This window comes from Bradyrhizobium sp. SPXBL-02, assembly GCF_051853065.1.
In the GTDB taxonomy this organism is placed as follows: Bacteria; Pseudomonadota; Alphaproteobacteria; order Rhizobiales; family Xanthobacteraceae; genus Bradyrhizobium.
This window is the reverse complement of the sequence record NZ_CP182474.1, coordinates 7,617,216-7,702,500: the sequence shown is the minus strand read 5'-3', so window position 1 is coordinate 7,702,500 and position 85,285 is coordinate 7,617,216. Positions and strand designations below refer to the sequence as shown.

Below are 85,285 nucleotides of genomic sequence, written 5' to 3'. Positions count from 1 at the left end.
GACAACATCAGCCTCGTCATCGGCGGCTTCGATCCCGCCACCAAGAAATACGTCGGTCCCGAAGCGGTGATCAAAGCGCAGATCGCGCAGATCCAGACCGACAAGAAGATGACGGCCAAGGACAAGAAGGAAGCCCTCGACGAACTCAACCAGGCGCTCAAGACGCCGGTGCCGCCGGTCGAGAACAAGGCAAACATCGATCTCGTCGCCAAGTATTACGACAAGCTGGTTGCCGCGCTCGGCGACGATGAGAATTGAGGATGTTTGCGTGTGTTGCTTGCGCCGCGCATTCGCCCTCGTAGGGTGGGCAAAGGCGCGCGAGGCGCGCCGTGCCCACGTCTTCTTAGCTTGAACTGACGCGTGGGCACGCTTCGCTTTGCCCACCCTACGAGAGCCGTTCAACGGCAGAAAGCCCCGGAGATCTCTCCGGGGCTTTCGTCGTTTCGCCGCTTGCCCTGCGATGTGCTTACGTCCGCGTCCGCATCCGCATCATGAAGCTGTCGAAGCTGAGCTCCGCCACCTGTTGCCAAGCGAGCGTCTCGTTGCGGTAGGCGGTGAGGCTCGAATACATCTTGCTGAAGTGCGGATTGTTCTTGGCGAGATCGGCGTAGATCTCGCCCGCGGCATTGTAGCAGGCCTCGAGCACTTCCTGCGGGAACGGCTTCAGGATCGCCCCGGCCACCAGCAGGCGCTTCAGCGCGGGCGGATTGACGTAGTCGTACTTGCCCGTGACCCAGGTGAAGGTGTCGCGCGACGCCGTCTCGATCACGGCTTGATATTGCTTCGGCAGCGCGTTCCACTTGTCGAGGTTCATGATGTTGTGGCCCTGGCCGGTGCCTTCCCACCAGCCCGGATAGTAGTAATACTTGGCGACCTTCACGAAGCCGAGCTTCTCGTCGTCGTAAGGTCCGACCCATTCGGCCGCATCGATCGTGCCCTTTTCCAGCGCCGGATAGATGTCGCCGCCCGCGATCTGCTGCGGCACGCCGCCGACCTTGGCGATGATCGTGCCGGCGAAGCCGCCGACGCGGAATTTCAGTCCCCTGAAATCTTCCATCGACTTGATCTCCTTCCGGAACCAGCCGCCCATCTGGGCGCCGGTCGAACCGGTCGGAATGCCGACGGCGTTGTATTCCTTCAGGAGGTCGTTGAGCATGTCGGTGCCGCCGCCGAAGTGCAGCCAGGCAATATGCGAGCGTGTGTTCAATCCGAACGGCAGCGACGTGCCGAAGGTGAACGCCGGGTTCTTGCCCCAGTAATAATACAGCGCCGTGTTGCCCATCTCGACGGTGCCGTTGGAGACGGCGTCGAGCACCTGCAGGCCTGGCACGATCTCACCGGCGGCGAACGGCTGAATCTGGAATTTGTTGTCGGTGGCTTCGGCGACGCGCTTGCAGAAATATTCGCAGCCGCCATAGAGCGTATCGAGCGCCTTGGGCCAGCTCGCCGCAAGGCGCCATCTCACTTCCGGCGACGATTGTGCGATGGCCGGCGCGGCAACGGCCGTGCTTGCGGCCAGCCCAGCCCCGGTCACTTTGAGAAAATCACGACGTTTCATGCGTATCCCTCCGTTGCGCCGATTCTTCGACAAGGGAACGATCTTGGTGTCGTCTTTGCGTCGCCGATGATCGACGTGGGTGTTTTAAAAATTTTGGCGTTTCCGAAGGCCCTTCGGGCTCTTTTTGGATTCCGCGCATTGCGGAATGGCGTCAGGATGACCGGTCGCCTTGCGATAATCAAGCGCCGTCAGTGCGCTCGCAATTGCGAAGCCGAGGTTTGACCGCCGCTTCCGGCCCGAAACGACCGGCAAAACGACCAAAGCCCCGGAGATGGTGGCATCTCCGGGGCTTCTTCGTCTTTAGTCGTGGGGGGTCTCAGCGCCTCATGTCTTGGCGCGCATCCGCGCCATGAAGCTGTCGTAGCTCAGCTCCGCAACCTGCGTCCAGGGCAGCGAGTCGTTCTTGAACGCCATCATGCTCGCATGCATCTTGCCGAAATGCGGATTGGACTTGGAGAGGTCCGCGTAGATCTCGTTGGCGGCGTTGTAGCAGGCCTCGAGCACCTCCTGCGGGAAGCCTCTGACGATTGCACCGTTCACGATCAGCCGCTTCAGCGCCGGCGCATTCACTGCATCGTATTTGCCGGTGATCCAGGTGAAGGTATCGCGCGATGCCGCGTCGATCGCCGCCTTGTAATGCTTGGGCAGCGCATTCCACTTTTCGATGTTCATGATGTTGTGGCCCTGGCTCGTGCCTTCCCACCAGCCGGGGTAGTAGTAGTATTTGGCGACCTTCACGAAACCTAGCTTCTCGTCGTCATAGGGGCCGACCCATTCGGCGGCGTCGATGGTGCCCTTCTCCAGCGCCGGATAGATGTCGCCGCCAGCCAGTTGCTGTGGCACGCAGCCGAGCTTGGAGAGGATCGTGCCGGCGAAACCGCCGATGCGCATCTTCAGGCCCCTCAAATCGTCGAGGCTCTTGATCTCCTTCCTGAACCAGCCGCCCATCTGCGCGCCGGTCGATCCGGTCGGGATGCCATAAACGTTGTGCTCCCTAAGCAGGTCGTTGACGAGATCCTGCCCACCGCCCCACAACAGCCAGGAAATCTGCTGCCGCGTGTTCAAGCCGAACGGCAGTGCGGTTGCGAAGGTGAAGGCCGGATTCTTGCCCCAGTAGTAATAGAGCGCGGTGTTGCCGATCTCGACCGTGCCGTTGGAGACGGCGTCCAGTACCTGCAGGCCTGGAACGATCTCTCCGGCCGCAAACGGCTGAATCTGGAATTTGTTGTCGGTGAGGTCGGCGACCTGCTTGCAGAAATATTCGCAGCCGCCATAGAGCGTATCGAGCGCCTTCGGCCAGCTCGTGGCGTACCGCCACTTGATCTCGGGCGAGCTTTGCGCAATCGCGGGCGCCGCCACTGCGGTGCTCGCTGCCAGGCTCGCGCCCGTTACCTTCAGGAAATCACGACGTTTCATGCGGACCCTCCGCTATGCCGATGCCTTCGACACGGAACGAACTTGATCGTTCGTTCTTTTTGAGACTCGGCGTTGTTTTGTTTGAGGTTTGATAGCGTTTCCGAACGACCCTGATGGGCCTCTTCTTGTTGGAATCCCCACTATGATGGCATTCCGTCAGCAAGGATGACCGTTCGTCTCGCGACAATCAAGCCACCTGCCATCTCGCGCCTGCGAATGCGCGACAGACACCCGCAAGCGCGAGAGGCGAGGCGCCCGTGGCGCCGATCTCTTTCCTTACCGCTCCTTCGCGAAAGCCGTCTCCATCGCTTTTCGCACCCTGATCGTCTCGTTGTTTGCATCGAACTCGACATCGCTCCAGCGCACCACCGTGCCGTGGGCGACGTCGTGCTTCAGCTTCAAGCGATGTGCGAGCCCGATCGGCAGGGCGCCAGCCTTGAGGCTCGCGGCCGCCGGTAACAGCTTGCCCCACACCGTGTAGCCGCCTTCGCCGTCCAGCATCTCCCCGGCGTGCAGATTGCGTTTGGCCACAGCCGCGACGTCGCCGCGGAAGCCGTAAGGCTGCCCAGTGGCCTCGCCCCGCAGCGCCGCCGCCAGCACCGAGATGTTCAGCTCGAGCCCGATCAAATGATAGGGCTTGTACATGGCGGCGAAGCGTCCGCTGGAATCGGTCTTCAGGCCATATTGCCGGAAGCAGTCGGCAGCATAGTCGTTCGGTGCCTCCAGCACGACATAGACGCCCCAGCGCAGGTCGCGAAACACCGGCCGGCCGTCGCGTTCGAGCGAGGAGACGACTTCGACAAGGCCTGATCGCTCCAGCACGCCGCCGCGCGAGCGCGGCCGCATGATATGCGGCAAATCGTCGACGCCGCAGGGCGGAAACAGCAAGCCGTCCGCGGGCACGTCGAGGCCGCAGGCATTGGCGATCGCGGCCATCTCGATCGCCGATTTGGTGCCGTCGAGGAAGGAGTTGAACATCTGCGGATTCATGCCGGCCGACTGCGCTTCGCCCGCGGTCAGGCCGTAATGCTGCCAGACACCATCGGGTGTCACGTCGTGATAGGCCGGCAGGTACTTTGTGCCCTTGCCGGCAGCAACGACGCGGAAGCCGGTGGCCCGCGCCCAATCCACCATCTCCGCCGTTAGCGCCGGCTGGTCGCCATAGGCGAGCGAATAGACCACGCCGGCTTTGCGCGCTTCCTCGGCGAGCAGCGGGCCCGCCAGCACGTCCGCTTCGACATTGACCATCACGATATGCTTGCCCGCCGCGATCGCGGCGCGCGCGTGGCGGATGCCGACGGCGGGATTGCCGGTCGCCTCCACCACCACGTCCATGCCGCCGCCGGCGATGGCGCGCGCGCCGTCATCGGTGAACACCGTGGCGGCGATGCGCTCTGCGTCCCAGCCGACGGTGCGGCAGGCCTCGCGTGCCCGGTCGCGGTCGATGTCGACGATGATCGGCACCTCCAGCCCCGGCGTGTGCGGCACCTGGGCGAGGAACATCGAGCCGAACTTGCCGGCGCCGATCAGCGCGACGCGAACGGGCTTGCCGGCGGACGCGCGGGCCTGGAGGAGGCGGAAGAGGTTCATGGGGATGTCCTGCGAAACTATCGTGTCCCGGACGCGCTGCAACGCGTAGCGTTGCTGCGCAGAGCCGGGACCCAGAGAAAAGCTATCCGTGCAGCATGGGCCCCGGCTCAGCAGCGCATCACTGACGTGCTGCGCTGCGTCCGGGGCACGAGTGCAAATTACTCCGCCGCCTGCCGCGGCGCACGTGCCAGCCGCAGCAGCGCGTCGTCGTCCACCGTCTTGATCGGCGTGAAATCGCGATGCGCGATGTAGTCCGGCCGCGTCGGTGTGCGGATATGGTTCGAGACCGCGTTCAGCGTCAGGTACACGATCTTGCGCGGATAGGGCGTGATGTTGCCGCTCGATCCGTGCACGAGATTGCCGTGGAACATCAGCATGCCGCCCGGCTTGCCCGTGGGTGCGACGATGCCGCCCTGCTTGACGAGGCGCGTGACCGTGTCCTCGTCCAGCGTCCACAGCGGATACGAGGTGGTGGCGAGATCGTGCGACGCCTCGAGATCGCCGGCATTCTGGCTGCGCGGCACCAGCATCAAGGGGCCGTTGATCGGCATCACCTCGTCGAGGAAGATCGCGATGTTCATCGCCCGCGGCTCCGGCATGCCGTCGTCGCGCTTCCAGGTGCCGTAATCCTGGTGCCATTGCCAGACGTCGCCGGTGAAGGCCGATTTCGCGTTGATCTTGAACTGGTGCATGTAGACTGGCTCGCCGAACAATTGCTCGACCGGCTCGATCATGCGCGGATGCGCGCCGAGGATGCGGAAGGCCTCGTTGTAGAGATGCGCGGCAAAGGCCGTGCGCGGCGCGCCGCTCTTCTCGCGCCAGACTTCGGGCCGGTTGGCGTCGTAAATGCCGACCGCCTCGCGCGCGAGCAGGTCGACCTCCTCTTGGGCGAACAATTCGGGCAGGAACAGCCAGCCCTCGCGGTGGAAGAACTCCAATTGCTCCTGGGACAGTCTCATGGGTCGTCCTCCTGTTTGTTTGTTTTCGTCATTCCGGGGCGCGACGAAGTCGCGAGCCCGGAATCCATTTCCCCGCAGTCTCTGCCGCCCGATGGATTCCGGGCTCGATGCTGCGCATCGCCCCGGAATGACGGTGGCAATCGCTACGCCGCCGCCTCGTCCGCTGCCCGCAATCTCTCCTCGGTCATCCGTCCGGCCGTCTGCGCGTGCGCCAGCGCGGCGCGTTCGGCCGCTTTGGCGTTGCCGCTTAGAATGTTTCCGGCAATATCGGCATGCTCCGCCCAGGCCTTGGCCCGATAGTCGAGCTCGGAGAGCACCGTCGCCATCGAGCGCCGCATGTGCGGCCATTGCGGCGCCATGGTCTCCTCGATCACGGGATTGCCGGCGAGCTGATAGATCGCGCGGTGAAAATCGACATCGAGGGTGATGAGCTCGGATAGCATCGTGTTGTGGTCGCTGCGGCGCCCGGCGGCGAGCGCTGTCTCCAGTCGCGCGCGTCCCGCCGCGTCGCGGGCCGCGCGTGTCGCCGCAAGGCGGGCCGCCAGCGCGTCGATGGCGCCGCGCACCTCGTAGAGCTGGCGGATGCGCGCAGGGTCGAGCTGGGTCACTTCAAAGCCGCGACGGCCGCTCTCGGCGACCAGGCCCTGCCGGTGCAACAGATGCAGCGCATGCGACACCGGCTGGCGCGACACGCCGAGCCTGTCGGCGAGCTCGTTCTGCCGGATGCGCTGGCCGGGCTGGAGCGTGCGGTCGGAGATCGCCTCCAGGATCCGCGAATAGACCTGGTCGATCAGGTTCGGGAGCGGGTCGAGAGGAATCACGCCGTCAGCTCCAAAAAGGAATACGGAATTCCGTGTTCGAAGCTACTCCCGGGACGGGCGGGGGTCAAGCACGGCTGACCGCGTCAGGACGCCCAATGTTAGGCCCTGCTTAAGCTATTGATATTGCTTGGGCCGTCTACTGCGCATGGGGTTGTTTCGTCGAAACGGGAGGAGCTACTTCGCCAGGAACCCGTTCACCACCTCGCCGAACTCCAGCGGTGCTTGCTCGAACATCCAATGGCCGGCGTTCGCGATCACCGCCGTCTCGGCGCCCGCGATGTGCGCGGCCAGCACGCGCCACATCACCGACAGGCTGCCGGTGGTGGCGCCTCCGCCGATCAGCAGCGTCGGCGTCCTGATCGCCTGCGCATCGCTCAGCGTGTAGGGCCGGCGCTGCTCGTTGATCTGGCCGAGGAAGGTGAGCGCGTTGTCGCGGAGTTGTTGCTTGGCCGCAGCCGGCACGCGCCGCCAGGAGCCGTCGCCTTCGATGCCTTCGTAGAAGTTCCGCAGCGCGCCCTCGAGGTCGCCGGCGCGGATCATCTCGACCGATCGCGCGGTGCGGGCCGCCAGCGGCGGATGCGCGGGCGTGCCTTCGGGCACTGGCAGGGATGCGTCGAGATCGCCGCCGGGCTCGGCCAGCACCAGCTTGCGCAACAGATCAGGCCGCGCCTGCGCCACGCGAAAGGCGATGTGGCCGCCGCGCGAATGGCCCATCAGGTCGACGGGGCCAGGCTTGACCTGCTCGATGAAGGCGATCGTATCGGCGACGTGCTGCGCCATCTTGTAGTCGTCGCCGATCGCGTCCCAATGCTCGGGAAAGAAATGCCGCAGGCTGACCGAGATCACGCGATGGGATTTCGACAGCGGGCCGAGCACCGAATACCAGGTGCGAAAATCACCCAGCGTACCGTGCACGCAGACCAGCGGCGGGCCCTCACCGACTTCGAGATAGGCCATGTCGTAACCATTGACGCGGAAGCTCTGCATGGATCAGCTCGCCAGAAAATCGAGAACCACTTCGGAGAATTTCTGCGGCGCCTGCTCGAACATCGGATGCGTCGCGTTCGGGATGATCGCCGTCTTGGAATAGGGCACATGCGCCGCGAGCGCATGCAGCACTTTTGGCAACAGGCCCTTGGTTCGCGCGCCCAGGATGAATAGCGTCGGCATCTTGATCGCCTCCGCGTCCACCTTGGAGAACGGCGGGCGATTGTCGCGGACCTGGCCGATCAGCGTGTAGGCGTTGTCGCGCAAATTCTGCTTCACCATCGCCGGCAGCCGCGGCCAGGTGCCGGGGCCTTCCAGCGTGTCGACGAAGACGGCGAGCCCGCCGTCGACATCGCCGGCAGCGATCTTCTCGGCCGAGGCCGTGAAGCGCGCCAGCAGCGGCGAGGGGCCGCCGACGTAATCCGGATCAAGGCTCGCATCGAGCTCGCCCCCGGGCTCGGCCAGGATCAGCCGGCGCAGGAGATCGGGCCGCTGCTGCGCCACGCGGAAGCAGATATGCCCGCCGCGGGAATGGCCCATCAAATCGACCGGCCCGAGATCGAGCTTGTCGACGAAGGCGATGACGTCGCTGGCGTGCTGGGCGATCGAATAGGTGTCGCCGACCCCATCCCATTTTTCCGGGAAGAAGTGGCGCAGGCTGACGGCGATCACCCGATGCCGCTGCGTCAACGGGCCCAGCACGCAGCCCCAGACCCGGAAATCATTCAGCGATCCATGCACGCAGACCAGCGGCGGTCGGCCCCTGTCTTCGCCCACGTCGAGATAGGGCATGTCGTATCCGTTGACGTGAAGGCTCTGCATTATGGACTCGCGAGAGAGGATCGGAACTTCTGTGCAAGATTCCCGGAAACCGGGTGGATCGCAACTATTTCCAAGCCTAGATTTGGCGTGAGTTGAAAGTGGGGCCTGCAACGAAAGCAAGCCAGGATCCAAGCCATGAGCGACCAGCATTTTGCCCTGTTCGACACACGGATCGGCCTGTGCGCCATCGCCTGGGGCCCGCGCGGCATCAACGGCACGCAATTGCCGATGGGCGGCGAGCAGAAGATCCGCACCCGCATCAGCCAGCGCCATGCCGACGCCACCGAAGCCGAGCCGACCGCCGAGGTGCGAGAGGCGATCGACCGCATGACAAGACTGCTCGCCGGCGAGCCGGATGATCTCACCGACATCCCGCTCGACCTCGACGGCGTGCCCGAGTTCAATCGCGGCGTCTACGAGATCGCCCGCGCGATCCCGCCCGGCAAGACCATCACCTATGGCGACATCGCAAAACAGCTCGGCGGCGTCCAGCTGTCGCGCGACGTCGGCCAGGCGCTCGGCCGCAACCCGTGCCCGATCGTGGTGCCCTGCCATCGCGTGCTGGCGGCCGGCAACAAGCCCGGCGGGTTCTCGGCAAATGGCGGCGTGGTGACGAAGCTGAAGATGCTCGAGATCGAAGGCGCGCTGGTGAACCACACGCCGAGCTTGTTTGATTGAGGTGAGGGATGTGTAGGGTGGGTTAGCCGAAGGCGTAACCCACCTCTTCTGTTTCCGCGGATAGAGACAGTGGTGGGTTACGCTTCGCTAACCCACCCTACGTATCCCGTCCTAAATCTTCGCCGCCGCCTTCGGCCAGTACCGATCGCGCAGGTGTCGCTTCACCAGCTTGCCCGTGGGTGTGCGCGGCAGCTCGGCTTCGAAATCGATCGAGCGCGGGCACTTGATGGCGGAGAGGCGGCTCTTGCAATAGGCGATCAAATCGGCCTCGAGCGACTTGCCGGCGCGGCTCATGTGGTGGGGCTGCACCACCGCCTTGACCTCTTCGCCCATCTCCTCGTTCGGCACGCCGAACACGGCGACGTCGGCGACCTCGGGGTGCGTGATCAGCACGTCCTCGGTCTCCTGCGGGTAGATGTTCACCCCGCCGGAAATGATCATGTAGGACTTGCGGTCGGTGAGGTAGAGAAAGCCGTCCTTGTCGAGATAGCCGACATCGCCGAGCGTGGACCAGCCCTTGGCGTTGTAGGCCTTCTTCGTCTTCTCGGGATCGTTGTGATAGGTGAAGGCGGGTGCGTCGGCGAAATAGACGGTGCCGATCTCGCCGACAGGCTGCTCCTCGTCGTTCTCGTCGAGAATCTTGATCTTGCCGACCACGGCGCGGCCGACGCTGCCGCGGTGCTCCAGCCATTGCTGCGAGTTGCAGACGGTGACGCCATTGCCTTCCGAGCCGGCGTAATACTCGATCAGGATGGGTCCCCACCATTCGATCATCTTTGCCTTGACGTCGATGGGGCAGGGCGCGGCGGCGTGGATCGCGCCCTTCAACGTCGAGACGTCGTACTTGGCGCGCACCTCGTCCGGCAGCTTCAGCATGCGCACGAACATGGTCGGCACCAGCTGGGATTGCGTCACCTTGTATTTCTCGACCAGCTTCAAGAACTCTTCGGCGTCAAAATGCTCCATGATGATGGAGGTGCCGCCGAGCACGATCGCCATCATGTTGAAGCGCAGGGGCGCCGCGTGATAGAGGGGGGCCGGCGACAGATAGGTGCTCTCCGCGTTCATGCCGCACATGTCGGCGCAGAGCACGCGCAGGAAGGCGTTCGGCACGTCGATTCTGTTGCCTTCGAATGCCTTCTTGATTCCCTTCGGGCGGCCGGTGGTGCCCGACGAATAGAGCATGTCGTAGCCGGCGACCTCATCCGCAATCGGCGTGGTCGGCTGCGCCGCGGCCTCCTTGTCGTAGGAGCGGAAGCCGGGCAGGGGGTCGTCCATCATGTAGAAGATCGGCTCGCCGGGCGTGCCCTTGACCAGGTCCTTGATCTGCTCGGCGCATTTCGGTGTGGTGATCACGACCTTGGCGCCGCAATCGGCGATGATGTAGTCGATCTCGTCCTGCTTCAGGTAGCGGCTGATCGCGGTGTAATAGAGCCCGCTCCGCTGTGCGGCCCAGCAGAGCTCCATGAAGGCGAGGCGGTTCTCCATCAACAGCGCGATGTGGTCGCCGGCCTTGAGGCCAAGCGAGCGGAACAGCTGCGCGCCCTGGTTCGAGAGCTCGTCGAGCTCCCGATAGGTGATCGCCTTGCCGGTGCCGGCCATCTGGTAGGCGATCTTGTCGGGCGTCGTCCTGGCGTGGATGGAGGGGTGGGTCATGGTCGAGATCTCGCAACAAAAAAGGTGTCATCCCGGCGAAGGCCGGGATCCATAACCACAGGCCTCGGCTGTTGAAACGAGATGGAGCTCCGGCGCAGCATAACCACAGTCTCCTGTGGTTATGGGTCCCGGATCGGCGCGCGCTTGAGGCGCGCTTGTCCGGGACGACACCGTTTGTATGGCCGCGGCTTACAGCCGTTCCACGATCGTCACGTTGGCCATGCCGCCACCTTCGCACATGGTCTGCAGGCCATAGCGCTTGCCGCGCTGGTGCAGGGCGTGGACCAGCGTCGTCATCAGCTTGGTGCCGGAGCCGCCGAGCGGATGGCCGAGCGCGATGGCGCCGCCATTGACGTTGAGACGCTCGGGGTCGGCGCCCGTAGTCTTCAGCCATGCGGTCGGCACCGAGGCGAAGGCCTCGTTGACCTCGAACAGGTCGATGTCGCCGATCTTCATGCCGGCCTTCTCCAGCGCACGCTTGGTCGCGTGCAAGGGAGCGTCGAGCATGATCACGGGATCGCCGCCCGTCATGGTCATGTGATGGATGCGCGCGAGCGGCTTGACGCCGAGCTGCTTCAGGCCCTTCTCGTTCACCACCATGACGCCGGAGGCGCCGTCGCAGATCTGGCTGGCGCTGGCCGCGGTCAGCTTGCCGTTCTCGGCGATCAGCTTGACGCCCTTGATGCCGTCGAGCGTGACATCGAAGCGGATGCCTTCGTCGATGTGATGGGTGTCCTTGCTGCCGTCGGCGCGGGTGATGTCGAGCGGCACGATCTCCTTCTTGAAGTGGCCTCCTTGCGTCGCCGCGATCGCGCGCTGATGGCTGTTGTAGGAATACTGGTCGAGCTCATCCTTGGAGAGGCCGTACTTCTCGGCCATCATCTCCGCGCCGGTGAACTGGCTGAACACGATGTTCGGATACTTCTTCTCGATGCCCGGGCTCTTGTAATTGCCAAAGCCGTTCTTGGCGGGAAGCTGCGACGACAGGCCCATCGGCACGCGCGTCATCGACTCCACGCCGGCGGCGATCACGACATCCATCGCACCCGACATCACCGCCTGCGCGGCGAAGTGCAACGCCTGCTGCGAGGAGCCGCACTGGCGGTCGATCGAAGTGCCGGGCACGCTCTCCGGCAGCTTTGACGCCATGATCGCGTTGCGCGCGACGTTGTTGGACTGCTCGCCGACCTGCATGACGCAGCCCATGATCACGTCCTCGACCTGGGCGGGGTCGACCTTGGTGCGGTCGACCAGCTCGTCCAGCACCTTCGCGGCGAGATCGGCCGGATGCCAGCCGGCGAGGCGGCCCCCCTTGCGCCCGCCGGCGGTACGCGCGGCGGCGACGATGTAAGCCTCGGCCATGTCGGTCTCTCCCTGAATTCTTGATTGGGTTTGGTTGTCGGGGACGGATTTAAGGGACCGGAGATCGTTTAGTCAATCGATCAATTAACTCTTGTGATGAGGCGCTGCTTGCGCTTATCTGCGCCCCGCTTCCAGCGGCCAAACAGGGATCTCCGTGGCTACCAGCGTTCCGAACAGGCTCCCCGCCGGGAAAAATTCCACGGCAGAGAAATTGCTAGTGGCCGCGAGCGAGCTGATGATCGAACGCTCCTCGATCGAGATCTCGCTGTCCGACATCGCGCAGAAGTCGGGCGCCAACGCCGCGCTGGTCAAATATCACTTCGGCAACAAGGACGGCCTGTTGCTGGCGCTGCTGGCGCGGGATGCTGCGACCGAGATGTCCAATCTCGAATATTTGCTGGCGCAGCCGATCACGTCGACGGCGAAGCTGAAGCTGCATATCGGCGGCATCATCCGCGCCTATCACCGGTTCCCCTATATGAACCGGCTGATCCACTATCTCTTGCACGAGACCAGCGCGAGCTCTGCCGACGAAGTCTCGAAGTTCTTCGTTGCGCCGCTGTTGGACTTCCACCGCCGCCTGCTGGCTGAAGGCGTCAGCCGCGGCGAATTCCGCCCGACCGATCCGGTGCTGTTCTACACCAGCCTGATCGGTGCGTGCGATCATCTGTTCTTCGGCCGGCACGCGATGTCCCGCGCGACCGGCGTCGGCCCGGTCACCGACGATGTCTGCCGGCAATACATCAAGCACATGGAAACGCTGATCTGCGGCGGCATCCTCACGCAAGCCGAGGAAGCCGCCGCGGCCGGATAGTCCGGCCAACACGTCACAAGTCTAGAGAAGAAACGCCCAAGTAAAAGGTAGAGGAAAGGTACAAGCGATGCAGTTGAAAGACGTAGCCGTTCTCATCACCGGCGGTGGTTCGGGCCTTGGTGCCGCGGCCGCCCGCGCCATGGCGGCCAAGGGTGCCAAGATCGGCGTGATCGACCAGAGCAAGGAAAACGCCGAGAAGGTCGCCACTGAGGTGAAGGGCGTGGCGCTGCATGCCGACGTCACTAGCGAGGAGCAGATCAAGGCAGCGATCGTGAAAGCGGAAGCCGCGCACGGCGTCGCCCGCGTGCTGATGAACTGCGCCGGCATCGGCGGCTCGCAGCGCATCGTCGGCCGCGACGGCGTCTACCCGCTCGAAAAGTTCGCGCGTATCATCAACGTCAACCTGATCGGCACCTTCAACTGCCTGCGTCTGTTCGCCGAGCGCCTCGTCACGATCGAGCCCGTCGGCGAAGAGCGCGGCGTCATCATCAACACGGCCTCGGTTGCGGCCTACGAAGGCCAGATCGGCCAGATCGCCTATTCGGCGTCGAAGGGTGGCGTCGTGGGCCTGACGCTGCCGGCCGCGCGCGATCTCGCCAGCCAGAAGATCCGCGTCAACACCATCGCGCCCGGCCTGTTCTTCACGCCACTGCTGATGGGCTTGAACGAAGAGGCCCGCAAGAGCCTGGGCGCCCAGGTGCCGCATCCCTCGCGTCTCGGTGACGCCGCCGAATACGGCATGCTCGCGGTGCACATCGTCGAGAACCCGATGCTGAACGGCGAGACCATCCGCCTCGACGGCGCCATCCGGATGGCGCCGCGGTAGAAGAGGCTCTTTTCTTACCCTCCCCTGGAGGGGGAGGGTCGGCGCGAAGCGCCGGGGTGGGGTGATCTCTCCACTCGGGCAGTGTGGTGAGGAGAGACCGTCACCCCACCCCGCTCGCGCTGCGCGCGATCGACCCTCCCCCTCCAGGGGAGGGTGGTAGTCCGGCCCATGACTGATGTGCGAGGCCCCATGTCCCAACCGCTGCTGATCGAGCACAACGACGGCGTCGACCGGGTGACGCTGAATCGGCCCGAGCAGCTCAACGCGCTCGATCCTGCGCTGATCGATGCGCTCAACACCTATTTCCAGGGCCTGCAGCGCAATCGCGACACGCGCGTCGTCGTGCTCAAGGGCGCCGGCAAGAATTTTTGCGCCGGCCTCGATCTCAAAGCCGCGATGGCGCGCCGGGCCGGACAGCAGGAGCCTCCCGGCGTCACGGAGTCGCTGGATTCGCAGCGCCGCATCGCCGACATCGTGATGCTGATGCGGCGCTGCCCGCAGCCCATCCTGGCGCTGGTGCAGGGCGCGGCCGCCGGCGGCGGCTTCGCGTTGGCGCTGGCCTCCGACATCCGCATCGCAACGAGATCGGCGCGGATGAACTGCGCCTTCATCAAGCTCGGTCTCGGCGGCTGCGACATCGGCACCAGCTATTTTCTGCCGCGCCTCGTCGGTGTCTCCGTCGCATCCGAGCTGATCCTCACCGGGCGCTTCATCGGCGCCGAGCGCGCGCTCGCGGTCGGCCTCGTCTCGGAGGTCGTGGACGAGGACAAGCTCGATGACGCGGCCGAGCCTTATGTCGAGGCGATGATGACGGCCTCGCCCGTGGGCCTGCGGCTATCCAAGGAATGTCTCAACATGAGCGTCGATGCCGGCTCGCTCGAAGCGGCGATTGCGATGGAGGATCGCAACCAGGTCCTGTGCAGCCGCTCGGAAGAGTTTTCGGAAGGCATCAGGGCCTTCCTTGAGAAGCGAAAGCCTGTCTATATCAGGCGCTGAACGATCAAGATCCGCAAAGGACAATAATTCCGGGAGACGCAAAATGAGTGGAAGTGCGGCGGCAGTAATGACGAAGCCCGCCTTTCGCAAGGTTCAGTGGCTGGAGCGCGACATCGCGATCGAGCGCCGCGGCGACGGCACGGTGGTGCTGAAGTCGCGCATTCCGCTGCAGCCTTATGAGAAGCACATCCCGGCCTCGCTGGCGAAATGGGCGAAGGAAGCACCCGAGCGCATCTGGCTGGCGCAGCGCGGCGGTCCGAACCGCGAATGGCGCAAGGTGTCCTATGGCGAAGCCAAGCGCATCGTGGACGCGCTGACGCAAGGCCTGCTCAATCTCGAACTCGACGGCCGGCCCGTCGCGATCCTCTCCGGCAATTCGATCGAGCATGCGCTGATGACGCAGGCTGCGATGCAGGCGCGCGTCCCGGCAGCGCCGGTGTCGCCGGCCTACTCGTTGATGAGCCACGATCACGTCAAGCTGAAATACCTGTTCGACCTGATCAAGCCGGCCGTATTGATGGTGCAGGACGGCCCGACCTTCGAGAAGGCGCTGAAGGCGCTGGACCTCCGCGGTGTCACCGTGGTTCACGTCGCGCGGCCATGCGAGGGCATCAAGAGCGTCAGCTTTGCCGAGCTCGCGGCAACGCCTGTTACGGCCGATGTCGAGGCCTCGATCGCGAAGATCACGCCGCAGACCGTCGGCAAGCTGCTGTTCACGTCGGGCTCAACTGGGATGCCCAAGGCCGTCATCAACACGCAGGAGATGATGTGCGCCAATGCGGCGATGATGATGCAGGTGCGGCCGCGCGATCCGAACGGGCCGATCTCGACCATGCTGGACTGGATGCCCTGGAACCACACCATGGGCGGCAACGCCGCGTTCCACCCGATCCTGGTCGACGGCGGCACGCTCTATATCGACGACGGCCGGCCGATGCCGGGCCAGTTCGAGGAGACGCTGCGCAATTTGCGCGAGATCTCGCCGACCTATTACGCCAACGTGCCCGCCGGCTACGCCGCGCTCGCCGCCGCCATGGAGAAGGACGACGCGCTCTGCCGCTCATTCTTCAAGAATCTCTCGATCATGGCCTATGGCGGCGCGCGCCTGCCTGACGATCTCTATGAGCGCATGCAGGCACTGGCGGTGAAGACCACCGGCGAGCGCATCGTGTTCTATACCGGCTGGGGCTCGACCGAGACCGCGCCGACCTCGACCGGCACCTATTGGGACACCGAGCGCGTCGGCCTGATCGGCCTGCCGTTCCCCGGCGTCGATCTGAAGATGGTGCCGTGCGGCTCGAAATACGAACTGCGGCTGCGCGGCGTCAACGTCACGCCTGGCTATTTCGGTCAGCCGGAGCTGACGAAGAAGATGTTCGATGAGGAAGGTTTTTACTGCATCGGCGATGCCGGAATCTTCGTCGACGATTCCGATCCGGTGCAAGGCATCATCTTTGCCGGCCGCGTGGTGGAGGACTTCAAGCTCACCACCGGCACGTTCGTGCATGTCGGCTCGCTGCGGACCGATGCGATCGCAGCCGCAACGCCGGTCGTGCACGACGCGCTGGTCGCGGGGCAGGACCGCCCGTTCATCGGCCTGCTCGCCTGGCCGAACCTGCACGCCTGCCGCCAGCTCGTCGGCAATCCCGATCTGGGCTTTGCCGATGCGGTGAAGCACCCCGAAGTGATCGCCTGTTTCAGGCGCGGCCTGGAAGCCCACAACCGCGAATGCGAAGGCGCCAGCAGCCGTATCATCGCGCGCGCGATGCTGATGGTCGAGCCGCCCTCGATCGATGGCAACGAGCTCACCGACAAGGGCTACATCAACCAGCGCGCCGGCCTCGAACGCCGCGCCGCGCTGGTGGAGCGGCTGTATGCGGACACGCCGGGTGAAGATGTGATCGTGCTGCGATGAGGCACCGCTCTCTCAACTCGTCATTCCGGGGCGCGCGCAGCGCGAGCCCGGAATCCATCAGGCCGCATAGGCGCGGCGAAATGGATTCCGGGCTCGCCGCTACGCGGCGCCCCGGAATGACGGCATCAATACCAGCGACAAACAATAAGAGGTAAACCCGCCATGAACTTCGATTTCTCCGACGATCAAAAGCAGCTCCGCGACCAGGCGCGCAAGTTCCTCGCGGAAAAATGCTCGCCCAAGGCGGTGCGTGTCGTGCTCGACGGCAAGGCGCCTTACGACAAGGAGCTGTGGAAGGGCCTCGCCGAGATGGGTTTTCTCGGCGTCGCCATTCCGGAAGAGTTCGGCGGCGCGGGTGCGGGCCATCTCGAGCTGTGCGTGATCGCGGAGGAGATGGGGCGGGCCAATGCGCCTGTGCCGTTCTCTTCGACCGTGTACCTCGCCGCCGAAGCGCTGCTGATCGCGGGCAGCGACGCGCAGAAGAAGAAATGGCTGCCGGCGATTGCTGCCGGCGAGGCGATCGGCACGCTGGCGCTGTTCGAGGGCAAGGGCAATCCGTCGCCGAAGAACGTCAGGCTGACGGCTGCGAACGGGGTGCTCAATGGTGTCAAGAAGCCGGTCGCCGACGGCGGCATCGCCGACTTCGCGGTGGTCGCCGCGCGCACCGGATCGAGCGGTCGCGAGAACGACATCTCGCTGTTCCTGGTCGATCTCAAGGCCGGCGGCGTCGACGTGAAGAGCCTCACCAATCTCGATCCGACCCGCGGACAGGCCGAGATCACCTTCAAGGACGCCAAAGCCGAGCCGCTGGGAGCTGCCGGCGAAGGCTGGAGCATCCTCACCCAGGTGCTCGACCGCGCCGCCGTGCTGTGCGCGTTCGAGCAGGTCGGAGGTGCTGATCGCGCCTTGGAGATGGGCCGCGACTACGCGCTGGACCGCATCGCCTTCGGTCGCCAGATCGGCTCCTTCCAGGCCGTCAAGCACATGCTCGCCGACATGTACGTGTCGGCAACGCTGGCGCGCTCCAACAGCTATTACGGCGCCTGGGCGCTCTCGACCAATGCGGCCGAGCTGCCGGAAGCTGCCGCCGCCGCGCGCATCAGCGCGACGCAGGCGTTCCAGCACTGCGCCAAGAACAACATCCAGGTTCACGGCGGCATGGGTTTTACCTGGGAGTTCGACTGCCACATGTACTACCGCCGCGCCAACGCCATGGCGCTGGGCCTCGGCAGCCTGTCCTATTGGGAAGACCAGTTGATCGACCGGATGCGGAAGAAGAACGCGGCGTGATGACAGGTGCGTAGGGTGGGTTAGCCGAGCGGATTGCGCGAAGCGCAAGTCGCTTGGCGTAACCCACCTCTTCTTCCGATGTGGAAACCAAAGAGGTGGGTTACGCCTTCGGCTAACCCACCCCACGAAATGCGAGAGAGTTGCCATGAACTTCGACGACACCCCACAGGAAGCCGAGTTCCGCGCCACCGCCCGCGCCTGGATCAGCGCGAACGCGCCCAGGCAATACGAGGACGAGCTGCGCAAATCCTCGCTCGGCCGCACCGTGCTCAAGAACGCCAATATCCTGGAGGTCGCAAAAGCCTGGCAGAAGAAAAAGGCCGACGCCGGCTGGGCCTGCCTGCACTGGCCGAAGGAGTATGGCGGCCGCGGTTCATCGCCGATCGAGCGCGTGATCTGGTCGCAGGAGGAGGGGCCGTTCGGCCAGCTCTCCCGCATGTTCATCATCGGCCACGGCATGTGCGGGCCGACCATGATGGCGTTCGCGCGCGAGGAACATAAGCGCAGCTATCTGCCGCCGCTCGCCTCCGGCGAGAAGGTCTGGTGCCAGCTGTTCTCCGAGCCCGCCGGCGGCTCGGACGTCGCGGGCTTGCGCACGCGCGCGGAAAAGGACGGCGACGACTGGGTGATCAACGGCCAGAAGATCTGGACCTCCGGCGCACATTATTCCGACTACGGCATTCTGCTCACCCGTACCGATCCGACCGTGCCCAAGCACAAGGGCCTCACCATGTTCTTCCTGGACATGAAGAGCCCGGGTGTCGAGGTGCGGCCGATCAAGCAGGCGAGCGGCGCCTCCGATTTCAACGAGGTCTATTTCACCAATGTCCGCATCCCCGACCATCAGCGCCTCGGCGAGGTCGGTGACGGCTGGAACGTCTCGCTGACCACACTGATGAACGAGCGCAGCGCGATCGGCGCGGCCGTCTCGACCGGTTTCCCGGAATTGTTCGAGTATTGCTCCAGCCTGATGCTCGACGACGGCCCGGCGATCGAGGATCGCGCGGTACGCTCGAAGCTGGCGCACTGGGCGGTGAAGGCAAGCGGGCTGAAGTACACCAGCATGCGCGCGATCTCGGCGCTGTCGAAAGGCGAGCGGCCGGGGCCGGAAAACTCGATCGGCAAGCTGGTGGCGGGCTCCATGATCCAGGACGTTGCGACCTACGCGCTGGATCTGCAAGGAGCCGCGGGTGTCATCAGCGGCGAAGATGCCGAGCTCGCCGGCCGCTTCCAGGCGATGCTGCTGCGTGCGCCGGGCACCCGCGTCGAAGGCGGCACCGACGAGATCATGCGCAACATCATCGCCGAGCGGGTGTTGGGCCTGCCCGGCGATATCCGTGTCGACAAGGACGTGCCGTTCAACAAGATCCCGACGAAGGGAAGATGAGTCCGAATTCGTAGGGTGGGTTAGCGAAGCGTAACCCACCATGCTCGCAACGATACTCGACAGAAGTGGTGGGTTACGCCTTCGGCTAACCCACCCTACGCAGAAGTGAGGTCCGCCATGAATTTCGACGACACCCCGCAGGAAGCCGCGTTCCGCGAGACCGCGCGCAAATGGGTCGAGGCCAACGCGCCCAGGGAGTTGCATGCCGAGCTGTCGAAATCCTCGCTCGGCCGCATTCGCCTTGCCAATCACGACATCGTCGATGTCGGCAAGGCCTGGCAGAAGAAGAAGTTCGAGGGCAATTGGGCCTGCCTGCACTGGCCGAAGGAATATGGCGGACGCGGCGCGACGCCGATCGAGAAGGTGATCTGGCAGCAGGAGGAAGGCGTTTACGGCAAGCTGACGCAGCCGTTCCAGATCGGCGAGGGGATGTGCGGCCCGACCGTGATGGCGTTCGGCAGCGAGGACGCCAAGCGCCGTTACTTGCCGAAGCTCGCATCGGGCGAGGAGATCTGGTGCCAGCTGTTCTCCGAACCGTCCGCCGGCTCGGACGTCGCGGGCCTGCGTACGCGCGCGGAGAAGAAGGGCGACAATTGGGTCGTCAACGGCCAGAAGATCTGGACCTCGGGCGCGCATTATTCCGACTATGGTCTCCTGATCGCGCGCACCGACCCGAACGTGCCCAAGCACAAGGGCCTCACCATGTTCTTCCTGGACATGAAGAGCCCCGGCGTCGAGGTGCGGCCGATCAAGCAGGCCAACGGCATGCAGGAGTTCAACGAGGTCTATTTCACCGACGTCGTGATTCCCGACAGCCAGCGGCTGGGCGCCGTCGGCGACGGCTGGAACGTGTCGCTGACCACGCTGATGAACGAGCGCATGTCGATCGGCGCGCGGCTCGCGACCGGCGTGCCCGAGATGTTCGAGCTCTGCTCGAACCTGGTACTGGAGGATGGCCTCGCCATCGACGATCCCGCCGTGCGCTCGAAGCTCGCGAGCTGGGCGGCCAAGTCGAACGGGCTGAAATACACCAGCTACCGCACGATCTCGGCCTTGTCGAAGGGCGAGCGGCCGGGCCCGGAGAATTCGATCGGCAAGCTGGTCTCGGGCATGATGCTGCAGGACATCGCGACCTACGCCATGGACCTGCAGGGCGCGGCCGGTGTTCTCACCGGCAACGACGAGGAAACGGCGCAGGGTCAATTCCAGCAGATGCTGCTGTCCTCGCCCTCGATGCGCATCGCCGGCGGCACCGACGAGATCCTGCGCAACATCATCGCCGAGCGCGTGCTGGGCCTGCCGGGCGATATCCGCGTCGACAAGGACGTGCCGTACAACAAGATCCCGACCAAGGGGCGGTGATCGCGCGTCGCGCGGTGTTGCGGGTGGGCCAAGGCGCAAAGCGCCATGCCCACCCTTGCCTGTTGCTCATTCCACCCCGATCGTCGTCAGGTCCTGGAACCAGTGCTGCGCCTGCACGAACTGCTTGATCTTCGGTGACAGCGCGTGCGGGTTGGTGTCGTGGACGACCCAGACCAGCACGGCATCGTCCACGATCAGCGCGTGCGCCTGCGCCAGCAATTGGTCCTGCTTGGCGCTGTCGAAAGTCTGCTTGGCCTCGTCGATCAGCGCGTCGACCTTCGGGTTCTTGTAGCCGCCCCAATTGACGCCGACCGGCGCGATCTGGCCGGAATGGAAGAAGCGGACGATGGCGTAGAGCGGATCTGAGGTGACATAGGCGATGTTGTTGGAGGTGATGCCGGCGTTCATCTCGTCCGCCGCGCCCTTGCGCCAATGCGTATAGAGCGTCTCCAGCTCGACCACCTTGTAGTCGATCTCGATGCCGATCTCCTTGAAGCTTTGCTGCAGGAATTCGTTCATCGGCAGCGATAGCATCTGGCCGGTGCCGCCCTGCGCGATGATGAAGGTGGTCTTCAGCGGCTTTGCTTTGGAATAGCCCGCTTCCTCCACCAGCTTCTTGGCGGCAGCGAGATCATATTTCAGCTCGAAGCTGGGCTTGCCGAACCAGGGGCTCGACGGGTCGACCTGGCCCTTGGCGGGCTTGGCAAGGCCGTTCATCAGGCCGACGACTTCGTCGCGGTTGATCGCAAGGTTCAGCGCCTTGCGCAGGCGGATGTCGGTCCAGGGCGAGCCCGGCAGCACGCTGAGGTGATAATTCCAGACATGCGGCGTGACGTTGTCGACCAGCTTCATGCCGGCCGCCTTCAGCTGCGGCACGGCATCGGGCGCCGGCGTCTCGATCAGGTCGACCTGGCCGGCGAGCAGCGCGTTGGTGCGCGTCAGCGCTTCCGGCATCGGCACCAGCACGATCTTGTCGACCTTCGGAATCCGCTTCTTGTTCCAGTAGTCCGGATTCTTCGCTAGCTCGGCAAGCTCGCGCGGCACCAGCTTCGTCAGCTTGAACGGGCCGGTACCGGAGGGCTGGCTGGCGAACTTGTCCCAGTCCTTGCCGAGCTTTTCATATTGCGCCGGGCTCGAGACCAGGAACCACAGCATCTGATAGGGGAAGAAGGAATCCACCGTCTTGGTGGTGATCTCCACCGTGAAGTCGTCGATCTTGGCGTAGCTGGCGACGGAGGGGAGGCGGGTCTTCACCTGCGCGCTCTGCCGCTTGTCGAATTGCGGCGCCTTGTCGTTGAGCACCTTGTCGAGATTCCAGATCACCGCATCGGCGTTGAACTCGCTGCCGTCGTGAAACTTCACGCCCTTGCGTAGGGTGAACCGCCACTTCGTCTTGTCGGCATCGTCGACCTTCCATTCGGTGGCGAGGCCCGGCACCAGCTTGCCGGGGCGATCGGCAACGTCCATCTCCCAGGCCACCAGCGGATCGTAGATCGTGTAGGCCGTGAACTGATAGGCGCCGGCGCCGCGATCGGGCTGGCCGGTGGTGAGCGGAATGTCCGCCATCGAGATGCCATAGCGCACCACGGTTTCGGCGCGCGCCGAGATCGCGGAAACTGCCAGCGCAAGCACGGCGAGACAGGTCGATAGACGAATACGCATGGCCCAAAGCTCCCAGGAGATTTCGGGGCCAAACCTGCAATCTTGATGCCAGAATAGGCAGCCGGGCTGCTCTGTCTTCAATCGATCACAAGGACTTGTCGTCGCACGGGCAATTCGCAGAAAATGTTTCTCCTTGGCATAGCCATTGCATACGATTGCATCAAAATTAATCATCGAAAGCCGAAGAAGGATCGACGCGATGCTTATCAAGAACAAGAAAACTCGGGCGGCGCTGATCGCGCTCTTGGCGCTGGGCAGCGCGGCCGCATGGCCGCGCGTGGCGAGTGCGGAAACTGTGCTGCGCATCGGCATGACGGCTGCCGATATTCCGCGCACCCTCGGTCAGCCCGATCAGGGGTTTGAAGGCAACCGCTTCACCGGCCTCACCATGTATGACGCGCTGACCAGCTGGGATCTGTCCTCGGCGGACAAGCCGAGCGTGGTGATCCCCGGCCTTGCCACCGAGTGGCAGGTCGACGATGCCGACAAGACCAAATGGACCTTCAAGCTGCGCCCCGGCGTCACCTTCCATGACGGCTCGCCGTTCAACGCCGACGCCGTGGTGTGGAACGTAGAGAAGGTGCTGAAGCAGGATGCGCCGCAGTTCGACGCCAGCCAGGTCGGCGTCACGGCCTCGCGCATGCCGACGCTGGCGTCTGCGAAGAAGATCGACGACATGACCGTCGAGCTCACCACCAAGGAGCCCGACAGCTTCCTGCCGATCAACCTCACCAATTTGTTCATGGCGAGCCCGGCGAAATGGCAGGCCTTCTACGACAAGGCCGAAGGCGCCGACGCCAAGGCGAAGTCGCAAGCCGCATGGACTGCGTTCGCCAAGGACGCCTCGGGCACCGGCCCGTGGAAGATGGCGAGCTTCACGCCGCGCGAGCGGCTCGAGCTGGTCAAGAACGCGAGCTACTGGGACAAGGCCCGCGTGCCCAAGATCGACAAGATGGTGCTCCTGCCGATGCCGGAAGCTAACGCGCGCACCGCGGCGCTGCTGTCCGGCCAGGTCGATTGGGTCGAGGCACCGGCGCCGGACGCGCTGCCCGAGCTCAAGCAGCGCGGCTTCAAGCTCTCCGCCAATGAGCAGCCGCACGTTTGGCCGTGGCAGTTCTCCCGCGTCGAGGGTTCGCCCTGGAACGACATCCGGGTGCGCAAGGCGGCGAACCTCTGCGTCGACCGCGAAGGCCTCAAGGACGGCCTGCTCGCCGGCCTGATGGTGCCGGCGTCCGGCACCTTCGAACCCGGCCATCCCTGGCGCGGCAAGCCGAGCTTCGAGATCAAGTACGACAAGGCGGCTGCGCAAAAGTTGATGCAGGAGGCAGGCTACGGTCCCAACAAGAAGCTGACCGTGAAGACGCAGACGTCTGCGTCCGGCTCGGGCCAGATGCAGCCCTTGCCGATGAACGAATACCTCCAGCAGGCGCTGGCCGAATGCTATTTCGACGTAAAGCTCGACGTCATCGAGTGGAACACGCTGTTCACCAACTGGCGCCGCGGCGCCAAGGATCCCAGTGCCAACGGCTCGCACGCGACCAACGTCACCTATGCGGCGATGGACCCGTTCTTCGCGCTGGTGCGCTTCCTGCAATCGGGCATGGCACCGCCGGTCTCGAACAATTGGGGCTTCATCAACAACCCCAAGTTCGACGAGCTGGTGAAGAAGGCGCGCCAGACCTTCGATCCCGCCGCGCGCGATGCCGCGCTTGCCGAGCTGCACGCGGCCTCCGTCGACGACGCCGCCTTCCTCTACGTCGCCCACGACGTCGGCCCCCGCGCCATGAGCCCGAAGGTGACAGGCGTCGTGCAGCCGAAGAGCTGGTTCATCGACTTCTCGCCGGTGTCGATCGCGCAGTAATTCGCGCCGCGCACTCGCTGCACCCTCTCCCCTTGCGGGAGAGGGTGGCTTCGCTTTAGCGAAGCCGGGTGAGGGGTCTCTCTCCGCGGATGTCCCTTTCGCGTCGTAACGACTGTATCCGGGGATAGAACCCCTCATCCGGCGCTTCGCGCCACCTTCTCCCACAAGGGGAGAAGGGAAGAAAAGAACCAAACGTGCTCGCCTATACCGCCAGACGCATTGTCTACGTCGTCCCCATCGTCATCAGCGTCGCGCTGGTGTGCTTCCTGCTCGTGCACATCACGCCGGGCGATCCGCTGGTTGCCGTGCTGCCGGCCGATGCGTCGCAGGAGCTCGCCGCGCAGCTGCGCGCCGCCTATGGTTTCGACCGGCCGCTGCCGGTGCAGTTCGGCCTGTGGCTGCTGCGTGCCCTTCATGGCGATCTCGGCAATTCCATCGCGACGGGGCGTCCGGTGCTGGCCGAGGTCATGCGTGCGGTCGGCAACACCGTCACGCTCGCGATTGCCGCCGCCATCATCGGCTTCACCATGGGCATCCTGCTCGGCCTGATCGCCGGCTATTTCCGCGAGACCTGGATCGACAAGGTCGCGACCTCCTTTGCCATCGCCGGCGTCTCAGTGCCGCATTACTGGCTCGGCATGCTGCTGGTCATCATCTTCTCGGTCCAGCTGAACTGGCTGCCCGCGGTCGGCGCCGGCCCCGGCGGCTCCAACTCCTGGGCCTGGGATTGGGCGCACCTCAAATATCTCGTGTTGCCGGCGATCACGACCTCGGTGATCCCGATGGGCATCGTCACCCGCACGGTGCGCGCGCTCACCGGCGATATCCTCAGCCAGGACTTCGTCGAGGCCTTGCGCGCAAAAGGCCTGCACGAGCGCGGCGTGTTCCGTCACGTCATCAAGAACGCCGCGCCCACCGCGCTCGCGGTGATGGGGCTCCAGCTCGGCTACATGCTCGGCGGCTCGATCCTGATCGAGACCGTGTTCTCCTGGCCGGGCTCGGGCTTCCTGCTCAACTCCGCGATCTTCCAGCGCGACCTGCCGCTGCTGCAAGGCACGATCCTGATCCTGGCGCTGTTCTTCGTGTTCCTCAATCTCCTGGTCGACATTGCCCAAGCCGCGATCGACCCGCGCATCAAGCGGGGCTGATGGCATGAGCCCAGCTGTCGCCACGCAAACGGTGCGCTCCCTCCCCCGCCTGCGGGGGAGGGTCGGGGAGAGGGTGTCTCCGCAATCGAGAACCCCCAAGAGGCGAAAGCCCTCACCCGCGCCTGCGGCGCGACCTCTCCCGCAAGCGGGAGAGGTGCACCGCCTTCCGGGCTTGCATCGATTGAAACAATGCGCACCGGGAGCCAGCCGATGAGCGAGCTTCCGTTGTCCGCCACCGCCGATGCCGCGCTGCAGGCCGCGCCTGCCACCAAGGCGCGCGGCTATTGGGCGACCGTCGGCCGCCGCATCATGCGGGACAAGGTCAGCATGGCCTGCGCGCTGGTGCTGCTGCTGATCTTCCTCTCCGCGATCCTCGCGCCGTGGCTCGGTCTCGAAGATCCCTACAAGGGCTCGATGATCCGCCGCCTCCGCCACATCGGCACCACAGGCTATCCGCTCGGCACCGACGAGCTCGGCCGCGACATGCTGGCGCGGCTGATCTATGGCGGCCGGCTGTCGCTGGTGATCGGCATTTTGCCGGTGATCCTGGCCTTCTGCATCGGCACCTCGCTCGGCATCATTGCCGGCTATGTCGGCGGCAAGCTCAACACCGCGATCATGCGCACGGTGGACGTGTTCTACGCCTTCCCCTCGGTGCTGCTGGCGATCGCGATCTCCGGCGCGCTCGGCGCCGGCATCCTCAATTCCATCGTGGCGCTCACCATCGTGTTCGTGCCGCAGATCACCCGCGTCGCCGAGAGCGTCACCACGGGCGTGCGCAACATGGACTTCGTCGAGGCGGCGCGTGCCTCCGGCGCGGGCGCCTTCACCATCATGCGCGTGCACATCCTCGGCAACGTGCTGGGCGCGATCTTCGTCTATGCCACCAGTCTCATTTCGGTCTCGATGATCCTGGCGGCCGGCCTGTCCTTCCTCGGCCTCGGCACCAAACCGCCAGAGCCGGAATGGGGCCTGATGCTCAACACCCTGCGCACCGCGATCTACGTCAATCCTTGGGTCGCAGCCTTGCCGGGCGCGATGATCTTCGCAGTCTCGATCTGCTTCAATCTCCTTTCGGACGGCCTGCGCAGCGCCATGGACATCAGGAACTAGAGATCATGATGCGCAAGCACACTGTCGCGGCGTCCTCCGTACACCCCTCCCCGATGGGGAGAGGTGAAGGACAACGGCCATGAGCGAGAGCAACACGTCCGTCGCCATGCTGGAGCCGGTCGAGGACCGCGGCGGCGTCGCGCAGCCGCTGCTTCAGGTCAACGGCCTGACCAAGCACTTTCCGGTGCGCGGCGGCCTGTTCGCCGCCAAGCGCACCGTGCGTGCCGTCGACAATGTCTCCTTCTCCGTCGCCAAGGGCGAGACGGTCGGCATCGTCGGTGAGTCCGGCTGCGGCAAGTCCACCACCGCGCGCCTCCTGATGCACCTGATGCCGCGCGATGATGGCGACATCATCTATGACGGCATGAGCGTCGGCCAGTCGCTGAGCTTGCGCGAGCTGCGCCGCGGCATGCAGATGGTGTTCCAGGACTCCTACGCCTCGCTCAATCCGCGCCTGACGATCGAGGAATCCATCGCCTTCGGCCCCAAGGTTCACGGCATGGCCGACGGCGCGGCGCGCAACCTGGCGCGCGAGCTGCTCGGCAAGGTCGGCCTGCGCCCGGAAAACTTCGCGAGCCGCTACCCGCACGAGATCTCCGGCGGCCAGCGCCAGCGCGTCAACATCGCGCGAGCGCTGGCGCTGTCGCCGCGGCTGGTGATCCTGGACGAGGCCGTCTCCGCGCTCGACAAATCCGTCGAGGCGCAGGTGCTCAACCTGCTCGCCGATCTCAAGCGCGAATTCGGCCTCACCTATCTCTTCATCAGCCACGACCTCAACGTCGTGCGCTACATCTCGGACCGCGTGCTGGTGATGTATCTCGGCGAGGTCGTCGAGCTCGGCCCGGTCGACCGGGTCTGGGACAGCCCGGCGCATCCCTACACCCGGGCGCTGCTCGCCGCGATGCCGTCCTCCGATCCTGATAGCCGCACCGAGACGCCGCCGATCACGGGCGATCCGCCCAATCCGATCGATCCGCCCTCCGGCTGCCGCTTCCACACCCGTTGCCCGTTTGCGGAGCCGCTCTGCGCAAATGCGACACCAAAGCTCACCGCGCTGGATAATATGGGGCACGAGGCCGCGTGCTACATGGCGATACCGGGTTCGGGCCATAGCCGCGCCCCCAGGGGAGAAACCGCATGACGAGACCGACACCGAAAGAGATCAAGCCGATCGCGCAGGTCGCCGGCGTGCCTGTGGACGACGAGATCGCGACCCGCATCTCCAACGCCATCGGCCCCGCCTTCGAAGGCTTCGCCGCCATCGCCGGCACGCTGCCGTTCGATCTGGAGCCGGCCACCTATGTGCTCGTGCAGACACAGAAGGTGTCGAAATGAGCCGTGAGCCCGCTCTGATGACGCTCACCGAGGTCGCGCGCGCGATCGCGATGAAGCAGGTGTCCTCGCACGAAGCGACGCGCGCGCTGCTGCAGCGCATCGCGCAGTGGCAGCCGCATCTCAACGCCTTCATGTCGATCGAGGCCGAGACTGCATTGAAAGCGGCGGATGCCGCCGATGCGGAGCTCGCCAAGGGCAATGTCCGCGGTCCCCTGCATGGCGTGCCGCTCGCGCACAAGGACATGTATTACGATGCCGGCCACGTCGCGACCTGTGGCTCGCTGATCCGCCGCGATTTCGTGCCGAACGTCACGTCCACCGCCTTGCAGCGGCTGAAGGACGCCGGCCAGATCCGGCTCGGCACGCTGCATCTCGCCGAGTTCGCCTATGGTGCGACCGGGCATAACAGCCATTACGGCCCGGTGCGCAATCCCTGGAACGTGGCGCATATCACAGGTGGCTCGTCCTCGGGCTCCGGCTCGGCGGTTGCAGCGCGCCTGACCTATGCCGCGCTCGGCTCCGACACCGGCGGCTCGATCCGCATGCCCTCGCATTTCTGTGGTGTCACGGGGCTCAAGACCACCTGGAGCCGCGTCAGCCGCGCCGGCGCCATGCCGCTGTCGCAATCGCTCGACACGGTCGGCCCGCTCGCCCGCACCGCGGAGGATTGCGCGCTGCTGCTGGCGTTGACGGCCGGCCCGGATCCGGAGGATCCGACCGCGAGCCTCGAGCCTCTCTCGGACTACGTCGCCGCGACCAAGGGATCCCTGAACGGCCTCAAGATCGGCGTGCCCGCGACCTACTATGTCGACGATCTCGACAGCGAGGTCGCGCGCGTGCTCGACGAGACCATTGCGGTGCTCAAGCGCGAGGGCGCCGACATCGTCAAGGTCGAGCTGCCGGACCAGCGGCAATTGCAGGCGGCGAGCCAGCTCGTGCTGGCCGCTGAAGCCGCCGCCTTCCACAAGCGCTGGCTGATCGAGCGTTCGCAGGATTACGGCGCGCAGACATTGATGCGCCTCCAGAACGGCCTCGCCGTTCCCGCCATCACTTATATCGAGGCGATGCGTTGGCGCGGGCCGGCGCTCGCGGCCCACAATGCCGCGACGGCAGGCGTCGATGCGGTGATCGCGCCGGCGTCCCCGGTGCCGGCGCCGACGATCGAGGAGAGCGACGTCGGCGGCGGCCCGAACGCGCCGGCGCTGTTGCAGCGGCTCACGCTGTTCACCCGCCCGGTGAACTTTCTGGGCCTGCCGTCGCTGACCATTCCTTCGGGCTTCACCAAGGCCGGCCTGCCGGTCGGCATGCAGCTGATCGGCCGCTCTTTCGATGAAGCCACCCTCCTCACCATCGGCGCCGCGTTCCAGCGCGCGACCGACTATCACGACCGATTGCCGAAACTGCCGTCATGACAAACCTCGTCGAGATCTCAGGCCTCAACATCCGCTTCACCGGCGAGCGCACGGTCTATGCCGTGAACGACCTCAGCCTCTCGCTCGGCAACAGCGAGGTGCTGGGCCTGCTCGGCGAGTCCGGTTCGGGCAAGAGCGTGACCTTGCGTGCGCTGATGCGGCTGCTGCCGAAGAAGCGCACGCAGATCTCCGGCACGGTCAATGTCATGGGCCGCGATGTGCTCGCGATGAACGACGAGGAGCTGTCGTCGTTCCGCGGCCAGACTGTCTCGATGATCTTTCAGGAGCCCGCGCTCGCGCTCGATCCGGTCTACACGATCGGCGCGCAGATCGCCGAAAGCGTGGTGCGCCATGAAGGCAAGAGTTTTGCGGAAGGACGCGCACGCGCGCTCGAAATGCTCGAGGTAGTGCGCATTCCCTCGGCCAGGCGCCGGCTCGATGCCTATCCGCACGAAATGTCGGGCGGCATGCGCCAACGCGCCATGATTGCGCTGGCGCTGGCCTGCCGGCCAAAAATCCTTCTGGCGGACGAGCCGACCACCGCGCTGGATGCCACCGTGCAGATCCAGATCCTGTTGCTGCTGCGCGAGCTTCAGCGCGAGTTCGGCATGTCCGTCATCTTCGTCACCCACGACATCGGCGTCGCCATCGAGATCTGCGACCGCGTCGCGGTGATGTATGCCGGCCAGATCGTGGAGCAGGGGACCCTGCGCGACATCGTCCGCTCGCCCGTGCATCCCTATGCCAAGGGCCTGCTCGCCTCCACCATCCACGGCGCCAAGCGGGGCCAGCGGCTGGAGACCATCCCCGGAACGCCGCCGTCGCTGGCCGAGAAGCCGCACAATTGCTCGTTCGCTCCCCGCTGCAAGCTGGCCGAGCCGCGCTGCCTGGAGCAATTGCCGGGGAATGTGGAGGTCGGCCCGGGCCGGGCGGCCAGATGCGTCCTGGCGGAGCCGGTCACCATGGGGTCGTAGTTCGGATGAGTTGACGCGGGCGGCGCCAGCGTTCCCAGCATTCACACCCCATTCATCCCGATTCCCGTTCCATGGCCCCCGCTCACGGAGAGGGACCTCACAGATGCACATTTCCAACGAAGGCCTGCTCGTCATCCTGTTCGTCGGCCTCGTCGCCGGCTGGCTCGCCGGCAAGATCGTGCGGGGCGCCGGGTTCGGCATTATCGGCGACATCGTGATCGGCATCTGCGGTGCGCTGGTGGCGAGCCTGCTGTTTCCAAAGCTTGGAATCCGCCTCGGCACCGGCCTGATCTCCGAGATCGTCTATTCCGCGATCGGCGCGGTCATCCTGCTGCTGGTGGTCCGGCTGGTGCGCGGCGGGGGCCGGCTCTAGCCCCGCCTTCGGCTGAGTGGAACTCGAGCCGCACCTTTCCCGGAAGCGGCTGAAAGCCTGCAAGAAAAAGCCGCAAGCCTGTGAAATTCCGGACTTGCGCGGACGGCTGTCGGGGGTAGATGTGGCCCATCAGGCCGCGGATTAAATTCGGCCGTGTCGGACGGCTGGAAAACAGATGTTAATCCGAGGCGAGTACTCCTTGAATCGCCTTTGAAATCAGGGCTTTGCCCTTTAGCCGAAAGAGATCAGACTGATGGCAGCCATCCCTGGCGTCCGCCGTTCGGAGCTCGGTGATGCCTTGCGCGCTTGTCGCACGGCCTTCATCGGCGTCGGCCTGATGAGCTGCATGATCAACCTGCTCTATCTGACCGGGTCGATCTTCATGCTGGAGGTCTACGACAGGGTGCTGCCGAGCCGCAGCATCCCGACCCTGGTCGGCCTGATCATCCTCGCCAGCTTCCTCTACATGGCGCAGGGCGTGCTCGACATGATCCGCAACCGCATCCTGGGGCGGATCGGCACCTCGCTCGACGAGGCTCTCAACAAGCGCGTGTTCGACACCATCGTGCGTCTGCCGCTGCTGGTCGGCAGCCGCAACGAGGGCCTGCAGCCGCTACGCGATCTCGACAATGTCCGCTCCTTCCTCGGCGGCATGGGCCCGAGCGCGTTCTTCGACCTGCCCTGGCTGCCGCTCTATCTCGCCATCTGCTTCGCCTTCCACGTCATGATCGGCGTCACCGCGCTGGTCGGCGCCGTCATCCTGGTCGGGCTGACGCTGGTGACCGAGTTCATGTCCCGCCAGCCGGCGAAGGAGGCGATGGGCCTCGCCGCCCAGCGCAACGACCTCGCCCAGGCCAGCCGCCGCAACGCCGAAGTGATGGTGTCGATGGGGATGGCCGGCCGGATGAACCAGCGCTGGAGCGAGGCCAACGAAAAATACCTCGCCGGAAATCAGCGGGCGAGCGACGTCGCCGGCGGTCTCGGCGCGGTCGCAAAGGTGCTGCGCATGATGCTGCAATCGGCCGTGCTCGCGGTCGGCGCCTATCTCGTCATCCACCAGGAGGCGACCGCCGGCATCATCATCGCCGGCTCGATCCTGTCCGCCCGCGCGCTCGCGCCGGTCGATCTCGCCATCGCGCACTGGAAATCCTTCGTCGCGGCGCGGCAGAGCTGGCATCGCCTGACGCGCCTGCTGGAGCAGATGCCGGCGCAGGCGACGCCGACCCAGTTGCAGGCGCCGACCAGCCGGCTCTCGGTCGAAGGCGTCGCCATGGTGCCGCCCGGCGATCAGCGTCTCGTGGTGCAGGATGTCACCTTCGCGCTCACCGCCGGCAACGGCCTCGGCGTGATCGGCCCGAGCGGCTCCGGCAAGTCGTCGCTGATCCGCGCGCTGGTCGGGGTCTGGCAGCCGGTGCGCGGCAAGGTGCGGCTCGACGGCGCGGCGCTCGATCAATGGTCGAGCGACGCGCTCGGCCGCCACATCGGCTATCTGCCGCAGGACGTCGAATTGTTCGGCGGCACCATCGCGCAGAACATCAGCCGGTTCGATCCCGAGGCCACCTCCGAGGCGATCATCGCCGCGGCCAAGGAGGCCGGCGTGCACGAGATGATCATCAAGATGCGCGAGGGCTACAACACGCAGGTCGGCGAGCAGGGCGCCGCGCTCTCCGCGGGCCAGGCCCAGCGCGTGGCGCTGGCGCGCGCGCTCTACGGCAACCCCTTCCTGATCGTGCTCGACGAGCCCAATTCCAATCTCGACACCGAAGGCGACGAGGCGCTGACCCGCGCCGTCCGCGCGGCGCGCGAGCGCGGTGCCATCGTCGTCGTGGTGGCGCACCGGCCGATCGGCGTCGAGGCGGTCGACCAGATCCTGGTGCTGCGCGACGGCCGCATGCAGACTTTTGGTCCCAAGGAGCAGGTGCTCGCCCAGGTGCTGCAGCCGCGGGTGACGCCGCCGGCCCCGATCAAGATCGTCAGCGAAGGCGGAGTGGCCAAACCATGAGCACAAAGCCATGAGCACGATGGCCATCGGCGGCACGAAGGCGGCCGCGAAGAAGACCGTACGCGACTCCATCAAGTTTCACCTGATGCTCGGCCTCGCGATCGTGGTGGTCCTGGTCGTCGGCCTCGGCGGCTGGGCCTCGACCGTCCTGATCTCGGGCGCGCTGATCGCGCCGGGCCAGATCGTTGTCGAATCCAACGTCAAGAAGGTGCAGCATCCGACCGGCGGCGTGGTCGGCGAGGTGCGCGCCCGCGACGGCGACCTGGTCAAGTCCGGCGACATCGTCGTGCGGCTCGACGACACCGTCACCAAGGCCAACCTTGCCATCGTCACCAAGAATCTCGACGCCGCGCAGGTGCGTGCGGCGCGACTGCAAGCCGAGCAGCGCGGGCTCGACCGGATCGAATTCCCGCAAACCCTCATCGAGCGTGCGAGCGATCCCGACGTCAAGGCGTTGCTCGCCGCAGAAACCAAGCTGTTCGAGGTCCGCGTCAACGGCCGCACCGGGCAGAAGGCGCAGCTTCGCGAGCGCATCACGCAGCTCAACGAGGAAATCGCCGGTCTCAGCGCCCAGGAGAAGGCCAAGGACCAGGAGATCGCGCTGGTGCAGAACGAGCTCACCGGCGTGCGCGAGCTCTACGACAAGCGTCTGGTGCAGATCTCGCGCCTGACGCAGCTCGAGCGCGACTCGGCCCGTCTCAACGGCGAGCGCGCGCAGTACATCGCCTCGCGCGCCCAGGCCAAGGGCAAGATCACCGAGACCGAGCTGCAGATCATCCAGATCGACAAGGACGTGGTCAGCGAGGTCTCCAAGGACCTGCGCGAGACCAACGACAAGATCGGCGAGCTGATCGAGCGCAAGGTCGCGGCCGAAGACCAGCTCCGCCGCGTCGACATCCGCGCGCCGCAGGACGGCATGGTGCTGCAGTCGACGGTGCACACGATCGGCGGCGTCATCACCGCCGGCGATACCTTGATGCTGATCGTGCCGCAGGCCGACGATCTCCAGGTCGAGGCCAAGGTCAATCCGGTCGACATCGACAAGCTTCAGATCGGCCAGAAGACGCTGCTGCGCCTGTCCGCGTTCAACCAGCGCACCACGCCAGAGCTCAACGGCCTCGTCAGCCGCGTCTCGCCCGACGTCACCACCGACCAGCGCACCGGCCAAGGCTATTACACCATCCGCGTATCGATGCCGGCCGAGGAGCTCGCCCGTCTCGGCGACGTCAAATTGATTCCCGGCATGCCCGTGGAAGCCTTCGTCCAAACCGGCGATCGCACCATGCTGTCTTATCTGATGAAGCCGTTTCACGACCAGCTGATGCGGGCGTTCCGCGAGAAGTGACGCGCGAAAAGCGCGTCATCTTCCCCGTCATTGCGAGCGCAGCGAAGCAATCCAGACTGTCTCCGCGGTGAGATTTCTGGATTGCTTCGCTGCGCTCGCAATGACGACTTGGCCGTCAGTTTGCTATACTGCGAGGGCAAGCAGTCTGGTAGTCTCGTAGGGTGGGCAAAGGCGCAACGCGCCGTGCCCACCATCTTTCTTACGACGCGCATATTGGTGGGCACGCTTCGCTTTGCCCACCCTACGGCACCGCCTTCTTTGCTATAGTTCGACTCAAACCCAGCAACACGGCGGTCGAACCATGCAGTCCCCTCCTTCCATCGCCACCCAATCCTTCACCGAGGCGGACCTCGCCGTTGCCCGCCTCGAGGAAATCTACGAGCGCAACACGAAATTCCTGCGCGAACGTTTCGAGGCCTATGTCGGTGGCGAAGCGATCACGACGCGGGTGCGCGCCTACTATCCCTTCGTCCGTCTCACCACCGCGACGCATGCGCGGCTGGATTCGCGTCTTGCTTATGGCTTCGTCGCCGGTCCCGGCGTGCATGAAACCAGCGTGACGCGGCCGGATCTGTTCCGCAGCTATCTCACCGAGCAGATCGGCCTCTTGATCCAGAACCACGGCGTGCCCGTCGAGATCGGCGAGTCCGCCGAACCGATCCCGATCCACTTCGCCTATCGCCGCGACATCAATATCGAAGCCGCCATCACCACCAGCGAGAAGTCGCTCGTCACACGCTCGCTCCGCGATGCGTTCGACGTGCCCGATCTCGCGACCATGGACGATTCGATCGCCGACGGCACCTTCGAACTCCAGCCGGGCGCGCCGGAGCCGCTGTCCCTGTTCCGCGCCGCCCGCGTCGATTACTCGCTGCGCCGGCTTTATCACTACACCGGCACCGATCCCGAATATTTCCAGAACTTCGTCATCTTCACCAACTATCAGTTCTATGTCGACGCATTCGCGCAAGCGTGCCAGCAGCGGCTGCAGTCCGGCGAAGCCGGGCTCGATGCTTTCGTCGCGCCCGGCAACGTGATCACGACCAGCGGCGGCGCCATCAGCGGCACCGCGCCGGCTCGCGCACCGCAGATGCCGGCCTTCCACCTGGCCGCACCCGGCTATCGCGGCATCACGCTGATCAACATCGGCACTGGTCCCTCCAATGCGCGCAACGTCACCGATCACGTCGCGGTGCTGCGGCCGCATGCCTGGTTGATGCTCGGCCATTGCGCGGGCCTGCGCAACACGCAGCGCCTCGGCGACTACGTGCTCGCGCACGGCTATGTGCGCGAGGACCATGTGCTCGACCGCGAGCTGCCGCTGTGGGTGCCGATCCCGGCGCTGGCCGAGATGCAGGTCGCGCTCGAGGAGGCGGTCGAGGACGTCACCGGTCTCGAAGGCTTCGAGCTCAAGCGCCTGATGCGCACGGGCACGGTCGCGAGCGTCGACAACCGCAACTGGGAGATCTCCGGGCGGGAGGTGATCCGCCGCCTGTCGCAGTCTCGCGCGGTCGCGCTCGACATGGAATCGGCTGCGATTGCCGCCAACGGCTACCGCTTCCGCGTGCCCTACGGCACGCTGCTGTGCGTCTCCGACAAGCCACTGCACGGCGAGATCAAGCTCGCCGGAATGGCCAGTGAATTCTACCGCCGCCGCGTCGGCCAGCATCTCGAGATCGGCCTCAAGGCGCTGGAGCGGCTCAAGCAGCAGGAATCGGAACGGCTGCATTCGCGCAAGCTCCGCAGCTTTGCGGAAGTTGCATTTCAGTAAAGGGCAACAGAGCTGTCGTACGAACGCTGACGTCTCCGTGAACGCGGCGCCCCGGAATATTGCCGCCAAGGCAGGGTTATCACCTCGTCCGGGGTCGCTCGAAGCAGTACAGGAGACAGACATGATCACAGCAATGATCAGACTCGTCGCGCTGGGTACGTTTGCGGCAGCATCGTTGAGCCCGCCGGCCCTTGCCGCAGGAGGCGGCGGCGGCGGTGGTGGTGGCGGAGGCGGCGGCCCCGGCACGGATCCGTTTGGCAGCACCTATTCGGATCAGAGGCCGCAGCCGACCTATCCGAAGCGCCCGGGGGCCAAGTCCACACACAAAGGCAAGAAGCCGAACAACCAGTCCAGCATCGGCGATCCTGCATTCGCGGCCGGCTACCGTATGGCCTATGACACCATCTACGAGCGCAACGACTATGCTGCCGCGATCGCGCAATTGAAGTCGCTTGGCCATGACGACCATCCGAACGTCGCCAACCTGATCGGTTACTCCTATCGCAAGCTCGGCGACTACGAGCAGTCCCAAGCCTGGTACGAGCGCGCATTGAAGGCCGATCCGAACCACGTGCTGACGTGGCAATATTATGGATTGTGGCAGCTCGAGCGCGGCAATCGCGAGCAAGCGCTCTATCACCTCGGTCGAATTGCGTCGATCTGCGGAACCGATTGCCAGGAGTATAGATCGCTGGCTGCGGCACTGGATCAGCCGACAGGCTCGGCGCTCGTCTACTGAGGCTGGAGCGCAGCCGGCTCAGCGAGCCGTGCTGCTGACGGGCTTCAGATGATAGCCATGTCCTTTGGTTCCGATAGTGACAGGGCGCCAGATTTTCAGCATTGTCCCGTTCGGGGGCGCGAACGGGACAATTGGATGCCGCTGACGCGCGACAAGATCATTGGCCATGATCTGGAACGGCTGGCCTTTCGCTTCACCATGCTGAACGACGGTGAGGTCGTGCAGTGCCAGATCAGCGACGCTGCAATGGATGAGCTCGCGGGCATGCAGGGCACCGAAAGCAGCGCACGTCAGGCGCAATTCCTGTCGCTGCGCGAGACCATCGAGCGGATCGCGTCGGATCTGTACGACGAGGCGCCGCGATTTCCGGGCTATGTGGTGCGGATTTTCATGCGGCATCTGCGAAGGTAGCTGTCGCGTCATATTCGGTCGTCATCGCCCGGCTTGACCGGGCGATCCAGTACTCCGAGACGGTTGTTGTTCAATCCATGGGCCGCAACGTACTGGATGCCCCGCCTTCGCGGGGCATGACAGCAGTGTTGTGGTGAGCTTGTCCTGGCTAACTTCGTCCGAACAGCCAGCGTCACCCCTCCAGCTTTCTCAACAACAACTTCAGCGCCGTCGCTGCAAACACCTGCATGTTCGCGAGCCGTTCGTTGCTATCAGTCTCTAGCGTCATCACCTCTGACGCCGGTCCCGCAACTGCCATGCAGCTGTGGCCGGCGGCATCGCCATAGCGGTTGCCGCTGGGGCCGGCGGCGCCGGTTTCGGACAGGCCCCAGTCGCAGCCAAAGCGGCTGCGCATCTGCTCGGCCAGCAATTGCGCATAGGGCTCCGACGAGGACCGAAGGCCCTTCATTCCTTCGTCCGAAATATCCATCAGCACGCGCCTGGCATCGCGGGTATAGACCACCGCGCCACCAAGGAAATAGGCGGATGCGCCGGGCACCGCGAGCAGGCTGGCCGCGATCAGGCCGCCGGCGGAGGATTCGGCAACCGCAATGGTCTGTTTGCGCGCGATCAATTTGGCCGCGACCTGTTCCGCAATGCCGACGAGCTCTTTCATTTCGCAACCCCTCATTCCTTCGCAACCGAGCTCAGCCTTCCTAGCATATGGCAGGACGCTTGGCCGAGTTGCGGGCGACGGGCAGGCCTGCTTGAATGGCGGGAGAAGAAGAGACATGCGAGGAAACGTGAGAAGGGAGACGTGATGGCATCCCTGATCGCCGGCGGCATCGATTGCGACGTGCATCCGGCCGTGCCGCATCTGACCAGCCTGCTGCCGTACCTGAACGATTACTGGCGCGATCAGGTGACGACGCGCGGCATGGTCGACCTTATCTCGCAATCCTATCCGCAGAACTCGCCGATCACCGCGCGGCCGGACTGGCGCCCCGAGACCGGCAAGCCCGGCGAGAGTCTGCAGGCCATGCAGCGCCACGTACTCGATCCCTTCCAGCTCAAGCATGCCATCTGCAATCCGCTGTACGGCGTGCAGATGGTGTTCTCCGAGGACATGCAGGCGGCCTTCTGCCGCGCGCTGAACGATTGGCTGGCGAAGGAATGGCTCGATCGCGACGCGCGGTTGCGTGGCTCCATCGTGATCCCCACGCAGAGCGTCGAGAAAGCCATTGCCGAGATCGAGCGCTGCGCACAGGACAAGCGCTTCGTGCAGGTGCTGATGCTGGTGATGGGCGATACGCCGCTCGGCAAGCGCGCGCTGTGGCCGATCTACGAGGCCGCGGAACGTCTGGAACTCCCGGTCGGCATCCACGCCGGTTCCGCCTATCACAATCCACCGACCGCCGTGGGCTGGGGGTCCTATCACATCGAGGATTATGCCGGGCAGGCCCAGGCGTTCCAGACCCAGCTCACCAGCCTGCTCGTCGAGGGCGTGTTCGTCAAATATCCGCGGCTGAAAATGGTGATGCTGGAGTCCGGCGTGTCCTGGATCGCGCCCTATCTCTGGCGCCTGCACAAGTTCTGGCGCGGGGTGCGGATGGAGACGCCGTGGGTCGATCGCGCACCGCTGGAGATTGTGCGCAGCAACATCCGCTTCTCGTTACAGCCATTTGATGCGCCGCCGGAACCCGAGACATTAATTCGCCTGTTTGATCATATGCAGTCGGACGAATTGGTCTTATTCTCCACGGACTATCCGCACTGGCAGTTCGACGACCAGGACGCGCTGCCCGAAGGTCTGTCCCCCGATCTCGTGCGCAAGATCATGATCGACAATCCGCATGCAACCTATCCCCGCCTGAAATGAGCCCGCTGCCAAAGGAGGCAAGGCGATGAATATCCAGTTCCGCGAGAACCAAGAAGCCGCTTCCCCACTGACCGTCAAAACCGCGATCGCGGACTGCGACATCCATCCGGCACGCGCCACCCGTACCGAGCTCTATCCCTATCTCGCCAAACGCTGGCAGCATCACCTCGAAGTCTACGGCGTCCATGCCTATCAGGGCATGATGGAAGGTCCGCCCTATCCGAAGGCCCAGCCCAACGCCTCGCGCCGCGATGCCTATCCGCCGGAAGGCGGCCCGCAGGGCTCCTCGCTCGCCTTCATGCAGAAGCAATTGCTCGATCCCAACAACGTCCAACTCGGCGTGCTCAATCCGCTCAACACCGGGCAGGGTATCCGCAATCACGAGCTCTCGGCCGCGCTGTGCTCGGCGATCAACGACTGGCAGATCGACAAATGGACCAGCAAGGACAAGCGGCTGAAAGCCTCCATTGTCGTCGGCAATGAGGACGGGCTTTCGGCCGCCGCCGAAATCCGCGAGCGCGCCGGCGACAAGAACTTCGTGCAGGTGCTGCTGCTCAGCCGCAATGTCGAGCCGCTCGGCCAGCGCCGCTATTGGCCGATCTATCAGGCTGCGGAAGAGGCCGGCCTTCCCGTCGGCGTGCACGCCTTCGGCTTCGGTGGCAACCCGATCACGCCGTCGGGCTGGCCGTCCTATTACATCGAGGAGATGGTCGGGCATTCGCAGTGCCAGCAATCGGCTTTGGCGAGCCTGGTGCTAGAAGGCGTATTCGAGCGCTTCCCGAAATTGAAGATGGTGATGATCGAGGCCGGCTTCGGCTGGGCGCCGTCATTGGCATGGCGGCTCGACAAGGCCTGGCAGCGGCTGCGCAGCGAGGTGCCGCATGTGAAGCGGCCGCCGTCGGAATATATCCGCGAGCAGGTGTGGTGGACGACGCAGCCGATGGAGGATCCTGAAAGCCGCGAGGATCTGTTCGACGTCATCAAGTGGATCGGCTGGGACCGCCTGCTGTTCGCGACCGACTATCCGCATTGGGACTATGACGAGCCCTCGCGTGTGCTGCCGGCGGGCGTCAGCGAAGCCAACCGCGAGGCGTTCTATCTCGGCAATGCAAAGAAGCTATATGGCATAAATTGATGGCGCGGCATGTGATTGCCGCGGTCGACGAGCTTCCGCCCGGCACGCGAAAATTCCTGGAGATCGACGGGCGACCGATCGCAGTCTTCAACATCAAGGGCGAATATTTTGGCCTGATGAACCGCTGCCCGCATCAGGGCGCGGCGCTGTGCGAGGGGCCACTGATCGGGCTCGCACAGTCGAGCAATCCCGGCGAGATCGAATACACCAAATTGGGTGAGATCATCCGCTGCCCCTGGCACGGCTGGGAGTTCGACATCCGCACCGGCCAGTCCTATTGCGATCCCCGCCGCTTTCGCGTCAAGGCCTATCCGGCCCATGTCGAGCCAGGCGCCAGCGTGGTGAAGGGACCGTATGTCGCCGAGACCATCCCAGTGAAAGTCGAGAGCGATTACGTGGTGGTGGAGTTGTAGGCCCCGCTCTTACCCTCCCCTGGAGGGGGAGGGTCGATCGCGCGAAGCGCGAGCGGGGTGGGGTGATCTCTCCTCACGGGCGTTCGATGCGGAGGGACCGTCACCCCACCCCGGTCCGCATTCCGCTTCGCTTCATGCGCACCGACCCTCCCCCTCCAGGGGAGGGTGAAGGGAGCGCCCGGAACGACGATCAACGCCCCGCAACCGGCTCCGGCACCGCATCATAGGCCGGCACCGCCTTGCCGCCGCCGCGGTATACCGTCGAGGCCGCGATGATGCCGAGCAGCGCGGCGAACATCAGCCAGAAACCGGGCGAGGCCTTGTCGCCGGTGCGTTCGATCAGCCAGGTCGAGGCGAACGGGGTGAAGGTGCCGAACAGGGCGGCGGCGAGCGCGAAGGCGAGCGAGAAGCAGGTGGTGCGCACATGCGCCGGCACGATCTCGACCAGCGCGCCCAGCATGGAGCCGCTGTAGACGCCGAAATAGAACGAGAACATCATCTCGACCGCGAGCAGCTTGCCGAAGGTCGGCGCCGCCACCAGCCAGTGCAGCGCCGGATAGGCGGTGACGAGCGAAAGGCCCGCGATGGCGAGCAGCACCGGCTTGCGGCCGATGCGATCGGACAGCGCGCCGCCGACCGGATTCCAGATGAAATTGGTGACGGCCACCAACAGGGTCACGAGCAGTGCATCCTGCGTCGACAGCTTCAGCACGGTCTTGCCGAAGGTCGGCGTGTACACCGTGACGAAGTAGAACGTCGTCGTGGTCAGGATCGCGATCATCATGCCGAGGACGACGATGCGCCAGTTGGCGAGCGCGGAGGCGAACACCTCGCGCGTCGTCGGATGCTTCCTCATGGCGAGGAAGGCCGGCGTCTCCTCCAGCGTCCGCCGCAGCACGAAGATCAGGGGAATGATCAGGCAGCCCACGAAGAAGGGAATGCGCCAGCCCCAGGCGGCGACGGTGTCGGCCGGCATCACCTCGGAAAGAATGAAGCCGAGGATCGACGCCACGAAGATCGCGACCTGCTGGCTCGCCGATTGGAACGAGGTGTAGAAGCCGCGATTGCCGGGCGTTGCGATTTCCGCGAGATACACCGACACGCCGCCGAGTTCGACTCCGGCGGAGAAGCCTTGCAGCAGCCGGCCGATCAGCACGATGATCGGCGCCGCGATGCCGATGGTCGCATAGCTCGGGCAGAACGCGATCACCACGGTGCCGAAGGCCATGATGCCGAGCGTGACGATCAGGCCCTGGCGGCGGCCGATGCGGTCGATATAGGCCCCGAGCACGATGGCGCCGACCGGACGCATCAGGGCGCCGAGCCAGAACACGCCGAACGTGTTGAGCAGCGACGCCGTCTCGTTGGTGGACGGGAAGAACGCCTTGCCGATCGCGGCGGCATAGAAGCCGAACAGGAAGAAGTCGAACTGCTCGAGGAAATTGCCGCTCGTGGCGCGCAGGATCGCGCCGATGCGCGACTTGATGGCGGGCGAATTGGTTGAGGTGGCTGGTCCAGCCATGGCATTGCTCCCCTTCAAGACGTGGCCGGACCGGGAATCATTCACGGCAAGGCGACAGATTGATGCTGCGACAATCTGTCATACCCCTTCCCGCGCGAGAAGCGGCGAGTCAATCCGTTTTGCAGAGGAAGCTGCTGATTTTTCAGGCCTTATTTTGCGTTGCAGCAATCACCCATTGTCGGAACGCAGCCAGCTTTGGCGCCTCCCGATGGCCTTCCGGCGCGACCAGGTAGAAGCCGGCGTCCGCGGGCAGTGCGATCTTGAAGGGGACAACAAGCCGGCCCTTGGCGATATCGTCCTGCACGTAGGAGGTCCGGCCCATCGCGACGCCGATGCCGTCGATCGCGGCCTGGATGGTCATGAAGATCATGTCGAAGGTGATGCCGGGGTGCCGTGCGATGTCGGCCGGCTGGCCCGCCGCGGTCAGCCATAGCCGCCAGTCGTCGCTGTTGGTGCTCGACGTGTGCAGAAGCGGATGGTTGCGCAAATCCTCGGGCCGGCGCAGCGGCTTGTCGCCGCGCAGCAGCGAGGGGCTGCACACCGGAAACAATTCGTCGGCCATCAGCCAGTCGGCACGCAGGCCCGGCCACTGGCCGCGGCCATAGCGGATCGCGGCATCGACATTGTCGCGCTGGAAGTCGACGAGGCTGGTCGAGGTGGTGATGCGCACGTCGATGCCGGGATGCTGCTCCTGGAAGTCGGTCAGCCGCGGCAGCAGCCATTTGGCGGCGAGCGAGGCCAGCGTCGACACCGTCAGCACCTTGTCGTCGTCCTTGCGCAAGAGACGGTCGGTGGCGAGGCGCAAATCGTTGAAGGCGGCGCGGACGCCCGGGAGATAGTCGCGCGCCTCCGGCGTCAACGCCAGCGCCCGGTTCTGCCGGATGAACAGCCGGATGCCGAGCTCCTCCTCCAGCCTGCGGATCTGATGGCTGATCGCGGTCTGGGTCACGTTCAGCTCGCTGGCTGCGAGCGTGAAGCTGAGATGGCGTGCGGCGGCCTCGAACGCCCGCAATCCGTTCAGGGAGGGCAATCTGGCAGTCATTTGGCAGCAGGATACATGACGTTATTTCATGCGAAAAGGTACAAATTGTCGTTTGTCGCGGCGCAACAGGAGGCAGATATTAGCGGTCAACGTAGCTCCAGGAGCTGAAAATGTCTATATTGACCGACAACTCGATGACAAATCATCATGCGCACGGCGTCTTCTACCAGATCGGCGAGATCCTTCACGTCTGGCACGAACGCTACCGGACCCGGCGCGAGCTGACCAACTGGACTGCCCGCGACCTCCACGACGTCGGGCTGTCCTGGTCCGACATCGCCTACGAGGCCGATAAACCCTTCTGGCGGGCCTGATAGGCCGCCAGGCCGGCGCCGCCTGAGCACAGGGGCGCCGGCGGTCCCTTTCCGCAGGGCATGCGTCATGAGCACCCTTCGCCTCGAAGACCTCAAGCAATATTCGGACGTGCTGCGCACAAGGCACGGTGAGCGGCTCAATGTCCGCTTCGTCGAGCCGCGCGACACCGACGAGCTCCAGCACTATTTCCGCTCGCTCTCGACCCGCTCCCGCTACAACCGCTTCTTCGGCGCGATCAGCGAATTGCCGAAGGGCCTGCTGCACGATTTCCTCGAGATCGGCGAGCGCGATCGCTTCACGGTCGTGGCGACGATGACGGTCGACGGCTTCGAGACCATCGTGGCGGAAGCGCGCTACGCCTTCCATGCCGAGACCGCGGCGCTCGAGTTCGGCCTCTCGGTCGACGACCGCTGGCAGGGCCACGGCATCGCCACCGCGCTGATGAAGAACCTCGAATGCCGCGCGGCTGCGCTCGGCGCCGAGCACATCTTCGGTGACACGCTGCGCTCCAACGAGGCCATGGTCTCGCTCGCACGCAAAGCCGGCTTCACGTTCGTCAACCACCCCGATGACTGGAAGCTGGTGCGCTTCGACAAGGAGATCAACCTCGCGCCGCAGGACATTCCCTGTGCGAGCTGGCGCCTCGCCGCCCTTTCCCGTCAGGCCGACAGCCCTTCAGCCTCGGCCTGACATGACTGCAGCCCGGCCTGGCCAAGCCAGAGCCGGGTATTTTTTTGTGCCGCTTACTTCCCCGTAAAAACCGCCTTGCGCTTCTCGATGAAGGCCTGCACCGCCTCCTTGTGATCCGCGGTCGTGGTGAGGCGGACCAGCCGTTCGGCTTCGTGGTCGCGCGCGGTTTCGAAGTCGAACAGCAGGGCCTCGTCGAGATTGTCCTTCATGTAGCGCAGCGCGAGGCGCGGGCCTTCGGCCAGCGATCTGGCCAGCGCGAATGCCTCGGTCTGCAACTTGTCGTCGGGCACGACGCGGTTGACGAGCCCGATCGCTTCGGCGCGCGCGGCATCGACGCGGTCGCCGGTGAACATCAATTCGCGCGCCCGCGCGGTGCCGACCAGCCGAGTAAGCAGCCAGGCGATGCCGTAATCGCCGCTGAGCGCGATGCGGGCATAGCCGGTGGCGACGAAGGCCGATTGCGCGGCGATGCGGATGTCGCAGGCCATGGCGATGGCAAGCCCCGCGCCGACCGCGGGACCGGGGAGCGCAGCGATGGTCGGCTTGCGCACCGACACCAGCGCGCCGGTGAGCAGCCGCTGCCGCTCCTGCAGATCGGCGATGCGATCGTCCAGCGACATCTCGAGCTTCTTGGGATCGCGATGCGCGCCCATGCCCTTGACGTTGCCGCCGGCGCAGAAGGCTTCGCCCGCGCCGGTGAGCAGCAGCGCGCCAACGTTCGGATCCTCTGCGCAGGTCCGGATCATGGTGCGCAGCGCCGGCGTCAGCGCATCCGACAGCGAATTGCGCGCCTCCGGCCGGTTCAGCGTAATGATCGCGACGCGGTCGCGGATCGCGCAAAGGAGCTCACTGGTACCGGTGTCGATGGTGGTTTCCGTGGTCATGTCGCCTCCCGCTCTATCGTCATTGCGAGCGAAGCCAAGCAATCCAGAATCCTTCTGTGGAGGCAGTCTGGATTGCTTCGTCGCTTCGCTCCTCGCAATGACGGGTGTTGTTGCTAGCTTGCGTCAAAACCTCTCCACCCAGGGCCGCAGCTCCAGCTCCCAGCTCCAGGCGCTGCGCGGCTGCTGCAGCACGTTCCAATAGCTCTGTGCGATCGCGTCGGGATCGAGCATCGAATCCGGCTTGTCCGCCGGCTCGCTCCGCGCCGCGCTCCTGATGCCGCCATCGATGACGAAATGCGCGACATGGATGCCCTGCGGCGACAATTCGCGCGCCATGCTCTGCGCAAGGCCCCGCAGCGCGAACTTGCCCATCGCGAAGGGAGCGGACTGCGCATAGCCCTTGACGCTGGCGGAGGCGCCGGTGAACAGGATCGCGCCGTGCTGGTTTGGCAGCATGCGCTTGGCCGCCTGCTGCGCCACCAGGAAGCCGCCATAGGCGCTGACCGCGATCGCCTGCGCGACGTCGGCTGGAACGAGGTCGACGAACGGCCCGCGCGTCCGGCCGCTGGCATTGTAGACGACGAGGTCGGGCGTGCCGATCTCGCGCTCGACCAGGCCGAACAGCCGCTCCACCTCGTCGGGCTCGGTGGCGTTGCAGGCATAGGCTTTGGCCCCGGTCTCGGTGCAGAGCGCGCCAAGCTTCTCGATCTTGCGCGCGGCGAGGGCGAGGCGGATGCCCTGCGCCGCAAGCAGGCGCGCCAGCGATGCGCTGAGGCCTTCGCCGGCACCGACGATGAGGGCGATCTTGTATTTCGGATGTTCCATGGCGTGATCTCTCGCAGACGGGGAGCCGCTGATCTAGGCATGGTCCGCGCGGACAACCAGCCGGCACGGCCACAATTCCGCAGGGCGAATTGCTCCCTCGCGGCGATCATGCCGCCCTGACATTTTGCGGCTTTATCGCTGTCCGCGACGGGAGCATGATCGACATCATCCAAAGCGGCAAGCGCAAAGAATTGCCGTGGGACGGAAACGGAGAGGACGATCATGCCCGGACCGGTCACAGCGCAGCCAAAAGATATCGCGGCCGCACCCTCCGGCCTGCTGGCGCCCGATACGTCCGGCATGAATTTCTACCGCGCCGATCCCGCGCTCACGGACCTGCTCCGCATTCATCTGCCGGAGAATCTGTTCCGCCACATCGGGCCGCATCTCGATCGCCTCGGCGGGCTCGCCGGCGGCCATCTCGACGAATGCGCGCGGCTTGCCGACCGCCACACGCCCATCCTGCACCAGCGCGACAAGTTCGGCCGCGACGTGCAATGGATCGAATATCACCCGGCCTATCGCGAATTGGAGAACGCCGCGTTCGGCGATTTCGGTATCCATGCGCTTTCGATCGCTAAGGGCATCATGGGCTGGCCGGACAAATACCCTGTTGTCGCCAAGCATGCCTTCACCTTCCTGTTCAACCAGACCGAATTCGGCATGGGCTGTCCGATCAACGTCACCGACGGCTGCGCCAAGCTCTTGGCGAATTTCGGCAGCGAGGCGCTGAAGGCGAAATATCTCGACGGCCTGACCTCGACCGACATGAGCAAGCTGACCCAGGGCGGCCAGTTCATGACCGAGAAGGAGGGCGGCTCCGATGTCGGCACGCTGACCACGCGCGCGGTGCAGGAGGGCGACCATTGGCGCCTCTATGGCGAGAAATGGTTCTGCTCGAATGCCGACGCCAAGGTGGTGATGCTGCTGGCGCGGCCCGAAGGCGCCGGGCCCGGCACGCGCGGTGTCGGCCTGTTCCTGATGCCGCGCTTCCTCGACGACGGCACGCAGAACCATTACCGGATCGTGCGCCTCAAGGACAAGCTCGGCACCCGCTCGATGGCCTCGGGCGAGATCAAGCTCGAAGGCGCGATCGCCTACGCGGTCGGCAAGCTCGACCGCGGCTTCGTGCAGATGGCCGAGATGGTGAATTCCTCGCGGCTCTCCAACGGCGTCAAGTCCACCGCGCTGATGCGCCGCGCCTATCATGACGCGATGACGGTGGCGAAGAGCCGCGTCGTGTTCGGCCAGCGCATCATTGATCTGCCGCTGGGGCGGCGGCAGATGCTGAAGATCATGCTGCCGGTGGAGCAGGGCCTGTCGATGAGCTTCCTCACGGCGGATGGGCTCGACCGTGCCGAGGCCGGCAGCCAGGACGCCGCGGCGCTGCTGCGCATTCTCACGCCGACGCTCAAATTCCGCGCCACGCGCGATGCACGAAAGGTCTGCGGCGATGCGCTCGAGATGCGCGGCGGCATCGGCTATATCGAGGAATTCGCCACCGCCCGCCTGCTGCGCGATGCGCATCTCGGCTCGGTCTGGGAAGGCACCGGCAACATCGTCGCGATCGATGCGCTGCGGCGGGCGGTCGGTCGTCACGGCGCTGAGGCCGCACTCGCGGCCGATCTGCACGCCCGGCTCGACGACAGCGCCTCGGTGCCGCAGGCCTGGCGCGATCATTTGCGTGGCCTCACCGACCGCGCCGTCGGCTTCGCACGTGAAGTCGCAGGTAAGTCCGAGAACGAAGCCGATGCGCGCCGCGCCACCAGCGTGCTCTATCACGTCGCCAGCGCGGTGGCCCTCGCCTGGGAAGCACACCGCATCCATGAGATGCGCGGCGATGCGCGCCGGCTGCTGCTGTCGCGCCTCGTGATCGACCATCGCGTGACGCCGAACGATCCGTTCCGGCTGACGGAAAATGCCGCGCAAGCGAAGATCGCTTCGCTGCTGCTCGGCGATCGCGCCGCCAGCATGAGCGAGGTTGGCGAACTGGTCCTGGCAGCGTAGGCTGCGCGCTACGATCAAACAAAAAACGCGATAGGGAGTGTTCGATGAAGGCCGCCGTCCTCTATGAAGTCAACCAGCCGCTCGTCATCGAGGACATCAGCCTGCCGAAGCCTGGCCCGCGCGAGGTGCTGATCCGCACCGCGGTCGCTGGCCTCTGCCATTCCGATCTACACTTCATGGAAGGGCTCTATCCGCATCCGCTGCCTGCGGTGCTCGGGCACGAATCTGCCGGCGTGGTCGAGCAGGTCGGCTCCGACGTCACCTATGTCAAGCCGGGCGACCACGTCGTCACGTGTCTCTCCGTCTTCTGTGGCACCTGCGACAATTGCACCACCGGCCGCACCGTGCTCTGCACCGACGCGACGGTGAAGATGCTGCCGGGCGTCTCCAACCGCATGCAATGGTCGAAGCCGGAGAAGCTGCACCAATTTCTCAATCTCTCCTCCTTCGCCGAGCAGATGCTGGTGCACGAGAACGCCATCGTGAAGATCCGCAGGGACATGCCGCTCGATCTCGCCGCGCTGATCGGCTGCGGCGTCATCACCGGCTATGGTGCGGTGGTGAACACCGCGAAGGTGACGGCCGGCGAGACCGTCGCCGTGATCGGCTGCGGCGGCGTCGGCATGGCCGCGATCAACGGCGCGCACATCGCCGGCGCCGGCCGTATCATCGCCATCGACACCAATCCCGCAAAACTCCAGCTCGCGACCAAGCTGGGCGCGACCGACATCATCAACCCGGCCGACGGCGATGTCGTGAAGCAGGTCCGCGACCTCACCAATGGCGGCGTGCATCATTCCTTCGAGGTGCTCGGCCGCAAGGAGACTGCCGAGCAGGCGTTCGGCATGCTCGCTTCCGGCGGCACCGCTACCATCGTCGGCATGATCCCGTTCGGCCAGAAGATCGAGCTGCACGGCTTCGACTTCCTGCGCGAGCGCAAGATCCAGGGCTCCTCGATGGGCTCGAACCATTTCCGCGTGGACATGCCGCGCCTGGTCGATTTCTACCTGCGTGGCCGGCTGCATCTGGAGGACTGGATCTCGGCCAAGCTGAGGCTGAGTGAGATCAACGAAGGCTTTGCCAACATGAAAGCCGGCAAGACGCTGCGCAGCGTGATCGTGTTCGATAGTTGATCCAAAATGACGGTGTCATCGCCCGCGAAGGCGGGCGATCCAGTACGCCGCGGCGGTCGCGTCCGCCCAACTGCCGCCGCGGCGTACTGGATGCCCCGGTCAAGCCGGGGCATGACAGCGGAGAGTGTGTGGTCAGTGTGCCTTCTTCACCGCGACACGTGCGCCGACACTGCCAGCCACGTTCCGTTCGTCTTTGCCCAGCAATCGGTGTACCGCCCGCTCGCCTGCTGACCGTCCGCCGTCGTGTAGCTCGTCGCGGCGTGGATGATCGCGAAGTCACCCATGATGCGGATCTTGACGTCGTGTGCATGCAAATTGCGGATCGCGATCGGCCGCGCCGTCTGCTCCAGGAAGGCGGCGCGGTCGACCAGCGTCTTGTCGGGATTGGAGCAATAGAACTCCGGCGCCAGGATCTCGTCGAAGCGCCTGACGTCGCAGTTCTGCACGGCGGCGACGTAGTCGCGATTGAGTGCGGTGAGCTGCTCGAGGTCGTTGCTCATGGTGCGGCCTGCCTGTCATTCCGGGGCGCGCGGAGCGCGAACCTGGAATCTCGATGTTATCTTACTCCGTCATTGCGAGCGAAGCGAAGCAATCCAGAAATGTCTCCGCGGACGCAGTCTGGATTGCTTCGTCGCAAGAGCTCCTCGCAATGACGGGAAGGACTAATCACCAAATAGTGGCGGCGGCACGAAGCCGCCGAACTCCCGCTCGATCAGCTCGGCGAGCTTGAGCGGCGTCCGGTCTTCTAACCACGGACCGACGATCTGCACGCCGACGGGCAGGCCGCCTTTCGACAGGCCGAGCGGAACCGCCGTCGCAGGCAAGCCCGGAAGCGTTGCGATGCCCGGCCAGGCGAGTTGGTCGGAATACGGGTAATCCTTGCCGTCTATGCTGATCGTTCGCAGGCGCTGCTCCGGCGAGTGATCGTGCGGAAAGGCCGGCGTCGGCATGATCGGGCAGATCACGGCGTCGAAGCTCTTGAATAGTGCCCGCCATTGCGCGCGGAGGACAGCGCGGCTACCCGCATCGAGCACCCAGGCGCGATGGCTCGCGGTGATGCCGCGCAGTCGCTCGGCGCCGAGGCTTGTGTCCTCCGGCGAGAGTTGGCTTGCCCCTGCCTGCGCATCCGCCAGTTCGTCGGGAGGTAAGAACGCGCCGAGAAAGCCGAGCAGCATGCGCATGTAGAGCCGCGACGTCTCCGCGAAGTCCGGAAGCCGCGCGCTCTCGCGTGCGACGGTGACGCCGGCCTTCGCAAGATCGGTTGCAAGCTTGTCGATCGCGCCGCGGACATCCTGGTCGCTCGGCAGCAGCGGATGGCTGTCGATCAACAGGACACGAAAATCCCGCAGCGATTGATGCCGTGCGGCAGGCAAGTCGAGCTTGTAGGCGATCCCCCCGTCGAGCGGATCGGGTCCCGCCATGACGTCGAGCAGCAAGGACAGGTCCGCCGCCGTGCGCGCCATCGGTCCGATGACGGCGAGGTCGCCCTCGCGCGGAATCGCTGGAAACGGCGGCGGGGTCTCGCCGCGCGCCGCGCAGAGATTGATGGTCGGCTTGTGGGCGAAGACGCCGCAATGAAATGCCGGCGCACGCAGGGAGCCGCCGATGTCGGATCCGGTGGCGAGCGCGCAATAGCCTGCGGCGAGGGCTGCCGCCGATCCACCGGACGAACCGCCCGGCGTGCGGCCGAGATCGTAGGGGTTGTTGGTGGTGCCGTAGATGTCGTTGTAGCTCTGCCAGTCGCCGAGCCCGACCGGCACGTTGGTCTTGCCGAGGATCACGCCGCCGGCCTGCTTGATGCGGGCCACCGCCAGCGCGTCTTCCACGGGCTTGAAGTCCTTCTGCGGCACGAATCCCCAGGTCGTCGGCAGGCCGGCGATGTTGAAGGATTCCTTGATTGTCGTGGGCAGGCCGAGCAGCGGCTTGCGCTCGCCGCGCGCCAGCGCCGCATCCGCTTCGCGCGCCGCGACGAGCGCGCGATCGAAATCGCGCACGCACACCGCGTTGATGCTGCCGTCGTGCCGGTCGATACGCGCGATCGCATCCTGCGTGATCTCGACCGCCGAGACCTTCTTCGCATTCAATGCGGCCGACAATTCGACCGCGCTCTTGAAACTCCATTCCGATCCGGCCACGCGCTTCTCCCGCTCTGGTTGTTGAGGGATGATGCGCAGTTTGGCCCAACCTCGCAACGGCTGTTTGATCGAGATTGATATGCTGCTAGCCCTTAGCGGCACGGCCAACACCAAGTCGGTGTCATCGCCCGGCTTGACCGGGCGATCCAGTACTCCGCGGCGCCAGTTGTGTGAGTGAACTGCCGCCGCGGAATACTGGATGCCCCGGTCAAGCCGGGGCATGACAGCGAATGTGATGCGAACTACGCCGCCCCGATCACGATCCCCACCGCCAGCACGATGGCGCCGCCGAGCACGATCTGGAACACGGCCTGGAGGAACGGCGTGTCCATGTAGCGCGAGCGGATGAAGGCGATCGCCCACAATTCGAAGAACACGACGACGCAGGCGATCGCTGTTGCAATCCAGAACGCATTGGCCCAGCTGTCGGGTACCAGATAAGGCGCGGTGTGGCCGAGCCCGCCGAGCGTCGTCATCGCGCCGCAGGTGATGCCGCGCAGCCAGGGCGAGCCGCGCCCCGTCAGCGAGCCGTCGTCGGACAGCGCTTCCGCAAACCCCATGCTGATTCCGGCCCCGATCGAGGCGGCAAGGCCGACCAGGAATGTCTGCCAGTTCTGGTGCGTGGCGAACGCCGCCGCAAACAGCGGTGCCAGCGTCGAGACCGATCCGTCCATCAAGCCGGCGAGGCCCGGCTGCACATATTGCAGCACGAACATGCGCCGGCGCGTGCGGTCCTCCTCGGCGCGCACGTCGGGCTTCAGGATCTCGTCGGTCAGCCTCGCCGCGGTGTGCTCGTGGCTCTTCTCGGCCTCGGCGAGATCGCCGAGCAGCCGGCGTACGTTGACGTCCTCGGCCTGCTCGGCGGCCTTGGCATAGAAGCGCTCGGCCTCGAGCTCCATGGTCTCGACTTCCCGGCGGATCGTGTCGAGCGGCAGGTTCTTGGTCAGCCAGATCGGGCGGCGGCGCAGGAAACCCTTGACGTCCTCGCGGCGGATCGGCGGCAGGTGCTGGCCGAAGCGCTGCTCGTACATTTCCAGGAGCATGTGGCGATGGCCGCGCTCCTCCTCGGCCATCTGCTCGAACAGTTTTGCCGAGTCCGGATAGCGCTCCTTCAGATCCTCGGCGAAGGTCATGTAGATGCGGCTGTCCTCCTCCTCGGAGGAGATCGCGACCGCCAGCACCTCGCGCTCAGTCAGATCGGCAAAAGTCTTCACGGCGGCCCTGTCACTATAGTTTAGAATAGTTCTAAACTATAGAGCGCTGCCGGTTCCGGGTCAAATCAGGCCGCGTGGGCCTTTGCAAGGAAGTCGAGCAGCAGCCGGCTCACCGCGGCCGGCTGCTCCTGTTGCACCCAATGGCCGGCGCCGTCGACGAGATGGCAGCCGAGCATCTTGGTGCAGCCGCGGCCCTGCATCGCCTCGAATACGCCCGGCCGCTGATAAGTGCCCCAATCCTGCTTGCCCGAGATGAAGCAGGAGGGCACGTCGATGCTGCGGCCGGCAAACAATTGCATCTCGTTGTTGAGCATGCCCGACGTGCCGTAGCGGTACCATTGCAGCCCGCCCTGGAATCCTGTGCGGCTGTATTCGGCGCTGTAATAGGTGAGGTCGCTGTCCGGCAGCCATAGGTTCGCGGCGATTGCGGCGGGCGAGGGCATCTCCTTCGCGACCGTCTCCGCCATGGTCTCGTGCAAGTCCATCACGTAATAGGTCGGCAGCTTCGCCAGCTCCTGCGCCGACCATGCTTGCAGCGGAAAGGGCTTGTTGTCGGTCCAGTCCGCGCTCTTGTGATGATAATAGGCGCGCAGGAAATCATGCACGCCTTGCGGCGCGAGCTGCATGTCGGCGTTGGCCGGACGGGTCGCGTAGTACCATTGATAGTGCTTTCGCGGCCGCGGCAGCGCGGCGAGCTCGCGATGCACGGGGTCTTCCACCGCGGGCTTTGCCGGATTGTCGACTGTGCCGAACGGCAACGGCGGCGGTCCGCCGAACGGCGCGCTCATCAGCGTCACCGAGCGAAACACGTCGGGCCGGATCAAGGCGCACCAGGCCGCAACCGGGCTGCCGAAATCGTGCCCGGCGAGATCGACCTGCCTGTAACCGAACGCCGACACCAGGCCGAGCGCATCGCGCACGAGATTGAAGAGCGAGAACGGCGCGAGATCGTCGCCATGCTCCGCGCTCCATCCCGTCGTGCGCCCATAGCCGCGCTGGTCCGGTGCGATCACGTGGTAGCCGGCCGCGGCGAGCGCCGGCATCACCTTGCGCCAGGAGAAGGCGAGCTCGGGAAAGCCGTGCAGCAGCAGGATGCAGGGCCGGCCCTTGGTCTCGAAGCCGGCCTCCAGCACATGCATCCGCAAGCCGTTGATGCCGTCGACGTAGCGCGAGCGGATCCCGGCGGGGAGGGGGATGTCGGGGAGTGCGGTCATCGTTACCTCCACTTGAGCGTCTCTTACCCTCCCCTGGAGGGGGAGGGTCGATCGCGCGAAGCGCGAGCGGGGTGGGGTGATCTCTCCACTCGGGCAGTATTCAACGAGGATAGACCGTCACCCCACCTCGGTTCGCATTCCGCTTCGCTGCATGCGAACCGATCCTCCCCCTCCAGGGGAGGATGGGAGTTCGCCGTGCGAGCTCGGCTAAATCACACCGCCGCGCACACGAACGCGTTGCCCTTGCGCCGGATCTTCCCCACCGACGGCGAGGGAAAATGCGCCGTGCAGCACAGCGTGTCGGTGTCGCAATAGCGCTCCAGGAAGCTGCGGCGCGTTTTCGCGGCTGCAGCCGGATCGACGTCGAATTTGATCGACAGCTCCGGATAGAGCGTCTGCAGCGGCGAGTGCATGAGGTCGCCGGAGAACACCGCATCGTCCTTGCCGCGGCCCATCGTGATGGCGATATGGCCGGGCGTGTGGCCGGGTGTCGGCAGGATGCGGACGTGGTCGCCGATCTCGTGGTCGTTGCCGACGAGCTCGTGCCTGTTAGCCTCGACCACCGGCAACACGCTGTCAGCGAAAGGCGGGATCTCCGTCTTCGCATTCTGCTCGGACCAGTGATCGAATTCCTGCTTGGCGAAGATGTAACGCGCCTTGGGGAAGGTCGGTACCCAGCGGCCGTTCTGAAGCCGCGTGTTCCAGCCGACGTGGTCGACATGCAGATGTGTGCACATCACGAAGTCGATGTCGTCGACCCCGAACCCGGCGGCGCTGAGGCCGCGCAGATACGTGTCGTCAGTCTTCATGTTCCATTTCGGCCGATTGGGGCGCAGCTTGTCGTTGCCGATGCAGCTGTCGACCAGGATGGTGTGGTGCGGTGTCTTCACCACGTAGGACTGGAAGCACAGCAGCAGCACGTCCTGCTCGTCCAGCGCCTTCGCCTCGCGCATCCAGGCCCGGTTCTCGGCCAGCACGTCCGCCGTCAGTCCCGGCAGCATTTCCAGCGCCGGGACGAACGAGGTCTCCTGCTCGATGACGCGATGGATGGTGAGATCGCCGACCGAGAATTTGAGGCTCATGAGAACTCCCGAAATTTTATGCGGGCGGCGGCACCGAGATTTTCACCGAGGGCCGCTCCAGCATCTTCTGGTGGAAGGCGTCGAGCTTCGGATAGGCCTTGCGCCAGCCGCAATCGGCGAAGCGGAAGTCGGCATAGCCGAGCACGCAAACGAGGCCGATCTGCGAGATGTCGAACGGGCCGTTCAGCACGTCAGGCATGTTCTCGAAGCGCGCCATGCCGGTCCAGGCCCTGTTCCAGTGATCGTCCGACCAGGCCTGCCATTGCAGGCCCTGCGGCCGCACCATCTTCTCGTAGCGGCACAGCAGCATGGAATCGAGCATGCCGTTGATCAGCGAGTGATTGGTCTTGGCCTTCCAGCGCCGCGGGCCGTAATCCGGGATCAGGCTGCCGCCGGCCATCTCGTTGAGATATTCGACGATGACGTAGGAATCCAGGATCACGTCGCCGTCGTTGGTGATCAGCACCGGCAGCTTCTTCAGCGGCGTGATCTTCGAATAGTCCTCGTTGGCCGTGCCCGGCGCGACGCTCGCGGGCACGAGCTCGATCTTGTCGATCAGCCCGAGCTCGATCGCAGCGATGCGCACCTTGCGGGCAAAGGGCGAGGCGGGGGAGAAGGTGAGCTTCATGGGAATGTCCTGCGCGGTGACCGGCAATTGGTTTTCGTTATTGCGAGGAGCCCGCGACAAATTGCAAAGCAATTTTGCGCTGGCGACGAAGCAATCCAGAGTGTCGCCGCGGTGGGATTCTGGATTGCTTCGCTTCGCTCGCAATGACGGGGAGAGGGCGGAGGCTTACGCCGCGATGATCTCCTGGCGCTGCTCGCCGAGACCTTCGATGCCGAGCGTCACGACGTCGCCGACATTGAGGAAGGTCGGCGGCTTCATGCCGAGGCCGACGCCGGGAGGGGTGCCGGTGGTGATGACGTCGCCGGGGAGGAGCGTCATGAACTGCGAGACATAGGAGATGCACTTGGCCATCGAGAAGATCATGGTCTTGGTCGAGCCGGTCTGGCGGCGCTGGCCGTTGACGTCGAGCCACATCGACAGGTTCTGCACGTCCTTGATCTCGTCCTTGGTCGCGAGCCACGGCCCGAGCGGGCCGAACGTGTCGTGCGACTTGCCCTTGGTCCACTGGCCCAGGCGCTCGATCTGGAAGGCGCGCTCGGAGACGTCGTTGCAGACGCAATAGCCGGCGACGTGGTTCAGCGCGTCGGCTTCCGAGACGTATTTGGCGCGGGTGCCGATGATGGCGGCGATCTCGACCTCCCAGTCGAGCTTGGTCGAGCCGCGCGGCTTCTCGACCGGATCGTTCGGGCCCGACAGCGAGGTGTTGGCCTTCATGAAGATGATCGGCTCGCTCGGGATCTCCGCGCCGGTCTCCTTGGCATGATCGGAATAGTTGAGGCCGATCGCGATGAATTTCGAGATGCCGGTGACGGGCGCGCCGAACCGCGGCTTGCCGGAGACGGCGGGCAGCGAGGCGGGATCGAGCGCCGCCAGCTTCTTCAAAGATTCCGGCGAATAGGCCTCACCCGTGAAGTCCTTCACATGCGCCGACAGGTCGCGCAACTGGCCGGATCTGTCGATCAGGCCGGGCTTTTCCGCCCCCTTCTCGCCATAACGAACAAGCTTCATTCTCGTTTCTCCCTGGAGATTGGACCGATCGGTTGAATAGCTTCTTGGAACAGGGCGGCAGGAAATTCAACCGCTCAAAAGCGGCGCATTGCAGCCCCCCGATTCCGGCGCTCGTAGGGTGGGCAAAGGCGCAAGGCGCCGTGCCCACCATCTCTTCCAGTTAGCCCGGACCGGTGGGCACGCTTCGCTTTGCCCACCCTGCGAAGCCTATGATTGCAGCGCCACAAACCTGAACGCGTCCCCATCCCGCTTGATATGCCCGGCCGAATAGTGCCCGCCGATCACCAGCGTCGGCGTGTCGGCGAAGCGCGAGAACACCGCGCGCCGGCTTGCCGCCGATTGCGCGGGGTTGGTATCCACCGTCGAGCACCACTCCAGATGCGCCATCTGGCACGGATGATGGGCGACGTCGCCGGTCAGCAGCGCCTGCTCGCCGTCGGATTCGATCAGGACGCTCATATGCCCCGGGCTGTGACCGGGGGTCGGAATCAGCTTGATCTCCTCGCAGAGCCGGTGGTCGCTCGGGATCAGCTCGGCCTGGCCGGCATCGACCACCGGCTTCACGGAATCGTTGAACACCGCGACCTTGTCCGGCTCGGCCGTGTATTCACGCCAATGCTCATATTCGGTCTTGCCGAAGACATAGCGCGCCTTCGGGAAGGTCGGCACCCATCGGCCATCGACCAGTCGTGTATTCCAGCCGACATGGTCGACGTGAAGATGCGTGCACAGCACGGTGTCGATGCTGTCGGGCGGAAAGCCGGCCGCAATCATCGTCTCCAGGAACGGCGAGCTGCGGTTGTTCCAGGTGGGCACGCTGCGGCCCTGCTTGTCGTTGCCGAGGCCGGTATCGACCACGATGCGGCGCGAGGGTGTCTGCACCACGAGCGAATGGATCGACATCTTCAGTCGGCCTTCTTCTGTGGCGTAATGCGGGATCAGCCAGGGCAGCTTCTGGATCTCGTCATTGGTGGCTGCCGGCAGGATGAAGCGGGTCGAGCCGACCGTCTCCATTTCGACGAATTTCGTGATCCTGACCTTGCCGACCTTCCACTGCATCCGGCGCCTCCCCGTATTCTTGCTCTTGCGCTGGAACATGCACATTTTCTGCCATCGAGCGCAATGGATCATCTGACGCGGTGCGGCGTTATCGCCGGAACCCGAGACAGACGCCGAAGGGGAAGCCATGCCAGAGCTTGCGATTTCCGCGGAGAAGGTCGCCTTCATCATCGAGAAGGCGCGCGAATTCGACGTCAAGGAGGGGGCTTCTGATCCCGACTCCGGCTCGAACGCGGCCGATGACGATATGATGGACGTCCTCGACGATGACGGCTCCGACCCTGTCGTCCAGGAGCTCGGAAGCTTCATGATCGCCTTGAACGAGGACGAGCAACTCGATCTCGTCGCGCTGACCTGGCTCGGCCGCGGCGACGGCTCGATCGATGAATGGGACGATCTGCGCGCCCGCGCGGTGGAGGCGCGGCGCGAGTATAGCAGCCCGCGCCGCGAAACCGTGCACTATCTGCTCGGCGAGCCGATGCTGGGCGACCTGCTTGCGAACGGCCTCGACGAATTCGGCGTCGATTGGACCGATGAGCGCACCACCGCCGATTCCTCCGCTCCGAGCCAGCAGGATGAGGACGAGCCGACCAAGCAGCGGTGATGATCTTACCTCGCCCCGCTTGCGGGGAGAGGTCGGCGCGAAGCGCCGCGTGAGGGGGACTCTCCGCGAGTCCGACTGTCACCGTGTTTGCGGAGAGAGCCCCTCACCCCAACCCTCTCAGCGCGAGCGAAGCTCGTCGCGGCCCCGTAAGAATGGGGCGAGGGAGTACACCTGCGATGATGCGTTACAGCGTCCCCGGGAAAGCACCACCATCCAGCAGGATGTTCTGTCCGGTGATGAAGCCGGCCTTGGCGCCGCACAGGAAGGCGCAGGCATAGCCGAACTCGTCGGGCTGGCCGAAGCGGCCGGCGGGGTTGAGCTTGGCGCGCTCGGCCAGGATCTGCTCAGGGCTGACGCCGCGCTTGTCGGCCTCGGCCTTCGCGGTGCCGGTGAGGCGATCGGTCTCGAACGGGCCCGGCAACAAGCCATTGATGGTGACGTTATTGATGACTGTCTTGCGCGACAGGCCGGCGATGAAGCCGGTGAGGCCGGCGCGTGCGCCGTTGGAGAGGCCGAGGATGTCGATCGGCGCCTTCACCGCCGCCGAGGTGATGTTGACGATGCGGCCGAACTTGCGCGCCATCATGCCGTCCACGGTCGCCTTGATCAGCTCGATCGGGGTGAGCATGTTGGCGTCGATCGCCTTGATCCAGTCGTCGCGGGTCCAGTTGCGGAAATCGCCGGGCGGCGGGCCGCCGGCATTGTTGATCAGGATGTCGGGCTCGGGGCAGGCCTTCAGCACCGCCTCGCGGCCCGCCGGCGTCGTGATGTCGCCGACGATCTCGGTGACCGTCACGTCGGGATAGGCCTTGCGGATCTCATCGGCCGTCTTCTTCAGCGCTTCGGCGCCGCGCGCGGTCAGCGTGACGTGAACGCCGGCCTCCGCCAGCGAGATGGCGCAGGCGCGCCCGAGGCCCTTGCTGGATGCGCAGACGATGGCGCGGCGACCTTTGATCCCAAGATCCACTGTTTCACTCCCGTAACTATCAGGCAGGTTTTGGACGGGCCGCACTCTAGCCAAGTGCGACGCCGCTGATAAGGGAGGGGCTCGCACCAAAATGCATGGCGCGCGATCGGGTGATGCAAAAGCGGACTAGATCCGCCGCTCCTGCTTGAGGCGATCGATTGCGGCGGCGGCTTCTGGCGGCAGCGACTTGAAGCCCATCTGGCCCACGGTCGAGAACAGCGGCCGCAGATGCGAGCCGGCGAGGAAGGGCGGCTGGCGGTTCGTCGGCACGATCTGGTCGAACACCAGCACCAAGGTGGTGGCGACGAGGCCGACCCTGGCGGCGCCGAGCGCGGCGCCGCCGAGCCGGTCGCCGATGCCGGCCTCGCCGATCGTGTCGTTCAGCGCAATGCGGCCGATCTGGCCGAACAGCATGCCGACGACCACGAAGATGGCGAAGAACCAGATCCAGTTTTGCAGCAGCGGCGAGTTCGGATTGCCGGCGATCTGCGGTGCGATCAGCGGCATCAGCGCCACCGCGATCGGCGCCGCGAGCAGATAGGCGAGGATGGTCATGGCGCTGCGCAGCAGCCCGGTCCGAAAGCCCAAGCCGACCGCGACGGCGAGCGCGGCGTAGACGGCGAGATCGAAACTGTTCATGCGCGAAAGCCCTGCCTCGACGGAACGAATGAACGCCGAGCCGATCATTCCGGTTTCAGATCGCTAAAATCGTCTGTATTGGTGGCTCCAAAGCTCAAGGGAACCGCGCAAGGAACGCGTCATGTCAGACCTATTCGACGTCAGTAAAGAAACCATCCTCGTCACCGGTGCGAGCCAGGGGCTGGGCCGGCAATTTGCCCGGATGCTGGCGGCGCATGGCGCGGCCGTCGCGCTCGCCGCACGGCAGACCGACAAATTGAAGAGCCTGGAAGAGGAAATCCGCGGCAAGGGCGGCCGCGCCGCGGCGGTCGCGCTCGACGTCACCGACACCGCCTCGATCGCCAAGGCGGTCGATGCCGCCGAAGCCGCGCTCGGTCCCGTCACCGTGCTGATCAACAATGCCGGCATCGCCATCGAGAAGCTCGCGACCGAGCAGACCGAGGCGGATTGGGATGCGGTGATCGGCGCCAATCTCAAGGGCGCCTATTTTCTCGCGACCGAAGTGGCGCGCCGCATGATCGCGCGCAAGCAGCCGGGCAACATCGTCAACATCGCTTCCGTGCTCGGCACCGGCGTCTTGAAGGCGCTCTCGCCTTACGCGATCTCGAAGGCCGGCATCATCCAGGCGACAAGAGCGATGGCGCTGGAGCTCGCGGGCCAGAACATCCGCATCAACGCGCTCGCGCCCGGCTACATCGATACCGAGATGAACCACGCCTTCTGGTCGACGCCATCAGGCGAGCGCCTCGCCAAACGCATCCCGCAACGCCGCGTCGGCGCCGAGTCCGATCTCGACGGCGCGATTCTGCTGCTGGCGTCGAATGCGTCGCGCTACATGACGGGGAGCGTGGTGACGGTGGACGGCGGGTTTTTGCTGAGTTGAACGTGTATTCGCCGCCCTATCCACATCGTCATTGCGAGCGCAGCGAAGCAATCCAGAGTCTTTCCGCGGAGGGATTCTGGATTGCTTCGCTGCGCTCGCAATGACGCAAGGCGATGCTACCGCATCTCACCCTTGATCATATCCGCCGCCTTCTCCCCGATCATGATGGTCGGCGCATTGGTGTTGCCGCCGATCAGCGTCGGCATGATCGAGGCGTCGACGACGCGCAATCCTCCGACCCCATGGACCTTCAATGCCGGATCGACCACCGCCATCGTGTCCGTACCCATCTTGCAGGTGCCGACGGGGTGATAGACGGTGTCGACCCGCGCGCGCAGAATGGCGCGGATGTCGTCGTCCGTTCTCACGCCGGACGTGAACATGTCCTTCTTCTGTAGCGCTCGCAGCGCAGGCGTCTCCATCAGACGCCGCGTCGTCTTGAAGCCGGCGACCATCCTCTCGACATCCTCTTCCTCGCCGAGGAAATTCGGATCGATCATCGGTGCTGCCAGTGGATCGGCGCTTTTCAGCCAGATGCTGCCGCGGCTCTTCGGCCTGAGCAGGCAGACATGGCATGAGAAGCCCGCCTCCTTGTGCTTCTTGCGGCCGTGGTCGTCGAGCATCGCGATGACGAAGTGGAGCTGGATGTCCGGCACGTCGAGATCAGGCCGGGTTTTCAGGAAGCCTCCGCATTCGGCGAAATTGGTCGTCATCACGCCGCGCCGCTCGCGGCGATAGCGTTGGATGCCGCGCAGCAGGGAGGGCAGCCGACTGATCGAGGCGTGAACGAAGTGCGGATAGTCGGAGGCGTAGACGAACACGAAGTCCGGATGGTCCTGCAGATTGCGCCCGACGCCCGGCAGGTGATGCACGACGCCGATGCCGTGCGCGGCAAGCGCATCGCCGTCGCCTATTCCCGACAGCATCAATAGCTGCGGCGACTGGAAGGCACCGGCGGCGAGGATCACCTCGCGGCGGGCGCGCATCTGCTTCTTTTGTCTGCCCTGCACATATTCGATGCCGACCGCGCGCCCGCCTTCGAACAGGATCTTCGTTGCCTGCGCTCCGGTCTCGACCCGCAGATTCGGCCGCTTGTCCATGTGGGGAGCCAGATAAGCGCGCGCCGCGCTCCAGCGCTCGCCGTGGCGCTGGGTTACCTGGTAGCTGCCGAGCCCTTCATGGTCCTCTTCATTGAAGTCCTCGCGGATGCGGAACTGCGCCTCGCGCGCGGCCTGATGGAAGACGTCATGGATCGGATTGTCCGAGCGCAGCCTGTTGACGTGCAGCGGGCCACCCTTGCCGTGATATTCGCCGTCGAAATCGGCGTTGTTCTCCGACCGCTTGAAATAGGGCAGCACGTCCGCATACGACCAGCCGGCATTGCCGAGCGCGGCCCAATGGTCGTAATCCCATTTGTGGCCGCGGATGTAGACCATCGCGTTGATGGCCGAGGATCCGCCGAGGCCCTTGCCGCGCGGTTGATAGCCGATGCGGCCGTTCAAGCCCTTCTGCGGCACGGTATCGAAGGCCCAGTTGGCCGCGGCGTAGGGCAACGCCAGCCCGAATGGCGTGGTGATCCGCCAGGTGTCGTTTCGTCCGCCCGCATCGAGCAGCGCGACGGATGTCGGCGCATCCTCCGACAGCCGACCTGCGACGGTGCAGCCGCCCGAGCCCGCGCCCACGACGACGAAATCGAATGTGTCGGTCAACGTTGTTCCCCCCGGAATGACTCCCCGGCGTTTCAGCCTTAATCTTGTTGCCGCAAGCTGGTCCTTTGTGGAACTTCTGGCAAGAGCGCGCGGAACGGCGCGGAAATTCGCTCATCCCCCTGTCACAAAGTCGAAAAAAACGTTCCCGCAGCCCTTTCCAAAGGCAGCCCGCCTTGATACATACCCCCCGCACCCGACGGGCATTGCCCGGGGGTCGCCTTCCAAGGAAGCCTTTGGGACGGAAGCGGCAAGCCAGCGCGACCAGCGCCGGCCTCAACCGACCGTCCCCAGGATTTAACCGAAGGCGCGCAAAGGTTTAACGCGGGGTGGAGCAGCCCGGTAGCTCGTCAGGCTCATAACCTGAAGGTCATAGGTTCAAATCCTATCCCCGCAACCAAATTCGGATTGACCGGATCCGAGACGACAACGGCCCGCTTGATGCGGGCCGTTTTTGTTGGGCGATGGGATCGCCGCGCTATCTCGCCGCGGTCTGCCAGGCGAGTAGCCGCTGCTCGACCAGTGACATCGCAATCGACGTCACATATCCGGTCGCACCGAGCAGGATGACGCCGGCGAAGAGGTCGGCGGATCGGAACGCGCGTGCCGAGAGCAGGACCCAGTGACCAAGGCCATCGAGGCCGGCCAGGATCTCGCAGACGACCGAGAGGATCAGCGCGACCGTCAGGCTGAGCCGCATGCCCGCGAGGATATCCGGCAATGCCGAGGGCAGGGCGATCTTGGCGATGATTGCGGTGCGCGACATCTGCAGCGAGCGGGCGACTTCATACAGCCGCGGCTCGACTGCGGCAAAGCCGTGAATGGTTGCGAGCATGATCGGCCAGATCGCGCCAAAGGCGATCACGAACAGCGCCATGCCTTGCGTCAGCCCGAGCATCGCGATCGCCACCGGGATGATCGCCGAGACCGGCAGCGGCCGCAGGAATTCCAGCGACGGCGCGACATAGGCCCGCATCATCTTGGACGAACCGATCAGCGCGCCGAGCGCAATGCCCGCGATCGAGGCGGCGAACCAGCCATAGGCCATGTGCTCCAGCGTGCCGATCAGCTTGCCCGCGAGATCACCGCTCGAAAAGCCGCGCACCAAAGCGGCCCAGGCGCGGTCCGGACCGGGCAGGAACACCGGCGAGACCAGCTTCAGATTGGCAATGAGCTGCCACGCCGCGATGAAGCCGGCTGCGACGAGGACGCTGGCGACACGCCAGAGGATCGCCGTGCGGTTCATGGATTATCTCCGGCAAGCGCGGCGCGGCCGAACAGGCGGCGCTGCGCCGTGATCAACAGGATGTTCAGCGCGTAGCCGATCACGCCGATCCAAACGAGATAGGCGAGCATCAGGTCGGCGCGCAGCGCCTGCTGCGCCAGCATGATGCCGGCACCGAGGCCAATCGGATTGATCGCGATCTCGACGGTGACGGCGACGATCAGGGCGATGCCGGCCGACAGGCGGAAGGCGACGAAGATTCGCGGCAGTGCGGCCGGGATCACGATCTTCGCGATCCGTTGCGGCGCGCTCAGCCGCAAGGCCCGCGACACTTCCATCAATCGCGGCTCGATGCTGCGCACCGCGCTGCGGGTCAGGATCAGCATCGGCCAGACGCAGGCGAACGCCACGATCACGATCTCCATGCGGTAGCCGAAGCCGAGCGCGATCAACGCAATAGGCAGCAGCGCGATCGAGGGAATCGGGCGGATCGCCTCGACCGTCACCTCCATCAGCCGGTCGAGGGGACGCGAAATGCCGAAGGCGATGCCGAGCGCAAGCCCGATGGCGCTGCCGATCGCAAGGCCTGCAAAGGCGGCGAACAACGTGTCGCGGGTCGCGATCGGAATCGAGAGATCGGCAAGCGCATTGGCCAGCGCCGCGAGGATTGCGCTCGGCGGCGCCAGGCTGTCGCTTTGCAGATGGGCGAGGCGTGCCCACAGCTCGAACGCCAGCATCAGCGCCAGCGGCAGCAACAAAGGCTTCGTGCGGTCGAGGCTCAATGTTCGGTCGCCTTGATGAAGTCGAACAATTGCCGGCGCAGCCGCAGGAATTCCGGCTGCTCGCGGGTGGCGAGCTGGTCGCGCGGACGCGGCAGGTCGACGTCGAGCTCGATCCCGATCCGGCCCGGATGCGGCAACAGGCCGATGACGCGGTCGCCGAGATAGATCGCCTCGTCGAGATCGTGGGTCACGAAGATCACGGTGGTCTGGCTCGCCTGCGTCAGCGACAGCACCTCGTCCTGCAAGCCCTGCCGCGTCATCGCATCCAGCGCGCCGAACGGCTCGTCCATCAGCAGCGTGGTCGGCTCCTGCGCAAGGCAGCGCGCGATCTGCAGGCGTTGCTGCATGCCCCCCGACATCTCGGTCGGATATTTGTCGGCATGGCCGGGCAGGCCGACCTTGCGCAGCAGCGCATCGATGCGCGCGCCGCGTTCGCGCGCCGGCACGTGCGAGGCTTCCAGCGCCAGCGAGATGTTTCCGGAAGCGGTCCGCCACGGCAACAGCGCCTTGCCGTAATCCTGGAACACGATCGCGACCTCGCGCCGCGGCGCGGTGATCTCTTCGCCGTCGAACGTCACCGCGCCGCTCGTGGGGCGATAGAGGCCTGCGGCGAGCCGCAGCGCCGTGGTCTTGCCGCAGCCGGAGGCGCCGACGATGCAGAGGAATTCGCCCGGCCGGACCTGAAGATCGAGATTCTCGATGATGGTTTTGCCGCCGAGCCGCAGCGTCGCGGCATTGAACGCGATCAGCGCTTTTTGCCGCCGCGCGGCGCGCGCCTCAATGAGCTTGGCAACGACGCTCATGATTGCTCCCCGCGCATCTCCGGATAGACGAACTTGATGGTCGAGTGCAGATGCGCCGCCAGCATCTTCTGCGCGGCGGCCACGTCGCGGGCGAGCACATGGTCGGCGAGCATCTGGTGACTGCGGATGAAGCCCTCGCCGCTATCGATGGCGCTCATCATCACGCGGCGGTAGCGGTAGGCCTGGTCGTAGAGGTCGGAATGGGCGGCCAGCATGCGCCGCGAGCCGCAGGCGGCGAGCAGCGCGGTGTGAAAGCCCTTGTGCAGCCGGTCGAAATCGGCCGCGCCCTCGCGGAATTCGTTGCCGGTGCGCTCGATGTGCCGGCGCATCTGATGCAGCGCGCTGACGATGCCGGCCTCCCAGGCGACATCACCGTGGAGGATGGCGAGCCTGACCGCCTCGATCTCGATCGCCGTTCGCATGCAGGTGATGTCGGCGAGATCCTCGCGGCTGACCTCGGCGACGCGAAAGCCGCGCTGGCCGATGCCGACGATCAGGCCGCGCGACATCAGCCGCGACAGGCCTTCGCGCAAGGGGGTGGCGCCGATCTCGTAGCGCTGCACGAGGTCGATGATGCCGAGCCGCGATCCCGGTGCGAGATCTCCGGCCAGGATGTCCTGTTCGATCAGGCTTGCGGCGCGCTCGCTCAGGGTTCCGGTCTCAGCCGGCGGGCGTTCGAGAGTGCGCTCGGGAGCAGGCATCGTCGATATCCCTAGTTCAGCACCAGTTTCGCGGTGTCGAGCTTTGATTGCAGCATCTTCTGCGACGACATCACCTCGATCCACCAGCTGAGGTTTTGCGGCTTGAGGTTCGGCTCGGACTGGTTCGGCGGCGTCGCCTTGACGAGATCGAGCGGCTGCTTGGTGAATTTGGCGATCGAGGCCGAGGCCTTCTCGGGGTCGCTGTTGACGATGACGGCGGCCTCCGCGATGGCTTCGCGGAATTTCTTCACATTCGCCGCATTCTTCTCCGCCCAGTCGCGCGATGCGGCATAGAAGATGATCGGATCGGTACGGCCGAGCTCGGCGCCGTAGCGCGCGCCGACCGAGCCGAGCCCCGCATTGCTCATGCGCGTGACGAACGGCTCGGCCGTGAGCACGGCATCGACGCCGCCTGATTTGATGATGTCGGCCATGGTCGGGAAGGTGACTTCGACGAAATTGACGCTTCGGGGATCGACGCCTTTCTCGACCAGCCATTTCACGAACAGCACGTGCAGGAAGGCGTTCAGGCCGGGTGCGCCGACCTTTTTGCCGGTGAAGTCCTTGGGATCCTTGATCGTGATGCCGTTGCGGACGAACGCCGCGATCGCGGTGTTCGAGGTCGGGTTCATGACCGAGGCGCCGGCGATCGCGACCAGGTCGAGGCCGCCGTCGACGGCCTGCAGGAAGACGGTGGAGGTGGGGCCGCCGACCTGAATCGAGTTCGACAGGATCGCCGCCGGGATGTTGGAGTTGATCGCGATCGGCGTCATCTCGACGTCCAGCCCGTGCTTTCTGAAGATGCCTTCGTCGACCGCGACCATGGCCGAAGCGCAGTCCGAGGTCGCGGTGCAGCCGATCTGGATCTTGGCCTGCGCCAGCGCTGTCGCCGTCAAGGCAATCGACACCCCGACGCCGAGCGTGAGACCTGCCAGCATGCTGCTTATCTGCGTTCGCCTCACCGCGCTCTCCCCAGTTTGTATTTTTCAGGCTTGTTTATCGATATTTTATCTGATCATATATTATGAACGATAGCAAGGGGTGCCCAAGGTGAAGCTCGCAACGTTCAGATCATCCGGTCAGGAGAAGATCGGCGCCGTCCACGCCAATGACAGCCAGGTGTTCGACCTCGCCGCCGCGGCCGCACGGGACGGCGGGGCCGATCCGGCCTTCGCCTCGATGCTGGCACTGATCGACGCAGGTCCTCGCGCGCTCGATTCTGCCCGGGCCCTGCTGGACAAGCACGGCCAGGACGCGACGCTGTCGGCGGCAGTCAGCGCCGTCGACATCCTCGCGCCGGTGCCGGAGCCCCGGCAGATGCGCGACGGCATGTCGTTTCCTCTGCACATCCTGCAAGCGCCGCGCGGGCAGCGGAAGCTCGCCGCACGCGCCAGGGGCGACATGGCGGAGTTGGCGCGCATCGACGCCGAGCCGCTCGGCGAGCTGCCCGAGGTCTATCGCAAGCAGCCGATCTACTACATCACCAACCGCTTCAGCGTCCGCGGCACCAACACCACGGTGAAATGGCCGCGCTACAGCAAGGTCATGGACTACGAGCTCGAGTTCGGGATCATCACCAGGAACAAGGGAGCGAACATCACGCCTGCGAAGGCTGGGGATCACATCTTCGGCTACACCATCTTCAACGATTTCTCCGCGCGCGACGCCCAGCGCATCGAGATGGAGGGGCGGCTCGGCCCGGCCAAGGGCAAGAGTTTTGACGGCGGCAACGTGATGGGTCCCTGGATCGTGACGCCGGACGAGATCGGCGATCCCTATCGTTTGAAGATGGAAGCGCGCGTCAACGGCGAGACCCGCTCCAAAGGCGTCTCCGAGGGCATGCTGTTTTCCTTCGAGGAGATCATTGCCCACGTCACCCAGGACGAGACGCTGATGCCCGGTGAATTCATCGGCTCCGGCACGGTCGGCAATGGCTGCGGCCTCGAGCTCGGCTGGTTTCTCGAGCATGGCGATACGATCGAGCTCGAGGTCGAGAAGATCGGCATTTTGAAGAACCGCGTCGAGCGGCAAGAAACCTGAAGAAGACGTCTGAAGGCGCGTCTGAAGCACGCCTGACGGCCGCCAACGAGAACAATCAACGAGGAAGCGCCATGACGAGCAAGCTGATCGACATCTCCGTCCCCCTGCAGAACGACGTGCCGGCCGATCCGCCCGGCAATCATCCGACGATCCAGTATATCAATCACCAGCAGGGCCTGCCGCGCATGCTGCAGTTCTTCGACGGATTGAAGGCCGAGGATCTGCCTGATGGCCAGGGCTGGGCGGTGGAGCAGGTCAGCCTCTCCACCCACAACGGCACGCATCTCGATGCGCCCTGGCATTTTCACCCGACCATGAATCGCGGCGAGCGGTCCTGGACCATCGACGAGGTGCCGCTGGAATGGTGCTTCCAGCCCGGGGTGAAGCTCGACTTCCGGCACTTGCCGGACGGCTACGTCGCAACGGCCAAGGATGTCGAGGCCGAGCTCAAGCGCATCGGCCATGAGCTGAAGCCGCTCGAGATCGTCGTGGTCAACACCAGCGCCGGCGCCAAATATGGCCGGCAGGACTACGTCACGTCGGGCTGCGGCATGGGCTATGAAGCCACCATGTACCTGCTCGAGCGCGGCGTGCGCCTGACCGGCACCGACGGCTGGAGCTGGGACGCGCCGTTCGTTCACACCGCGAAGAAATACGCCGAGACGAAAGACGCCAGCCTGATCTGGGAAGGGCACAAGGCCGGCCGTCATATCGGCTATTGCCATCTCGAGAAGCTGCACAATCTCGAATCGCTGCCGCCAACCGGCTTCAAGGTGTCATGCTTCCCCGTGAAGATCGAACGAGCCTCGGCAGGATGGACAAGAGCGGTCGCGATTTTGGAGGGGTAAGTTCTCGGGCGCCTGTACGCGTCCGCAACGCTTCAAATGGCCGTCATCAGCAACGGCTATGTCCTGCCCGGCGATATCGAGAGGCGTTGGAACCAAGCCGGACAGCGATGGACCATTTGCCCGCGATGCAACATTCGCGCGTCTGGCACGCGGTCGCGGCGTCACAGGTAGGACTGGAAGATGAAGCCAGAACGGCCGCGGCTGCGCCAATGTGCCTTGTCCCGAATTGACGATCGCCCGCTTCCTGAGCACGATCCAGCTCGCATCAGCCGGAGGCTCGGAGCGCTTGCGCGAGGGGGTTGAGCAAGGCGGGTTTGCCTGAATAGGCGGTTGTCACCGCGGTGGTTGCGCCTTCCTCAATGCCAACTCTCTCGAGGCGCGCCGTGCCCCGCTGGCAGAGCGTGCGAGCCGCGCGACTTGGCGACAAGCGTGCCAATATAGTCTTCGAGAGTGGTCCTCCCGCGTTCGAAGGGCTCTGACATGGCAAAGCCGCTATCGACGCTGACTGCGGTCATTCGCGCATAAGATTCGGCCGCTGCGGCAGAGAAGCCCAGCTTTCGATAAGCCGCAATCCATTGATCGCGCGGTAGGACCTCGACCTTCACCGGGCTGCCGAGCGCCGCCGCGAAGACGTCCGCTACGTCCTGCGGCGAATATCGCTCGGGCCCTTCGACATAATGTACATCATGATCGCAAGGTGGCTCCAGTAGACGGCGCGCGGCCGCTTTGCCGAGATCGGCGGGCGCGACCATCGGGATCTTCATGTCTCCCGGAATCATTGTCGGCAACACGCCTCCCGTCGCGGCACTGAGCATTTCGTCCCAGTTGCTCATGTAGTAGGCGCCTCGCTGTATGGTCGCCGGTATCGATCGCGCGGCAAGCGCCTGCTCGAAATCGTAGAGGATATTGAGATCGCCGCAGCGCTCGCCCGGCTGGGCGCCATAGGTGGATGCCGCGACGACTTTCTCGAGACCGGATCCGTCGACGGCCGCGACGATGCTCCGAACAGTAGCATGTTCCTCACGATCGGTGTCGGCCGAGACATCGGCGTTCGGGTTTAGCAGGAAAGCGCGGGTGCCCGTTCTGAACACCGCACGCAGGGCGTCGGCGTTGCGCACATCGACGACCACGGTCTGGGCGCCGCGTTTGCGCCAATCGGCTTCGTTGTTGCTGCTATGAAGCACGGCCGTGACTGGCCGACCTGCATTCAGCAACGTCGACGCCACTGCCGAGCCGACACGGCCGTTTGCTCCGATCACGATGAACATTTCTGCTCTCCATCAGGCTGAACCGGGTAAGTATTCCAGTCGCCCATGGTTCCGTAATCGAGCAAGCGGATCATAGGAAGGGCGTAAATCACAATTGCCGGAGGCACCTCGTTCCGACACCTCCTCTCAATGATTCGGCGACCGTTCGCGGCAGTGGTGCGGCCCCTCGGTGGTTGCGCATCCCCGCAACCAAGTTTGAATTTATCCGGACACGAGACGAAATGGCTCGCATGAGCTGGGGCCATTCTTGTTTCGGGTTTTGTGACCTTATAGAGATCATCGTCCGCCAAACGACCTTTGTAGATCGGATTGCGCGGCGCGCGCGGCCAATGACAGCAGAAGGCGCTCAGTACGCGAGCTTTGGATACCAGTCGGTGCCGCGCCCCTCTGGCGTGGTGTCGAGGATGGTCCAGAGCGGATCGATGTCGGGCGCGCCGCGTGGGTCCTGTTGTGGGTCGGCCATCGTGGCCCCCATCTCGCCGGACCAGAAATGCCGGATTGTGCCGTCGCGCTGCGTGAACACGCTGTAACCGGGCACGTCGGCGTCTTCGGCGCTGACGTAATCGCGGGTGTAATCGCCGGAGATGTCGGAGAAGATCTTGTGTCGTGACCAGCCACGCGCCTTCTTTGCCTCGATCAAACGCGCGATCGGCGACCGCGCGATGAAGACGAAGGCAATACGCTGCTCGACGTCGGGCAATTTGTGCTCCCACGTGCTCATGAATGAGGTGCACATCGGGCATGGCGTCTGCCGCTGCGGCCCGAACATGTAGCTGTAGATCGCGAGCGTCTGCTTGCCGTCGAACAAGTCGGAGAAATTCGCTTTGCCGTTCTCGCCCTCGAACACGTAGTTTTTCGTCACCTCGCCGCCGGGCGGCAGCGCCCGGCGCAGTTTAGCCACACGCTCGATTTGGCGACGCAGCTCGATCTCCTCGGCCAGCAGGCTTTGCCGGGCGCGGCGGTAGTCGGCGCTTTCGTTGGGAAAATGGGCCTTGTTCGTGCGAGCGAGTTCGGAAGCAGGCCTCAGGATGGAACTATCCATGGCTTAACCTCTGGTTAGGGCCGATATCTCTGAAGACGTTCGGCGACGCCTCGTTCCGACACCTCCACTCACCTATTCGGAATGTTTTCGCGATCGCAACATCGTTCGAACGACACGATATCGCGGCGGAACCCAACCTGCATCCGCGGCGTCGATGTCAGATGGCGGGATAGGATTGCTTCTTGGTTCGCCGTCGTTCGGAAAGGGCTCGTCCCATGAAGTTTGAGGATTTTGAAGCCGCCGATGTTCAGGCCGAGGACGCGCGGATTTTCATACGCCGGGGCGGTTCTGGACCGGCCATTCTCCTACTGCACGGATTTCCCCAGACGCATCTGATGTGGCGAGACGTTGCGCCGTTGCTCGCGCAAGACTTCACCGTCGTTTGTGCCGATCTTCGCGGATATGGTCGCAGCGCTTGTCCGCCCTCCAGCCCGGACCACGCGCCATATTCGAAACGGGCGATGGCAAAGGACATGGTGTCCGTCATGACAAAGCTTGGCTTCACCCGTTTCTCGGTAGCGGGCCATGATCGCGGCGGCCGCGTCGCTTATCGGCTTGCGCTCGACCATGGCGAACGCGTGGAACGGCTCGCCGTCCTCGACGTCGTTCCGATCGCCGATGCCTGGGAACGCGCGGACAAGAAACTGGCAGTCGGCTATTGGCCTTGGTCATTGCTCGCGCAGCCTGAGCCGCTCCCCGAGCGGCTCTTGTCCGCAGCACCCGATGCCGTCGTCGACAATGCGCTCCATGGTTGGGGGTCGAGCGCAGACAGTTTCAGTTCAGCCGTACGGGCGGCCTACGTCGAGGCGTTGCGCGATGAGGCGCATGTTCATGCGATCTGCGAGGAATATCGCGCGGCGGCGACAATTGATCACGAACACGACCTAGCCGATCGCAATTCCGGCCGTCGGATCGATTGCCCTGTTCTCGTCCTCTGGAGCGGCCGCGGACCGTTGAATTCATGGTATGCGGGCGCGGGTGGCCCCTTGGGGTTATGGCGAAACTGGGCCGGCGACGTGCAAGGAAAGCCGCTCGATGGAGGACATTTCTTCCCGGAGGAGCTTCCGCAGCAGACCGCGGGCGAGTTGAGCCGGTTCTGCGGTAGGCGCTAGCAGCGTGGCCGACATGCCGCCACCGTCATTCCTTATGGCCAAACGCAATGCTCCTGCCACGGTCGGTTCGCTTACGGTCGAGCATCACGCCAGAGCTGAATCAGCTGTTTCACGCCAGGAAAACCGCAGAAGGCTCCACCTCGATGAGGAACTCAGCTCTGGCAAGGCTTGGCACGCCAATCCAGGTTGTACACGGCGGATGATCGCCGAACGCCGCTTTGAGGGCGCAGCTGATGGCTTTGCCTTCGTGGAGGTGACTCTGCTTGATGTAGAGCCGCAACGCACCCACCTGATCGAGTTTCGCACCGACCGATGCCAGCGCAACGCCAAGGTTTTCCAAGCTCTTGCTGAGTTGACGGCCGATGTCGCCAGCGCCAACGATGTTCTGTTCTGCGTCCCAGGCAACCTGACCGGACACATACACGACGTCGCCAAACGGCGTGGGGACCGTCGCAACCTGCGCAAACCCGTAGCGCAGGCTATCGAAAATTCCGACAGGAGCATGCACCGATCGGCTCATGAACGCTTCCCTTGGCCAGAGCGCCAGTCGGCGGCGCCTCCATCAGTAGTGCAGAAAGCCAGCAAGCGGTGAAACGCAGCAGCCAGACCCGGCCTGTCCGACCTCCTGCGATGATGCCACTATGCTCCTGTTTTGCCCGACGAAGCAAATCGCGGAAGACGTCATTCGGAATGGGCGGCAACGATCGCGGCCAATTCTCCTCGGCTCGCTTGGGCAAACAGGACAGGGCGAGTCAAACCACGATCCCTTGGCTTTTTCGCTCCTGAATTCCTGTCCGACCCGCACCCAATCCCGCTCCCCACCTAACCCATTGATCTTGCAACCATCGTCTACTGTGCATGGGGTTGTTTTCGCAGTTTTGAGGTCGGGCTCGCCTGTTGCAGCGCAAGAGCGCGGCTGGCTGCCCCACAAAGTCCCTTGCGTGGCTCCCGGGGTCGGCTACCGTTGCCGGGCTAGCCAATGCGGCAGTCGACCTTTTGATTCACGTTTTTTAGCATCCGATTGTTCGGCGCCGCTCTTGGCGCGACGCCCAGCGAACGAGGCGGGGCCATGATCACACGGGACCAGTCGGCATTGTTGGCGCCGGTCGAGCGCGATTTGCGGCTCGATCTCTTCCGCGGCATCGGCTTGTGGATGATCTTCCTCGACCACATCCCGCACGATGTCGTGGCCTGGCTGACGCTGCGCAATTTCGGCTTCAGCGATGCCGCCGAGTTCTTCGTCTTCATCTCCGGCTATCTCGTCGGCTGGATCTACGGGCCGATCGTCGCCGGCGGCTGGTTCCTCGCCGCGCTCAAGCGGCTGTGGCGCCGCGCGGCGGAGATGTACGTCGCCCACATCATGCTGTTCCTGCTGTTCACCGCGCAGATCGCCCGCACCGCGCGCCGCTTCGACAATCCGATGTACGAGCACGAGTTCAACGTGTTCAATTTCCTGGCGCATCCGGACGAGCTGATCGGGCAGGCGATCCTGTTGAAATACAAGCCGGTCAATCTCGACGTGCTGCCGCTCTACATCACGCTGGTGTTCGCCGCGCCCTTCATCGTGTGGGGCCTGGTGCGGCGGCCGAACCTGACGCTCGCCGGCTCCGTGGTGCTCTACGTGCTGTCGCGCTGGTTCGACTGGAACGTGGCGTCCTATCCGCCCGGCAGCCACTGGTACTTCAATCCGTTCTGCTGGCAGCTGATGTTCGTGTTCGCGGCCTGGTGCGGCATCGGCCAGATCGACCAGATCGCCCGATGGGTGTGGTCGAAGCCGGCGATGGCGCTGGCCGCGGCCTGGCTGGTCTTTGCGCTGCTGATCGTGATGACCTGGCACGTCCACGCGCTGGAAGCCCTGATCCCGAAATGGATGATCAAGGCGATCTACCCGATCGACAAGACCGACCTCGACATGCTGCGCTTCACCCATTTCCTGGCGCTGGCGATCTGGGTGACCCATTTCATTTCGCGCAAATGGCGGCCGCTGTACCGCGGCTGGCTGCGCCCCGTGATCCTCTGCGGCCAGCATTCGCTGCCGATCTTCTGCCTAGGCGTGTTCTTGTCGTTCTCGGCGCACTGGATCCTCACTCAGTACAACAAGGGCATCTGGGAGCAGCTTGCCGTCTCTATCGCCGGCATCGTCATCATGATTGGCGCGGCCTGGCTGCTCGACCGGGCCAAGCGGGTGCCGAACCTGTTCGTGAAGGTGACGGAGGTCGAGGAGACGGCATTGCAAAGCACGCCGGCGGCGACGGCCGCGGCAGTGCCTGCGGCTCGTTGAAACATCGCGCATCCGGCTTCCACGTGGCGAAGGAGAGATTCATGTCGAGACGTGTGTTGACCATCGCCGGCGTCCTGCTGCTCCTCACCTGCGCTGCATCGGCACAGACGCCCTCGCCGGAGGCGATGGACGCGGCGCGCAAGCTCGTGGTCACCTTGAAGATCGCGGACCCCTATCGCGCGCTATTGCCGCAGCTGCTGCTCAAGCTCCGCCCGGTGGTCGCGCAGGACCGGCCGGAGATCGAGCGCGACTATGACGCGATGACGGCCGCCGGCTCCGAGATCTACGCTCCGGCCCTTGCGGCGATCACCGACCAGATCGCCGCGCTCTATGCTGCGAGTTTCAGCGTCGACGAGTTGCGCCAGATCGAGGCGTTCTATGCCCAGCCCGTGGGGCAGAAGTTCCTGGCGAAGTCGGATGCGCTGGCGCAGGCGAGCGCGCAGGTCGGCCAGGACGTCAGCCAGAAGGTCGCCGACGACCTGAAGCTGCGTCTGATCGAGACGCTCCGGCAGAAGGGGCGCAAGCCCTGAGCCCTACTGATGTGCGGCATCCGTCGCGCAGATCCATTCAGCTGCGGCCTCAGTTTGACGGCGCTGACAGCGCCGACTACGCTCCGCGGAACACGAAAGCTCGCGGCATTTGTGCCGAGCGAAAATTCCACGGGGAAGAAATGACCGTCGACACCGCAGCCACCATCTCGAAAGCGCGCGAGCATTCCATCGGCGATCTCCTGCGCCGCTCCGCGAGCCGCGAGCCGAACAAGCTCGCGCTGAGCTGCGGCGACGTGAGCTGGAGCTTTGCCGAGATGGACGCGATCTGCAACCGGCTCGGCCGCGGCCTGCTCGGGCTCGGCGTGAAGAAGGGCGACCGCCTCGCGGTGCTCTCGCGCAACTCGCACGCCTTCGCGGCGCTGCGCTTCGCCGTGGCACGGATCGGCGCCGTGCTGGTGCCGATCAACTTCATGCTCAATCCGGACGAGATCAATTTCATCCTGAAGAGCTCCGGCGCAAAGCTGCTCGCGACCGGTCCCGACTTCGTCGAGCCGGCACGCGCGGCGAGCGCGAAGGATTGTGCGGTTGAGAAGATGATCTGGCTGCCGGGCGAGGATCCCGCAACCGCGCCCGCGGGCCTCACCACCTTCGACGATCTCTTGCATGCCGACGGCTCGTTCCTGGACGCGTCGGTCGACAGCCGCGATCTCGCGCAGATCGTCTACACCTCAGGCACGGAATCGCTGCCCAAGGGCGCGATGCTGACCCATGACGCCGTGATGTGGCAATATGTCAGCTGCATCATCGACGGCGGCATGAGTGCGGACGACAAGTTCCTGCACGCTTTGCCGCTCTATCATTGCGCCCAGCTGGATGTGTTCCTGGGCCCGCAGGTTTATCTCGGCGCCTCCGGGGTGATCACGGGCAAGCCGACCGCGGACAACATCCTGGCGCTGATCCAGGCGCACAGGATCACCTCGTTCTTCGCGCCGCCGACGATCTGGATCGCGATGCTGCGCTCGCCGAACTTCGACAAGACTGATCTGTCGACCTTGCAGAAGGGCTATTACGGCGCCTCGATCATGCCGGTGGAAGTCCTGCTCGAGCTTCAGCGCCGCCTGCCCGCCGTGAAATTCTGGAATTTCTACGGCCAGACCGAGATCGCGCCGCTCGCGACCGTGCTGCGGCCGGAGGATCAGCTCCGCAAGGCCGGGTCGGCCGGCAAGCCCGTGATCAATGTCGAGACGCGGGTCGTCAACACGGCGATGGATGACGTCAAGGTCGGCGAAGTCGGCGAGATCGTGCATCGCTCGCCGCATCTGCTCTCCGGCTATTACAACGATCCGGTCAAAACCGCGGCGGCATTCGCCGGCGGCTGGTTTCACTCCGGCGATCTCGCCACCGTCGACGAGGAAGGCCACATCACCGTGGTCGACCGCGTCAAGGACATGATCAAGACCGGCGGCGAGAATGTCGCGAGCCGCGAGGTCGAGGAGATGGTCTACAAGATTCCGGCAGTCTCCGAAGTTGCCGTGGTCGGCCTGCCCGATCCGCGCTGGATCGAGGCGGTCACCGCGATTGTCGTGGTCAAGACCGGGGAAAAACTCGACGAAGACACCGTCATCAAGCATTGCGCTGGCCAGATGGCTCATTTCAAGGTCCCCAAGCGTGTGATCTTCGTGGATAGCTTGCCGAAGAATCCGAGCGGCAAGCTGCTCAAGCGCGAGCTGCGCCAGCGCTTCGTCGGCGGCGAGACGCTCGACAAGGCGGTGCAGAAGAGCTTCGGGACCTAGCAGGCATCGTTCCGGCGCCGTCGCGGCGGAAGCGGCCTATTCGGCCTCGCTGGCCAGCTTCCTGACATCGTCGGGCGTCGCCCCGAAACGGCGGCGAAACGCGCGATGGAAGTAGGAGACGTCGTGAAATCCAGCGAGGTGCGCGATCTCGATGATCTTGCGCGAGCGCAGGCCCGGGTTCCGAAGCAGCCGCTCGGCGCGCAGCAGACGTTGCTCGAGCACGAAGCCGCTATAGGTGATGCCGGCCTTCTCGAACAGCAGCTGGATCGTGCGCGCGCTGATGCGGTGCGTGGCCGCAATGTCGGACAGCGACAGCGCGGCGCTGTCCAGCTGAGCCAGGATGTCGGCCTTGATGGCTTCGAAACGCGCCGCCGCAAGGCCGCGCAGTCGCGCCTCCTCGGCGACATCGCCGCGCGCTCCGATCATCAGCACGGCGAGGTCGAACAGGTGCTGCGAGACCGCATCGAGCTCCGCGGGGGCGAGCTTGTCGGCATGCGCGTGTGCGAGGTCGTAATACCGCAGGAACATCGACGTGATCGGGTTGGCGCCAGGAATCGCGCGTGCAATCAGGTCCTCGGCGTTCGGGCACGCGCGCAGCAGCGCCTTGCGCGGCAGCAGCGCGGTCTGGAAATTGCCATGCGTTATCTGCGTGATGCGGGCGCCCTTGATCGAGGGATCGCCAATCGTGACGTCGCCCGCGGCGATCTCCAGCGGGCGCTTGCCCATCGCCCCGCTCAAGGCCGAATTGGGCGACATCGTAACGATCAACTCATCGTTCGTCCCCAATGACACGAAAGACATCGGCGTGCCGAACGAGGCCGAGAGTCTGAGGCGGGGAAGAATGGCCGGCGCAATGGTCCGGTGAACCCGTCCTTCGCCCACCGGCACGAAATCGACGTTCGCCACCTGCCGACAGAACTGCTCGCGCCATTGTTCATAGGCTGCACCGTTCGGGTCGCCATCGAATGAGAGCTGCGGCTGGGTCATCGATCGCCGGAACGCCTATTGCCGATTCATTGCGGTTCGCACTTTCGTCGGCGCGCCGGGGATGCGGCAACTCAAAAAGCACCGGATTGCGCAAAAAACCACTCGCAACTACGCGCCGAGCCAGCGACCAGGTGCCGCAGCCTGCTTATTGGGCAGATCGAAGGCGGGCAGTTTGCGCCGCGCCCGCCGTGCGGCGCTGTGGCTCAATACTTCTTCACCGCCGCGCCGAAAGTCAGCCATAGCGCGATCGACGCGAGGCCGAAGCTGCCGAGCAGCAGGAAGGTCGGCCCATAGCCGATCCATTGCGCGATCCAGCCGCCGAGAGCGGGACTGAGGCTCGCGCCGACGCCCTGCACGGTGATCACGGCGCCCTGGCCGAGATTGATGCGGCCGGTGCCGTTGAGCGAGCGCGCGACCATGCCGGGGACGGCGACGGTCTGCAGTCCGGTGCCGATGCCGTCGAGCACCTGCATCGGCACCACGCCCCACCACCCCGTGACGAAGAAGGCGAGCACGCCGCGGACCGGCAAGAACATGAAAGACACCAGGATCACCGGCCAGTAATTGCGCTTGCTCGCGGCCTTCATCGCGATCAGCGACGTCACGGTCATCACGCCTTGTGCGATCACCACGGTGGTTGCGACGAAGCTCGGCCCGTTGGCTTGTCCCTCGGCGACCGCGGCAAGTCCGTACAGCGGCACGATCGCGGCATTGCCGAGATGGAATAGCGCGAGGGCGAGAGCCAGCACGAGCAGCGCCTTGTGCTTCAGCAGCATCGCCATCGCATCCGGCGGCGCCTTGGAATCGTCTTCCTTGCTGCCGCGCGCGGCACGGTCGTCGATCGCCTCGGCTGGAATCATCATGACGCAGGCGATGGCGATGGCACCGAACACGGCCGCCAGCGCGAACACGGCGACATAGCCGAACTTGTAGCCGAGATAGCCCGACAATGCGGCGCCAACCATGTTGCCGGCATGGTTGAAGGCTTGGTTGCGGCCGTTGAGCGCATTGAAGCCCTTCTGCTTGGCGATGCCGAGCGTGATGCCCGTGACCGCTGGCACGATTGCGGCGCTCGCCAGCGATTGCGCGACTTGCGAGAACGTCACCGCCCAGAAGTTTTGCGAGATCAGGATGATCGCGGATGCCGCGACCACGCAGATGCCGGGAATGACGACCCAGAGCCGCTTGTTGCGGCTGGAATCGATGAAGCCGCCAATCGGCGTGGTGATCAGCATGCCCGCGACATTGCCGATAGTCATGGCGGTGCCGATCAGCCCGCTGGCCCAGCCGCGCTCCTGGAGGAACACCCCGACGAACGGCCCGATGCCCGACTGCATGTCGGCCATGAAGAAGTTGAGCGCGAACAGTGGCCAGATGCGAGACGTTGAAGGGCGCGATGTCATCGAGACGCTGAACTTGATGCTGCCGATCGAATCGGATCTCGCATGAGGCGGGGTCGACGGGCGCTGCGGGTGCCCGAGGCGGACCAGAACTTAACCTGCTCTCATCGCATTGGTTCCGGTTGCTCTTGCGATCCGACGACTGCGACGTCATGTCTTGCAACGATGGACTCAAGATGGATCACCGCAATGGCCCTCTGGACCTGCGCAACCTGCGGCGCTCAATTCCCGGATAGCAGAAATCCCCCTGCGGCCTGTCCGATCTGCGAGGACGAGCGCCAGTTCGTCGGCTGGAGCGGTCAGGCCTTCCTCACGCGCGAGGAGCTCGCGCGCGAGCACCGACTGGTGGTGCGCGACGATCTCGGCCTGACCGGGATCGGGATGGAGCCCAGCTTTGCCATTGGTCAGCGCGCGCTGCTGGTGCCCGACAGCAACGGCTGCGTGATGTGGGATTGCCTTCCGCTCGCGACCGATGGGGTCAACCAGCACGTCGCAGCACTCGGCGGCCTCAAGGCAATCGCGATCTCGCATCCGCATTACTATGGCGCGGCCGCCGACTGGAGCGACACATTCGGCGGCGTGCCGGTCTATCTGCACGCCGACGATCGCGCCTTCGTCACGCGGCCTCATCCGGCGATCGTGCACTGGACCGGCGAAAGCCATCGCCTCTCCGACGACGTGGTGCTGCTGCGTACCGGCGGCCACTTTGCCGGCGCCACGGTGCTGCACTATGCGCATGGTGCGGACGGGAAGGGCGCGTTGCTCACGGGGGATATCGCGCAGGTGACGATGGACCGGCGTTTCGTCAGCTTCATGTATTCCTATCCGAACTACATGCCGCTCAACGCCGCCGCGGTGCGGCGCATTGCGTCAGCCGTCGATCCGCTCGCCTTCGACCGGATCTACGGCGCCTGGTGGGGCCGTAACATCGCCAGCGGTGCCAAGGCCGCGTTTGCTGCGTCCGTCGCACGCTATCTCGCGGCCATCGCCTGAGCCGGGCTGAGGATCGGATTTATCTTGCCGCTCTCGAATAACTGTACTAAAGGTACATTATAAGGCGAGCGGCGCGTCCGCGAAAGCCGGCATGATCGATGCATCGCGACGCAGAGAAGGCCGCCGTAAGCGGGAGCTGGGTGCATGACGGCGCAACGCGATTACGAGATTTTCAAGGCCGGCGACGTCACGCTCCAGTCCGGGACCGTGTTTCCCGCGCTGAAGCTCGCCTACAAGACCTACGGCACGCTGAGCGCCGACAGGGACAACGTCATTCTCTATCCGACCTCGTTCAGCGCGCAGCACACCGACATTGAATGGCTGATCGGTCCCGACGGCGTGCTCGATCCCACGCGTTATTTCATCATCATCCCGAACCTGTTCGGCAATGGCCTGTCATCCTCGCCCTCGAACACGCCCGCGCCCTTCCCCGAGGTGAGCTATCACGATGCCATCGCGGTCCAGCACCGGCTGCTCACCGAACACTTCGGCATCTCGAAGCTTGCGCTGGTCTATGGCTGGTCGATGGGTGGCATGCAGGCCTATCACTGGTCGGCGCTGCATCCGGACATGGTCGCGCGCGCCGCGGTCGTCTGCGGCAGCGCCCGCTGTGCCCCCTACAACCACGTCTTCCTCGAAAGCGTGAAGGCCGCGCTCTCGACCGATCCCGCCTTCCGCGACGGCCGTTTCGTGGAAAGACCTGTCGCCGGCTATCGTGCCATGGGGCGCGTCTATGCCGGCTGGGCGATGTCGCACGGCTTCTATCGCGACGAAGTCTGGCGCGAAGCTGGCTTCACCTCACTCGAGGATTATCTCACCCGCGCCTGGGATGCGACCTTCGCGCGGCGCGATGCCAACGACCTTCTCGCGCAAATCGGCATCTGGCAGCGTGGCGACATCAGCCGCTGTGCGGCCTTCGCTGGCGATCTCGACCGGGCGCTGGCGGCGATCAAGGCCCACATGCTGCTGTTGCCGGGCGCGACCGACCGCTATTTCGACCTCCGCGATAACGAGGACGAGCTCGGCAAGCTCGTCAACGCGAGATCGGCGGTGCTGCATCCGATCCCATCGCTGCATGGCCATCGCGCCGGCAACCCCATCAACAATCCGCGCGACCAGGCCTTCATCAAGGCCGAGATCGCCGAGCTTCTCCGCAAATAGGGCACGCAACCGATCATGAGCGACGCAACCAATTCGGACGCCGGCCATCGCCTGAAGCCGTTGACGCCGGCCACGCTGCGCGAATTGTCGGTTCGCTCCAACGTCAGAGGTTCGGTGCAGAGCCTCGGCCATTACGGCGTGATTATGCTGATGGGCGCACTGATCTTTTTCGTTTCGTCGAGCTGGGGCGTGCTCTGGGCGCTGCCGCTGATGGTGGTGCAGGGCTATGTCGTCGCCTTCCTGTTCATGGCGGTGCACGAGACCGCGCACAAGACCGCATTCAGGAGCCGCGGCCTCAATCTCGGCGTCGGTTATCTCTCGGCATTCATCATCGGGCTGCCTTACGAATATTACTGCCTGTTTCACTGGGACCATCATCGCTACACGCAGGATCCGGAAAGGGATCCCGAGCTGATCGTTGGCGTGAAGCCGACGTCCGACACCCGGCTTGCGCTCGCCTATAGCGGCCTGCTCCAGGTCGCCGGCCGTCTGCGGCTGATGCTGGGCCATGCGATCACCGGCAAGGTCGTCGTGCCATGGATACCCGAGAGCAAGCGCAGCACCATCGTGGCCGAGGCGCGCGCCTATGTCGCGCTGTACGCCCTGCTGCTCGCGCTCTCGCTGTGGTTCTCTTCAGCGCTGCTGCTCTGGGTCTGGATCGTGCCGCTGATCATCGGGCAGTGCTTCCTGCGGCCCTATCTCTATGCCGAGCATACCGGCTGCGACCGCACCCGCAGCGCCTTTCAGAACACCCGCACCACCTATACCGGTGCCATCGTCAAATGGTTCGCGTGGAACATGCCCTATCATGTCGAGCACCACGCTTATCCCTCGATCCCCTTTCACGCGCTGCCGAAGCTCAACGCGATCGTCGATGGCGAGATTGTCCATCGCGGCCGCGGCTACATCAGAACGACGCGCGAGACCTGGGCCTGGTTTCGCCGGCAGCGGCAGGCGGGCTAGCTCAACGCAAAACTCCGGCCGCGATGCGACCGGAGCTTTGTCGTGAAGGCGAGATATCAGTAGATCCCGTAGGCGCAGACATTCACGACGCGCACGCGCAGGCCGTGACGGGTCTGGACCAGGCGCTCCTGGTAGCAATTGCTGACGCCGGTGTTGACATAGACGCCGCCGAAGCCCCAGCCGGGACCCCAGTGATGACCCCAGTGGTGATGATGGAAGCCACCGGCCGAAGCGGCGGTGGGCGCGAGAGCGGCAACGCCGAGCGAACCGGCGGCGATCAGACCAAGTGCAAGCTTACGAAACATCTTCATTCTCCATTCGGCGCTAGGGCCAGTGTTGCGTCCCTGGCTTTCGGTCGAGACGAGACGCGATCGCGTTCATGGCGGGCGGGAAGAATCGTGTTTCAGGAATGTTTCGTCGGCTGCAGCAAAATGTGCCGCGATCAGGCTTTGCGCGCCGCGGGATAGCGCGCGGCCATCGCTTGCGTCATCTCGGCCATCTTGTCGCGGAGATCGGCGGGTTCCAGCACTTCGGCCTCCGGGCCAAGCCGCAGCAGTTCGGCCGCTGCGTGCCACGACGTCTTGCCGACCGGCACGCGCGCAATGCGCCAGCCGTCTGCGTCGGTCGTCTCCTCGAGCTGCGTGCGCGCCTTGACGTAGGGCTGGCTCAGCGCGTCGAGCAGCTTGACGCCGAACGGCGACAGCCGGACGATCGCGACATTGGGATGCATCTCGGCTTCGAGACGAAGTGTCGCAGCGTGCCAGTAAGCAGCGAGATCGAAATCGGCGGGGCGGTCGAAGCGGTCATCGAGCGCCGCGCAGTCGAGCACGCGTGCGACGCGATAGGTGCGCACGCTGCCGTCGACTTGTCCTGCGAGATACCAGCTGCCGCCCTTCAGCACGAGGCCGAGCGGTGCGACACGGCGCTGCTTCTCCGCACGCCAGCTCTGGTACCGAATCCTGATCAGCGTCCCGCGCAGCACCGCGCCGGCGATGGTGCGCAGGTGCTTCGGGTCTTCCGCTTCGCCGAACCAGCCGGGCGCGTCCAGGTGGAAACGCTCCTGCATCCGCCCGGCATCCTCCCGCAGATTCGCAGGCAGGGCCGCCATCAGCTTGTTTTGGGCGGCGATCATCGCGGCATCGAGCCCGAGCGCCGCGGCCGGGCCTGGCAACCCCGCCAGGAACAGTGCGCCGGCCTCGCTCTGCGACAGCCCGTTCAGCCGCACGCGATAGCCGTCGAGCAGGCGATAGCCGCCTTCCGCGCCACGGTCGGCGTAAACGGGAACGCCGGACGCCGCGAGCGCGTCGATGTCGCGATAGATCGTGCGCACCGACACTTCGCAGGCCTCCGCGAGTTCGGGCGCGGTGACCAGTCCCCTGGCCTGGAGGGTGGTGAGGATCGACAGCATCCGGCTCGCGCGCATGATCCCTTAAACCATACCTGACACAGGATGTCAGGTATGGTTCGCTACAAGCTGCGCCAACGCCCGCCGGCCAGATGGAGACTGCCATGACCGATCCGAACCGTATCACCCTATTCTATTCGCCCCAGACGCGTGCCACCGGCACGCGGGTGCTGCTGGAGGAGCTGGGTGCGCCCTACGATCTCGATGTCCTCAACATGAAGGCCGGCGAGCAGCGCAAGCCCGCCTATCTCGCCATCAACCCGCTCGGCAAGGTGCCTGCGGTTCGCCACGGCGAGGCGCTGGTGACCGAGCAGGTTGCGATCACCATCTATCTCGCCGATCTGTTCCCGCAGGCGGGGTTGACGCCCGCTCTGAACGATCCGCTGCGCGGGCCTTATCTGCGCTGGATCGCCTATTACGGGTCGTCGTTCGAGCCGGCCTTGATCGACAAGTTCATGCAGCGTGAGCCAGCGCCGATCACGCAATCGCCTTATGCCGATTACGATACGATGCTGGGTGCGCTCGAGGCCCAGCTGGCGAACGGACCCTATCTGCTCGGCGAGCGCATGACGGCGGCGGACGTATTGTGGGGCGTCGCCTTCAGCTGGACCATGATGTTCGGCATCGTGCCGAAGAAGGACGTCTTCGTCCGTTATGCCGAGCGCATGACGGCCCGGCCGGCGTTCCAGCGCATCAATGCCGCCGACGCCGAGATGGCGGCGCAGCATGCCGCTGTGGCGGGCGGATGAGAGGGCGCTTCAAAACCGCGGTGCCCGCTTCTCGGCGAATGCTTTGATGCCTTCCTTGATCTCGTCGCCGCGCATGCTGTCGCGGTGGCGCCGGTCGGCGGCGGCTTCGTCGAGCTCGCCGCGGGCGAACTCGTTGATCGCGCGCTTCATGCCGCGCATCGCCTGCGGCGCGTTGCCGGCGAGGATCGCAGCGAGCTTGTCGACCTCCTCGTCCAGGAATTCGATCGGCACCATCGCGGTGAGATAGCCGATGCGCAGCATCTCCGGGGCGCTGATCTTCTGCGCGGTCAGGAACAGCTTCTTCGCATTGTCGACGCCGAGGCGGGTGACGTAGCGTTTGATCCCGCTCGGGTAATAATGCAGCCCGAGCCGCGCCGCCGGCATGAACATTTCCGCGGTATCGACGCCGATGCGGAAATCGCAAGCGAGTGCGAGGTCGGTCGAGCCGCCATAGACCCCGCCATTGAGCCGGCAGATCGTCGGTACGCCGAGATCCTCGAGCCGGTTGACCACCGCCTCGAAGGCGGAGCCCGCGCTTTGCTGCTCGCTCGCGCTGACCGCGCGTTCCGCCACCGAATTGAGATCGTAGCCGGCGGAGAAGGCGCGCCCGGTTCCGGTCAGCACCAGCACGCGAATTGCGGGGTCGGCCTCGATCCGGTCGAACAATCTGACGAGCTCGTCGAGATCCTCCGCCTGCAGCCGGTTGAGATGCTTCGGCCGGTTGAGGCGGATAGTGGCGCGGGCGCCGGTGACTTCGAGCAGCGGGCCGGTGGCTGCGTCGGCTGTGTCCGACATTCTTGTCTCCATTACTTGTTTTCGCGCGCGCGCCGCTTTGCTTCCGCATCGATGGTTTCGGCGAGATCCGGATGCCGTGCCATCAGCACGCGGAAATCGACGAGGTCGAGCACCAGCAGCTGCGACACCTTCGTGGTCGAGACGTTGGCCCCGCGCTTGTTGTTGCCGAGCAGCGCCATCTCGCCGAAGAAGGCGCCTTCGCCGAGCTGCACCTTCTTGCCGGGCAGATCGACCTCGACCTCGCCGGCGGCGATGAAATACATGCAGTCCCCCTGCGCACCCTTGCGGATGATCGTGGTGCGCGCCGGCAGCTCGATGGTGCGCAGCATGTGGGTGACGTCGGCGATCGCCGCCGGTCCCAGGGTTGCGAAGAACGGCACCTTGCTGACGGATTCCCAGGTCTTGAGGAAATTGTCGCGCCGTGTCTCCGCGGCAAAGCCGGTCGCCAGGATACCGGTCCAGAGGCCGAACACGCCGAGGCCCGAGATCATCACCAGCGCTGCCACCAAGCGGCCAAGCGGGGTGACCGGCACGACGTCGCCATAGCCGGTCGTGGTCAGGGTCACCACCGCCCACCACAATGCGCTCGGGACGCTGCCGAATGTCTGCGGCTGCACGTCCCGCTCCAGGAAATATTCAGCGACGGAGGCGAGGAAGACCACCATCAGGAAGATCACGAGCACGCTGACCAACGGCCCCGATTCCAGCACCAGAACGCGGCGCAGCTGCCGCAGACCGGGAATGCCCGGCACCACCTTCAGCACCCAGAGCACGCTGAGCAACCAGGCCGTCTTCGGCTCGACGCCGAGGAGAAGCGCGGCCGGTACGGCCAGCGCCCCGATCGCATCGACGATGCCGGCGGAGGAGGAGACGTAGAGCGAAAGCCGCCCTTGCCGCG

General features: G+C 64.8%; 81 protein-coding genes and 1 tRNA gene (2 of these 82 only partly in view). 42 read left to right on the top strand and 40 right to left on the bottom strand.

Translation table 11 applies throughout. From position 1 onward, the window contains the following. On the top strand, window positions 1-258 hold the final stretch of the coding sequence (locus ACNJYD_RS35785; protein WP_439364762.1) for a hypothetical protein. Its footprint begins 339 nt before the window's first position; only the last 258 of its 597 coding nucleotides appear in the window; its start codon lies beyond the left edge, outside the window; it ends in the stop codon at window positions 256-258. 208 nt (window positions 259-466) lie between these two features. On the opposite strand, the gene ACNJYD_RS35780 is transcribed toward ACNJYD_RS35785, so the two are convergent. The 7 genes from ACNJYD_RS35780 to ACNJYD_RS35750 form a co-directional block, all read right to left on the bottom strand. Next, window positions 467-1,558 carry a TRAP transporter substrate-binding protein gene (locus ACNJYD_RS35780; RefSeq protein ID WP_172787000.1) on the bottom strand — a complete coding sequence of 364 codons (1,092 nt, stop codon included), beginning with the start codon at window positions 1,556-1,558 and terminating at the stop codon, window positions 467-469. A gap of 324 nt (window positions 1,559-1,882) precedes the next feature. After that, window positions 1,883-2,974, bottom strand: a complete 1,092-nt coding sequence (locus ACNJYD_RS35775; RefSeq protein WP_212260001.1) for a TRAP transporter substrate-binding protein — start codon at window positions 2,972-2,974, stop codon at window positions 1,883-1,885. 276 nt (window positions 2,975-3,250) lie between these two features. Continuing rightward, window positions 3,251-4,564 carry an NAD(P)H-dependent oxidoreductase gene (locus ACNJYD_RS35770; protein WP_439364761.1) on the bottom strand — a complete coding sequence of 438 codons (1,314 nt, stop codon included), beginning with the start codon at window positions 4,562-4,564 and terminating at the stop codon, window positions 3,251-3,253. A gap of 158 nt (window positions 4,565-4,722) precedes the next feature. Then, window positions 4,723-5,523: a phytanoyl-CoA dioxygenase family protein gene (locus tag ACNJYD_RS35765; RefSeq protein ID WP_212260004.1), complete on the bottom strand. Its 801-nt coding sequence runs from the start codon at window positions 5,521-5,523 to the stop codon at window positions 4,723-4,725. 143 nt (window positions 5,524-5,666) lie between these two features. Continuing rightward, on the bottom strand, window positions 5,667-6,344 hold the full coding sequence (locus ACNJYD_RS35760; protein WP_439364760.1) for a GntR family transcriptional regulator: 678 nt from the start codon (window positions 6,342-6,344) through the stop codon (window positions 5,667-5,669). 174 nt (window positions 6,345-6,518) lie between these two features. After that, a complete protein-coding gene (locus tag ACNJYD_RS35755) occupies window positions 6,519-7,331 on the bottom strand; it encodes an alpha/beta fold hydrolase (protein WP_439364759.1) in 813 nt (270 codons plus the stop codon). Window positions 7,332-7,334: 3 nt separating this feature from the next. After that, window positions 7,335-8,153 (bottom strand): alpha/beta fold hydrolase, encoded by an 819-nt coding sequence (locus ACNJYD_RS35750; RefSeq protein ID WP_172787006.1) that lies wholly within the window; start codon window positions 8,151-8,153, stop codon window positions 7,335-7,337. Window positions 8,154-8,288: 135 nt separating this feature from the next. Between ACNJYD_RS35750 and ACNJYD_RS35745 the strand changes: the two genes are divergently transcribed. Continuing rightward, a complete protein-coding gene (locus ACNJYD_RS35745) occupies window positions 8,289-8,831 on the top strand; it encodes a methylated-DNA--[protein]-cysteine S-methyltransferase (protein ID WP_172787007.1) in 543 nt (180 codons plus the stop codon). Between the two features lie 111 nt (window positions 8,832-8,942). Here ACNJYD_RS35745 and ACNJYD_RS35740 read toward each other — a convergent pair whose 3' ends face one another. After that, complete coding sequence (locus ACNJYD_RS35740) at window positions 8,943-10,487, bottom strand: acyl-CoA synthetase (protein WP_439364758.1); 1,545 nt, start codon at window positions 10,485-10,487, stop codon at window positions 8,943-8,945. 189 nt (window positions 10,488-10,676) lie between these two features. Next, window positions 10,677-11,849, bottom strand: coding sequence for an acetyl-CoA C-acetyltransferase (locus tag ACNJYD_RS35735; RefSeq protein WP_439364757.1), 1,173 nt, complete (start codon window positions 11,847-11,849; stop codon window positions 10,677-10,679). A gap of 235 nt (window positions 11,850-12,084) precedes the next feature. Here ACNJYD_RS35735 and ACNJYD_RS35730 point away from each other — a divergent pair, with 235 nt between their 5' ends. The 7 genes from ACNJYD_RS35730 to ACNJYD_RS35700 all read left to right on the top strand — a co-directional run bounded on the left by ACNJYD_RS35730 (window position 12,085) and on the right by ACNJYD_RS35700 (window position 20,439). Then, a complete protein-coding gene (locus tag ACNJYD_RS35730; protein ID WP_246572001.1) occupies window positions 12,085-12,663 on the top strand; it encodes a TetR family transcriptional regulator in 579 nt (192 codons plus the stop codon). A gap of 67 nt (window positions 12,664-12,730) precedes the next feature. Continuing rightward, on the top strand, window positions 12,731-13,489 hold the full coding sequence (locus ACNJYD_RS35725) for an SDR family NAD(P)-dependent oxidoreductase (protein WP_439364756.1): 759 nt from the start codon (window positions 12,731-12,733) through the stop codon (window positions 13,487-13,489). 189 nt (window positions 13,490-13,678) lie between these two features. After that, the gene (locus ACNJYD_RS35720) at window positions 13,679-14,485 is read left to right on the top strand and encodes an enoyl-CoA hydratase/isomerase family protein (RefSeq protein ID WP_439364755.1); all 807 of its coding nucleotides are present in this window, start codon (window positions 13,679-13,681) and stop codon (window positions 14,483-14,485) included. A 43-nt stretch (window positions 14,486-14,528) separates the two neighbouring features. Beyond that, window positions 14,529-16,400, top strand: a complete 1,872-nt coding sequence (locus ACNJYD_RS35715) for an AMP-binding protein (RefSeq protein ID WP_439364754.1) — start codon at window positions 14,529-14,531, stop codon at window positions 16,398-16,400. A 162-nt stretch (window positions 16,401-16,562) separates the two neighbouring features. Then, window positions 16,563-17,690, top strand: a complete 1,128-nt coding sequence (locus ACNJYD_RS35710) for an acyl-CoA dehydrogenase family protein (protein WP_439364753.1) — start codon at window positions 16,563-16,565, stop codon at window positions 17,688-17,690. Window positions 17,691-17,835: 145 nt separating this feature from the next. Continuing rightward, on the top strand, window positions 17,836-19,077 hold the full coding sequence (locus ACNJYD_RS35705) for an acyl-CoA dehydrogenase (protein WP_439364752.1): 1,242 nt from the start codon (window positions 17,836-17,838) through the stop codon (window positions 19,075-19,077). Window positions 19,078-19,194: 117 nt separating this feature from the next. After that, the gene (locus ACNJYD_RS35700) at window positions 19,195-20,439 is read left to right on the top strand and encodes an acyl-CoA dehydrogenase (RefSeq protein WP_439364751.1); all 1,245 of its coding nucleotides are present in this window, start codon (window positions 19,195-19,197) and stop codon (window positions 20,437-20,439) included. Window positions 20,440-20,505: 66 nt separating this feature from the next. Here the strand turns inward: ACNJYD_RS35700 and ACNJYD_RS35695 are convergent, their stop codons facing one another. Continuing rightward, window positions 20,506-22,101 (bottom strand): ABC transporter substrate-binding protein, encoded by a 1,596-nt coding sequence (locus ACNJYD_RS35695; RefSeq protein WP_439364750.1) that lies wholly within the window; start codon window positions 22,099-22,101, stop codon window positions 20,506-20,508. A gap of 199 nt (window positions 22,102-22,300) precedes the next feature. On the opposite strand from ACNJYD_RS35695, the gene ACNJYD_RS35690 reads away from it, so the two are divergent. From ACNJYD_RS35690 to ACNJYD_RS35630, 13 genes are all read left to right on the top strand, one after another. Further along, window positions 22,301-23,962 (top strand): ABC transporter substrate-binding protein, encoded by a 1,662-nt coding sequence (locus tag ACNJYD_RS35690; protein WP_439364749.1) that lies wholly within the window; start codon window positions 22,301-22,303, stop codon window positions 23,960-23,962. A 194-nt stretch (window positions 23,963-24,156) separates the two neighbouring features. Continuing rightward, entirely contained in the window at window positions 24,157-25,110 is a 954-nt protein-coding gene (locus tag ACNJYD_RS35685) for an ABC transporter permease (RefSeq protein WP_439364748.1), read from the top strand. 210 nt (window positions 25,111-25,320) lie between these two features. Further along, window positions 25,321-26,223, top strand: a complete 903-nt coding sequence (locus ACNJYD_RS35680; RefSeq protein WP_057028343.1) for an ABC transporter permease — start codon at window positions 25,321-25,323, stop codon at window positions 26,221-26,223. A 79-nt stretch (window positions 26,224-26,302) separates the two neighbouring features. Next, window positions 26,303-27,364 (top strand): ABC transporter ATP-binding protein, encoded by a 1,062-nt coding sequence (locus ACNJYD_RS35675; RefSeq protein ID WP_439364747.1) that lies wholly within the window; start codon window positions 26,303-26,305, stop codon window positions 27,362-27,364. Beyond that, on the top strand, window positions 27,361-27,558 hold the full coding sequence (locus ACNJYD_RS35670; RefSeq protein WP_212260027.1) for a hypothetical protein: 198 nt from the start codon (window positions 27,361-27,363) through the stop codon (window positions 27,556-27,558). The genes ACNJYD_RS35675 and ACNJYD_RS35670 overlap by 4 nt, the downstream gene beginning before the upstream one ends. Next, a complete protein-coding gene (locus ACNJYD_RS35665; protein ID WP_172787021.1) occupies window positions 27,555-28,970 on the top strand; it encodes an amidase in 1,416 nt (471 codons plus the stop codon). Before ACNJYD_RS35670 ends, ACNJYD_RS35665 begins: the two co-directional genes overlap by 4 nt. Next, the gene (locus ACNJYD_RS35660) at window positions 28,967-29,944 is read left to right on the top strand and encodes an ABC transporter ATP-binding protein (RefSeq protein ID WP_212260030.1); all 978 of its coding nucleotides are present in this window, start codon (window positions 28,967-28,969) and stop codon (window positions 29,942-29,944) included. Before ACNJYD_RS35665 ends, ACNJYD_RS35660 begins: the two co-directional genes overlap by 4 nt. A 103-nt stretch (window positions 29,945-30,047) precedes the next feature. After that, window positions 30,048-30,317, top strand: coding sequence for a GlsB/YeaQ/YmgE family stress response membrane protein (locus ACNJYD_RS35655; protein WP_025033652.1), 270 nt, complete (start codon window positions 30,048-30,050; stop codon window positions 30,315-30,317). Window positions 30,318-30,570: 253 nt separating this feature from the next. After that, window positions 30,571-32,319, top strand: coding sequence for a type I secretion system permease/ATPase (locus ACNJYD_RS35650; protein WP_260381095.1), 1,749 nt, complete (start codon window positions 30,571-30,573; stop codon window positions 32,317-32,319). Window positions 32,320-32,329: 10 nt separating this feature from the next. Beyond that, entirely contained in the window at window positions 32,330-33,664 is a 1,335-nt protein-coding gene (locus tag ACNJYD_RS35645) for an HlyD family type I secretion periplasmic adaptor subunit (protein WP_172787024.1), read from the top strand. A 301-nt stretch (window positions 33,665-33,965) separates the two neighbouring features. Then, complete coding sequence (locus ACNJYD_RS35640; protein WP_172787025.1) at window positions 33,966-35,435, top strand: AMP nucleosidase; 1,470 nt, start codon at window positions 33,966-33,968, stop codon at window positions 35,433-35,435. Between the two features lie 121 nt (window positions 35,436-35,556). Beyond that, a complete protein-coding gene (locus ACNJYD_RS35635) occupies window positions 35,557-36,174 on the top strand; it encodes a tetratricopeptide repeat protein (RefSeq protein ID WP_172787026.1) in 618 nt (205 codons plus the stop codon). 135 nt (window positions 36,175-36,309) lie between these two features. Further along, window positions 36,310-36,585, top strand: a complete 276-nt coding sequence (locus tag ACNJYD_RS35630; protein ID WP_172787027.1) for a DUF1488 family protein — start codon at window positions 36,310-36,312, stop codon at window positions 36,583-36,585. A gap of 172 nt (window positions 36,586-36,757) precedes the next feature. Here ACNJYD_RS35630 and ACNJYD_RS35625 read toward each other — a convergent pair whose 3' ends face one another. Further along, window positions 36,758-37,240: a CinA family protein gene (locus ACNJYD_RS35625; RefSeq protein ID WP_172787028.1), complete on the bottom strand. Its 483-nt coding sequence runs from the start codon at window positions 37,238-37,240 to the stop codon at window positions 36,758-36,760. A 144-nt stretch (window positions 37,241-37,384) separates the two neighbouring features. Between ACNJYD_RS35625 and ACNJYD_RS35620 the strand changes: the two genes are divergently transcribed. Genes ACNJYD_RS35620 through ACNJYD_RS35610 form a run of 3 tightly spaced genes read left to right on the top strand, consistent with a single transcriptional unit; the run spans window position 37,385 to window position 39,991 of the window. Then, complete coding sequence (locus tag ACNJYD_RS35620; protein WP_439364746.1) at window positions 37,385-38,443, top strand: amidohydrolase family protein; 1,059 nt, start codon at window positions 37,385-37,387, stop codon at window positions 38,441-38,443. A 25-nt stretch (window positions 38,444-38,468) separates the two neighbouring features. After that, the gene (locus ACNJYD_RS35615; RefSeq protein ID WP_260381092.1) at window positions 38,469-39,578 is read left to right on the top strand and encodes an amidohydrolase family protein; all 1,110 of its coding nucleotides are present in this window, start codon (window positions 38,469-38,471) and stop codon (window positions 39,576-39,578) included. After that, on the top strand, window positions 39,578-39,991 hold the full coding sequence (locus tag ACNJYD_RS35610) for a Rieske (2Fe-2S) protein (protein WP_036040510.1): 414 nt from the start codon (window positions 39,578-39,580) through the stop codon (window positions 39,989-39,991). The genes ACNJYD_RS35615 and ACNJYD_RS35610 overlap by 1 nt, the downstream gene beginning before the upstream one ends. 190 nt (window positions 39,992-40,181) lie before the next feature. Here the strand turns inward: ACNJYD_RS35610 and ACNJYD_RS35605 are convergent, their stop codons facing one another. Beyond that, window positions 40,182-41,513 (bottom strand): MFS transporter, encoded by a 1,332-nt coding sequence (locus ACNJYD_RS35605; protein ID WP_439364745.1) that lies wholly within the window; start codon window positions 41,511-41,513, stop codon window positions 40,182-40,184. 142 nt (window positions 41,514-41,655) lie between these two features. After that, on the bottom strand, window positions 41,656-42,555 hold the full coding sequence (locus ACNJYD_RS35600; protein ID WP_439364744.1) for a transcriptional regulator GcvA: 900 nt from the start codon (window positions 42,553-42,555) through the stop codon (window positions 41,656-41,658). Between the two features lie 110 nt (window positions 42,556-42,665). On the opposite strand from ACNJYD_RS35600, the gene ACNJYD_RS35595 reads away from it, so the two are divergent. Beyond that, window positions 42,666-42,869: a DUF1127 domain-containing protein gene (locus ACNJYD_RS35595; protein WP_212260040.1), complete on the top strand. Its 204-nt coding sequence runs from the start codon at window positions 42,666-42,668 to the stop codon at window positions 42,867-42,869. Between the two features lie 67 nt (window positions 42,870-42,936). Then, on the top strand, window positions 42,937-43,560 hold the full coding sequence (locus ACNJYD_RS35590; protein WP_439364743.1) for a GNAT family N-acetyltransferase: 624 nt from the start codon (window positions 42,937-42,939) through the stop codon (window positions 43,558-43,560). Window positions 43,561-43,613: 53 nt separating this feature from the next. Here ACNJYD_RS35590 and ACNJYD_RS35585 read toward each other — a convergent pair whose 3' ends face one another. Together ACNJYD_RS35585 and ACNJYD_RS35580 are read right to left on the bottom strand one after the other, a co-directional pair. Next, on the bottom strand, window positions 43,614-44,444 hold the full coding sequence (locus tag ACNJYD_RS35585; protein ID WP_439364742.1) for an enoyl-CoA hydratase: 831 nt from the start codon (window positions 44,442-44,444) through the stop codon (window positions 43,614-43,616). A 123-nt stretch (window positions 44,445-44,567) separates the two neighbouring features. Further along, window positions 44,568-45,269: an SDR family oxidoreductase gene (locus ACNJYD_RS35580; protein WP_439364741.1), complete on the bottom strand. Its 702-nt coding sequence runs from the start codon at window positions 45,267-45,269 to the stop codon at window positions 44,568-44,570. A 222-nt stretch (window positions 45,270-45,491) separates the two neighbouring features. Between ACNJYD_RS35580 and ACNJYD_RS35575 the strand changes: the two genes are divergently transcribed. Continuing rightward, window positions 45,492-47,276 (top strand): acyl-CoA dehydrogenase family protein, encoded by a 1,785-nt coding sequence (locus ACNJYD_RS35575; RefSeq protein ID WP_439364740.1) that lies wholly within the window; start codon window positions 45,492-45,494, stop codon window positions 47,274-47,276. A 44-nt stretch (window positions 47,277-47,320) separates the two neighbouring features. Beyond that, complete coding sequence (locus tag ACNJYD_RS35570; protein WP_439364739.1) at window positions 47,321-48,409, top strand: Zn-dependent alcohol dehydrogenase; 1,089 nt, start codon at window positions 47,321-47,323, stop codon at window positions 48,407-48,409. 146 nt (window positions 48,410-48,555) lie between these two features. Here the strand turns inward: ACNJYD_RS35570 and ACNJYD_RS35565 are convergent, their stop codons facing one another. The 8 genes from ACNJYD_RS35565 to ACNJYD_RS35530 all read right to left on the bottom strand — a co-directional run bounded on the left by ACNJYD_RS35565 (window position 48,556) and on the right by ACNJYD_RS35530 (window position 56,749). Beyond that, window positions 48,556-48,909 (bottom strand): nuclear transport factor 2 family protein, encoded by a 354-nt coding sequence (locus tag ACNJYD_RS35565; protein ID WP_439364738.1) that lies wholly within the window; start codon window positions 48,907-48,909, stop codon window positions 48,556-48,558. A 162-nt stretch (window positions 48,910-49,071) separates the two neighbouring features. Next, a complete protein-coding gene (locus ACNJYD_RS35560; protein WP_439364737.1) occupies window positions 49,072-50,544 on the bottom strand; it encodes an amidase in 1,473 nt (490 codons plus the stop codon). Between the two features lie 242 nt (window positions 50,545-50,786). Then, complete coding sequence (gene mbfA / locus ACNJYD_RS35555) at window positions 50,787-51,758, bottom strand: iron exporter MbfA (protein ID WP_439364736.1); 972 nt, start codon at window positions 51,756-51,758, stop codon at window positions 50,787-50,789. A gap of 65 nt (window positions 51,759-51,823) precedes the next feature. After that, complete coding sequence (locus tag ACNJYD_RS35550; RefSeq protein WP_439364735.1) at window positions 51,824-52,972, bottom strand: alpha/beta fold hydrolase; 1,149 nt, start codon at window positions 52,970-52,972, stop codon at window positions 51,824-51,826. 212 nt (window positions 52,973-53,184) lie between these two features. Continuing rightward, window positions 53,185-54,054, bottom strand: coding sequence for an MBL fold metallo-hydrolase (locus ACNJYD_RS35545; RefSeq protein WP_439364734.1), 870 nt, complete (start codon window positions 54,052-54,054; stop codon window positions 53,185-53,187). 16 nt (window positions 54,055-54,070) lie between these two features. Then, window positions 54,071-54,682 carry a glutathione S-transferase family protein gene (locus tag ACNJYD_RS35540; RefSeq protein ID WP_212260054.1) on the bottom strand — a complete coding sequence of 204 codons (612 nt, stop codon included), beginning with the start codon at window positions 54,680-54,682 and terminating at the stop codon, window positions 54,071-54,073. A gap of 165 nt (window positions 54,683-54,847) precedes the next feature. Next, window positions 54,848-55,690, bottom strand: a complete 843-nt coding sequence (locus ACNJYD_RS35535; RefSeq protein WP_260381086.1) for a fumarylacetoacetate hydrolase family protein — start codon at window positions 55,688-55,690, stop codon at window positions 54,848-54,850. 207 nt (window positions 55,691-55,897) lie between these two features. Further along, entirely contained in the window at window positions 55,898-56,749 is an 852-nt protein-coding gene (locus ACNJYD_RS35530) for an MBL fold metallo-hydrolase (protein WP_439364733.1), read from the bottom strand. A 127-nt stretch (window positions 56,750-56,876) separates the two neighbouring features. Here ACNJYD_RS35530 and ACNJYD_RS35525 point away from each other — a divergent pair, with 127 nt between their 5' ends. Further along, window positions 56,877-57,353 carry a DUF3775 domain-containing protein gene (locus ACNJYD_RS35525; protein ID WP_439364732.1) on the top strand — a complete coding sequence of 159 codons (477 nt, stop codon included), beginning with the start codon at window positions 56,877-56,879 and terminating at the stop codon, window positions 57,351-57,353. 184 nt (window positions 57,354-57,537) lie between these two features. Here the strand turns inward: ACNJYD_RS35525 and ACNJYD_RS35520 are convergent, their stop codons facing one another. Both ACNJYD_RS35520 and ACNJYD_RS35515 read right to left on the bottom strand, forming a co-directional pair. Beyond that, window positions 57,538-58,320, bottom strand: coding sequence for an SDR family oxidoreductase (locus ACNJYD_RS35520; RefSeq protein WP_122405833.1), 783 nt, complete (start codon window positions 58,318-58,320; stop codon window positions 57,538-57,540). Window positions 58,321-58,446: 126 nt separating this feature from the next. Further along, window positions 58,447-58,959, bottom strand: a complete 513-nt coding sequence (locus ACNJYD_RS35515) for a CvpA family protein (RefSeq protein WP_439364731.1) — start codon at window positions 58,957-58,959, stop codon at window positions 58,447-58,449. Between the two features lie 121 nt (window positions 58,960-59,080). On the opposite strand from ACNJYD_RS35515, the gene ACNJYD_RS35510 reads away from it, so the two are divergent. Then, on the top strand, window positions 59,081-59,842 hold the full coding sequence (locus ACNJYD_RS35510; RefSeq protein ID WP_439364730.1) for an SDR family oxidoreductase: 762 nt from the start codon (window positions 59,081-59,083) through the stop codon (window positions 59,840-59,842). A gap of 116 nt (window positions 59,843-59,958) precedes the next feature. Here ACNJYD_RS35510 and ACNJYD_RS35505 read toward each other — a convergent pair whose 3' ends face one another. Then, window positions 59,959-61,551, bottom strand: a complete 1,593-nt coding sequence (locus ACNJYD_RS35505) for a GMC family oxidoreductase (protein ID WP_439364729.1) — start codon at window positions 61,549-61,551, stop codon at window positions 59,959-59,961. Between the two features lie 320 nt (window positions 61,552-61,871). On the opposite strand from ACNJYD_RS35505, the gene ACNJYD_RS35500 reads away from it, so the two are divergent. After that, window positions 61,872-61,948 (top strand) — tRNA-Met (locus ACNJYD_RS35500). Window positions 61,949-62,026: 78 nt separating this feature from the next. On the opposite strand, the gene ACNJYD_RS35495 is transcribed toward ACNJYD_RS35500, so the two are convergent. From ACNJYD_RS35495 to ACNJYD_RS35475, 5 genes are read right to left on the bottom strand one after another with little or no spacing between them, the layout of a single operon-like run. Next, a complete protein-coding gene (locus ACNJYD_RS35495; RefSeq protein WP_212260064.1) occupies window positions 62,027-62,794 on the bottom strand; it encodes an ABC transporter permease in 768 nt (255 codons plus the stop codon). Then, window positions 62,791-63,555 (bottom strand): ABC transporter permease, encoded by a 765-nt coding sequence (locus ACNJYD_RS35490; RefSeq protein WP_212260065.1) that lies wholly within the window; start codon window positions 63,553-63,555, stop codon window positions 62,791-62,793. Before ACNJYD_RS35490 ends, ACNJYD_RS35495 begins: the two co-directional genes overlap by 4 nt. Beyond that, window positions 63,552-64,358, bottom strand: coding sequence for an ABC transporter ATP-binding protein (locus ACNJYD_RS35485; protein WP_212260067.1), 807 nt, complete (start codon window positions 64,356-64,358; stop codon window positions 63,552-63,554). Before ACNJYD_RS35485 ends, ACNJYD_RS35490 begins: the two co-directional genes overlap by 4 nt. Beyond that, on the bottom strand, window positions 64,355-65,059 hold the full coding sequence (locus ACNJYD_RS35480) for a GntR family transcriptional regulator (protein WP_212260068.1): 705 nt from the start codon (window positions 65,057-65,059) through the stop codon (window positions 64,355-64,357). The genes ACNJYD_RS35485 and ACNJYD_RS35480 overlap by 4 nt, the downstream gene beginning before the upstream one ends. Before the next feature lie 11 nt (window positions 65,060-65,070). Next, window positions 65,071-65,997 carry an ABC transporter substrate-binding protein gene (locus tag ACNJYD_RS35475; RefSeq protein WP_212260069.1) on the bottom strand — a complete coding sequence of 309 codons (927 nt, stop codon included), beginning with the start codon at window positions 65,995-65,997 and terminating at the stop codon, window positions 65,071-65,073. Between the two features lie 112 nt (window positions 65,998-66,109). Here ACNJYD_RS35475 and ACNJYD_RS35470 point away from each other — a divergent pair, with 112 nt between their 5' ends. Further along, the gene (locus tag ACNJYD_RS35470) at window positions 66,110-67,099 is read left to right on the top strand and encodes a fumarylacetoacetate hydrolase family protein (protein ID WP_212260113.1); all 990 of its coding nucleotides are present in this window, start codon (window positions 66,110-66,112) and stop codon (window positions 67,097-67,099) included. A 71-nt stretch (window positions 67,100-67,170) separates the two neighbouring features. After that, complete coding sequence (locus ACNJYD_RS35465) at window positions 67,171-67,947, top strand: cyclase family protein (RefSeq protein ID WP_172787055.1); 777 nt, start codon at window positions 67,171-67,173, stop codon at window positions 67,945-67,947. Between the two features lie 356 nt (window positions 67,948-68,303). Here the strand turns inward: ACNJYD_RS35465 and ACNJYD_RS35460 are convergent, their stop codons facing one another. Continuing rightward, a complete protein-coding gene (locus tag ACNJYD_RS35460; protein WP_212260070.1) occupies window positions 68,304-69,215 on the bottom strand; it encodes an NmrA family NAD(P)-binding protein in 912 nt (303 codons plus the stop codon). Window positions 69,216-69,561: 346 nt separating this feature from the next. Further along, window positions 69,562-70,257, bottom strand: coding sequence for a DUF899 family protein (locus ACNJYD_RS35455; RefSeq protein WP_212260072.1), 696 nt, complete (start codon window positions 70,255-70,257; stop codon window positions 69,562-69,564). 215 nt (window positions 70,258-70,472) lie between these two features. On the opposite strand from ACNJYD_RS35455, the gene ACNJYD_RS35450 reads away from it, so the two are divergent. After that, window positions 70,473-71,369: an alpha/beta fold hydrolase gene (locus ACNJYD_RS35450; protein ID WP_212260073.1), complete on the top strand. Its 897-nt coding sequence runs from the start codon at window positions 70,473-70,475 to the stop codon at window positions 71,367-71,369. A 109-nt stretch (window positions 71,370-71,478) separates the two neighbouring features. Here the strand turns inward: ACNJYD_RS35450 and ACNJYD_RS35445 are convergent, their stop codons facing one another. Further along, window positions 71,479-71,889, bottom strand: coding sequence for a RidA family protein (locus tag ACNJYD_RS35445; protein WP_212260074.1), 411 nt, complete (start codon window positions 71,887-71,889; stop codon window positions 71,479-71,481). 549 nt (window positions 71,890-72,438) lie between these two features. Here ACNJYD_RS35445 and ACNJYD_RS35440 point away from each other — a divergent pair. From ACNJYD_RS35440 to ACNJYD_RS35430, 3 genes are all read left to right on the top strand, one after another. Further along, window positions 72,439-73,650, top strand: coding sequence for an OpgC domain-containing protein (locus tag ACNJYD_RS35440; protein ID WP_439364728.1), 1,212 nt, complete (start codon window positions 72,439-72,441; stop codon window positions 73,648-73,650). 41 nt (window positions 73,651-73,691) lie between these two features. After that, window positions 73,692-74,180, top strand: a complete 489-nt coding sequence (locus ACNJYD_RS35435) for a DUF2059 domain-containing protein (protein WP_212260076.1) — start codon at window positions 73,692-73,694, stop codon at window positions 74,178-74,180. A 140-nt stretch (window positions 74,181-74,320) separates the two neighbouring features. Next, a complete protein-coding gene (locus ACNJYD_RS35430; RefSeq protein ID WP_439364727.1) occupies window positions 74,321-75,934 on the top strand; it encodes an acyl-CoA synthetase in 1,614 nt (537 codons plus the stop codon). Between the two features lie 36 nt (window positions 75,935-75,970). Here ACNJYD_RS35430 and ACNJYD_RS35425 read toward each other — a convergent pair whose 3' ends face one another. Continuing rightward, window positions 75,971-76,921 (bottom strand): AraC family transcriptional regulator, encoded by a 951-nt coding sequence (locus ACNJYD_RS35425; protein WP_172787063.1) that lies wholly within the window; start codon window positions 76,919-76,921, stop codon window positions 75,971-75,973. Between the two features lie 203 nt (window positions 76,922-77,124). Next, the gene (locus ACNJYD_RS35420) at window positions 77,125-78,267 is read right to left on the bottom strand and encodes an MFS transporter (protein ID WP_439364726.1); all 1,143 of its coding nucleotides are present in this window, start codon (window positions 78,265-78,267) and stop codon (window positions 77,125-77,127) included. A gap of 243 nt (window positions 78,268-78,510) precedes the next feature. Between ACNJYD_RS35420 and ACNJYD_RS35415 the strand changes: the two genes are divergently transcribed. The 3 genes from ACNJYD_RS35415 (at window position 78,511) to ACNJYD_RS35405 (ending at window position 81,438) form a co-directional block, all read left to right on the top strand. Then, window positions 78,511-79,314 (top strand): MBL fold metallo-hydrolase, encoded by an 804-nt coding sequence (locus ACNJYD_RS35415; RefSeq protein WP_439364725.1) that lies wholly within the window; start codon window positions 78,511-78,513, stop codon window positions 79,312-79,314. Window positions 79,315-79,458: 144 nt separating this feature from the next. Continuing rightward, window positions 79,459-80,475: an alpha/beta fold hydrolase gene (locus ACNJYD_RS35410; protein ID WP_439364724.1), complete on the top strand. Its 1,017-nt coding sequence runs from the start codon at window positions 79,459-79,461 to the stop codon at window positions 80,473-80,475. A gap of 15 nt (window positions 80,476-80,490) precedes the next feature. Further along, on the top strand, window positions 80,491-81,438 hold the full coding sequence (locus ACNJYD_RS35405) for a fatty acid desaturase (RefSeq protein ID WP_212260082.1): 948 nt from the start codon (window positions 80,491-80,493) through the stop codon (window positions 81,436-81,438). 56 nt (window positions 81,439-81,494) lie between these two features. On the opposite strand, the gene ACNJYD_RS35400 is transcribed toward ACNJYD_RS35405, so the two are convergent. Both ACNJYD_RS35400 and ACNJYD_RS35395 read right to left on the bottom strand, forming a co-directional pair. Next, the gene (locus ACNJYD_RS35400) at window positions 81,495-81,743 is read right to left on the bottom strand and encodes a hypothetical protein (RefSeq protein ID WP_027574962.1); all 249 of its coding nucleotides are present in this window, start codon (window positions 81,741-81,743) and stop codon (window positions 81,495-81,497) included. Between the two features lie 137 nt (window positions 81,744-81,880). After that, a complete protein-coding gene (locus ACNJYD_RS35395) occupies window positions 81,881-82,861 on the bottom strand; it encodes a helix-turn-helix transcriptional regulator (protein ID WP_212260083.1) in 981 nt (326 codons plus the stop codon). A gap of 86 nt (window positions 82,862-82,947) precedes the next feature. On the opposite strand from ACNJYD_RS35395, the gene ACNJYD_RS35390 reads away from it, so the two are divergent. Further along, a complete protein-coding gene (locus ACNJYD_RS35390) occupies window positions 82,948-83,592 on the top strand; it encodes a glutathione S-transferase family protein (protein ID WP_439364723.1) in 645 nt (214 codons plus the stop codon). Window positions 83,593-83,601: 9 nt separating this feature from the next. On the opposite strand, the gene ACNJYD_RS35385 is transcribed toward ACNJYD_RS35390, so the two are convergent. Continuing rightward, a complete protein-coding gene (locus ACNJYD_RS35385; RefSeq protein WP_212260084.1) occupies window positions 83,602-84,387 on the bottom strand; it encodes an enoyl-CoA hydratase/isomerase family protein in 786 nt (261 codons plus the stop codon). Window positions 84,388-84,398: 11 nt separating this feature from the next. Next, a protein-coding gene (locus ACNJYD_RS35380) for a cyclic nucleotide-gated ion channel (RefSeq protein WP_212260085.1) crosses the window boundary here: on the bottom strand, window positions 84,399-85,285 show its 3' portion. 220 nt of this gene lie beyond the right edge of the window; 887 of the gene's 1,107 nt are visible here — the last part of the coding sequence; the start codon falls outside the window, past its right edge; its stop codon occupies window positions 84,399-84,401.

What these genes read in the sequence shown, in the direction of transcription:
- ACNJYD_RS35780 (WP_172787000.1), bottom strand. Translation starts at nt 1,558, where the DNA reads ATGAAACGTCGTGATTTTCTCAAAGTGACCGGGGCTGGGCTGGCCGCA.
- ACNJYD_RS35775 (WP_212260001.1), bottom strand. Translation starts at nt 2,974, where the DNA reads ATGAAACGTCGTGATTTCCTGAAGGTAACGGGCGCGAGCCTGGCAGCG.
- ACNJYD_RS35770 (WP_439364761.1), bottom strand. Translation starts at nt 4,564, where the DNA reads ATGAACCTCTTCCGCCTCCTCCAGGCCCGCGCGTCCGCCGGCAAGCCC.
- ACNJYD_RS35765 (WP_212260004.1), bottom strand. Translation starts at nt 5,523, where the DNA reads ATGAGACTGTCCCAGGAGCAATTGGAGTTCTTCCACCGCGAGGGCTGG.
- ACNJYD_RS35755 (WP_439364759.1), bottom strand. Translation starts at nt 7,331, where the DNA reads ATGCAGAGCTTCCGCGTCAATGGTTACGACATGGCCTATCTCGAAGTC.
- ACNJYD_RS35750 (WP_172787006.1), bottom strand. Translation starts at nt 8,153, where the DNA reads ATGCAGAGCCTTCACGTCAACGGATACGACATGCCCTATCTCGACGTG.
- ACNJYD_RS35745 (WP_172787007.1), top strand. Translation starts at nt 8,289, where the DNA reads ATGAGCGACCAGCATTTTGCCCTGTTCGACACACGGATCGGCCTGTGC.
- ACNJYD_RS35740 (WP_439364758.1), bottom strand. Translation starts at nt 10,487, where the DNA reads ATGACCCACCCCTCCATCCACGCCAGGACGACGCCCGACAAGATCGCC.
- ACNJYD_RS35735 (WP_439364757.1), bottom strand. Translation starts at nt 11,849, where the DNA reads ATGGCCGAGGCTTACATCGTCGCCGCCGCGCGTACCGCCGGCGGGCGC.
- ACNJYD_RS35730 (WP_246572001.1), top strand. Translation starts at nt 12,085, where the DNA reads ATGATCGAACGCTCCTCGATCGAGATCTCGCTGTCCGACATCGCGCAG.
- ACNJYD_RS35725 (WP_439364756.1), top strand. Translation starts at nt 12,731, where the DNA reads ATGCAGTTGAAAGACGTAGCCGTTCTCATCACCGGCGGTGGTTCGGGC.
- ACNJYD_RS35720 (WP_439364755.1), top strand. Translation starts at nt 13,679, where the DNA reads ATGTCCCAACCGCTGCTGATCGAGCACAACGACGGCGTCGACCGGGTG.
- ACNJYD_RS35715 (WP_439364754.1), top strand. Translation starts at nt 14,529, where the DNA reads ATGAGTGGAAGTGCGGCGGCAGTAATGACGAAGCCCGCCTTTCGCAAG.
- ACNJYD_RS35710 (WP_439364753.1), top strand. Translation starts at nt 16,563, where the DNA reads ATGAACTTCGATTTCTCCGACGATCAAAAGCAGCTCCGCGACCAGGCG.
- ACNJYD_RS35705 (WP_439364752.1), top strand. Translation starts at nt 17,836, where the DNA reads ATGAACTTCGACGACACCCCACAGGAAGCCGAGTTCCGCGCCACCGCC.
- ACNJYD_RS35700 (WP_439364751.1), top strand. Translation starts at nt 19,195, where the DNA reads ATGAATTTCGACGACACCCCGCAGGAAGCCGCGTTCCGCGAGACCGCG.
- ACNJYD_RS35695 (WP_439364750.1), bottom strand. Translation starts at nt 22,101, where the DNA reads ATGCGTATTCGTCTATCGACCTGTCTCGCCGTGCTTGCGCTGGCAGTT.
- ACNJYD_RS35690 (WP_439364749.1), top strand. Translation starts at nt 22,301, where the DNA reads ATGCTTATCAAGAACAAGAAAACTCGGGCGGCGCTGATCGCGCTCTTG.
- ACNJYD_RS35680 (WP_057028343.1), top strand. Translation starts at nt 25,321, where the DNA reads ATGAGCGAGCTTCCGTTGTCCGCCACCGCCGATGCCGCGCTGCAGGCC.
- ACNJYD_RS35675 (WP_439364747.1), top strand. Translation starts at nt 26,303, where the DNA reads ATGAGCGAGAGCAACACGTCCGTCGCCATGCTGGAGCCGGTCGAGGAC.
- ACNJYD_RS35670 (WP_212260027.1), top strand. Translation starts at nt 27,361, where the DNA reads ATGACGAGACCGACACCGAAAGAGATCAAGCCGATCGCGCAGGTCGCC.
- ACNJYD_RS35665 (WP_172787021.1), top strand. Translation starts at nt 27,555, where the DNA reads ATGAGCCGTGAGCCCGCTCTGATGACGCTCACCGAGGTCGCGCGCGCG.
- ACNJYD_RS35660 (WP_212260030.1), top strand. Translation starts at nt 28,967, where the DNA reads ATGACAAACCTCGTCGAGATCTCAGGCCTCAACATCCGCTTCACCGGC.
- ACNJYD_RS35655 (WP_025033652.1), top strand. Translation starts at nt 30,048, where the DNA reads ATGCACATTTCCAACGAAGGCCTGCTCGTCATCCTGTTCGTCGGCCTC.
- ACNJYD_RS35650 (WP_260381095.1), top strand. Translation starts at nt 30,571, where the DNA reads ATGGCAGCCATCCCTGGCGTCCGCCGTTCGGAGCTCGGTGATGCCTTG.
- ACNJYD_RS35645 (WP_172787024.1), top strand. Translation starts at nt 32,330, where the DNA reads ATGAGCACGATGGCCATCGGCGGCACGAAGGCGGCCGCGAAGAAGACC.
- ACNJYD_RS35640 (WP_172787025.1), top strand. Translation starts at nt 33,966, where the DNA reads ATGCAGTCCCCTCCTTCCATCGCCACCCAATCCTTCACCGAGGCGGAC.
- ACNJYD_RS35635 (WP_172787026.1), top strand. Translation starts at nt 35,557, where the DNA reads ATGATCACAGCAATGATCAGACTCGTCGCGCTGGGTACGTTTGCGGCA.
- ACNJYD_RS35630 (WP_172787027.1), top strand. Translation starts at nt 36,310, where the DNA reads ATGCCGCTGACGCGCGACAAGATCATTGGCCATGATCTGGAACGGCTG.
- ACNJYD_RS35625 (WP_172787028.1), bottom strand. Translation starts at nt 37,240, where the DNA reads ATGAAAGAGCTCGTCGGCATTGCGGAACAGGTCGCGGCCAAATTGATC.
- ACNJYD_RS35620 (WP_439364746.1), top strand. Translation starts at nt 37,385, where the DNA reads ATGGCATCCCTGATCGCCGGCGGCATCGATTGCGACGTGCATCCGGCC.
- ACNJYD_RS35615 (WP_260381092.1), top strand. Translation starts at nt 38,469, where the DNA reads ATGAATATCCAGTTCCGCGAGAACCAAGAAGCCGCTTCCCCACTGACC.
- ACNJYD_RS35610 (WP_036040510.1), top strand. Translation starts at nt 39,578, where the DNA reads ATGGCGCGGCATGTGATTGCCGCGGTCGACGAGCTTCCGCCCGGCACG.
- ACNJYD_RS35605 (WP_439364745.1), bottom strand. Translation starts at nt 41,513, where the DNA reads ATGGCTGGACCAGCCACCTCAACCAATTCGCCCGCCATCAAGTCGCGC.
- ACNJYD_RS35600 (WP_439364744.1), bottom strand. Translation starts at nt 42,555, where the DNA reads ATGACTGCCAGATTGCCCTCCCTGAACGGATTGCGGGCGTTCGAGGCC.
- ACNJYD_RS35595 (WP_212260040.1), top strand. Translation starts at nt 42,666, where the DNA reads ATGTCTATATTGACCGACAACTCGATGACAAATCATCATGCGCACGGC.
- ACNJYD_RS35590 (WP_439364743.1), top strand. Translation starts at nt 42,937, where the DNA reads ATGAGCACCCTTCGCCTCGAAGACCTCAAGCAATATTCGGACGTGCTG.
- ACNJYD_RS35585 (WP_439364742.1), bottom strand. Translation starts at nt 44,444, where the DNA reads ATGACCACGGAAACCACCATCGACACCGGTACCAGTGAGCTCCTTTGC.
- ACNJYD_RS35580 (WP_439364741.1), bottom strand. Translation starts at nt 45,269, where the DNA reads ATGGAACATCCGAAATACAAGATCGCCCTCATCGTCGGTGCCGGCGAA.
- ACNJYD_RS35575 (WP_439364740.1), top strand. Translation starts at nt 45,492, where the DNA reads ATGCCCGGACCGGTCACAGCGCAGCCAAAAGATATCGCGGCCGCACCC.
- ACNJYD_RS35570 (WP_439364739.1), top strand. Translation starts at nt 47,321, where the DNA reads ATGAAGGCCGCCGTCCTCTATGAAGTCAACCAGCCGCTCGTCATCGAG.
- ACNJYD_RS35565 (WP_439364738.1), bottom strand. Translation starts at nt 48,909, where the DNA reads ATGAGCAACGACCTCGAGCAGCTCACCGCACTCAATCGCGACTACGTC.
- ACNJYD_RS35550 (WP_439364735.1), bottom strand. Translation starts at nt 52,972, where the DNA reads ATGACCGCACTCCCCGACATCCCCCTCCCCGCCGGGATCCGCTCGCGC.
- ACNJYD_RS35545 (WP_439364734.1), bottom strand. Translation starts at nt 54,054, where the DNA reads ATGAGCCTCAAATTCTCGGTCGGCGATCTCACCATCCATCGCGTCATC.
- ACNJYD_RS35540 (WP_212260054.1), bottom strand. Translation starts at nt 54,682, where the DNA reads ATGAAGCTCACCTTCTCCCCCGCCTCGCCCTTTGCCCGCAAGGTGCGC.
- ACNJYD_RS35535 (WP_260381086.1), bottom strand. Translation starts at nt 55,690, where the DNA reads ATGAAGCTTGTTCGTTATGGCGAGAAGGGGGCGGAAAAGCCCGGCCTG.
- ACNJYD_RS35530 (WP_439364733.1), bottom strand. Translation starts at nt 56,749, where the DNA reads ATGCAGTGGAAGGTCGGCAAGGTCAGGATCACGAAATTCGTCGAAATG.
- ACNJYD_RS35525 (WP_439364732.1), top strand. Translation starts at nt 56,877, where the DNA reads ATGCCAGAGCTTGCGATTTCCGCGGAGAAGGTCGCCTTCATCATCGAG.
- ACNJYD_RS35515 (WP_439364731.1), bottom strand. Translation starts at nt 58,959, where the DNA reads ATGAACAGTTTCGATCTCGCCGTCTACGCCGCGCTCGCCGTCGCGGTC.
- ACNJYD_RS35510 (WP_439364730.1), top strand. Translation starts at nt 59,081, where the DNA reads ATGTCAGACCTATTCGACGTCAGTAAAGAAACCATCCTCGTCACCGGT.
- ACNJYD_RS35495 (WP_212260064.1), bottom strand. Translation starts at nt 62,794, where the DNA reads ATGAACCGCACGGCGATCCTCTGGCGTGTCGCCAGCGTCCTCGTCGCA.
- ACNJYD_RS35485 (WP_212260067.1), bottom strand. Translation starts at nt 64,358, where the DNA reads ATGAGCGTCGTTGCCAAGCTCATTGAGGCGCGCGCCGCGCGGCGGCAA.
- ACNJYD_RS35480 (WP_212260068.1), bottom strand. Translation starts at nt 65,059, where the DNA reads ATGCCTGCTCCCGAGCGCACTCTCGAACGCCCGCCGGCTGAGACCGGA.
- ACNJYD_RS35475 (WP_212260069.1), bottom strand. Translation starts at nt 65,997, where the DNA reads ATGCTGGCAGGTCTCACGCTCGGCGTCGGGGTGTCGATTGCCTTGACG.
- ACNJYD_RS35465 (WP_172787055.1), top strand. Translation starts at nt 67,171, where the DNA reads ATGACGAGCAAGCTGATCGACATCTCCGTCCCCCTGCAGAACGACGTG.
- ACNJYD_RS35460 (WP_212260070.1), bottom strand. Translation starts at nt 69,215, where the DNA reads ATGTTCATCGTGATCGGAGCAAACGGCCGTGTCGGCTCGGCAGTGGCG.
- ACNJYD_RS35455 (WP_212260072.1), bottom strand. Translation starts at nt 70,257, where the DNA reads ATGGATAGTTCCATCCTGAGGCCTGCTTCCGAACTCGCTCGCACGAAC.
- ACNJYD_RS35450 (WP_212260073.1), top strand. Translation starts at nt 70,473, where the DNA reads ATGAAGTTTGAGGATTTTGAAGCCGCCGATGTTCAGGCCGAGGACGCG.
- ACNJYD_RS35445 (WP_212260074.1), bottom strand. Translation starts at nt 71,889, where the DNA reads ATGAGCCGATCGGTGCATGCTCCTGTCGGAATTTTCGATAGCCTGCGC.
- ACNJYD_RS35440 (WP_439364728.1), top strand. Translation starts at nt 72,439, where the DNA reads ATGATCACACGGGACCAGTCGGCATTGTTGGCGCCGGTCGAGCGCGAT.
- ACNJYD_RS35435 (WP_212260076.1), top strand. Translation starts at nt 73,692, where the DNA reads ATGTCGAGACGTGTGTTGACCATCGCCGGCGTCCTGCTGCTCCTCACC.
- ACNJYD_RS35430 (WP_439364727.1), top strand. Translation starts at nt 74,321, where the DNA reads ATGACCGTCGACACCGCAGCCACCATCTCGAAAGCGCGCGAGCATTCC.
- ACNJYD_RS35425 (WP_172787063.1), bottom strand. Translation starts at nt 76,921, where the DNA reads ATGACCCAGCCGCAGCTCTCATTCGATGGCGACCCGAACGGTGCAGCC.
- ACNJYD_RS35420 (WP_439364726.1), bottom strand. Translation starts at nt 78,267, where the DNA reads ATGGCCGACATGCAGTCGGGCATCGGGCCGTTCGTCGGGGTGTTCCTC.
- ACNJYD_RS35415 (WP_439364725.1), top strand. Translation starts at nt 78,511, where the DNA reads ATGGCCCTCTGGACCTGCGCAACCTGCGGCGCTCAATTCCCGGATAGC.
- ACNJYD_RS35410 (WP_439364724.1), top strand. Translation starts at nt 79,459, where the DNA reads ATGACGGCGCAACGCGATTACGAGATTTTCAAGGCCGGCGACGTCACG.
- ACNJYD_RS35405 (WP_212260082.1), top strand. Translation starts at nt 80,491, where the DNA reads ATGAGCGACGCAACCAATTCGGACGCCGGCCATCGCCTGAAGCCGTTG.
- ACNJYD_RS35400 (WP_027574962.1), bottom strand. Translation starts at nt 81,743, where the DNA reads ATGTTTCGTAAGCTTGCACTTGGTCTGATCGCCGCCGGTTCGCTCGGC.
- ACNJYD_RS35395 (WP_212260083.1), bottom strand. Translation starts at nt 82,861, where the DNA reads ATGCGCGCGAGCCGGATGCTGTCGATCCTCACCACCCTCCAGGCCAGG.
- ACNJYD_RS35390 (WP_439364723.1), top strand. Translation starts at nt 82,948, where the DNA reads ATGACCGATCCGAACCGTATCACCCTATTCTATTCGCCCCAGACGCGT.
- ACNJYD_RS35385 (WP_212260084.1), bottom strand. Translation starts at nt 84,387, where the DNA reads ATGTCGGACACAGCCGACGCAGCCACCGGCCCGCTGCTCGAAGTCACC.